Annotated in this window: 123 protein-coding genes and 4 pseudogenes (2 of these 127 running past the window's edge); 78 read left to right on the top strand and 49 right to left on the bottom strand. The window is 41.2% G+C overall.

Annotated elements, in window-relative coordinates:
- Nucleotides 1–341, bottom strand: partial view of a MurR/RpiR family transcriptional regulator gene (locus A3M5_RS0117110; protein WP_018395018.1) — the 5' end (the start) only. Its footprint begins 382 nt before the window's first position; 341 of the gene's 723 nt are visible here — the first part of the coding sequence; its start codon is at nt 339–341; its stop codon lies off the left edge, out of view.
- An 806-nt stretch (nt 342–1,147) separates the two neighbouring features.
- On the opposite strand from A3M5_RS0117110, the gene A3M5_RS0117105 reads away from it, so the two are divergent.
- The 5 genes from A3M5_RS0117105 to fbp all read left to right on the top strand — a co-directional run bounded on the left by A3M5_RS0117105 (nt 1,148) and on the right by fbp (nt 8,721).
- Nucleotides 1,148–1,927: an SDR family NAD(P)-dependent oxidoreductase gene (locus A3M5_RS0117105; RefSeq protein ID WP_026221787.1), complete on the top strand. Its 780-nt coding sequence runs from the start codon at nt 1,148–1,150 to the stop codon at nt 1,925–1,927.
- 38 nt (nt 1,928–1,965) lie between these two features.
- Nucleotides 1,966–3,453, top strand: coding sequence for an FAD-binding oxidoreductase (locus tag A3M5_RS0117100; RefSeq protein ID WP_018395016.1), 1,488 nt, complete (start codon nt 1,966–1,968; stop codon nt 3,451–3,453).
- A 4-nt stretch (nt 3,454–3,457) separates the two neighbouring features.
- Entirely contained in the window at nt 3,458–4,888 is a 1,431-nt protein-coding gene (locus A3M5_RS0117095; protein ID WP_018395015.1) for an FGGY-family carbohydrate kinase, read from the top strand.
- 15 nt (nt 4,889–4,903) lie between these two features.
- Entirely contained in the window at nt 4,904–6,196 is a 1,293-nt protein-coding gene (locus A3M5_RS0117090) for an MFS transporter (RefSeq protein WP_018395014.1), read from the top strand.
- Nucleotides 6,197–6,789: 593 nt separating this feature from the next.
- Nucleotides 6,790–8,721, top strand: a complete 1,932-nt coding sequence (gene fbp, locus A3M5_RS0117085) for a fructose-1,6-bisphosphatase (RefSeq protein WP_018395013.1) — start codon at nt 6,790–6,792, stop codon at nt 8,719–8,721.
- 109 nt (nt 8,722–8,830) lie between these two features.
- On the opposite strand, the gene A3M5_RS0117080 is transcribed toward fbp, so the two are convergent.
- Nucleotides 8,831–9,022 (bottom strand): transposase, encoded by a 192-nt coding sequence (locus tag A3M5_RS0117080; protein WP_082193931.1) that lies wholly within the window; start codon nt 9,020–9,022, stop codon nt 8,831–8,833.
- A gap of 173 nt (nt 9,023–9,195) precedes the next feature.
- Here A3M5_RS0117080 and A3M5_RS24905 point away from each other — a divergent pair.
- Nucleotides 9,196–9,318, top strand: a pseudogene (locus A3M5_RS24905) (IS6 family transposase); the annotation flags it as partial.
- A gap of 16 nt (nt 9,319–9,334) precedes the next feature.
- Here A3M5_RS24905 and A3M5_RS0117075 read toward each other — a convergent pair.
- From A3M5_RS0117075 to A3M5_RS0117055, 5 genes are all read right to left on the bottom strand, one after another.
- Complete coding sequence (locus A3M5_RS0117075; RefSeq protein WP_018395011.1) at nt 9,335–9,940, bottom strand: recombinase family protein; 606 nt, start codon at nt 9,938–9,940, stop codon at nt 9,335–9,337.
- Between the two features lie 557 nt (nt 9,941–10,497).
- Nucleotides 10,498–11,505, bottom strand: a complete 1,008-nt coding sequence (locus A3M5_RS0117070) for a FecCD family ABC transporter permease (protein WP_018395010.1) — start codon at nt 11,503–11,505, stop codon at nt 10,498–10,500.
- The gene (locus tag A3M5_RS0117065; protein ID WP_018395009.1) at nt 11,502–12,512 is read right to left on the bottom strand and encodes a FecCD family ABC transporter permease; all 1,011 of its coding nucleotides are present in this window, start codon (nt 12,510–12,512) and stop codon (nt 11,502–11,504) included. The genes A3M5_RS0117070 and A3M5_RS0117065 overlap by 4 nt, the downstream gene beginning before the upstream one ends.
- A 69-nt stretch (nt 12,513–12,581) precedes the next feature.
- The gene (locus tag A3M5_RS0117060; protein ID WP_018395008.1) at nt 12,582–13,511 is read right to left on the bottom strand and encodes an iron-hydroxamate ABC transporter substrate-binding protein; all 930 of its coding nucleotides are present in this window, start codon (nt 13,509–13,511) and stop codon (nt 12,582–12,584) included.
- Nucleotides 13,456–14,307: an ABC transporter ATP-binding protein gene (locus tag A3M5_RS0117055; RefSeq protein WP_018395007.1), complete on the bottom strand. Its 852-nt coding sequence runs from the start codon at nt 14,305–14,307 to the stop codon at nt 13,456–13,458. Before A3M5_RS0117055 ends, A3M5_RS0117060 begins: the two co-directional genes overlap by 56 nt.
- 191 nt (nt 14,308–14,498) lie before the next feature.
- Between A3M5_RS0117055 and A3M5_RS0117050 the strand changes: the two genes are divergently transcribed.
- Nucleotides 14,499–15,548 carry an NAD(P)/FAD-dependent oxidoreductase gene (locus A3M5_RS0117050; RefSeq protein ID WP_018395006.1) on the top strand — a complete coding sequence of 350 codons (1,050 nt, stop codon included), beginning with the start codon at nt 14,499–14,501 and terminating at the stop codon, nt 15,546–15,548.
- 101 nt (nt 15,549–15,649) lie between these two features.
- Here A3M5_RS0117050 and A3M5_RS0117045 read toward each other — a convergent pair whose 3' ends face one another.
- The gene (locus tag A3M5_RS0117045; protein ID WP_018395005.1) at nt 15,650–16,045 is read right to left on the bottom strand and encodes a hypothetical protein; all 396 of its coding nucleotides are present in this window, start codon (nt 16,043–16,045) and stop codon (nt 15,650–15,652) included.
- 519 nt (nt 16,046–16,564) lie between these two features.
- Here A3M5_RS0117045 and A3M5_RS0117040 point away from each other — a divergent pair.
- Nucleotides 16,565–17,959, top strand: a complete 1,395-nt coding sequence (locus tag A3M5_RS0117040; RefSeq protein ID WP_018395004.1) for an MFS transporter — start codon at nt 16,565–16,567, stop codon at nt 17,957–17,959.
- A 210-nt stretch (nt 17,960–18,169) separates the two neighbouring features.
- Here the strand turns inward: A3M5_RS0117040 and A3M5_RS0117035 are convergent, their stop codons facing one another.
- Entirely contained in the window at nt 18,170–18,520 is a 351-nt protein-coding gene (locus tag A3M5_RS0117035) for a hypothetical protein (RefSeq protein ID WP_231373245.1), read from the bottom strand.
- 567 nt (nt 18,521–19,087) lie between these two features.
- Between A3M5_RS0117035 and rlmN the strand changes: the two genes are divergently transcribed.
- The 6 genes from rlmN to A3M5_RS0117005 all read left to right on the top strand — a co-directional run bounded on the left by rlmN (nt 19,088) and on the right by A3M5_RS0117005 (nt 23,765).
- Nucleotides 19,088–20,149 carry a dual-specificity RNA methyltransferase RlmN gene (rlmN, locus tag A3M5_RS0117030; protein WP_018395002.1) on the top strand — a complete coding sequence of 354 codons (1,062 nt, stop codon included), beginning with the start codon at nt 19,088–19,090 and terminating at the stop codon, nt 20,147–20,149.
- Between the two features lie 514 nt (nt 20,150–20,663).
- Complete coding sequence (locus A3M5_RS0117025; protein WP_018395001.1) at nt 20,664–22,184, top strand: DUF8451 domain-containing protein; 1,521 nt, start codon at nt 20,664–20,666, stop codon at nt 22,182–22,184.
- A gap of 86 nt (nt 22,185–22,270) precedes the next feature.
- Complete coding sequence (locus A3M5_RS0117020; RefSeq protein ID WP_018395000.1) at nt 22,271–22,507, top strand: hypothetical protein; 237 nt, start codon at nt 22,271–22,273, stop codon at nt 22,505–22,507.
- A 78-nt stretch (nt 22,508–22,585) separates the two neighbouring features.
- Nucleotides 22,586–22,831: a hypothetical protein gene (locus A3M5_RS0117015; protein WP_018394999.1), complete on the top strand. Its 246-nt coding sequence runs from the start codon at nt 22,586–22,588 to the stop codon at nt 22,829–22,831.
- A gap of 130 nt (nt 22,832–22,961) precedes the next feature.
- Nucleotides 22,962–23,312: an ASCH domain-containing protein gene (locus A3M5_RS0117010; protein WP_018394998.1), complete on the top strand. Its 351-nt coding sequence runs from the start codon at nt 22,962–22,964 to the stop codon at nt 23,310–23,312.
- Between the two features lie 18 nt (nt 23,313–23,330).
- On the top strand, nt 23,331–23,765 hold the full coding sequence (locus A3M5_RS0117005) for a hypothetical protein (RefSeq protein ID WP_018394997.1): 435 nt from the start codon (nt 23,331–23,333) through the stop codon (nt 23,763–23,765).
- A gap of 104 nt (nt 23,766–23,869) precedes the next feature.
- Here the strand turns inward: A3M5_RS0117005 and A3M5_RS0117000 are convergent, their stop codons facing one another.
- From A3M5_RS0117000 to A3M5_RS0116995, 3 genes are all read right to left on the bottom strand, one after another.
- On the bottom strand, nt 23,870–24,136 hold the full coding sequence (locus tag A3M5_RS0117000; RefSeq protein ID WP_018394996.1) for a response regulator transcription factor: 267 nt from the start codon (nt 24,134–24,136) through the stop codon (nt 23,870–23,872).
- A gap of 502 nt (nt 24,137–24,638) precedes the next feature.
- Nucleotides 24,639–24,872, bottom strand: coding sequence for a hypothetical protein (locus A3M5_RS24900; RefSeq protein ID WP_082193930.1), 234 nt, complete (start codon nt 24,870–24,872; stop codon nt 24,639–24,641).
- Nucleotides 24,873–24,990: 118 nt separating this feature from the next.
- A complete protein-coding gene (locus tag A3M5_RS0116995; RefSeq protein ID WP_018394995.1) occupies nt 24,991–26,190 on the bottom strand; it encodes a nitrate/nitrite transporter in 1,200 nt (399 codons plus the stop codon).
- A 196-nt stretch (nt 26,191–26,386) separates the two neighbouring features.
- Here A3M5_RS0116995 and A3M5_RS26505 point away from each other — a divergent pair, with 196 nt between their 5' ends.
- From A3M5_RS26505 to fdhD, 4 genes are all read left to right on the top strand, one after another.
- On the top strand, nt 26,387–26,515 hold the full coding sequence (locus A3M5_RS26505) for a hypothetical protein (protein ID WP_018394994.1): 129 nt from the start codon (nt 26,387–26,389) through the stop codon (nt 26,513–26,515).
- A gap of 19 nt (nt 26,516–26,534) precedes the next feature.
- Complete coding sequence (gene nirB, locus A3M5_RS25555) at nt 26,535–28,814, top strand: nitrite reductase large subunit NirB (RefSeq protein ID WP_018394993.1); 2,280 nt, start codon at nt 26,535–26,537, stop codon at nt 28,812–28,814.
- 9 nt (nt 28,815–28,823) lie between these two features.
- The gene (gene nasC / locus A3M5_RS25550; RefSeq protein ID WP_018394992.1) at nt 28,824–30,905 is read left to right on the top strand and encodes an assimilatory nitrate reductase catalytic subunit NasC; all 2,082 of its coding nucleotides are present in this window, start codon (nt 28,824–28,826) and stop codon (nt 30,903–30,905) included.
- 226 nt (nt 30,906–31,131) lie between these two features.
- The gene (fdhD, locus tag A3M5_RS0116975; protein WP_051080880.1) at nt 31,132–31,884 is read left to right on the top strand and encodes a formate dehydrogenase accessory sulfurtransferase FdhD; all 753 of its coding nucleotides are present in this window, start codon (nt 31,132–31,134) and stop codon (nt 31,882–31,884) included.
- Nucleotides 31,885–31,937: 53 nt separating this feature from the next.
- Here the strand turns inward: fdhD and A3M5_RS0116970 are convergent, their stop codons facing one another.
- Nucleotides 31,938–32,516 (bottom strand): molybdenum cofactor guanylyltransferase, encoded by a 579-nt coding sequence (locus A3M5_RS0116970; RefSeq protein WP_018394990.1) that lies wholly within the window; start codon nt 32,514–32,516, stop codon nt 31,938–31,940.
- Nucleotides 32,517–32,558: 42 nt separating this feature from the next.
- Between A3M5_RS0116970 and mobB the strand changes: the two genes are divergently transcribed.
- The 3 genes from mobB to A3M5_RS0116955 all read left to right on the top strand — a co-directional run bounded on the left by mobB (nt 32,559) and on the right by A3M5_RS0116955 (nt 34,024).
- Nucleotides 32,559–33,044: a molybdopterin-guanine dinucleotide biosynthesis protein B gene (gene mobB / locus A3M5_RS0116965; RefSeq protein ID WP_018394989.1), complete on the top strand. Its 486-nt coding sequence runs from the start codon at nt 32,559–32,561 to the stop codon at nt 33,042–33,044.
- 75 nt (nt 33,045–33,119) lie between these two features.
- Complete coding sequence (locus A3M5_RS0116960) at nt 33,120–33,602, top strand: COG4315 family predicted lipoprotein (protein WP_018394988.1); 483 nt, start codon at nt 33,120–33,122, stop codon at nt 33,600–33,602.
- 152 nt (nt 33,603–33,754) lie between these two features.
- Entirely contained in the window at nt 33,755–34,024 is a 270-nt protein-coding gene (locus A3M5_RS0116955; RefSeq protein ID WP_018394987.1) for a hypothetical protein, read from the top strand.
- 159 nt (nt 34,025–34,183) lie between these two features.
- Here A3M5_RS0116955 and A3M5_RS0116950 read toward each other — a convergent pair whose 3' ends face one another.
- Nucleotides 34,184–35,053, bottom strand: a complete 870-nt coding sequence (locus A3M5_RS0116950; protein ID WP_018394986.1) for a LysR family transcriptional regulator — start codon at nt 35,051–35,053, stop codon at nt 34,184–34,186.
- A gap of 114 nt (nt 35,054–35,167) precedes the next feature.
- On the opposite strand from A3M5_RS0116950, the gene A3M5_RS0116945 reads away from it, so the two are divergent.
- The 3 genes from A3M5_RS0116945 to A3M5_RS0116935 are packed head-to-tail and all read left to right on the top strand — an operon-like array spanning nt 35,168 to nt 38,365.
- Complete coding sequence (locus tag A3M5_RS0116945; RefSeq protein WP_231373296.1) at nt 35,168–36,388, top strand: trans-sulfuration enzyme family protein; 1,221 nt, start codon at nt 35,168–35,170, stop codon at nt 36,386–36,388.
- Nucleotides 36,373–37,137 (top strand): L-2-amino-thiazoline-4-carboxylic acid hydrolase, encoded by a 765-nt coding sequence (locus tag A3M5_RS23260; RefSeq protein WP_018394984.1) that lies wholly within the window; start codon nt 36,373–36,375, stop codon nt 37,135–37,137. Before A3M5_RS0116945 ends, A3M5_RS23260 begins: the two co-directional genes overlap by 16 nt.
- A gap of 1 nt (nt 37,138) precedes the next feature.
- Complete coding sequence (locus tag A3M5_RS0116935; RefSeq protein ID WP_018394983.1) at nt 37,139–38,365, top strand: Zn-dependent hydrolase; 1,227 nt, start codon at nt 37,139–37,141, stop codon at nt 38,363–38,365.
- Between the two features lie 43 nt (nt 38,366–38,408).
- Here A3M5_RS0116935 and A3M5_RS0116930 read toward each other — a convergent pair whose 3' ends face one another.
- The 4 genes from A3M5_RS0116930 to A3M5_RS0116915 form a co-directional block, all read right to left on the bottom strand.
- Nucleotides 38,409–39,671 carry an Nramp family divalent metal transporter gene (locus A3M5_RS0116930; protein WP_018394982.1) on the bottom strand — a complete coding sequence of 421 codons (1,263 nt, stop codon included), beginning with the start codon at nt 39,669–39,671 and terminating at the stop codon, nt 38,409–38,411.
- A gap of 74 nt (nt 39,672–39,745) precedes the next feature.
- On the bottom strand, nt 39,746–40,408 hold the full coding sequence (locus A3M5_RS0116925) for a helix-turn-helix transcriptional regulator (protein ID WP_018394981.1): 663 nt from the start codon (nt 40,406–40,408) through the stop codon (nt 39,746–39,748).
- A 17-nt stretch (nt 40,409–40,425) separates the two neighbouring features.
- Complete coding sequence (glsA, locus tag A3M5_RS0116920) at nt 40,426–41,406, bottom strand: glutaminase A (protein ID WP_415874117.1); 981 nt, start codon at nt 41,404–41,406, stop codon at nt 40,426–40,428.
- A 20-nt stretch (nt 41,407–41,426) separates the two neighbouring features.
- Nucleotides 41,427–42,377, bottom strand: a complete 951-nt coding sequence (locus A3M5_RS0116915; RefSeq protein ID WP_018394979.1) for an agmatinase family protein — start codon at nt 42,375–42,377, stop codon at nt 41,427–41,429.
- 354 nt (nt 42,378–42,731) lie between these two features.
- On the opposite strand from A3M5_RS0116915, the gene A3M5_RS0116910 reads away from it, so the two are divergent.
- The 14 genes from A3M5_RS0116910 to A3M5_RS0116845 all read left to right on the top strand — a co-directional run bounded on the left by A3M5_RS0116910 (nt 42,732) and on the right by A3M5_RS0116845 (nt 56,457).
- Nucleotides 42,732–43,346 (top strand): chromate transporter, encoded by a 615-nt coding sequence (locus A3M5_RS0116910; RefSeq protein WP_018394978.1) that lies wholly within the window; start codon nt 42,732–42,734, stop codon nt 43,344–43,346.
- Entirely contained in the window at nt 43,346–43,882 is a 537-nt protein-coding gene (locus A3M5_RS0116905; RefSeq protein ID WP_018394977.1) for a chromate transporter, read from the top strand. The genes A3M5_RS0116910 and A3M5_RS0116905 overlap by 1 nt, the downstream gene beginning before the upstream one ends.
- A gap of 480 nt (nt 43,883–44,362) precedes the next feature.
- Complete coding sequence (locus A3M5_RS0116900; RefSeq protein WP_018394976.1) at nt 44,363–44,782, top strand: hypothetical protein; 420 nt, start codon at nt 44,363–44,365, stop codon at nt 44,780–44,782.
- 507 nt (nt 44,783–45,289) lie between these two features.
- The gene (locus tag A3M5_RS0116895; protein ID WP_018394975.1) at nt 45,290–46,195 is read left to right on the top strand and encodes a LysR family transcriptional regulator; all 906 of its coding nucleotides are present in this window, start codon (nt 45,290–45,292) and stop codon (nt 46,193–46,195) included.
- Nucleotides 46,196–46,340: 145 nt separating this feature from the next.
- Entirely contained in the window at nt 46,341–47,372 is a 1,032-nt protein-coding gene (locus A3M5_RS0116890; RefSeq protein WP_018394974.1) for an MsnO8 family LLM class oxidoreductase, read from the top strand.
- Nucleotides 47,373–47,575: 203 nt separating this feature from the next.
- Complete coding sequence (locus A3M5_RS0116885; protein WP_018394973.1) at nt 47,576–48,022, top strand: riboflavin kinase; 447 nt, start codon at nt 47,576–47,578, stop codon at nt 48,020–48,022.
- Complete coding sequence (locus A3M5_RS0116880) at nt 47,952–48,290, top strand: hypothetical protein (protein ID WP_051080843.1); 339 nt, start codon at nt 47,952–47,954, stop codon at nt 48,288–48,290. Before A3M5_RS0116885 ends, A3M5_RS0116880 begins: the two co-directional genes overlap by 71 nt.
- 291 nt (nt 48,291–48,581) lie before the next feature.
- Entirely contained in the window at nt 48,582–49,790 is a 1,209-nt protein-coding gene (locus A3M5_RS0116875; protein ID WP_018394971.1) for an acyl-CoA dehydrogenase family protein, read from the top strand.
- A 47-nt stretch (nt 49,791–49,837) separates the two neighbouring features.
- Nucleotides 49,838–51,088 carry an acyl-CoA dehydrogenase family protein gene (locus A3M5_RS0116870; protein WP_018394970.1) on the top strand — a complete coding sequence of 417 codons (1,251 nt, stop codon included), beginning with the start codon at nt 49,838–49,840 and terminating at the stop codon, nt 51,086–51,088.
- 196 nt (nt 51,089–51,284) lie between these two features.
- The gene (gene sfnG / locus A3M5_RS0116865) at nt 51,285–52,364 is read left to right on the top strand and encodes a dimethylsulfone monooxygenase SfnG (RefSeq protein WP_018394969.1); all 1,080 of its coding nucleotides are present in this window, start codon (nt 51,285–51,287) and stop codon (nt 52,362–52,364) included.
- Between the two features lie 230 nt (nt 52,365–52,594).
- Nucleotides 52,595–53,644 carry a lactonase family protein gene (locus tag A3M5_RS0116860; protein ID WP_018394968.1) on the top strand — a complete coding sequence of 350 codons (1,050 nt, stop codon included), beginning with the start codon at nt 52,595–52,597 and terminating at the stop codon, nt 53,642–53,644.
- A gap of 16 nt (nt 53,645–53,660) precedes the next feature.
- Nucleotides 53,661–54,410 carry a TerC family protein gene (locus A3M5_RS0116855; protein WP_018394967.1) on the top strand — a complete coding sequence of 250 codons (750 nt, stop codon included), beginning with the start codon at nt 53,661–53,663 and terminating at the stop codon, nt 54,408–54,410.
- Between the two features lie 149 nt (nt 54,411–54,559).
- A complete protein-coding gene (locus A3M5_RS0116850) occupies nt 54,560–55,243 on the top strand; it encodes a FadR/GntR family transcriptional regulator (protein ID WP_026221782.1) in 684 nt (227 codons plus the stop codon).
- Nucleotides 55,240–56,457 (top strand): CynX/NimT family MFS transporter, encoded by a 1,218-nt coding sequence (locus A3M5_RS0116845; protein WP_018394965.1) that lies wholly within the window; start codon nt 55,240–55,242, stop codon nt 56,455–56,457. Before A3M5_RS0116850 ends, A3M5_RS0116845 begins: the two co-directional genes overlap by 4 nt.
- Nucleotides 56,458–56,575: 118 nt before the next feature.
- Here A3M5_RS0116845 and A3M5_RS0116840 read toward each other — a convergent pair whose 3' ends face one another.
- On the bottom strand, nt 56,576–57,136 hold the full coding sequence (locus A3M5_RS0116840; RefSeq protein ID WP_018394964.1) for a shikimate kinase: 561 nt from the start codon (nt 57,134–57,136) through the stop codon (nt 56,576–56,578).
- A gap of 78 nt (nt 57,137–57,214) precedes the next feature.
- Nucleotides 57,215–58,564 carry a hypothetical protein gene (locus A3M5_RS0116835; protein WP_018394963.1) on the bottom strand — a complete coding sequence of 450 codons (1,350 nt, stop codon included), beginning with the start codon at nt 58,562–58,564 and terminating at the stop codon, nt 57,215–57,217.
- Nucleotides 58,565–58,769: 205 nt separating this feature from the next.
- On the opposite strand from A3M5_RS0116835, the gene A3M5_RS0116830 reads away from it, so the two are divergent.
- Both A3M5_RS0116830 and A3M5_RS0116825 read left to right on the top strand, forming a co-directional pair.
- Nucleotides 58,770–59,729 carry a 2-hydroxyacid dehydrogenase gene (locus A3M5_RS0116830; protein WP_026221781.1) on the top strand — a complete coding sequence of 320 codons (960 nt, stop codon included), beginning with the start codon at nt 58,770–58,772 and terminating at the stop codon, nt 59,727–59,729.
- A 92-nt stretch (nt 59,730–59,821) separates the two neighbouring features.
- Complete coding sequence (locus A3M5_RS0116825) at nt 59,822–60,343, top strand: DUF3231 family protein (protein WP_018394961.1); 522 nt, start codon at nt 59,822–59,824, stop codon at nt 60,341–60,343.
- A 257-nt stretch (nt 60,344–60,600) separates the two neighbouring features.
- Here the strand turns inward: A3M5_RS0116825 and A3M5_RS0116820 are convergent, their stop codons facing one another.
- Complete coding sequence (locus A3M5_RS0116820; RefSeq protein ID WP_018394960.1) at nt 60,601–61,389, bottom strand: DeoR family transcriptional regulator; 789 nt, start codon at nt 61,387–61,389, stop codon at nt 60,601–60,603.
- A gap of 390 nt (nt 61,390–61,779) precedes the next feature.
- Between A3M5_RS0116820 and A3M5_RS0116815 the strand changes: the two genes are divergently transcribed.
- From A3M5_RS0116815 to A3M5_RS0116770, 10 genes are all read left to right on the top strand, one after another.
- On the top strand, nt 61,780–62,901 hold the full coding sequence (locus A3M5_RS0116815; protein WP_018394959.1) for an erythritol/L-threitol dehydrogenase: 1,122 nt from the start codon (nt 61,780–61,782) through the stop codon (nt 62,899–62,901).
- Nucleotides 62,902–62,987: 86 nt separating this feature from the next.
- Complete coding sequence (locus tag A3M5_RS0116810; protein ID WP_018394958.1) at nt 62,988–64,259, top strand: MFS transporter; 1,272 nt, start codon at nt 62,988–62,990, stop codon at nt 64,257–64,259.
- Between the two features lie 185 nt (nt 64,260–64,444).
- Nucleotides 64,445–64,909: a ribose 5-phosphate isomerase B gene (gene rpiB / locus A3M5_RS0116805; protein WP_018394957.1), complete on the top strand. Its 465-nt coding sequence runs from the start codon at nt 64,445–64,447 to the stop codon at nt 64,907–64,909.
- Nucleotides 64,910–64,911: 2 nt separating this feature from the next.
- Nucleotides 64,912–65,916, top strand: a complete 1,005-nt coding sequence (locus A3M5_RS0116800; protein WP_018394956.1) for a dihydroxyacetone kinase subunit DhaK — start codon at nt 64,912–64,914, stop codon at nt 65,914–65,916.
- A gap of 13 nt (nt 65,917–65,929) precedes the next feature.
- The gene (gene dhaL, locus A3M5_RS0116795) at nt 65,930–66,580 is read left to right on the top strand and encodes a dihydroxyacetone kinase subunit DhaL (RefSeq protein ID WP_018394955.1); all 651 of its coding nucleotides are present in this window, start codon (nt 65,930–65,932) and stop codon (nt 66,578–66,580) included.
- A 143-nt stretch (nt 66,581–66,723) separates the two neighbouring features.
- Nucleotides 66,724–67,698 carry a class II fructose-bisphosphatase gene (gene glpX / locus A3M5_RS0116790; RefSeq protein ID WP_018394954.1) on the top strand — a complete coding sequence of 325 codons (975 nt, stop codon included), beginning with the start codon at nt 66,724–66,726 and terminating at the stop codon, nt 67,696–67,698.
- 301 nt (nt 67,699–67,999) lie between these two features.
- Nucleotides 68,000–68,266, top strand: a complete 267-nt coding sequence (locus tag A3M5_RS0116785) for a phosphocarrier protein HPr (protein WP_018394953.1) — start codon at nt 68,000–68,002, stop codon at nt 68,264–68,266.
- A 100-nt stretch (nt 68,267–68,366) separates the two neighbouring features.
- The gene (locus A3M5_RS0116780; RefSeq protein WP_018394952.1) at nt 68,367–69,077 is read left to right on the top strand and encodes a DNA alkylation repair protein; all 711 of its coding nucleotides are present in this window, start codon (nt 68,367–68,369) and stop codon (nt 69,075–69,077) included.
- A gap of 101 nt (nt 69,078–69,178) precedes the next feature.
- Nucleotides 69,179–69,763 carry a phosphate propanoyltransferase gene (gene pduL, locus A3M5_RS0116775; RefSeq protein ID WP_018394951.1) on the top strand — a complete coding sequence of 195 codons (585 nt, stop codon included), beginning with the start codon at nt 69,179–69,181 and terminating at the stop codon, nt 69,761–69,763.
- A gap of 217 nt (nt 69,764–69,980) precedes the next feature.
- Entirely contained in the window at nt 69,981–70,781 is an 801-nt protein-coding gene (locus tag A3M5_RS0116770) for a YihY/virulence factor BrkB family protein (protein ID WP_018394950.1), read from the top strand.
- On the opposite strand, the gene A3M5_RS0116765 is transcribed toward A3M5_RS0116770, so the two are convergent.
- On the bottom strand, nt 70,778–71,335 hold the full coding sequence (locus tag A3M5_RS0116765; protein ID WP_018394949.1) for a hypothetical protein: 558 nt from the start codon (nt 71,333–71,335) through the stop codon (nt 70,778–70,780). The genes A3M5_RS0116770 and A3M5_RS0116765 overlap by 4 nt on opposite strands.
- Nucleotides 71,336–71,381: 46 nt before the next feature.
- Here A3M5_RS0116765 and A3M5_RS0116760 point away from each other — a divergent pair, with 46 nt between their 5' ends.
- The 4 genes from A3M5_RS0116760 (at nt 71,382) to A3M5_RS0116745 (ending at nt 74,417) form a co-directional block, all read left to right on the top strand.
- Nucleotides 71,382–71,903: a dihydrofolate reductase family protein gene (locus A3M5_RS0116760; protein WP_018394948.1), complete on the top strand. Its 522-nt coding sequence runs from the start codon at nt 71,382–71,384 to the stop codon at nt 71,901–71,903.
- A 4-nt stretch (nt 71,904–71,907) separates the two neighbouring features.
- Nucleotides 71,908–72,909 (top strand): PQQ-dependent sugar dehydrogenase, encoded by a 1,002-nt coding sequence (locus tag A3M5_RS0116755; RefSeq protein ID WP_018394947.1) that lies wholly within the window; start codon nt 71,908–71,910, stop codon nt 72,907–72,909.
- A gap of 67 nt (nt 72,910–72,976) precedes the next feature.
- Nucleotides 72,977–73,672, top strand: coding sequence for a DsbA family oxidoreductase (locus A3M5_RS0116750; RefSeq protein ID WP_018394946.1), 696 nt, complete (start codon nt 72,977–72,979; stop codon nt 73,670–73,672).
- A gap of 169 nt (nt 73,673–73,841) precedes the next feature.
- Complete coding sequence (locus tag A3M5_RS0116745) at nt 73,842–74,417, top strand: metallophosphoesterase family protein (RefSeq protein ID WP_018394945.1); 576 nt, start codon at nt 73,842–73,844, stop codon at nt 74,415–74,417.
- A gap of 7 nt (nt 74,418–74,424) precedes the next feature.
- Here the strand turns inward: A3M5_RS0116745 and A3M5_RS0116740 are convergent, their stop codons facing one another.
- A complete protein-coding gene (locus A3M5_RS0116740) occupies nt 74,425–75,330 on the bottom strand; it encodes an AEC family transporter (protein ID WP_018394944.1) in 906 nt (301 codons plus the stop codon).
- An 86-nt stretch (nt 75,331–75,416) separates the two neighbouring features.
- Between A3M5_RS0116740 and A3M5_RS0116735 the strand changes: the two genes are divergently transcribed.
- The 3 genes from A3M5_RS0116735 to A3M5_RS0116725 are packed head-to-tail and all read left to right on the top strand — an operon-like array spanning nt 75,417 to nt 76,944.
- Nucleotides 75,417–75,743 (top strand): hypothetical protein, encoded by a 327-nt coding sequence (locus A3M5_RS0116735; RefSeq protein ID WP_018394943.1) that lies wholly within the window; start codon nt 75,417–75,419, stop codon nt 75,741–75,743.
- On the top strand, nt 75,727–76,488 hold the full coding sequence (locus A3M5_RS0116730; protein WP_018394942.1) for a threonine/serine exporter family protein: 762 nt from the start codon (nt 75,727–75,729) through the stop codon (nt 76,486–76,488). Before A3M5_RS0116735 ends, A3M5_RS0116730 begins: the two co-directional genes overlap by 17 nt.
- 12 nt (nt 76,489–76,500) lie before the next feature.
- On the top strand, nt 76,501–76,944 hold the full coding sequence (locus A3M5_RS0116725) for a threonine/serine exporter family protein (protein ID WP_018394941.1): 444 nt from the start codon (nt 76,501–76,503) through the stop codon (nt 76,942–76,944).
- 264 nt (nt 76,945–77,208) lie between these two features.
- On the opposite strand, the gene A3M5_RS26225 is transcribed toward A3M5_RS0116725, so the two are convergent.
- Nucleotides 77,209–77,385, bottom strand: a complete 177-nt coding sequence (locus A3M5_RS26225) for a zinc ribbon domain-containing protein (RefSeq protein ID WP_231373244.1) — start codon at nt 77,383–77,385, stop codon at nt 77,209–77,211.
- A gap of 1 nt (nt 77,386) precedes the next feature.
- A pseudogene (locus A3M5_RS26220) lies at nt 77,387–77,587 on the bottom strand (helix-turn-helix domain-containing protein); the annotation flags it as partial.
- On the opposite strand from A3M5_RS26220, the gene A3M5_RS0116715 reads away from it, so the two are divergent.
- The gene (locus A3M5_RS0116715; RefSeq protein WP_018394939.1) at nt 77,586–77,987 is read left to right on the top strand and encodes a (deoxy)nucleoside triphosphate pyrophosphohydrolase; all 402 of its coding nucleotides are present in this window, start codon (nt 77,586–77,588) and stop codon (nt 77,985–77,987) included. The pseudogene A3M5_RS26220 and the gene A3M5_RS0116715 sit on opposite strands and share 2 nt — an antisense overlap.
- Before the next feature lie 36 nt (nt 77,988–78,023).
- Here the strand turns inward: A3M5_RS0116715 and A3M5_RS26675 are convergent.
- The 3 genes and pseudogenes from A3M5_RS26675 to A3M5_RS0116700 form a co-directional block, all read right to left on the bottom strand.
- Nucleotides 78,024–78,233 (bottom strand): annotated as a pseudogene (locus tag A3M5_RS26675) (phospholipase D-like domain-containing protein); the annotation flags it as partial.
- Between the two features lie 164 nt (nt 78,234–78,397).
- Nucleotides 78,398–78,631: a hypothetical protein gene (locus A3M5_RS0116705; RefSeq protein WP_018394937.1), complete on the bottom strand. Its 234-nt coding sequence runs from the start codon at nt 78,629–78,631 to the stop codon at nt 78,398–78,400.
- Between the two features lie 206 nt (nt 78,632–78,837).
- The gene (locus A3M5_RS0116700) at nt 78,838–79,617 is read right to left on the bottom strand and encodes a Cof-type HAD-IIB family hydrolase (RefSeq protein WP_018394936.1); all 780 of its coding nucleotides are present in this window, start codon (nt 79,615–79,617) and stop codon (nt 78,838–78,840) included.
- Nucleotides 79,618–80,065: 448 nt separating this feature from the next.
- Here A3M5_RS0116700 and A3M5_RS0116695 point away from each other — a divergent pair, with 448 nt between their 5' ends.
- Nucleotides 80,066–80,248, top strand: coding sequence for a hypothetical protein (locus A3M5_RS0116695; RefSeq protein ID WP_018394935.1), 183 nt, complete (start codon nt 80,066–80,068; stop codon nt 80,246–80,248).
- 522 nt (nt 80,249–80,770) lie between these two features.
- On the top strand, nt 80,771–81,190 hold the full coding sequence (locus A3M5_RS0116690; protein ID WP_018394934.1) for an MFS transporter: 420 nt from the start codon (nt 80,771–80,773) through the stop codon (nt 81,188–81,190).
- A 299-nt stretch (nt 81,191–81,489) separates the two neighbouring features.
- Here A3M5_RS0116690 and A3M5_RS0116685 read toward each other — a convergent pair whose 3' ends face one another.
- From A3M5_RS0116685 to A3M5_RS0116675, 3 genes are all read right to left on the bottom strand, one after another.
- Nucleotides 81,490–82,362 (bottom strand): cation diffusion facilitator family transporter, encoded by an 873-nt coding sequence (locus tag A3M5_RS0116685; RefSeq protein ID WP_018394933.1) that lies wholly within the window; start codon nt 82,360–82,362, stop codon nt 81,490–81,492.
- Between the two features lie 191 nt (nt 82,363–82,553).
- A complete protein-coding gene (locus tag A3M5_RS23890; RefSeq protein ID WP_018394932.1) occupies nt 82,554–83,519 on the bottom strand; it encodes an S-layer homology domain-containing protein in 966 nt (321 codons plus the stop codon).
- A gap of 186 nt (nt 83,520–83,705) precedes the next feature.
- A complete protein-coding gene (locus tag A3M5_RS0116675; protein ID WP_018394931.1) occupies nt 83,706–84,173 on the bottom strand; it encodes a GyrI-like domain-containing protein in 468 nt (155 codons plus the stop codon).
- Nucleotides 84,174–84,323: 150 nt separating this feature from the next.
- Between A3M5_RS0116675 and dat the strand changes: the two genes are divergently transcribed.
- Entirely contained in the window at nt 84,324–85,154 is an 831-nt protein-coding gene (dat, locus tag A3M5_RS0116670) for a D-amino-acid transaminase (protein WP_018394930.1), read from the top strand.
- 78 nt (nt 85,155–85,232) lie between these two features.
- Nucleotides 85,233–86,108 carry an SGNH/GDSL hydrolase family protein gene (locus tag A3M5_RS23250; protein ID WP_018394929.1) on the top strand — a complete coding sequence of 292 codons (876 nt, stop codon included), beginning with the start codon at nt 85,233–85,235 and terminating at the stop codon, nt 86,106–86,108.
- Between the two features lie 62 nt (nt 86,109–86,170).
- On the opposite strand, the gene gdhA is transcribed toward A3M5_RS23250, so the two are convergent.
- Nucleotides 86,171–87,553, bottom strand: coding sequence for an NADP-specific glutamate dehydrogenase (gdhA, locus tag A3M5_RS0116660; RefSeq protein WP_018394928.1), 1,383 nt, complete (start codon nt 87,551–87,553; stop codon nt 86,171–86,173).
- Nucleotides 87,554–87,822: 269 nt separating this feature from the next.
- The gene (locus A3M5_RS0116655; protein WP_018394927.1) at nt 87,823–89,166 is read right to left on the bottom strand and encodes a sodium-dependent transporter; all 1,344 of its coding nucleotides are present in this window, start codon (nt 89,164–89,166) and stop codon (nt 87,823–87,825) included.
- A gap of 133 nt (nt 89,167–89,299) precedes the next feature.
- Between A3M5_RS0116655 and purU the strand changes: the two genes are divergently transcribed.
- A complete protein-coding gene (gene purU, locus A3M5_RS0116650) occupies nt 89,300–90,208 on the top strand; it encodes a formyltetrahydrofolate deformylase (RefSeq protein WP_018394926.1) in 909 nt (302 codons plus the stop codon).
- A gap of 98 nt (nt 90,209–90,306) precedes the next feature.
- Nucleotides 90,307–91,458, top strand: coding sequence for a tryptophan synthase subunit beta (trpB, locus tag A3M5_RS0116645; RefSeq protein WP_018394925.1), 1,152 nt, complete (start codon nt 90,307–90,309; stop codon nt 91,456–91,458).
- Nucleotides 91,459–91,625: 167 nt separating this feature from the next.
- Here the strand turns inward: trpB and A3M5_RS0116640 are convergent, their stop codons facing one another.
- Nucleotides 91,626–93,248, bottom strand: a complete 1,623-nt coding sequence (locus A3M5_RS0116640) for an ABC1 kinase family protein (RefSeq protein ID WP_026221778.1) — start codon at nt 93,246–93,248, stop codon at nt 91,626–91,628.
- Nucleotides 93,249–93,449: 201 nt separating this feature from the next.
- Here A3M5_RS0116640 and A3M5_RS0116635 point away from each other — a divergent pair, with 201 nt between their 5' ends.
- A complete protein-coding gene (locus tag A3M5_RS0116635; RefSeq protein WP_018394923.1) occupies nt 93,450–95,291 on the top strand; it encodes a cation:proton antiporter in 1,842 nt (613 codons plus the stop codon).
- 502 nt (nt 95,292–95,793) lie between these two features.
- Here A3M5_RS0116635 and scpC read toward each other — a convergent pair.
- Both scpC and A3M5_RS0116625 read right to left on the bottom strand, forming a co-directional pair.
- Nucleotides 95,794–97,314, bottom strand: coding sequence for a succinyl-CoA:acetate CoA-transferase ScpC (gene scpC / locus A3M5_RS0116630; protein WP_018394922.1), 1,521 nt, complete (start codon nt 97,312–97,314; stop codon nt 95,794–95,796).
- Nucleotides 97,315–97,436: 122 nt separating this feature from the next.
- Nucleotides 97,437–98,087: a LytTR family DNA-binding domain-containing protein gene (locus A3M5_RS0116625; RefSeq protein ID WP_018394921.1), complete on the bottom strand. Its 651-nt coding sequence runs from the start codon at nt 98,085–98,087 to the stop codon at nt 97,437–97,439.
- A gap of 64 nt (nt 98,088–98,151) precedes the next feature.
- Between A3M5_RS0116625 and ybaK the strand changes: the two genes are divergently transcribed.
- The 3 genes from ybaK to A3M5_RS23245 all read left to right on the top strand — a co-directional run bounded on the left by ybaK (nt 98,152) and on the right by A3M5_RS23245 (nt 100,193).
- A complete protein-coding gene (gene ybaK / locus A3M5_RS0116620; protein WP_018394920.1) occupies nt 98,152–98,631 on the top strand; it encodes a Cys-tRNA(Pro) deacylase in 480 nt (159 codons plus the stop codon).
- Nucleotides 98,632–98,743: 112 nt separating this feature from the next.
- Complete coding sequence (locus A3M5_RS0116615; protein ID WP_018394919.1) at nt 98,744–99,034, top strand: hypothetical protein; 291 nt, start codon at nt 98,744–98,746, stop codon at nt 99,032–99,034.
- A 166-nt stretch (nt 99,035–99,200) separates the two neighbouring features.
- The gene (locus A3M5_RS23245; protein ID WP_018394918.1) at nt 99,201–100,193 is read left to right on the top strand and encodes a hypothetical protein; all 993 of its coding nucleotides are present in this window, start codon (nt 99,201–99,203) and stop codon (nt 100,191–100,193) included.
- Here the strand turns inward: A3M5_RS23245 and A3M5_RS0116605 are convergent.
- On the bottom strand, nt 100,184–100,987 hold the full coding sequence (locus A3M5_RS0116605) for an alpha/beta fold hydrolase (RefSeq protein WP_018394917.1): 804 nt from the start codon (nt 100,985–100,987) through the stop codon (nt 100,184–100,186). The genes A3M5_RS23245 and A3M5_RS0116605 overlap by 10 nt on opposite strands.
- A 78-nt stretch (nt 100,988–101,065) precedes the next feature.
- Between A3M5_RS0116605 and A3M5_RS25540 the strand changes: the two genes are divergently transcribed.
- Nucleotides 101,066–101,215 (top strand): hypothetical protein, encoded by a 150-nt coding sequence (locus tag A3M5_RS25540; protein ID WP_155894732.1) that lies wholly within the window; start codon nt 101,066–101,068, stop codon nt 101,213–101,215.
- A gap of 51 nt (nt 101,216–101,266) precedes the next feature.
- On the opposite strand, the gene A3M5_RS0116595 is transcribed toward A3M5_RS25540, so the two are convergent.
- The 4 genes and pseudogenes from A3M5_RS0116595 to A3M5_RS0116580 all read right to left on the bottom strand — a co-directional run.
- Nucleotides 101,267–101,644: a hypothetical protein gene (locus A3M5_RS0116595; RefSeq protein WP_018394915.1), complete on the bottom strand. Its 378-nt coding sequence runs from the start codon at nt 101,642–101,644 to the stop codon at nt 101,267–101,269.
- A 61-nt stretch (nt 101,645–101,705) separates the two neighbouring features.
- The gene (locus A3M5_RS0116590) at nt 101,706–102,896 is read right to left on the bottom strand and encodes a DUF418 domain-containing protein (RefSeq protein WP_018394914.1); all 1,191 of its coding nucleotides are present in this window, start codon (nt 102,894–102,896) and stop codon (nt 101,706–101,708) included.
- 155 nt (nt 102,897–103,051) lie between these two features.
- Nucleotides 103,052–104,134, bottom strand: coding sequence for an AI-2E family transporter (locus tag A3M5_RS0116585; RefSeq protein WP_018394913.1), 1,083 nt, complete (start codon nt 104,132–104,134; stop codon nt 103,052–103,054).
- Between the two features lie 80 nt (nt 104,135–104,214).
- Nucleotides 104,215–104,382, bottom strand: a pseudogene (locus tag A3M5_RS0116580) (YjiH family protein); the annotation flags it as partial.
- Nucleotides 104,383–104,646: 264 nt separating this feature from the next.
- Here A3M5_RS0116580 and A3M5_RS0116575 point away from each other — a divergent pair.
- Nucleotides 104,647–105,519 (top strand): HAD family hydrolase, encoded by an 873-nt coding sequence (locus tag A3M5_RS0116575; RefSeq protein WP_018394911.1) that lies wholly within the window; start codon nt 104,647–104,649, stop codon nt 105,517–105,519.
- 43 nt (nt 105,520–105,562) lie between these two features.
- Complete coding sequence (gene ilvA, locus A3M5_RS0116570; RefSeq protein ID WP_231373243.1) at nt 105,563–106,810, top strand: threonine ammonia-lyase IlvA; 1,248 nt, start codon at nt 105,563–105,565, stop codon at nt 106,808–106,810.
- Nucleotides 106,811–106,884: 74 nt separating this feature from the next.
- Here the strand turns inward: ilvA and bshB2 are convergent, their stop codons facing one another.
- Together bshB2 and A3M5_RS0116560 are read right to left on the bottom strand one after the other, a co-directional pair.
- On the bottom strand, nt 106,885–107,586 hold the full coding sequence (gene bshB2, locus A3M5_RS0116565) for a bacillithiol biosynthesis deacetylase BshB2 (protein WP_026221776.1): 702 nt from the start codon (nt 107,584–107,586) through the stop codon (nt 106,885–106,887).
- A 27-nt stretch (nt 107,587–107,613) separates the two neighbouring features.
- Nucleotides 107,614–107,961 carry a YojF family protein gene (locus A3M5_RS0116560; RefSeq protein ID WP_018394908.1) on the bottom strand — a complete coding sequence of 116 codons (348 nt, stop codon included), beginning with the start codon at nt 107,959–107,961 and terminating at the stop codon, nt 107,614–107,616.
- A gap of 125 nt (nt 107,962–108,086) precedes the next feature.
- On the opposite strand from A3M5_RS0116560, the gene A3M5_RS0116555 reads away from it, so the two are divergent.
- Complete coding sequence (locus A3M5_RS0116555) at nt 108,087–108,650, top strand: nitroreductase family protein (RefSeq protein WP_018394907.1); 564 nt, start codon at nt 108,087–108,089, stop codon at nt 108,648–108,650.
- 180 nt (nt 108,651–108,830) lie between these two features.
- Here the strand turns inward: A3M5_RS0116555 and pdxK are convergent, their stop codons facing one another.
- Nucleotides 108,831–109,628 (bottom strand): pyridoxine/pyridoxal/pyridoxamine kinase, encoded by a 798-nt coding sequence (pdxK, locus tag A3M5_RS0116550; RefSeq protein ID WP_018394906.1) that lies wholly within the window; start codon nt 109,626–109,628, stop codon nt 108,831–108,833.
- A 79-nt stretch (nt 109,629–109,707) separates the two neighbouring features.
- Entirely contained in the window at nt 109,708–110,094 is a 387-nt protein-coding gene (locus A3M5_RS0116545) for a YflT domain-containing protein (protein ID WP_018394905.1), read from the bottom strand.
- Between the two features lie 103 nt (nt 110,095–110,197).
- Between A3M5_RS0116545 and A3M5_RS0116540 the strand changes: the two genes are divergently transcribed.
- Genes A3M5_RS0116540 through A3M5_RS0116525 form a run of 4 tightly spaced genes read left to right on the top strand, consistent with a single transcriptional unit; the run spans nt 110,198 to nt 111,762 of the window.
- Nucleotides 110,198–110,881 (top strand): uracil-DNA glycosylase, encoded by a 684-nt coding sequence (locus A3M5_RS0116540; protein ID WP_018394904.1) that lies wholly within the window; start codon nt 110,198–110,200, stop codon nt 110,879–110,881.
- A gap of 51 nt (nt 110,882–110,932) precedes the next feature.
- Nucleotides 110,933–111,112, top strand: a complete 180-nt coding sequence (locus A3M5_RS0116535) for a hypothetical protein (protein WP_018394903.1) — start codon at nt 110,933–110,935, stop codon at nt 111,110–111,112.
- Entirely contained in the window at nt 111,109–111,378 is a 270-nt protein-coding gene (locus A3M5_RS0116530) for a YwdI family protein (protein WP_018394902.1), read from the top strand. Before A3M5_RS0116535 ends, A3M5_RS0116530 begins: the two co-directional genes overlap by 4 nt.
- A gap of 12 nt (nt 111,379–111,390) precedes the next feature.
- Nucleotides 111,391–111,762, top strand: a complete 372-nt coding sequence (locus tag A3M5_RS0116525; RefSeq protein ID WP_018394901.1) for a DUF423 domain-containing protein — start codon at nt 111,391–111,393, stop codon at nt 111,760–111,762.
- Between the two features lie 45 nt (nt 111,763–111,807).
- On the opposite strand, the gene gerQ is transcribed toward A3M5_RS0116525, so the two are convergent.
- From gerQ to hemQ, 3 genes are all read right to left on the bottom strand, one after another.
- Nucleotides 111,808–112,131, bottom strand: coding sequence for a spore coat protein GerQ (gene gerQ, locus A3M5_RS23240; RefSeq protein ID WP_155894731.1), 324 nt, complete (start codon nt 112,129–112,131; stop codon nt 111,808–111,810).
- A gap of 13 nt (nt 112,132–112,144) precedes the next feature.
- A complete protein-coding gene (locus tag A3M5_RS0116515) occupies nt 112,145–112,567 on the bottom strand; it encodes a cell wall hydrolase (protein WP_018394899.1) in 423 nt (140 codons plus the stop codon).
- 158 nt (nt 112,568–112,725) lie between these two features.
- Nucleotides 112,726–113,472, bottom strand: a complete 747-nt coding sequence (gene hemQ / locus A3M5_RS0116510; protein WP_018394898.1) for a hydrogen peroxide-dependent heme synthase — start codon at nt 113,470–113,472, stop codon at nt 112,726–112,728.
- 115 nt (nt 113,473–113,587) lie between these two features.
- Between hemQ and lipL the strand changes: the two genes are divergently transcribed.
- Entirely contained in the window at nt 113,588–114,421 is an 834-nt protein-coding gene (lipL, locus tag A3M5_RS0116505; protein WP_018394897.1) for an octanoyl-[GcvH]:protein N-octanoyltransferase, read from the top strand.
- Between the two features lie 8 nt (nt 114,422–114,429).
- On the opposite strand, the gene A3M5_RS0116500 is transcribed toward lipL, so the two are convergent.
- Nucleotides 114,430–114,969 (bottom strand): RsfA family transcriptional regulator, encoded by a 540-nt coding sequence (locus A3M5_RS0116500; RefSeq protein ID WP_018394896.1) that lies wholly within the window; start codon nt 114,967–114,969, stop codon nt 114,430–114,432.
- A 167-nt stretch (nt 114,970–115,136) separates the two neighbouring features.
- Here A3M5_RS0116500 and A3M5_RS0116495 point away from each other — a divergent pair, with 167 nt between their 5' ends.
- Nucleotides 115,137–115,343 carry the 5' portion of a YuzB family protein gene (locus A3M5_RS0116495; protein WP_018394895.1) on the top strand. Its footprint extends 18 nt past the window's final position, so 207 of the gene's 225 nt are visible here — the first part of the coding sequence; its start codon is at nt 115,137–115,139; its stop codon lies off the right edge, out of view.

Genomic DNA, 115,343 nt, shown 5'->3' with positions numbered 1-115,343 from the left:
AGTCCGAATAGAACGATTCTGTTGTATTTCTTAAAAAGAGTTAAAAAATTATCAATCAAAAGTGGGTCAAAGTTTTCTATATATTTTTTTAGTCTTTCAAGCTCACTTGATTTTTTTTTGTCTTCAGAAATTATTTTCTCCCCGCTAAAAAATTGCTTGTACTGTTTAAAATTTTCAAACCCTAGTTTTCTTACAAGTTTTGATATTTTAGAAGGAGATACATCACAATATTCAGCAGCCTCTAATATTTTAAGTTTATAATTTTTTTCAATAATTTTAGAAAGTTTGTTATGGATAAAAAGATCTGGCTCATTTAAATTATTTGAATTTATATTTATCATATTTCTCTCTTTTCTTATATTCTGGTAAGTTAAATTTATTTTATTTTAATAGCCCTGTTTGTCAAGATAGTTGTCGCAATTTCCTTGTTTTCTATTGTATTTAGATTAAAGAACATCTAGTGCACGATCTGACAGGCTATTCATTCGTTCTCTGGGTTCCGAGCCTTTTTTTAAAAAAGTAATAAGACTGCAGTTTCTTCCAATGTCTCCACTTTGCCCGTTTTTTCTCTTCTTTTAACTCCTCTTGGTTTGATTGGATTCATGCCATTCTTAAACTTGTTCTCTATTTTCAACAATACTCCGCTAATTCTACTTGATTCATTGAGTACATTTCCACTTCGAATAAAAACTTATCTTCACTATTCCATTTTTCAGAACCTTTTCCATCCCAGGTGCAGCATAGGCATCTTTCTTTTACTTATACAACGTCGCGTTTCCTCACTAATTCGACTGATGGCCTCATTTCTAGGTGGCACAATCCTCTTCACAATGGATTCTTTTATTACCTTAATATAACATTTTTGTAATTTCCGTATCATGTCGATCAACCTCAGTACTTACTAAAGTATAACACTAAAATTCTATACGACATCTATCCAAAAAGAAGGGGATAGTCAATAAAAGCATAAGTTTATTAGCAATGTTATAGAAATGAAATGGGGTGAAAATTTTCCGAAAAACAAATAAAAAGTTCGAAAAAGTGAAAAATTTTCTTAAAAAAAGATTGCGTTTTGTATTTTTCATAGTAAAATAACCTTATCAAAAATAATATTTATAAGGCGGGTGTAAACATGATTACTGAAAAAATGGATATCAAAGATTTCTCAATGAATTTTTTTAGCTTAAAAGGAAAAGTGGCAATTATCACTGGAGGAAATTCAGGGTTGGGGCAAGGTTTTGCACTTGCACTTGCAAAAGCAGGGGCAGACATTTTTGCAGTTAGCATGGCTGATGACAATGATGAAACTAAAAGAATCATTGAAGCAGAAGGTGTTAAGTACCATCTTATGATTACAGACGTTACTAAAGATGGGGCTTGTAAAGAAATTGCAGAAGAATGCATTAGTACTTATGGAAAAATAGATATTCTCATGAATAATGCAGGTATTTGTATTAATGAACCAGATGTAACTAAGTTTACTCGAGTTCAATGGGATAAAATGATCGCTATTAATTTAACAGCTGGTTTTGAATTATCTCATGAGGTGGCTAAGTATATGATTCCACAAAAAAGTGGGAAAATTATTAATACTTGTTCTTTGTTTTCCTACCTAGGAGGTCAGTGGTCGCCAGCTTATGCTGCAAGCAAACACGGTTTAGCGGGTTTTACAAAAGCTTATTGTGATGAATTAGCTCAATTTAATATTCAAGTTAACGGTATTGCACCTGGGTATTTTGCTACCGCAGTTACAGCAGAGACAAGAGCTAACCCTGAAGCTAACCAACGTATTTTAGACCATATTCCAGCAAATAGATGGGGATATATTTTAGATTTAATGGGTACAACTGTATTTTTAGCTTCAGACGCTTCAAATTATGTAAATGGTACTTTAGTAAATGTTGATGGTGGATACTTAGTAAGATAAAGGAAAGTAAACGTTAATAAAAAGGAGATTTTCATACTATGAGTAAAGAACAGTTATTAAAAGATTTAGAGTCTATTATTTCGGTGGAACAAATAAATACAGATTATGATGCACTTTATGATGCGGCGGCAGATCGTTATAAAAAATATGCAAAAGCTAAAAAAGTCGTTGATAATCCAATGCCATTGGCAATTGTGTACCCATACTCAGTAGAAGAGGTAAAGTCACTTCTAATGTTCTGCGATAAAAATAATATCAATGTTATTCCTAGAAGCGGTAAAACAGCTACTGAAGGAGGACTTGACAACTGGAAAGAAACCGCTTTAGTGATTGATGGATCAAGAATGAATAAAATCGTCAAAATCGATACCTATAATATGCAAGCAACTGTACAAGCTGGCGTTAAACTACAAACGTTAGAAGATGAGTTACGTAAAGTTGGCTATACGACAGGTCACTCTCCACAGTCAAAACCAGTTGCACAATATGGTGGATTATTGGCAACGAGAAGTATTGGACAATTTTCAACGTTATACGGTGCAATTGAAGATATGGTTGTAGGGTTAGAATGTGTATTTCCAAATGGGCATATTTCTAGAATAAAGAATGTTCCAAGAAGAGCTGGCGGACCAGATATTAGACACATTGTAATCGGTAATGAAGGCACACTATGTTATATAACGGAAGTTACCGTTAAAATTTTTAAATACTACCCCGATAACAATGCTTTCCAAGGTTATTTACTAAAAGATGTTGATACAGGAATTAAAATTTTAAGAGAAGTTATTACAAATGGCTTTAGACCATCTGTTGCACGTGTATATTCTGAAGAAGATGCAAGACAACATTTTGCTCATTTCCATAAAGACAAATGTGTTTTGATTTTCATGTCAGAAGGACCAGAAAGTATTGTCAAGGCAACTACTGAAGCGATTGAAGAAGCCGTTTCTAAATTCCAAGAAGGAATAATTGAAAAAGTAGAAGACAATTTAATCGAAAATTGGTTTAATAACCTGAATTGGACGCAACAACACATTGATAATGAATTCCAAAGAATGGTTGATCTTAATAAGCATGATGGTTTTACAACTGAAGTATCAGCTGACTGGGAAAACATTGTTAAGATTTATCACAATGTAATGAAAAGAGTAAGAGAAGAATTTGATCGAATTGAAGATGTAACAATGCTTGGTGGACACTCATCCCATAGTTATCTTAATGGAACGAATATGTACTTTGTATACAACTATAATATTAATTGTGCGCCGGAAGATGAAATGAGAATTTATCATCATCCAATCCATTCAATTATTATTGAAGAAACATTAAAGCTTGGCGGTTCTATGTGTCATCACCATGGTATTGGAAAATATCGTACCGAGTGGACAGAAGAAGAACACGGTTCTGCTTACTATATGCTAGAGAAATTAAAAGAAGCTTTTGATCCTAATGGTACAATGAATTTCGGTACTATCTTCCCACAAGAAGAAGGTATGAAGTATATTAAAGGATCGAACGTGGAGTGATCTCATGAGCAAGTATATAATGGGGATTGATAATGGCTCGCAAAGTACAAAAGTAGCACTTTATGATTTAGAAGGAAATGAAGTTGCTTTTGGTTCTTATAAATTAAAAGAAACTTTATCAACTAAACCAGGAGTTGTCTTACATCCTGATGATGATTTGTGGGACAGTGTGTATGGAGGAATTAAAAATTGTCTAGCTAATTTTACTGGCAACAATGAAGATATTGTTGGAATTGGCTTATGTACAATTAGATGTTGTCGTGTTTTGTTAAAAGAAAATGGCCATCTAGCTTATCCCGTGATAAGCTGGATGGATTCCAGACTTGCCAAACCATATGAACATACTGACGATCAAGTAAAGTATGTAACGACAACTTCCGGTTATCTTGGATTTAGATTGACAGGTGAATTTAAGGATACTGCTGCAAACTATGAAGTTCACTGGCCATTAGATCGTGAAACTTTAGATTGGTCCAATGACGATGAAGTAATGAAGGCAAATGGATTGAAAAGAGAGATGTTATTTGATCTTGTAAAACCGGGCGACAAGATCGGAACGCTACGAAAAGAACTGGTTGATGAGTTTGGGTTTAATAAAGATATACCAGTAGTAGCCACCGCAAATGATAAAGCTGTAGAGGTGTTAGGCTCTGGAATTAAAGACGAAGGGGCAATTATGATATCTCTTGGCACTTTTATTTCTTCTATGATGTTAAGAGATAACTATTTTGAAAGCCCTGTCAATTTTTTCCCCACACTTGCGTGCATCCCATTTAAATATGTTTATGAATCAAACGGAATAAGACGTGGTATGTGGACGGTAAGTTGGTTTAAAAAACTAATAGGTGAAGAACTTGTTACTGAAGCTAAAAACCTAGGTGTATCGGAAGAAGATTATTTGAATATGAAAGCACAAGATATCCCAGTGGGCAGCGACGGTTTAATTACAATGTTAGATTGGTTACCTACACCATCGATCCCCTACAGAAAAGGTATTATGATAGGCTTTGATCAGCGCCATACAAAATTCCACGTGTACCGTTCAATTTTGGAAGCGATTGCTTTTAATATTAAAAACAATATTGATGATATGTTAGAGGAGATAGACGGTAATTTAAATGAAATAGTAGTATTAGGTGGTGGCTCCAAAAGTGATGTGATTATGCAAATTATTGCTGATCTTTTTGGATTACCCGTGCATAGACGTGAAGGTAGCAGTAGTGCATGTGTAGGAGCTGCTATATGTGTATGCCAGCATTTATCAATTTACAAAGATTTTGATGAGGCTGCAAATAAAATGGTTAAAACTCAACAAACGTTTAGACCAAACCAAGAAAATCACGAATTATACAATAAAATTAACGATACTGTCGTTAAAAATGTGAGAAAACATACAGATGAGATTTTAAAACTTACTTATCCAATTTTTAGCTAAGAAAGCAGTGATCATGTGGATACGAAAAATTATAAAAGATATTTTCAGTTTTTACTTATAGTTGTAGCGGCTGGATCGATATTTCCTCTTCTCTATTTAAAAACAAATTATCAAGAAACTCTTTTAGAAGTTTACGGTATAACTCTTATACAATTAAATGGTATATTTTCTGTTTTGGGGGTAGCTTCTCTCTTGGGGTATTTTCCAAGTGGCTGGCTTGCTGATAGATTTTCCGCAAAAAAACTTATATTCATTTCACTTTTGATTTGTGGACTTACTGGATTATGGTTTGCCCAAGTTCCGAGTTATCCAATCGTTATACTAATATTTATTATTTGGGGAATATTCACGATATTCACCTTTTGGGCAGCTCATTTAAAACTTGTAAAGTTAATTTCCAAAAAGGAAGAAGAAGGAAGATTTTTCGGTGCTTTAGATGGTGGCCGTGGAGTAGTAGAGGCTATTTTGGCTAGTATAGCATTATTTATTTTTACAAGCGTACTGGGAGGCAGCACAGAATTTGCTGATAAGAAAGAAGCCTTAATATCTGTTGTATACATGTATTCCGCTATGCTTATATTGGTGTCCTTCCTTATATTATTTTTTGTTAAGGAAGATAAACCATCTTCTAAAAAAGAAGAGTCTTTATCTCAGGAGAAAACCAATAATAAAATTAATGTTAGCGATATCAAAGAAATATTCAGTAATAAATTTGTATGGCTATTAGGTGGCATAATATTTATGTCATACATTGTGGCATGGTCTGTATATTATCAAGGTGGGTTTTTACAAACCAATGTAAAAATAGATGCAGCAACTGTAGGTAAAGTTACAGTAATCATGCTTTGGATGCGACCGATTGGCGGATTTTTAGGTGGATTTTTAGGAGATAAATTTGGCAAGAGTAGTATTTTAATAATAGCCTTAGGGTTAGCTTCAACTTTTTTAATAACTATATCACTCTCACCAGTTACTTTGCCTCACATTTACTTTAACGTTCTAGTAGTATTAATTGGATTAGCGGTTTATACTATTAGGGGTCTTTACTGGTCGTTACTTGGTGATTGTAATATAAATGAAAAGATACTCGGTCTTGCAATCGGATGTATTTCCTTTATAGGTTATTTCCCAGATATTATAATACCTAACGTAAACATTTGGTTGTTTAAAACATATGGAGATAACGGTGGTTATAATGCGTACTTTATCTTTTGTGCATCCGCAGGTATACTCGCTATCTTAATAACTTTAATCTTTAAAATGGCAGTGAAGAAAAACAATAAAAATTTAATTGAAACAGCAGAATGAAATACGGAAAATGTTTAAGAAAAACATAAAGTGGATGAGATAAAACGGTAAAAGGCAACCGACTTGTTCATTTTCATACAGTAAATTTTCATTTCAAATAATCTATATGTAATCTGTAAGTGTTAAAGGGATAAGGGATCGTACATATTCGTGCTTATTCATATGTACGACCCTTTTATATCTTCAACAATAAGGCGCAATTGTTGAAAAACCTTTAGAGGTTATGCGTATTTGAGGTTTGAAAATTAAATACCATTATTGTCACTTTACAATAATGGTATTTTTTACTTTATTGAGGTTCATCGCATTCGTGAAAAACTGAATAAGATGGGACATGGGAACAGGCTTAAGTACGAGTGTCTACTGCCCATGCTGTTTTTCGATTTTTTTTGTGCTTGGAAATGTGGGAGATTCATAAGTTCTTTGATAAACTGGGTATGCAAGTGGCAGGTCCGTTATCGTGTTAGTCTCGACAACTCTCACGATAACGGACCTGCCACTTGTTTGCATTTATTTAGCTTTGTCAACTACATCTTATGGTGATGAACCTAGATGGAGAATTAGTGGTTAATTTTGGAGGGGGATACATAATTTTGAATTCAAATTACTTAGATTTATTAGCGCAAAAATATGATAGTGAAGAAAAAGTGGCCACTGAAATTATTAATCTTGAAGCTATCCTTAATCTACCTAAGGGGACTGAACATTTTGTTAGTGATTTACATGGGGAGTACCAAGCCTTTCAGCATGTGTTAAGAAATGGTTCGGGAAATGTAAATGTGAAAATAAAAGACCTTTTTAAAGATGATTTATCTAAAAAAGAATTGAATGAATTCGCGACATTAGTTTATTATCCTGAAGAAAAAATACAATTAATTAAGAATAATTTTGGCAATGAAAAAGAATTAAACCAATGGTACACAGATATCATTGAGCGTATGATGAAGCTCATTTCTTATGCTTCCTCCAAATATACACGCTCGAAATTACGTAAAGCATTGCCTAAACAGTTTGTTTTTATTATAGAAGAATTATTATATAAAACAGATGAATTCACAAACAAGAAAGATTATTATACAAAAATCGTCCAGCAAATTATTTCACTTGGTCAGGCTGATAAGCTTATTATTGGTCTTGCATATACCACTCAGAGATTGGTTGTTGACCATCTTCATGTCGTGGGGGATATTTATGACCGCGGCCCTGACCCTGAAAAAATTATGGAAACTCTCGTGAATTATCATTCCGTTGATATTCAGTGGGGGAATCATGATGTCCTTTGGATAGGCGCCTTTGCTGGTTCAAAGGTTTGTCTTGCTAATATTATTCGTATATGTGCTCGCTACAATAATTTAGATATTATTGAAGATGCGTATGGAATAAATCTTAGACCACTTCTGAACCTTGCGGAAAAGTACTATGACGATAATCCAGCCTTTAGACCAAAGAGACATTCAGATGAAAAACTATCTGAGCAAGAACATTTACAAATTACCAAAATTCATCAAGCCATTTCCATGATTCAGTTCAAACTTGAAAGTCCTATCATAAAGAGACGACCGTGCTTTGATATGTCTGAGAGGCTTTTGCTTGAGAAAATTGATTATGACAAAAATGAAATAACGATTTACGGGAAAAAGTACCCGCTAGAAAATACTTGTTTTGCAACGATTAATCCAGAGCAACCTAATCAATTATTGGAGGAAGAAGAGCAAGTAATCGAAAGACTGTTATTTTCTGTTCAGCATTCAGAAAAACTGGCTAGACATATGAATTTTCTGATGAAAAAAGGCAGTCTTTATTTGAAATATAATGGAAACCTATTAATACATGGTTGTATTCCTTTAGATGAAAAAGGAAATTTGGAAAAAATGGTGATTGAAAATAAAACCTATGCAGGCCATGATTTACTTGATATTTTTGAGCATTATTTACGATATGCATTTGCACATCCTGAAGAGACGGATGACCTTGCGACAGATATGGCCTGGTATTTATGGACAGGAGAATATTCATCACTCTTTGGGAAAAGAGAAATGACAACCTTTGAGAGGTACTTTATTAAGGATAAGGAAACCCATAGAGAGAGAAAGAACCCATACTACTATTTACGTGAAGATGAGGACATTTGCCGTAAAATCCTAACTGAATTTGATCTTAGTCCTGATCAAGGTCATATTATAAATGGCCATACACCAGTTAAAGAAATTAATGGAGAAAACCCAATTAAGGCAAATGGGAAGATGATTGTCATCGATGGAGGTTTTTCAAAAGCTTATCAATCAACAACGGGTATAGCTGGATACACTCTACTATACAATTCCTACGGCATGCAATTGGTCGCCCATAAACACTTTAATTCAAAAGAAGATGTTCTATGTAACGGAACGGATGTTTTATCAGTAAAAAGATTGGTGGATAAAGAATTAGAGAGAAAAAAGGTTAGAGAAACGAATGTTGGTGAGGAATTATTACAGGAAATCTCTATTTTGAATAGTCTGAGGGAATATCGTTATATGAAATGACATCAGTTATTACCCCTCAATTGAGTTGAAAAAAGAGCAGCCGCTAGTCTGTATGAATCTGGTATTTTATCAAAATTTAGGTTCATCACCATAACGTGTAGTTGACAGCTCAAATCAGGCATCCGGTCTCGAGCCGGATGCGCAGCTTGAAGCGCTCCATGTTGCGGTAGCCATAAGCTCGGCGCTTGATGAGCTTTATTTTGTTGTTTGTTCCTTCAGCTTTGCCGTTGGATTCTGGATACACGGCAGCTGCCAAAAAAGATGCCTTCCGGGTGAGAAGCGTCTTGGCGATCTTTCTCACGACAGCGACTTCATGGAATGTCTATTGTTGAAACCAGCCACTTGAGCGTACATCGTCCGTTTTTTCGTCCGTGCTTTTCAGTACGTACCGAAGATGCTGGAGGGACTGGTATAGCGCACGGATGCCTTCGTCATCCCGGCACCAGTCCCATACTTCCTGCCGTTCTGATTCTGAAAGCTTTGCGGTCTTTTCATGTTTCGAAACCTCGCGTCATAACAGTGGATAAAAACCCTGCTTATCCTCTAGCCATCAAAGCCTTACAAGAAACAAAAAGCATGCCGACAGGCATGCAACTCATTTAAATGATCACTGTTAAAAAGACTTTTCGTACTCTTTTATTAATTTATAAAAAGTCGTCTTTTTAACACCTAATTCTCCCATGGCTTTAACAGCTGTCATCTCCCCTGCTTTCCAACGATCATAGACTTCTTTAAATTCTTCTGTCACTTTTACTTTAGGTCGACCAAACGCTATCCCCTTTTGCAAAGCTAAATCAATTCCTTCACGCTGCCGCTTCCAAATCCGTTCCCGTTCTTCTTCCGCCATCCAAGAAAGAATCTGCAAAACAAGGTCCGCAATGAATGTGCCAAGGCTATCCTTAAACTGCGTCGTATCCAGCAATGGCATATCCAAGACCACAATATCGGCTTGAATGTTCTTCGTAATATCATTCCACTCCTGTAAAATCTCTTCTTTATTCCTTCCGAAACGATCCAGAGAATGGATGTACAATACATCGCCTTTTCTTAAAATTCTCTTAAGCAGTTGATACTGTTCCCGGTTAAAATATTTTCCGCTTTGTTTATCTAGAAAAAATGTCTCGTTCATCAATCCTTTTTCTTTCAAGGCTTCGAGTTGTCTTCCTTCATTTTGATCCTTACTGCTAACTCGTATGTATCCAAATTTTCGAACGTTCATCTATAGCTACCTCATTCAGTTTCTTTTTCTGTCATTCTACTAAAAAACGTTCGTAAAAGTGCATAAAAATTTATGGACGTTCGGTAATTATTTTTAAACGTTTACGAACGTCTAAATAAACAGATTGGACGAAAAAACAAACCGTTCGCAAAAGTGTACTTTTACGAACGGCTTGTTCATTTCTGGATTGCATTCTTATGCATAATGATATTTAAACACAGTTCAAATAATTTGGACGGAGTTACGTGCGTTTATACGTCTTTTTTGATGAACAAATGCGACAAAACAAATGAAAAGTGACATGAATAATAACAAAACGCCATTTAAAACGGTCTAGATGCTGTGACAGAAGATAATTTTAGTAAGGATGAAGGATTATTTGAGGGGCATTAGATTAATAAAGTGGAAGGCTCCGGAGAACAAACTTTAATAATATCGAAAAAGATCAGCTGGTACAAGCCGAATAAGGAAATAGCAGTGAATAAAAATTACTATAAAATCCCTTGGGAATATGTCCATTCTCAAGGGATTTTATTTACAGTCTAAGGTGGTGCGCCTTATTTTTTCAATAATAAATACATAAAATAGGGTGCACCAATTAATGCGGCCATAATACCTGCTGGAATACCATCCGGATCAACTAAATTACGTCCGATGGTGTCTGCAAGTAATAATAGCCATCCGCCAATCAGAATGGCAAGGGGGAGAAACAATTGATTTCTCGGTCCTACTAGCGCTTTTGCGATATGGGGAGCGATGAGCCCGATAAAGGCAATTCCACCTGTGACGGAAACGGCAGAAGCTGCTAGCGCAACCGCTGTTAAGAGCAAGACAATCCGTTCCTTTTCAATCGAAACCCCGATGCCAATCGCCACAGGTTCGCTAAGTCCAAGAAGATTTAAACGATTGGCTTTGTATAGCGTAAAGGGAATAAGGACTACCAACCAAGGAAGGATTGCCCATATAAAAGGCCAATCGGCACCCCAAATATTCCCGGCTAACCATTTCGCGATAAAATCCACTTTTGAACGTTCAGCCGATGAAATTAGTACAATCATGATACCGGAAAGTGCCATTGAAAATCCGATCCCAACGAGCACTAAACGAACGGGTTGAAGACCTACATTTCGGTTATATGAAAACACATAGATTAAGCATGCAGTGATTAAAGCACCTATGAAAGCAACAATTGGAAGCAAATAAACGAATGCTCCTGCTTGCACAGGGACAAACAAAAAGAAAATAGCAATGGCTACACCGGCTCCAGAATTAATACCGATAATGCCAGGATCCGCTAAATCATTGCGCGTAATTCCTTGCAAAATAGCACCGGATAGGGCAAGAGCCATGCCCGCTAATAACGTAATAATTATCCGTGGTAATCGAACAGAAAATAAAATAAAATCTTCTTTAAACGTACCTTGACCAAGAAAAGTTGGGATCAGCCTGTCATACGTTAACGAGGAATAACCGATGCCCATTCCAATAACGGCTGTCAATATAATAAGTGCTGTTAACAGACAAAAGATGATTCGCTGTTTTTTGAGTAACGCTGGCTGAATCATGAGAATGCTTTGCCTCCTTTGTGGACGATTAAAAGAAAGAAGGGCAAGCCCAGCATGGCAACAATAGCCGCCACAGGTGTTTCATAAGGAGAATTGATTGTACGGCCAAGCGTATCGGCAAACAGCATAAAAATGGCTCCTGAAACAGCCGCCATCGGTATAATATAACGATAATCAGTTCCAACGATTGCTCGAACTATATGAGGAACCATTAAACCGATAAATGCCATATTCCCAGCAAGTGCTACAGAAGCACCGGCGAGTAATGTAATGACAATAAATAGGATCGTTTTTATTTGTGTTGTCTTTTGACCTAATCCAACAGCTGTTTCTTCGTTTAAACTAAGAATGGTCAGTTGTCTTGAGAGGATAAGAGAAATAAGTATACTGATCGAAATGAAGGGCACGATCACTTGAAGCTGTCCCCATGAAGTACCGATCAATCCTCCGGCAGTCCACATGGATACATCTTTTGAAACTTTGAAGTAAATACCAATTCCTTCTGCGATAGCAGATAGGAAGACGGAAACAGCCGCCCCGGCGAGTACAATTCGCAGAGGGGAAAAGCCGCCCTTTTTCATAGCACCAAGACCGAAAACCATCATGGCTCCGATAGCCGCCCCCACAAAACAAGCAATCATGATTCCAAAATAATTGGCTGCAGGGATAAAAGCCACGGTCATTGCCAGTGCAGCATTTGCACCAGCAGTTAATCCAAGTAAACTGGGGTCGGCCAGTGGATTTCTTGTCATACCTTGCATCATTGCACCCGAAACGGCTAATGCCGCTCCGACAAAAATTGCGGCAATTTCACGCGGCAGGCGAATTTCACGGATAATGGAAATAGCATCTCCCTTCGTCCCCGAAGAAAGTGCCAGCCAAACATCTTTAAACGTGATGTCCGCTGCTCCGAATACCATCGCTATCACAAACATCCCAACAAACACAAGGCCTCCCGCAATCAGTTTAAAAACAAATGGGATAGTATAGTCGTTTTCTTTCATCATTAATTAATCATCTTTTCTTTTATAGAATAAAGGAGGAACTCTTAAGTTAAGAATTCCTCCTTATTTGAATTAGTTACCAAGAAAGTTTTTAATAAAGTAATCTAGCTGAAAATCTAACGTTAATGGATCATTGAAGTAGAATTCTTTCATGTTCACTTCAAAAACTCGGTTATTTTTAACAGCAGGGATGTTTTTATACGTATCGGTTTCTTGGAATGAATTATCCTGCTCCGAGTCTTTACTAAGAATGACATAGTCTCCTGAAAACTCAGGCATAACCTCTAATGATAATGCGTAGTATCCATCTTTTAAAGCCGTTTCTTTTACTTTTTCAGGCATCTTTAATTTCATTTCTTGATAAAGAATTTCTGTACCACGGCCCCAGTTATCGCCGTATACATAAAGTTGTTTGTCAAAGTTTTCAATGACAGAAACAGTTGTCTCTTCACCGATTTTGGCTTTAATGTCTTCACCGGCTGTTTGTGCACGTTTTTTGAAGTCATCAATCCATGCTTTTGCTTCTTTTTCTTTATTTAATAATTTGCCTATTTCTAAGTGTTGGGTTAAATAATCTACTTTTCCGTATGTATACGTGACAGTAGGAGCAATTTCACTTAATTTATCGACATTGTTAATCGTTGATAAACCAATGATTAAATCAGGTTCTAGTTCAATAATTTTTTCTAAACTTTCATCGGATACTTCTTCTACGTTTTTTAATTCCTTTTCAAAGCGTGGATTCATCTTGGACCATGAATCCACCCCAACAAGATTGACATCTAAAGCCATGATGTTACCAGCAAAAGAAGAAAGTACCAAAACCCGTTGTGGGTCAGCAGGAACTTCGATAGGTCCATTTTCGGATTGATAGGTGATGGTGCCTGATTTTTCTTTGTCCGTAGAGGCCTCTTTCTCGTTATTGTCAGATTCATTACTACAAGCACTAATAATTAGCACGAGCACGAGCATTAGCATGAATGGGATTAATCGTTTTTTCATTTTTATCTTCTCCTTTTAATAGATCGTATGTAATACACATTGGTTTCTTTGTACGGGGGTCCCGTCCAATTTCAGCGTCAATATGAAAAACTTTTTTTAACACACTTTGATTAATAACTTCCTCGCAAACTCCGGCTTTAACTATTTCTCCGTCTTTTAAAGCAATTATAAAGTCAGCGAAACGAGCAGCTTGGTTTAAATCATGAAGGACCATGACAATCGTACGTTCTTGTTCTACATTTAATTTTTGCAAAAGTTCTAAAACTTCCAATTGATGTGCCATGTCTAAATAAGTTGTAGGTTCATCAAGAAAAATCATTTCCGTTTCTTGTGCAAGAGCCATGGCAATCCAGACGCGTTGGCGTTGACCTCCTGACAGGGCATCGACAGGTCGGAACTTAAAATCGTGTGTGCCTGTGACTTCAAGTGCCCAATCAATGATTTCATAATCTTTTTTTGTTAAGCGTCCGAAGCCTTTTTGATAGGGAAAACGGCCATAAGATATTAGCTCACCGACCGTCAATCCACTTGCACTTTCTGGTGTTTGCGGAAGAATCGCCATTTTTTTGGCGAGTCGCTTTGTGCTTTCTTTGGAGATGTGTTCTCCATCTAAAATGACTGTTCCAGATTGATACGGAATAATGCGAGTCATTGCTTTTAGCAGCGTAGATTTTCCACAGCCATTCGAACCGATAATGGTTGTAATTTTTTTATCAGGAATTTGTATATTGAGATCTTTTATAATTAAACGTTCACCGTAGCTAATCTGTAAATCATCTGTGTATAGGCGAACCATTACTTCACCGCCATTCATTGGAATATATAACTGAAATAGTTAATAATGATAATCAATTTCATTTCTTTGAACATCATAAATCCATCTATTTTAATTGTCAACCGTTGTTTTTATTGTGAAAGTAGAGGAAAATGTGTATATTTAATTGATAATGATAATCAATGATAATTAATTTGTAGGAGTGAATAGATATGGAACAGCAAGAGCTATTTGATGTAACTGTCATTGGAGGAGGTCCAGCAGGGCTTTATTCCACTTTTTATAGTGGACTTAGAGAAATGAAAACAAAGCTTATTGAATATCAACCACAATTAGGCGGGAAAATTCATGTGTATCCAGAGAAAATGATTTGGGACGTTGGAGGACTGACGCCAATAACAGGAGCAAAATTAATTGAACAGCTTGTAGAGCAAGGTTTGACGTTTAACCCAAAAGTAGTGTTGAATGAAAAAGTAGAGTTGATCACCCGTGATGATCAAGGCATTTTTGTATTACAATCTGCTTCAGGCCAAAAGCATTTTTCGAAAACAGTCATTGTGGCTGTTGGCGGTGGAATATTAAACCCGCAAAAGTTGAAAATAGAAGGTGCAGAGAGATTTGAAGTGTCTAATTTAAATTACACAGTAAAGTCTTTAAAACATTTCAAAGATAAAACGGTGATTATTTCAGGTGGAGGGAATTCTGCAATCGATTGGGCAAATGAATTAGAACCTATCGCCAAAAATGTTTATTTAACATATAGAAAAGATGCTTTAGCAGGTCATGAAGCACAAGTAACAGAGCTGATGAACAGTTCCGCTATTTGTTTCTTTAATACGTCGATTACAAAACTAATGGCTAGCACTAATCATGAAGTCATTGAACGTGTTGAACTGACAAATCATGAAACAGGAGAGATATCGTATTTGCTAATTGATGAAGTGATTATTAATCATGGTTATGAACGTGATAAGACATTACTTGAAAATAGTGAAGTGGAGATAGCAATAGCAGATGATTATTATATCGCAGGTAATGCTGTGAGCGAATCTTCAGTAGATGGACTATACGCGGCTGGAGACATTCTAAAGCACGAAGGGAAATTACATTTAATAGCGGGTGCTTTCCAAGATGCCGCAAATGCTGTAAACAAAGCGAAGCAATTTATTCACCCTGATGCTAATAAAACTGGAATGGTCTCTTCACATAATGAGATCTTTAAAAAGCGCAATCGGGAATTGGTTCAAAAAATGATGAAATAATCTACACTCCTTTAACCCGAAGAAAGCCGTTCCTTTAATCGTATTTCTACAATGAATGAAGGAACGGCTTTAAAGTTGATGTTCAATAATAAGAATGCAAACTATTCTCTTCCATCCAATACACTTCTTTTCGGAATAAAAAGCTGTAAAAGCTTGTACACACTTCTTTTAATTGTTGTCCAAATGAATAAACTTCTATATTGCATTCGGTTAGTTACCGCGAGCCTCATACGATGAATGTGTTCTTCAGTCACATACGTAGTTTCTCGGTCGATTTGTCCTTCCTTATTCAAATTTTCAATGTAGTTGGTTTCCTCTTCAAGGGCCTTCATCCGAATTTCGGTTTCCACTAATTTCAGTTGATCAGATTCTTCATCACGTACAATTTTAAGACGATTTCGGGTTTGGTTGTACGTCGCGGACAATGCGGCTCCACGGTTGTCATCATTCATCAGTTCACGGATAGAGCTAATGGCAGCATTAATCGTACGAATCATAGCAGTCCTTCAAGCTGCATCATCTATTTTTTGAACTCAGACGTAAAGGTACGATATGCTTGCTTCATCATGTTTTCGGCTCTACGTCTATTCTAGGTCAAGTAAGTGTACGTGACCGAAATTTTTCTGTCCAGATAAAGTGTAGACGATTCATATAAATTCATTCAAACTCCAAATCCTTTTTGTAAAAAGATTAACCTAAAATGGAAAAAAGTTTTTTGGAGCGCTTACAAAATTATATTGACGGAATAAAAAGAGGATGATATTCTACTGGTACGGTAATTAATTAGTTTATTAAACTAATTAATATTCTATCTTGAGATTTAACAAAAAATTTTTTTGTGTATTTTTGAAAGGGATTTCAAAAATAAAAAATAGAACAAATTTTAAGGAGAAAGGCAAATGTTTTGCTGAAGGTGGGAATAGTGATGGACACACCTTTAAATATCCGAAGGTTCTGATATTAATTTTAGGGGAAAGCTTCTGAAATATGTTTTTAAAGTAATGGAGGGATAAAAAATGAATCAAAAAGCTACGGGAACAGGATCTGCAAATGTGGAAGTCAGAAAATTTGGCATGAGAGATAAATTCGGTTATTTGTTTGGTGATTTCGGTAATGACTTTTTCTTTATGCTAGTACTGTCGTTCTTAATGGTTTACTATACAGATGTTTTCCATATTAGTGCGGCTACTGTAGGAGTCCTCTTTTTAGTTGCACGTTTATGGGATGCCGTTGCGGATGTTGCATGGGGTCGGTTTATTGATACGAGAAAATCTGGAAAGAACGGTAAATTTAAACCATGGATTTTCAGAATGTCCTTTCCACTCGTTATTTCAGGTATATTAATGTTCGTGAAAATTCCAGGTATGTCAGATGGATTTTATATGGCATGGGCTTTCGTCACATATATTGTCTGGGGAACTTTATATAGCACGGTGAATATTCCATACGGCTCCATGGCGTCTGTCATTACGAGCGATCCTGTTGAACGTACAGCGTTATCCACTTGGAGAACGATGGGTGCGATGTTGGCAAGTTTAATCATTAATGTACTTGGCCCGCTCATTGTGTTTGTAGACAATAAGATGGATGCGAACCGTATGCTGATGGCAGCCGCTATTTTCGGTGTTCTGGCGATTGTTTGTTACATGGCATGCTATAAATTATCAACGGAACGTATTGTTGCACCTGAAACTGAAAAAGAAAAAGTGAATATAGCTAAAACAATGAAAGGTCTTTTAAAAAATAAGCCATTAATTTTTATTTTGATTGCATCTTTACTTTTTATGGTAAATACGATGCTGATTGGTACGGTTAATGTGTATTTGTTTAAGGATTATTTCAGTAACGCAGCCGCCTTAAGTATCGTAGGCTTTATCCAAGCGGCATCTGTATTTCTGGCCATTCCGTTAGTGGCACCACTTGTAGCTAGATTTGGCAAAAAAGAAACAGCGGCAGCGGGTATGTTACTTGCAAGCGTTATCTATGCTCTTTTATACTTCTTGCCAAACTTGACTTTAACGCCATTTATCGCCTTTTCGGCTGTTGGGATGTTTGGGTTTGCCTTCTTCAATTTAGTCATTTGGGCATTCGTAACAGATGTGATCGATTACCATGAATATTTAACCGATTTGCGGGAAGATGCAACGGTATATTCGATCTATTCAATGGCTCGTAAAGTAGGTCAAGCTATTGCGGGTGGTCTCGGTGGTTTTGCCATTGCAGCAGTTGGATATGATGCAACTCGTGAGGTGCAAACACAAGGTGCACTTGATGGGATTCATACACTTGCTACATTAGTACCCGCAGTCATCTATATAGTGGTTTTCCTCATTTTAGTTTTCCTATATCCATTGAATAAGAAACGGACAAACCAACTAGCTGCTGATTTAGCTGAAAAACGAAAAATATGACGAGCATAATTTAATTTCAGAGAAAAAATCGTACCGATGAAGGTACGATTTTTTTCGTAATTATTTACATTAAAAATGAACTTGGAAAAGTATCTCCAAGCTCATTTATTTTACTTTCAGTTTTTTACTAAAGCTACTCGTTAGCTTAAGTACAATCCTTCACAATTTGCATTTGTTGTATAGAAGGTTTAAAAAACCAGCCAATCATTCCTATGCCCCAAGACAAACCCCCCTCCTAAAAACAAGCCCTGCACGCAGAGGAGCAAGTATAGGATCGACCGGCATTCCAGTACTCATCAAAAATCCTAAAATAAAAAATATACCAGCAGGTCCTGGAATTTTTAATGCGCCAAAGATAAATGTAGCAATCGTTCCAATAACCCCTACCATGATAGCGGAAGCGAGAAGGGTTCCTAACCCAACTGAAAGGGTCATTCCAAGCAAGACAAAAAACAGTTTTTTAGCTCTTTGGGCATATGGTTCATTCATGACGTAAAGATAGGTGAAGCTCCCTATTCCAGCCAGCAATCCATATTGAAAATTTCCTAATGTTAATCCCACTAAGACTGGTATAGCGGCGCATATTCCAGCACTAATTGCCTTTGTCCAAGGAAGAGGTGTCTTATTAATTTTAAAGGCCTGTTTTATCATCACGATAAGAGTAGAAAAGGCGGACTTAGCAGGCGTATTTTTTTGTTTTTGTGCATTCAGACACTCCTATCTAAAGTATAAGATACCCATCATTGCTTTTCCTCTGTATCTATGCGCAAATGATGCCAGATGGAGCGATGATCCTAAGTGAAGCGGCTTTGAAATACTTCTTGTAAAAACACCTATGCCGCAGCCGGCCAAAACTCTTTAATCCATTCTTTAAGTTATTCCCCGGTTTTCATTTGTTATAAGCATAGAAGTCAATTCTTCCTTTGGAAATAATGTATTTTTTGAATAAAACGCTCACTTATATATAATAAGAAGAGCTGTACTATAAATGAATGAAGTTTATACAGTATCCCCCGTACCTCTCCTTGCTTTTTTTAGAAATTGGAACGATAATAAACGAGTTGCTAGTTTAGGCTACTATAACGTAGAATAGGGTTAAATTTTAGAGCTTTGAAAAGAGGGTAACAAATGAATAAAAAATCCATTTATGGGTTGACATTTGATCAACTAGAAGAATGGCTTATGGCATATGGGCATAAAAAGTTTCGTGCATCACAAGTTTGGGATTGGCTATATAGAAAGCGGGTAACAGACTTCTCTGAAATGATTGATATCAATCAAGAGTGTGTTCAATTACTAGCTGATCACTTTGTCATACAAACATTAAATGAGCATATTAAGCAACAATCAGCGGATGGAACGGTTAAGTTTTTGTTCAAGTTACATGATGGAAATTTGATCGAAACGGTATTGATGAGACATAAATTTGGTTTATCGGTTTGTGTCACAACGCAAGTCGGCTGTAACATTGGCTGTAGTTTTTGTGCGAGTGGATTATTGGCAAAAACACGCGATTTATCCAGTGGAGAAATCGTAGAACAGATTATGAATGTGCAGCATCATCTGGATAAAGCGGGCCAAAGTGAAAAAGTAAGTCACGTTGTGGTCATGGGGATTGGCGAGCCATTTGACAATTTCGATAACCTTATTGACTTTATAAGAGTGATTATTGATCAAAAAGGACTTGAAATCGCTGCAAGACATATTACTGTGTCAACGAGCGGGCTTGCAGATAAAATTTATGAATTCACCGATACGAAATTACCGGTAAACTTAGCCATATCATTGCATGCGCCAAATGATGAACTTCGAACGCGGATTATGAAAATAAACCGGGCGATTCCGATAGAAAAATTAATGAAGGCCGTCGACTATTATTTGGAAAAAACGAACCGGAGAATTACATTTGAATATATCTTGCTGAAGGATGTAAACGACCGTAAGGAAGACGCTCTTCAACTTGCCGAATTGATTGGCGAAAAGCGGCAATACGTTAACTTAATTCCATATAATCCGGTTGATGAACATAGTCAGTACCAAAGAAGCGATCCGGAAGCAGTGATGGCCTTTTATGATACGCTTAAAAAGAAAGGCATTAACTGTGTTGTTCGTCAAGAACATGGGACAGATATTGATGCTGCTTGTGGACAATTAAGAAGCAAGCAAATTAAAAAAGCCAGAGCTCAATAACTTGGAAAAGATCATTGCGGATTAGGATGCTAATGAAGACTTAATGAAAAATGTATGTATTCATTAGCATGAAAACGACTATTAAAAAAGAAGCTAAGGGCATCCTTTAGCTTCTTTTTCTTTATCCACAAGTTTGTTGTGGTATTTTCCGACTTTCTGAATATAAGTATATCAGTGAATTAAATTGATCACATAATAAATGCGTATGGAAAAAGGTACCCATCTTCCATATGCATTATTTAATGGATTGTAAAGTGAAAAAAAACTATTTTAATAAATATTTTAAAATAGTTTTTTTAATGGGAATGTAAAAAATAAACAGAGTTATAATTTTAGAATACTTACGTTTGGTTTTGTATATTAAAATAGTTTCTTTCTGCTAGTATAAATCATCCAATTGCGATGTGTTAACAAAGAAAAAATCTATAAGCTGTAGAGAGGAGAGAAGGTCTAAGCAAAAGGTGATAAAATAAAACAACGAAGAAACAAATAGAGGATAAGAGGGAGATTGAACTTGAATAAAAATATAAATCATCCACCTGATTATTCATCCGCTCCACAGGATAACTTAATCTTAGAACATTACGGAATAAATGAACTTAATTTCGAATCTATTAAAAATTACCGATATAAATTTTCAGCCATTAAACCAGATCATCCATGGAATGGACTTGAAACAAAAGAATTTTTATATAAGATCGGTGCATGGGGAAAGGTACGAAATACAAGTAAGGAAGGCTTGACTATCGCTGGATTATTGATGTTCAGTGAGGAAAGGATTATTACGGAGGTTTTGCCGCAGTATTTTCTTGAATATAGAGAAAGCTTAGAAGGGACAGAGAAAGGGAATTGGTCCAACCGTTTTACTTCACAAGATGGAACGTGGTCAGGGAATGTATTTGATTTTTACTTTAAGGCCAGTGCTGATTTGGCTGCCGATTATAATGTTTTATATGAAAATAACCGTTTTGATCAGTCTGTTGAGAAGGATGATCTGTCTTGCTTGCATGAAGCATTGATCAATTCATTAGTTCACTCTGATTATTATGGAGGCGGCGGCATTGTCATTGAAAAAGAAAAAGAATTATTCCGATTTTCAAACCCTGGTCTTTTTCGTATGTCAGTAGAACAAGCGTTAGAAGGCAACATGAGCAATCTTCGCAATCCTAACCTTTTTAAAATGTTTATTTTAATCGGACTTTGTAAAAGGACTGGTTCGGGATTGAAAAATATCGAAGCAACATGGGAAAAGAAGAAAGAGGGAACTTTGGATATAATCCAGGCACTAGAGTCAGAGCGTACAATCCTCGCGTTACATGTAAAATTAAATTTGTTGGAGGAAGAAGAACAATTAAAGGAAGTAGACGAAAGTGATCTTTTTATATTCCATGAAGACGAAGAACCTTTAACAAAGAACGTTAATGACACGATGGACTCCATAAATAAGAATGAAAGCTCCATGAATAAAGAGGATAACTCCTATATTAAATATAAGAACTCCGATATTATCATTGATAACTCTATAAATAATAAGACGAACTCCGGTATTAATAATGGTAACTCCTATAGTATTGGTGATAAGTCCGATAATAAAGAAGATAACTCCGATAATAACAAGGAGTATCTATTTATTCATACTTTTAACTCCGACAATAGTGAAGTGCCTATAATAAACCATGAAAACACAGATATAGCAGATATAACGGCAAATGACTCGACATATGAACAACAAGAAAAAGCAGCAGATCTCTCTTCTTCAAAGGAAGTAGAGGAAGAACTATGGGAGATTTCAGAACTTGCCAGAAGGAAAAGGCGCTTGCAGCCAAGCACGATGGAAGAGATTATCATTAGACTGTGCACTCAAAAGCCATTAATGTTAAAAGAATTGGCATACTTATTAGAGAGAACACCTGATGGATTAAGAAATAATTATTTAGCTAAGCTACTAAGTAAAGGGAGGGTAAGGCTAAAATATCCAGATCAATTAAATCATCCGAAGCAAGCTTACATGGTTGTTGAGAAGAAAGATCAATGATTGTAGATAGGTCTTTAATTGGGAATAAAGAAATATTAGAATAATGAATATTTCCAAAAATAATATTAATAAGGAGCGGTAGGCAAGTGGGACAATGTAGTATCGATCACTCACAAGAGGATGTAATACAAAAACTCGAAAGCCAGCGGGACTTTTTACCAGCAGATTTGTACGAAGAGTTGCAGTCACTTTTAAAGAACGAGCATGTACAGGAAGGGTTAAATGAGTTATTTCATTTATTTAAAAAATATGATCTAGCTTCCCAAGAGGAGCAGGAAGTGCGAAATCAAAAATTAATGTACTTGATACACAGTAACAAGTAAGCAAAAGAATAATAGCCCATTCCGTTGAATAAAAGTAAATGAAAAGGCATGCAGATAAACAGACAAAGGAGGAGAAAAATGGATTTCTTCTTGGTTGGTCTTGGTTTATGGATAATGATTGGATCTGCCTTGCTTTTATTTATATGGGGGCTATGGAAAAAATCGTGGAGAGCATTAGTATGGAGTGGAATAGCTCTTTTACCGTCAATACTTTCTATATACATTGGCGGTACAGAAGGATGGCTTAAGGTGTCTATTCTTTTGCCGTTGGTACTCTTTGTTCGAGCTTACTACATGAAAAAAAGAAGGGCGCGTCTGTTATGAGGCCTCATTAATATTGAAAACTGCTTCATTTTTGAAGCGGTTTTCCGGTTATTTTTAATCAGATATACTATGGAAAAATAAAATGTGGTAAAGTGGAAGCCTATAATAATATAAAAAAGGTGGTTTTAACATGACGACACAAAATGAAAATGCGGCTTTACCTCCTAAGACGTGCACGATTGAGCGTTTAGTAACAATGGAAGAAGATGTTAAGAAAGTATTGAAAGGTGAAAAAACAGCTACGCGCCGCAATGGCCGCTATGCGGATATTGGCGAAGTGATGACGCTTGATGGCCATGATTTCGTAGTGGAGCGCGTGTATTCGCAATCGCTCGGTGAATTAACAGATGAGCATGCTAAGCAAGAAGGGTATGCGACGGTTGAAGAATATAAAAATTCAATTTTATCGTATCATCCAAATATGCCTTGGCTTCCGCAAATGCGTGTGTGGGTGCACGAATTCCGTGCTGTTCAGAATTGATTTAAGTAAAGGGTGAATATGATTTATCAAGTTATATTATTTATGCACATTTTTAGTGCAATCTTGTCCATTGGCCCATTCTTTGTACTTGTGTCAATGATTCCAAGAATGCGGGCAGCGGATCAAAGAGGGCTGCTTGTGTATTTGTCTTTGTTCAAATCAACCGTCAGTCTCGTGAAACATGCCGGTCATGTACTCGTGACGACGGGTGTTTTGCTTGTTTGGAAAAGCGCGTGGTCTTGGTCAACATCGTGGGTTGTTATGACGTTTGCAGTTATGGTCAGCTCCGTATTTTTCCTGGCACGTGCCTTTTCACCGGTTATTTGCAAGTTTCATGCGCAGAAAATAAGTCAAGATAAGTTAATAAGCAAGCTGCATTGTTCTGTCTGGATTTATATTGCCTTACTCATGATCATTTTATGGTTCATGATTGCCAAACCGGCTCTTTGGTGAAATAAAAAAGACTTGTCATATGGAATATTTACAAATTAACAGCATTCAAAATCCATTGTTTACGAAGCTACATAAATGAACACGTCTTGTTTGATTTTATTCATTCAAGAATTTATTTTTTTAAAAAGAGCATACATAAATGCCATGAGTTCAGCACGGTTTGAGACGTTTAGTTTTTTGTAAAGAATCGTTAAATAGTTTTTGGTAGTGCCGACAGATAAGAAAATTTTCTGGCTGATTTCGTCGTTTGAAAGTCTGAGTAGCAATAAATCGAGCAGTTCAGCTTCACGCGGTAGTAAGTCGATGCCGCTGCTCTTGACTAAATGGGCAATGGATAGGTCCAGCTTTTTTTCAACGACAGGTTCGTTCATAAAAAACGGCTGGATGAATACAAGAAAACCATTTGCCCAGCGACACAGTTTCGAATGGATAAAATGAGACTTTCGGTTTCCATACCATTTAAAATGATAAAATCAATTTGATCAAACGGAGGGAACGAAAAGTAAATAAACCGGCCCAATCCGTAAGCTGCGTACGCAAAAACAGCATAAAATAAACTGAACTGGCTGGCGTATGTATAGGCAGCTCCCCTAACCAAAATAAGCAAAAAAATTGTAATATGAATGAGGAATCATTCATATTGGTAAGAAATCCAATGATTAACTGAATGGTAAGCAGTGATTGATCGGCACGAACGGACAGTTTGTTAAATAGTTTCAAAGCTAGTACTTGTTTTAAGAGAAGAAAGGGAATTAATTTTGTTATTTAAAAATATTAAGTTGGTAAAAGAAGAATTAAAAAAGCCTATATTTCAATTTGGAATATAGGACTTAGTTAAAACCAATAGAGCAATCTGTCATTGATCTCTTAGATTCAACGGCAGCGATTGCAGTAGCCGCGTGATGGATTCAGATATCCAGAATCCACGACGACATTTCCTGTCACAGGCTGATAAATATGACGGAGAACGTTAACGATATGCTGGCGATTGACATTTATGATGGGATGAATAACCGGGACCTCACGAGTTGTGTAATAATTGCGTACTACAACTACACATTGCGGCGGACAAATAACAGGTCGAACATGGCGTTTATATACTTGCATTAGATGCCTGCTACATCGTTCCTGCAACGGACAAATATCAGGATCATGAAAAAATGGTAAAAAAAGAGCTGACTCAAAGCCTGGATTTTTCAGGAGAGTCAGCTCTTTTAATCTTATATTAAGCCGATCTTTCTTTCGGTGCCCATGATTTCCGCCATGAAATTTGTGCAATGGCCAATAGAATGAGTGCGGCAATACCGATAATCGCATAGACGGTAAAGCCTGCCGCGTATGTGCCGGTCATTTGTTTTAATGTACCGAGGATGTTCGGGACGAAAAATCCGCCAACTCCGCCGGCCGCACCAACGATCCCAGTAATCACGCCAATTTCTTTCTGGAAACGCTGTGGTACTAACTGGAATACAGCGCCGTTCCCCATTCCAAGGCACATCATTCCGAAAAACAACAAAGCCGTCACGATTGCGAGAGAAGGAAGTAAACTGACGCCAAACATACTTACGGCAACACCGATAAACAAAAAGCTGAGCAGTTTAGCGCCACCAATTTTATCGGCAATCATTCCGCCGACGGGGCGGAAGAAGCTTCCAGCGATGACACATAGTGTGACGAAGTCTCCGGCTCTTACACTTGAAAGTGCATATTGATCAACGAAAAAAATACTTAAGAAACTCGTCAGGCCGACAAAACCGCCGAATGTGACACTGTATAGCAAACAGAAATACCATGTGTCTTTCATTTTAAGGACGTTAAAATAATTGATCAATGGCTGCGCAGGTGGTTGAGATGGTGCATCTTTTGCAATTAGAACGTACGTGATAAAGACGAGGCTGAGCGGGATAAGGGCAACTCCCAACACGCCATGCCAGCCGACATGTTCCGCAAGACGCGGCCCAAACAATGTCGCAAAAACCGTTCCGCTATTCCCTGCACCGGCAATTCCCATCGCAAGACCTTGCAAATGCGGCGGATACCAGCGGCTGGCCATTGGCAGGGCAACAGAGAAACTGGCACCGGCAACGCCAAGCAATATACCGATGAAATAAAGCTCTGTCATCGTATTTCCGAATAACCATCCCCAGAAAAGAGGGATCATCGTGACAATCATTCCACCAATAGCTGTTTTGCGTGGGCCAATCCGGTCTGTTAATACACCGAGTATTAATCGAAAGAAAGAGCCGGAGAGAATGGGGATAGCGACGATTAATCCCTTCTCAGCTGGAGATAGCCCGAAGTCTTGTGTAATGTACACACCGAGTGCCCCTAACAACACCCAGATCATGAAGCTGATATCAAAGTACAAAAATGAAGCGAGTAAGGACGGCGTATGGCCGCTTTTTTTAAATTCTGATAGTTTCATCTGTTCCTCTCCTTCTTTAAAAGGTAATGATTTCTTAACATAAGTGTATGACTGAGAAAGGTTAATTTCTACCTTGTTGTTAGAAAACCTAACATATTTTTTTGGAAAATAGTGAAAATGAAATTGACTTTCTTCTTTTTATTCCATATTGTGTTAAGTAAGCTAACATGTGAAACTAAATAAGGGAGTGGACAATATGAAAATCTTTTCTTTTTTCTTTATCCTTTTCACGAAAGGTGATGCAGACAAAGAGGCTGCAAGCAATATGGCAGAGTCATTTACAGGAAACGAAGCGTACTGGAACCCTACTTTAAAAGCTGAATAAAAAAGGAGGGACCCTCTATATGGATAAACGAAAAATAGTCGTCATTGGAAACGGCATGGCTGGCGTGCGATGCGTCGAAGAAATAGTAAAGATTAATCCACACTCTTTTCGTATAACGATTTTCGGAAAAGAACCTCATCCGAATTATAACCGAATTTTATTGTCCAAAGTACTGCAAGGTGATACATCTGTTGAAAGCATTACGTTGAATGATTGGAACTGGTATGAAGAAAATAACATTACGCTTTTTATAGATGAGCCAGTTATAAAATTGGATACAGAGCAAAAATGTGTAATAACGGCAAAACGAACAGTAGAGTATGACGAATTAGTTTTGGCGACAGGATCGCTTCCATTTATGCTTCCACTTCCAGGCGCAAAAAAAGAAGGCGTGACTGCTTTTCGTGATATTAGTGATTGCGAGAAAATGATCGAATTATCTAAAAAACACAAAAAGGCTATTGTAATTGGCGGTGGACTTCTTGGACTTGAAGCAGCAAGAGGACTGCTGAATCTTGGAATGAAAGTTGATGTTGTTCATATTGGGGACTACATTATGAACCGTCAGTTGGATCAGACAGCAGCTACTATGTTGCAAAAGGAGCTTGAGAAACAAGGGATGAACTTCCTTTTTCAAAAGCACTCAGCTGAAATTACCGGGCATAAACGGGTGAAAGGACTGAATTTTAAAGATGGAAGCCGCCGGGAAGCCGATTTAATTGTGATGGCAGTCGGTGTCCGTCCGAATATAGAACTCGTTTCGGGAACGGCAATTAAAACGAACCGCGCAATTGTCGTTGACGATTATATGAAGACCAATGTGCCGAATGTATATGCTGTCGGTGAATGTGCGGAACATCGCGGTCTTGTGTACGGGCTTGTCGCGCCACTATATGAACAGGGAAAAATATTGGCGGCCCATTTATGCGGTATGGAAACAAGGGGTTACCAGGGGACTATTTTATCAACACAGTTAAAGGTATCGGGTGTTAATGTTTTTTCAGCCGGCGAATTCATGGAGTGTGATAACACACAGTCGCTGAATTGGTATGATGGCATTCGCAATACGTATAAAAAAATTGTCGTGCGTGATAACAAAATCGTTGGGGCCGTTTTATTTGGTGACATTCAAGAAGGCACAAAATTATTTGACATGATTCAAAAGAAAACAGATTATGCTATTCTTGAAAAAGAAATGAAAAGCGGGGAGAGCTCCTCGAAAAACGGCGATGTGCTTATTGCATCGATGGCCGATCAGGATATGGTCTGTGCATGTAATGGCGTGTCAAAAGGATCGATCGTCAATGCTATATGTGAACTGGATTTACAAAGTGTCGATGAAATTAAAGAATGTACGAAAGCGTCTAGTTCGTGCGGGGGCTGCCGGCAGGTTGTGGCAGGTATTCTTGATTATGTACAGCGAAACGGTGCGGGAGAAGACAAAGTGAAAGAAACAATTTGCGCCTGTACGGACGCGGAGCATAGCACCTTACTAGAAGTCATTCAGCTGTACCCGGGCGATTCGCAATCAAAAATCATGAATCGGCTTGGTTGGAATAATGAAGATGGATGTGTAATATGTCGCCCGGCACTTCATTATTATATGGGTATTCACAGCCAGTCCTTACCGGATATTATAGAGGAGCGGCAGACAGACGGCACGTACGTTATAGCGCCGCGTATGTATGGCGGAGTGACGGGAGCAGACCAGCTGAGACAAATTGCTAATGTCGTTGAGAAATATGCAATTCCTCTTGTGAAACTTGCGGCCGGTCCGAGAATGGAGTTATACGGTGTGAAGGAAGGAGACGCGGCTACGATTCGGGCAGAATTGAATGCAGCCTGCCCGCCTTACGGAAAAGAAATTCATGCAGTGGGCACGTGTGCTGGTATTCAATATGCAGAAGAGGCTATACAAGACTCTGTTCAGGTAGGCATGTTGCTTGAACGAGAACTGGAAACCATTACGGTACCGGCAAGTGTGACAATTGGCGTATCCGCAAGTCCCCTTGATGAAGCACATTCGCTTAAGGGAGATATCGGATTAATTGGCGCACCGGGCGGCTGGGAATTGTATGTGAGCGGTGAACGATTTTACGTAACAATGACAGACGAAGAAGTGATTTCGATGGCGGCTGCATTGCTGCACTATTACCGGGAAACGGCATTTTACCTCGAACCATTGTCTGTATGGATCGAGAGAATGGGCATTGTCTTTATTCGTGAAGAAGTATTGAAGCGGAAAAATAGAAACAAGAATAAAAAAATTTCAACAGGCGGTTGCCATGTTACAAGGTAGGTGAAAAGGATGGAAACGGTCCTAGAAACACAATGCCCATTTTGCAGTGTACAGTGCAAAATGCAGGTTATTGAAAAGAAAGAATCTGGTCTGAAAACGTATAAGGTGCTGCCAAAGCAAAATGCGGCATCAGAAGGACGGCTTTGTATAAAAGGGATGAATGCCTATCAGCACGCATTGAGCGGCGAGCGTATCACAACACCGCTCATTAAAAAAGACGGTGTATTTATGCCGGCTACATGGGAAGAGGCGTACGCTCTTATTTCGACCGAATTTTCGCGCATTCAAAGTGAATTTGGTCGCGATGCCATAGGTGTATACGGCGGCGGATCGCTGACGAATGAAGCTTCTTATTTGCTCGGCAAGTTTGCCCGTGTCGCCTTGCAGACGAAATACATTGATTATAATGGCCGGTTTTGTATGTCGGCAGCGGCAACAGCCGGCAATAAAGCGTTTGGCATTGATCGAGGTTTGACCAATCCATTGCCGGAAGTCAGACAGTCAGACTGTCTTATTTTAGCCGGTACGAATATTGCCGAGTGTCAGCCAACATTAATGCCGTATTTTACAGATGCGAAAAGAAATGGAGCCTACATCATCGTCATTGATCCACGCAATACGTTGACCGCCGAACTGGCAGATCTTCATTTAAAAGTGAAGCCTGGTATGGATGCAGCACTTGCGAACGGATTGCTTAAAGTCATCATTGACGGCGGCTATGCCGATGAACTTTTTCTGGAAAAACGGACAAATGGATTTGAAGAAGTAAAAGCCCATATTGATACACTTGATCTTGCTAAGCTGGCTTCTATTACAGGTGTTCCGGCAGAGGATATTCAAGAAGCGGGCAAACGGTTCGGTAAAGCGGCTTCAGGCATGATTTTGACAGCGAGAGGAGTTGAGCAGCAAACAGATGGGTACATGGCGGTCCGCAATTTTATTAATATTTTACTTGTCACAGGAAAAATCGGCAAAGTCGGCAGCGGGTATGGAGCAGTGACCGGACAGGCGAATGGCCAAGGTGGACGGGAGCATGGTCAAAAAGCAGATCAGCTCCCTGGCTACCGTTCAATTGAAAACCTGGAAGACCGTGCGTATATAGCAGGTGTGTGGGGAGTCGAACCGGATGATTTGCCAGGCAAAGGAGTTTCTGCTTATGAAATGATGGAAAAAGTACATGAGCGGGAAATACGCACGCTGTTTTTAATGGGATCGAACCCGATTGTCTCCAATCCAAATGCGAATTTCGTTGAAGAAGGACTGCGCAAGCTTGATTTTCTTGTCGTCGCAGATATGTTGATGTCCGAAACGGCACAAATGGCGGATGTCATTTTGCCAACGTCTTCTTACTTGGAAAATGAGGGTACATTGACGAATCTAGAAGGCCGTGTCTTGCTACGGGAAGCGGCGCGTCCAGTACCGGGCTTGGTGAAACAAGACTGGGAAGTGCTCAGCGGAGTCGCAGAGTCGCTTGAGAAAGGATCTTATTTTTCTTATTCTAGCGCGGAACATATTTTTGAGGAACTTCGAGTAGCAAGCAGGGGCGGACTAGCTGATTATTATGGCATTACGTACGACCGACTGAGAAAAGAAGAAGGTGTCTACTGGCCTTGTCCATCGATCGACCATCCGGGTGAAAAACGATTATTCGAAACGTCATTTGCCCATTCGGACGGAAAAGCGGCGCTTATTCCAGTAGATAATCATTTTCCAAAGGAGCAGACGAGCGAAGAGTTCTCGCTTTATTTAACAACAGGGCGTGTACTCGGACATTATTTAACAGGTGTACAGACGCGCAAAAGTCCTACACTAGAGGCTCGCCAGTTTGAATCATTTATTGAGATTCATCCGAAAACAGCGAGAAAGCTGAATATACGTGATGAGACGCTTGTCAAAGTAAAATCTAGGCGCGGTGAGATTGTCGTTCGCAGTAAACTAACCGCATCAATTCGGGAAGATACCGTTTTTGTCCCGATGCATTGGAGCGGCATTCAAAATATTAATAAATTAACGAATGAAGAACTTGACCCAACATGTAAAATGCCAGGATTTAAAGTGTGTGCGGTTTCCGTGACCCCGTTGTTGACGTAAAAAAGAGGTTCAATATTAATCCGCTTTTTCTATGTATGAGCAATTTGTGAACGACGGTATAATCCCCTTCTAGTAGACAGATAAAAGAAAGATCTTTATCGTCTAACTAAAGAGGGATTTTTTTGTGGGAGTAATTATATAGAACAAAAGAAATCAATGTAGAGGAGGATTTACGTTGAGCCGCGCGGAAATAAAAAAGGACGTACTGCACTTTTCAAATGGAAAAATGACAACGAGAGAAGACACAATTGTGACTGAATTCCCAGTGACGATTAAAATAAACGGACAAGAATTTGTGACGATGGTTTGCACGCCGGAATACGTTGAAGATATGGCAATTGGGTATTTGGCATCTGAAGGAATTATCCGGAAATATGAAGATATTAAAGAGATATGGGTACAGGAGGATGAAGGGTTTGTTCATGTGAAAACAGATAAGCCGAATCCATACTATGAAAAATTTCAAAATAAACGGTATATTACGTCATGCTGCGGGGGAAGCCGTCAAGGGTTTGTGTTTGTTAATGACGCGTTGACAGCGAAAAAAATGAACGATATTCATGTAAAAGTTTCACCGGAAGATTGCTTTCGCCTTATGAAGGATATGCAGGAATCGGCGGTTACGTTTCAGCAGACAGGAGGCGTTCATAATGCAGCATTATGCGATATGAATGAACTGCTTTTATCTAGAATGGATATTGGGCGACATAACGCTCTTGATAAAATTTACGGATACTGTTTGAAAAATGACATATCCATTAAGGATAAAATACTTGTGTTCAGCGGCAGAATTTCTTCAGAGATTTTGTTGAAAGTGGCCAAGATTGGCTGTGAAATGATCTTATCGAAATCGGCCCCGACTGAACTTGCGCTTACATTGGCAGAAGATCTTGGCATTACAACTGTTGGTTTTATTCGGAATCAATCGTTCAATGTGTACACAGGCGCAGAAAGAATTATGTTGGAAAGCGAGTCATAATGACCCGCCATTTGCTACTTATGCATAATAGTAGGTAAAAAAAAAGAGTAGTATCATCCTCTATTGAATTCCTCAAAATCAGATGGACTATTAATGTTGATAAAAGAAGGTTCTTCTATACTAAAAGAGATTGTTTTATATTTTACACTATTTAACAGAGCTGTCATACTACGCCTATCTTGCTTGAGAAGATGATCAGCGGGTTGTAGGCAGCCACGATGATAAAGGGCGAGAAGAGGGTGGATCTTTTCATTTTGAACAGGCACGACCGCTTTATACTCATTGCTTTTTGTATAAGCGATCAATTGCTTTACAAAATCAGTTGTCACAAATGGTACATCTGACGACAAAACAAAAAACCAATCCGGCTCGGGGAGACTTTTCATCACATGATGAAGAGCAAAAAGAGGACCCCGGTGGCACTCTTTTTCTATCGATAATGTGACACTGACCGCATCAAAATACTGCGCTAGCATGTCGTTCGTGGAAATAATAATCGGCGCCAAATTGTTTTCTTTTAGCGCATCAATGCTGTATTGATAAAATGGTTTTCCATTGTACAGTTCAAACATTTTTGGCTTGCCATAGCGGGACGATTGTCCGCCGGCGAGCACGACACCTGCCATAGTCATCGTATCACACTCCTTATTTCATTATAACGCTGGAGGCTCTACATGAAAAATGTATTACAAGTTGTCGGCTATCAAAACAGCGGCAAAACGACATTAATAACAAAACTTATTACCCATGTCACTGAAAATGGCTTTCGAGTTGCAAGCATTAAACATCATGGCCACGGCGGCTCACCGGATACGAAAGACAGTACACGCCATCAGCAGGCCGGCGCAATTATCGCCGGTGTCGAAGGGGATGGGTTGCTACAGCTAAATATTCAACGTGACAGCTGGCCGCTCGATGATATTCTTGCCGTGTACAATACGTTTCCAGTCGACCTGATTTTAGTGGAAGGGTTTAAAAAAGAATTGTACCCGAAAATAGTACTGATCCGCACAGAAGACGACTTGCCACTTCTTGAACTTGAAGCCATTCAATGCATTATTAGCTGGATTCATTTACACGAATCACGCTATCCCGTTTTTCGTCTTCAAGAAGAAGAACAGTATCTTTCTTTTATTATCGAACGATTAATAAAGTCATGAAAAATGTTTCACGTGAAACATTGTATAATCCTCTTTCCTTGTGGATATTATAATCTAAAAAGGGGGACGGTATTTTTGCGAAAAAAATTAGCATATGTCTTGTTATTGATGTTGCTTGGAGGGTGTCAGCCAGATGAACAGCCAGAAAAGATGTCAGCACCGATCAATGAACCGCAAGAATCGGCTCAAAGTCCGGCTAGCCCATTGAAGGTCATGAAAAAAGAAGAGACTGGTCAGTATTTGGCAGATTCAGCAGGAATGACATTGTATTATTATATGAACGATAAACAGGATGCGTCCGCGTGCACAAATCACTGTCTTGAGGAATGGCCGCCGTTTTATATTGAATCAAGCAAAGTCCCAGAAGGCTTTAGTGAATCTGATTTCGGCGTCATTACCCGTGCTGACACAGGTAAAAAACAAACGACTTATAAAGGCTATCCGCTTTATTATTTTTCACGAGATCAAGTGGCTGGACAGACGAATGGCTATAGTGCAGATGATAAATGGTACACAGTCAACAATTCGATTGATAAAGTAGCACTTAATAAAAAATGATAGACCGGCATGATCGGTCTGTCTTTTTTTGTTCATTTACGACCTTATTCAAATTATGTCTTAAAGAAGCTAAATTCATATCATTGAATTTAGTTTTTTTGTGTTAAAACGGGTATAGGTAACATAAGAATGAAAAAAGCGGAGGGATGGATATGGGATGGAAATATTGGAAGGTAGTCTTACGGTACGGTCATGTAGGGAAGAGAAATGAAATCAGCGTGGCTCGCTACCTTGTCACAGACTCATTTTATACACCGGTTCTCGTTATGGATCAGGCAGCGAATATGCCAGGTGTGAAACATAATGGGGTGACATCTATAAAAGAAGTAACACGTAACGAATTTATTGCGGGCAAGCGACTGGAGCAAGAAAATTTCTATTTACAGAAAATGAAAGCGCTTCATGATGAAAAACCGGCTTGATGAGAATGAAAGTGTACAGGTTATTGCATGAGGAATACCGAAGCTGATAATAAAGTGAAACGTCCATCAGGGAGAGTTTACCGCCCATTAATCTGCGATAAAGATGTAACAAAAAAGACGATTTCAAAAGAATTTCTTTTGAAATCGTCTTTTTTGTGTTTATATTGAAAGCCATTCTTTGAGTACGTTTATCCACTTTTTTGACGCGGGTGACATGTTTTTAAAAGAAGGGGCAGCAATGCCAATTGTGCGATAAAAGTCTCCTTCTAATTTGATTGCTTTCACATTTTGAGGAAGGCGATATAAAATCATTTCCGGAAGAATACTAATACCGAGTTGGTTTTGAACCATTGAGATAATAGCCTGATCTTCAGACGTTTCATAAAGAACATTAGGTTTTACTTTATGGGCGGTAAGAATCCTCCTTACATCATTATCAATACTTGATTTTGGCATGATAAATGGCTCGTTTTTTAGCTGGTGAAGTGAAAGGGATGTTGAATTGTAAAGAGGATGTGTATCCGGCACAATGCAGAGCAGCTTGTCTTTTTTGAGCGGTACCACATCTAATGATTTGGCGGCAGGCAGCGACAAAAAGCCAAAATCAATCGTTCCATCCGTCAGCCATTTGCTGATTTCATCATAGTCTCCTTCAAATAGTTTAATCTTGATGAGTGGAAATTGTTCACTAAAGTGCTTAATAATTTGAGGAATCCATTGAATTGAAACGCTCGGAAACGTCCCGATGCGGACAACCCCTTTTTCAATGCCATGAATGGTGGCTGCCTCCTGCACCATTTGTTCATTCCATTTCAATATTTCCCGAACATAAAGCAGCATCCGCCCGCCATTTTCAGTCAAGGCTACACCTGTCCGGCTTCTAGTCAGCAATGTAAAGCCAAATTCAGACTCTAATCCGGCAATGGCATGACTGACAGCGGATTGAGTTAAACCAAGCGATTCTGCTGCTTTTGAAAGACTTCCGAGATCGACGACAGCCCGAAATACTTCAAACTTTGCAATTGTCATAAGGTCTCACTCCACGTATTAATTTTATTCAACTATCTTATTATAAATATTCATTTGATTTATATAAAGAATAAATTTTATAATGAAGATAATAAAGAAACGGGAGGATGGTTCATAGTGAATAGGCGTTGGGGAATGGATACAGAGCTGATTCACCGGCATAGTGAACAAAAACAAATGGGTGCTGTTGCACAAGCAATCGTTCCGGCAGTCGCCTACTCGTTTGCAGACTGTCAGACCGCGATGGAGGTTGTTTCAGGCAAGCAGGAAGGGACCTATTATGGCAGATACGGAAATGAAACGTTATATGCCCTTGAAGAAAAAATGGCTGTTTTAGAGAATGGAGAAGCGGCACTCGGTGTCAGTTCAGGTATGGCCGCCATTTCAATTGCATTGCTTGCTTTTTTAAAATGCGGTGACCATGTGATTGTGACGAAAGATGTGTATGGCGGCACACATAAATTTTTAACAAGTCTGGCGCCGCGTTTAGGGATTACGTTCAGTTACGTAGATTGCACCAATCCAGCTAATATTGTGCATGCGATGAAAGATAATACGAAAGTGGTGTACATCGAAACACCGTCTAATCCATTATTAACAGTGCTGGATATTGAAGCGATTGCGAAAATAACAAAACGGTACGGGCTGCCACTGGTCGTTGATAATACATTTATGTCCCCTTATTTACAAAAACCGCTCGATATGGGTGCGGATGTTGTCGTTCACAGCGCAACGAAGTATTTAAACGGTCACGGCGATGTGCTGGCCGGTTTTATTGTGGGCCGAACTGAGCATATCCAGTTTATGCGGCAAAATATTATGGGTGATCTTGGTCAGGTGTTAAGTGCATGGGATGCATTTTTAATTTTGCGTGGTTTGAAAACATTGGGTCTTCGCGTCGAACGTCACTGTAGCAACGCGCATCAAATCGCTGGATTTTTATCGGCTCATCCTCTTGTTGGGACCGTTCATTATCCCGGTCTTAAGCGCCACCCACAGCATGAAATTGCACAGAAGCAAATGCAAGGAATGGGTGGCATTGTTTCATTTGAATTAATGGGTGGATTGGAAGCAGCAAAGGAATTTATGGATTCCTTGAAGATTGCGATGATTTCATTTAGTCTCGGTGATCCGGAAACGCTCGTTCAGCATCCGGCAACAATGACTCATTTTTCGATGTCAGATAAGGACCGGGCCGCTGCTGGCATTACAGATGGACTCATTCGCCTGTCCGTGGGTCTCGAAAGTGCATGTGATATTATTTTCGATTTAGAACAAGCACTGAAAACAGTCAATCAAAAAAAGGAAGAGGGATTATTGTGGAAAACAGTGTGAAAAAAGGAATCGACAATCTTGATCCAGTTTCAATGTACACGATTACCGCAAAATTATTTACACACATTTTGACGTCAGTGACAGAGCGTTTCAGTGGCGAAGGAAAGATTGCGATAGAAGCGGGCGTAAAGCGCGTAACGGATGAACAAGTTCTTACTTTAAAGAAACAGATGAATAACCCAGAAGAAGAAATCAATGAAGGTGTGCTTTTTCATTTTGATCGATTGCTGGATGACGAAAAAGTAGAAGAAACATTTCGTGCGTATGAGAAAGCACAAAAAGAAGTGGGGCTTGAAGCGCATACGATGTACGCAATGATGGCGAAAGTGTTTGCGAATGTGGCCAAGTGTGTTGTGGATAAGTTTGGTGAAGCGGGACAGGAATCGATGATGAACGGTGTTGGTACATTTGGTGAAGAGCGCGGACGCGATATTGCTCGGCGTGCAGCAGCTGTAGGCAAGCCGAATACAATGGACAATTATTTATCAAATTACGACATGGGACGTAGTGAGCTGTTTGAATACGAAACACTTTTTCATCCAACCGAGATTGAACAATCGTTTACGAAATGTGCATTTGCGGAGCAGTGGAAACAAGATGGGATGGAAGACTATGGGATTCTATACTGCCATATGATTGACCCGTCGATTGCGAAAGGATATAACCCGAATTTTGAAGTTGTTCATGATCAATACGTGCTGAAAGAAGGAACATGTCACTTCCGTTTTCAAATGAAAGAAGAAGTGTGAAATGGCGATTAATCAAGCACGTTTATGGAGCCGTCTTCATGAGCTAAGTCAGTTTGGCAAACAGGCAAGCGGCGGTGTTACCCGCTTTTCATTTACGAAGGAAGAACGTCAGGCGAAAGATCTTGTGATGACGTATATGAAAGAGGCTGGAATGACGGTTCGTGAAGATGCGGCTGGAAATGTTATTGGCCGAAAGGAAGGATCAGATAATACGGCGCCTGCGGTCTTGATCGGTTCACATATTGATTCCGTTCCAGAAGGAGGGATATTTGATGGTCCTCTCGGCGTGCTGGCTGGCATTGAAGTTGTACAGGCGATGAGTGAAGCGGCTGTTGAAACCGTTCATCCAGTTGAAGTCATCGCATTTATTGATGAAGAAGGGAGCCGTTTTGGTTTCGGCATGATCGGCAGCCGGGCACTTGCCGGAACGCTTCTTCCCGAACATCTGCAACAAACGGATCAGAATGGCATCACGATTGCGGCAGCCATGCAAGAATCAGGTTTACATCCGGACGAGATCAACAAGGCTGCCCGGTATTCAGAAACAGTCAAAGCTTATGTAGAGCTGCATATTGAGCAAGGAAAAGTACTTGAACGAGCGGGACAGCCAGCCGGTATCGTAACAGGAATTGCCGGTCCTCTGTGGACGAGATGGACAATCGAAGGGGAAGCAGGCCATGCTGGTGCAACACCGATGAATCAGAGAAAAGATTCCCTGATGATGGCCCTTCAAATTATTCAGTTTATTGAAGAAGAAACGAAAAAGTATACGAATGCTGTGGCGACAATCGGTCAAATTTCTGTCAAACCGGGCGGCGTTAATGTGATCCCTGGAGAGACCACGTTTACACTCGATTTGCGTGACATTGAAGAACGTGACCGCGATCAAATAGAAGAAGCAATTACGTCTTACGCACAGTCACTTTGTGCAGATAGAGAAATGAACATAAAAATAGAAGAGCTTCAACGAGTAGCACCAGCTCCATGTTCAAAAGAGATTCGTGCCGTTATGGAAGAGGCGTGCCTTACAATGAGTCTTGAACCGATTTTTTTACCAAGCGGAGCCGGTCATGACGGAATGCAGTTTAACGATTTTTGTCCGATTGGTATGGTATTTGTGCGTTCTAAAAATGGGATCAGTCATAATCCGTCCGAATGGAGTTCAGAGGAAGACTGTGGTGTAGGGGCTTCGATTTTATATGAAACGGTGCTGCGTCTAACCACATAAAAAAGCGTGCGGAAATTGATCCGTACGCTTTTTTAGTATATTATTATGTACCCATAAAGACATTAATCGCATCAACAAGGCTATAAATGCCAAGACCAGTACAAATCAGTGCAACGATTACGCCTGCAATGTTTGCTTTTACTGAGTTTGTATGATCACCAAGCCGTTTTTTGTTGTTCATAACAATTAACAGGAAGATCGCAATGAACGGTAATAAAACGCCGTTTAGAGCTTGAGCGAAAAGAAGCACGTCCATTGGTTTAAGACCGAGTCCGGATGAAACGATCCCGATGATCATGACAGCAACAAAAACCAGTTTATAACGTTTGTCTTTCATGCCATTTTTCCAATTTAAAACACTGCTAATGGTAATGGCTGCACCGAGTGGAGATGCGATGGCAGAAGAGAGGCCGGCTGCAAACAGCCCAATACTCATAAAGACTTTAGCCCAGCTGCCTAAAAGAGGTTCTAATTGTATGGACATTGCTGCAACGTTTTCTACTTCTACGCCCTTTAGCAACGTAGCCGATGTAATTAAAATGGCTGCCGTAATTAAACCACCCAGACCGATTGAAATGATAATATCCCAGCGTGATTCTTTTAAATGATGTGGCTGATTCCATCTACCTTGTACCGTTGAGGAGTGGATGAATAAGTTATACGGTACAACAGTCGTTCCAATAAGCGCGATAATGGTAAGAATGGATCCATCAGGAATAGCTGGAACGAATGCTCCTTTAAACATTTCACCAAGATCGGGTTGTGCTACAACCATTGTGGTAATGAACGTAATACTCATAATAACGACGAGTACAATCATAACTTTTTCGATCAATTGATAACTGCCGCTTAAACCGAGTAATAAAATAATAACACCGACGATTGGACCGAGAACATGTTCCGGAATACCGGTTAACGTTGTAAGGCCAAGTGACGTACCGATTAAATCACCGGCTATGTAAGCAGAACAACCAACCATAATGGCAATGATAACGAACCACATCGATCCGAATTTTAAGATCGGCTTGGTGAATTGTTCTCGAACGGCATCGCCAAGACTTTGTTGTGTAATGATCCCGAGACGTGCTGACATTTCTTGCAATATGATTGTTGCAATGATGGAAAAAATAACGGCCCATAAAAGCGCGAAGCCATAAGAGGCACCAGCCCGGGTCGCAGTTGTTACCGTGCCTGGACCGATAAATGAAGCGGTAATAATGGCGCCAGGCCCAATAATTTTCATCTTGTCTTTAAATGATTTTGATGTAGAAGCATTCTCTCTATCTATGTTTGATTGATTTGCCAAGATGTCTAACCCCTTTAAATAATATAAAAAAATTGTGAAAATTCAACGCGTTATGAAGAACAGAGGCGCAATGGTCACGTCTCTGTTCTAGATTCTTCTAAATAGTTGTATATCGTTTGTTTGGAAACGCCCAGTACTTCCGTAATTCGATCAACAGATCCTTGAATAAGGAACGCGCCTTTTTCATCGAGTTGATTTACAAAGTAGATTTTATCTTCTCTGGACATCTTATCGATCGGTACATGAATATCGATAAGGGTATTTTCAATTAAATTTTCAAATACTTCCTCGATATTCTTCGCGTACGATTCATTCAAGGTTCGATCAATCTGATCGAGATCATGTGTAACGGAAAATTCGCTGATAATTTGATTGACCATGGCGAAAGCGGTCACATCAAAGTTAATCCCTAAAAAGCCGATTACTTTTCCCTCAGGGTTTCTAATAAAGGAAATAGATGTTTTTAAAAATTTTCCATCGCGTGTTCGCGCTGTAAATCCAAGCATGTCTTTAACGTTATCACCGTAACGCCGAAGTTCTTTTAGGATAACTTCGGTTGTAGGCGCGCCAATTTCTCTACCTGTAACGGCTCCTTTAATATAGATAAGTGAGGATTGAACGTTTCTTACATCATGGATGACGACTTCACAGTTGCTGCCGAATGTTGCCACAATCATATCAGCAACAGGAATGTAACCATGCAATATCTTTGTGTTTTCTTCGTTTAGTATGCTCATAACATCACCAAGTTAATTTAGAATATTTTTACATCATACGATTGGAGAAAATCTTCAAGCAGCCGTGCTCCTTTTACACTATTTCCGTGTGCATCGATGGCGGGGCCATAGAGACCAATTCCGCAGCCATCTGAAAGCAGCGGGTGACTGCGCAAGGATGGAGGAACAACTCCAAGTATACCACCGGAAACTCCGCTTTTGACAGGAATCCCAACAAAAGCGGCAAATTTTCCGGAAGAGTTATACATTCCGCACGTAAACATTAATACTTTCGTTAATCTGGTGATAGGTGCAGGAATTAACTGGATTCTGCGGACAGGATCGAATCCGTCCAAAGACAAAATGAGGCCAATTTTAGCTAAATCCTCTACCGTTATTTCAATGGAACAAAGATTGATGTAAGTAAACAGTGTATCGTCTACGCTAGAAGCAAGCAGATTATTTTCCATAAGGAAATTAGCTAGCGCCCGGTTTCGATATGCTGTTTCCCACTCGGATTCAAAGACTTTTTTATTAATTGTGACATCTTTGTCTAATAAAGAAGAAAGAAGGCGTGTAACTCCTTGAATTTTGTCCATCGGAATAAGGCCGGGAAGCAAAGAGGCTACTGTGAGTGCGCCAGCATTAATCATTGGATTGAATGGTTTCTTATTCTCATTTAGCTCAAAGCGCAGCAGAGAATTGAAGGGATCACCAGTCGGTTCTACATCTACCCACTCGAGAACAGCGGATGTTCCATTATACAAACAGGCCGCTATGAACGTAATGACTTTGGAGATGCTCTGCAATGTAAAGGGGACCTGATAGTCCCCGTTTAAATGAACTTTTCCATTGGGAAGCATAAGCGAAAAAGCTAAATAATCTGGATTTACTACCTTCAATTCAGGTATATAATTTGCACATTCACCAGACAAATATTCTTTGTAATAAGCAATCTTTTGATCCAAAAAAAGAGTTAATTCATTTTCGACGTCTAAATGGTGAAGTTCCATCGCCATGCACCTGTGCTTTTCTTTAATTAATTACTTTTTTGACTTTTATTCAAAATTTCACCGGCTAAAGCATATAGAATAACAGTTGTAGCAAAGTGAGCTGATAATTGAGTTGGATCTTGCTGTGGATAAATTTCCACGAAGTCCATGCCAGCAACACCAAGTTTGCAAATTTCATGAACGAGCGTTAAAAGCTCATGTGACGTTAGGCCATTTCCATCAACTGGACCGCCCGGATTAAAAGCGAAATCAAGCACGTCACTACAAATGCTTAAGTACACGCAATCTACTTCTTTGCTCGCCATTTGGTAAATTTCTTTTGCATAAGCTTTTAAATCTTTTTGAGCACGGATATCATTGATTGTAATCGTCACTGCACCGGCTTCTTTTGCATTACGTCCACTTTCTGGAGTGTTTCTTGGACCATGAATGCCTGTGTGAATGATGTTGCCATTAGGTACTGCATCTAGTTCATAGAGTCTTGCAAACGGACTACAACGCGCATATTGATCGCCGTTATGAGAAGGAAGGTTATCATAATGCGCATCCAAATGAATGATGCCGACTTTTTTACCTTGGTTCGTTAATGATTTTGCAATTGGGAATGTCACACCATGATCGCCGCCGAGACCGATGATAAATTTACCGCTTTCAAACAATTTTCCAGCAAATTCTTCAATGCGGCGCATCGTTTCATCAATATCTGCCGGTACAACATCGACATCACCAGCGTCACCAAGCTTCACATGTTCAAGCACATCGATATGATCAAGTTCAGGTAAATAACCGCTGTAACGTGCAGAACAGAGACGCATTACTTTAGGCCCTAACTCACAGCCAGTATAATCACCCCATGTAACAGCACCTTCCCACGGCACACCGTAGATGATTGCATCCACATCGTTCATATTTTTATCTTTAGATATATTTTTCGCTCCGAGAAAACAAGGGGTATTACCATAGATGTTGTTTGCCATTAGTAGCATTCCTTTCCAAATTAGAGAAGTAAGTAACAATTCTGATTGACTATTTAAATCGTAAATTCATTTTTACAAAAAGTCAATTTAAATTTTAAAAATAATAAAATAATATAATTTATATAAAATAAATAGATATTTTATTAGATTTTTATACATAAAAAGTAAAAAAGTAGACAGTTTTTTTTACATGGATTAATAAATGGTAAAGCCCTTACGGATGGAAGTTTCCCTTTATAATTGTATTGTATGCCGATACTCTTTTCCTTTTCCCTTTTATAGCAAAGAAAATCAGGAATTTAAAAGAAAGAGGTGCTAAAATAATAAGAGGATTGACAAGAATGAGGTGGTTTTATGAAAAAAAAATGGGCGTTTCTTTTCGATATTTTCCTGACTTTTTTTAAAATCGCACCGATCACATTCGGCGGTGGATATGCGATGATCCCGGTTATTGAGCGGGAAGCAGTCGAGAAAAAAGAGTGGCTTAAGCAGGAAGAAGTGACGGATTTATTTGCGCTCGCCGGCTCCATTCCTGGTGCCATTGCGATCAATTCGGCCACGTTTATCGGCTACCGGATTGCCGGTGTCGCAGGTGCCATTGCGGCGACGATTGGCGTCATGATTCCAACATCTGCAATCGTTGTTTGTTTAAGTATTTTCTATTTATATTTTCAAGATCATCCGAAAGTTGAAGCGGCTTTTGAAGGCATCCGCCCAGCTGTTGTCGCGTTGATCGTTTTTGCTGCCTATAAAATGAGAAAAGGCGCTGTCGTCGATAAAACGACATTTGTTGTTGCCGCATTATCTGTTATATTGCTTCTATTTTTACACGTTCATCCCGTCATGATGATTGCTCTAGGTGCTGTTGCAGGTATTTTATTAATTAGTTTAAAAGACAAGCTTGGCATTGAAACGAAAGTCGACGACCACAAACAAAACACAGACTATTTTATGGGAGCGGATATTTAATGTTATGGCTGCTGTTTAAGACTTTTTTTATTACCGGACTTGTCTCGTTTGGCGGAGGTTATGCCATTATTCCCGTTATCGAAGCAGAAGTCGTGAAATATGGATGGATGAGCACACAAAAGTTCACTGATATTATTGCAATTGCCGGTATGTCACCCGGCCCCATTGCAACAAACACAGCGGTTTTTATAGGCTACCAAATGGCGGGCATTGCCGGTGCGGTTGTTTCAGCACTTGCAATGGTGCTGCCGTCGCTTCTGCTCGTCTTACTCGTCGCCCTCTTTTTTTATAAATTAAATCATAACCGCATTGTTCAGTCTGCGTTTTACGGATTGCGCCCGATCGTGATCGGATTAATCGTGTTTGCTGCCGTTAAATTTGCTCTTTCCAACGGATTAATGAATAGCATTTCGCTACATACATTTAGCTTGCTCGCTATTTTTGCCGTCTCGTTGTTTTCATTGATTAAAAGAAACGCGCATCCAGCGTATGTTATTGTCATGGCCGGGCTGATTGGTATGGCCTTTTATTCTTGAAACTGTCTCGAATTGAGAGCAGTTTTTTTATTTTTTAAAATATACTTTATTTTTAGAAATAATTTAAAATATCATCCATTATTAAAATTTTACTTCTATCTTCTATACTTGAGAGGTGGAAGGAAATTTTTTAGCTATTTTGATAAACAGGGATTATCTCTCTTGACATTGAGAATAGTTATCATTTAAAATTATATTAGATAATGATAATCATTTTCAATTAAAGGGCAAGAAGAGTCTAAAAGAAAGACTTTGTGGAAGCAAATGAAGAATTAATTAATCTTTATTCTTTTTTTATTGTTCTTTTTTGTAAGTAATCATTTGGTCAGCTTCCTTAAAAAATTGAGATCATCATATTTCTAGAAGGTAAAGCATATACCTTTTCAGAGATTACGATGATGAAAGCTTATCTTTACATTATTTACACTAATTTTTAACGTTTCTTATGTCTTTATAAAACTTAAAAAAGGGGAGAAGAGAATGCATCGACATTTCATTGTGGCTAAATCATTTGGTCATCAAATCGACTGCTTTTGTCCAGACGGAGAACATGCAGATTATATTGTTCTTAATAAAGCAGATGTTATTGAAATAACAAATGAACGTAAAAACATGATGGATTATGGATGGTATTTTATGATCATTATTAATCATCATAGACAATTTTATATAGCACTTGAAGATTTGGACAAATACTTCGTTGAAGGACGAATGATGTCTCTGTTTGATTTAGAGTTACGAATAATTTATCTGAACTATCAAATTGATAAAGCCCTTGATAAGGGAGATGAACCATCATTTTTAGCAGAAACGAAAAAGTTAAAAGAAGCAAGCATCCTTCAGACACATTTGCAGCGCTTTTTACATAATGTTGAGGAAAACCAAATAATTTATGAGTGAAATTGATCAGACAGTTCTTTCGGCGGATAACGTACTGTGTCGGACAGGTAGACGCCTTTCGGTGACATATTTTAGGGGAGTTCGCTTGACACGGTAGGTGGGATCGTCCGAATCGAATAACCATCCGTGGGGGAATAGCGATCGCAGACTAAGACCGTCACGTTCTGTGGGCCTAAACCCCCCACGGATGGAGTTTCACTTTATCGAGTGTTTCGATCCGTGTGCGTTCAAAATGCGGTAAAATGTTGATAGCTCAGGATAGCCTTCCGTAAATGTTTGTGTAGGAACTTACATATTACACGAAGCTGTCATGAGCATTTTTATTTTCTACGTGTTGTTTTAATAGTACAATCCGTCTTTTTAAAAATGTACTTTATTTATCGGAATAATATGAATATAATAGTGTGAACATGGTAAATTGAAGCTGATTGGTCTCCCAAAAGCTCTTGAGTGCTCTTGCATTCAAGAGCTTTTTGATTTTACTTTTTGAAAAAGAGGGTGAGAAACGTGAATCTTGATCATATTGAAGCGTTTACGTATGTTGTCCATTTTAAGAGTTTTCATAAAGCGGCCGATGCTTTGTTTCTTTCACAACCGACTGTGACAGCACGCATTAAAACGCTGGAACGTGAACTCGATACAGAACTGTTTGAACGGCAAGGCAGAGGGATTACATTGACGGAGAAGGGAAAAGCGTTCATTCCATTCGCGGAGCAGATTATTCGGACATTCCAGCAAGGGAAAAAGCAGATGAAGAAAAGGACGAATCAAGAAGAGTTTGTTATTGGAGCGAATCTTGTTACGTCCCAATATTTTATTCCATTCGCACTTCCGTTATGGAAAAAAGCGCATCCTGATCTGCGCTTTAAATTTATATCGGCATCCAATGAGGTATTGATGGATAAGTTGCTGCAAAAGCAACTAGACATTGCTTTTATGAAGGAGCTTTCTCATGATGCTCTTCAAAACCAAGAAGTGCTTGATAATTCAGTTCGATTAGTTGTTCGATCGGGACATCCATTTCAATTTCATCCAAAACTGACAGCACAGCTGCTAGCGGTGGAACCAATTGTATTTTTTGAATGCGGCTCGTTTGACTGGAATCGGGTGCACAAAACCTTTGAAGTGGCCAATATAGAACCGCGTATTGAATTTCAAGTTGATCACCTGGAGGTAGCAAAATCACTTATTCAAAGTGGCAGCGGTATTGGATTCTTGCCTTATTTATGCATTAAAAGCGAACTGGAGCAGGGAACCCTTGCGGAAGTGGATGTTTCACACTTACTCAAACTAAAGCAATCCATTTATGCGGCATATTACGGAACCGAGCCCCCTTTTCTTTGGCAGGATGTCCTGTCGTCGATTGAGCAATTCAAAGAAAATACAGTTAAACCGGTACCTCAAGCGCATTGATAGATTTTTTGAATGAATAGAATAAATCTTTCTATCAGCAGAAGCATTGCCTTTTGAATGTTATAGGTGATAGGATAACACTCAACAACATAAAGTTAATTATTCAAACCTGTAAAATCGGAATTAAATATGAAGGAGAGTGCATATGGTTTACAAGTTAGGTTTGTTGGATCAAAGTCCGATCTATCCAAGCGCTTCCGCTTTTGACGCACTGCAAAAAACTATTAATCTTGCTCAAAAAGCAGAAGAATGGGGGTATAGCCGTTTTTGGGTATCGGAACATCATCATACGGAAAAGCTGGCTGGGTCGTCACCAGAAGTATTGATCTCGTACTTGTTCGCCCGAACGAACTCAATCAGAATCGGTTCGGGAGGGGTCATGCTACAGCATTATAGCCCGTATAAAGTAGTAGAGAACTTTCATGTGTTATCTACACTGGCGCCTGGCCGTGTCGATCTCGGCATTGGGAAAGCGCCAGGCGGCCTGCCATTGTCAACGAAAGCACTGCAATTTGGCACGATGAATGATGGGACGGATTTTGAAAGCCGGCTCGCTTTCCTCGATAAATTAATTGAAAATTCAGTCGATGAAAGCCATCCGCTTGCGGGTATTCAAGCAACGCCAGAACCGCCGGAGAAACCAGAAAAATTTCTTCTTGGTGCAAGTGCAGGCAGTGCGGAGATGGCCGCGAAACTTGGCTGGAATTATGTGTTTGCTCGATTTATCGATAGTGACATTACCGTGCTTGAAAAAGCGGCACGCGTTTATCGGAATATTTATCCGAATGGACGTTTCGTTGTCTCTGTCGCCGTAGTCGCTGCCCCGTCTCAGCAAGAAGCAGAACAGCTGGCAGGGGATCAAAAAATAGTAAAAGTGCATTTGCAAAGTAGGCGTACAGTAACGGTTCAATCAGTAGAGCAAGCGGAAAACTACGGAAAGCAAGCTGGTGAATCATACAAAATCGAAGAGCGTAAAGCCAATATTATTGCTGGCACACCTTTATTTGTAAAGGACGTATTAACGCATCTTCATAAAACGTATCAAGTGGATGAATTCATTTTACATGTACCGATTCACCAAGAGAATGAGAGGATCCGATCTTTTCAACTATTGAGCCCGCTGTATGCAAACGAGCAAAACCTAAATAAAGAAGAAAATGAAAAGCATGTCTCTTAAAAAAACCAAAAGAAATGATTCATTCATAATTGATAAGATAGTTTTAAAAAAATTAAAACCAACTTGACTAATAGGATTAATCGACATATAATAGGCTTATAAATATAAAAGCCGACTGGACAACTAGAGGCTCCCCACACAAAGCGTGACTCACTTTGTGTGGGGAGCCTCTTTTATTTTAAAGATGAACAGGGGGATAAAAGATGACAAATGGACAGAATATTCAGTTTCTTGATAACAAGCAAGTGATTAGAGGCGAAGTGGTTCATGGCATGAAAGCGGGCAGAAAGCTTGGATTCCCGACTGCAAATCTTGATCAATCGCCCGGTGATCTTGAAAATGGCGTGTACGGTGTATATGTCCGCGTGAATGGACAGACTCATGAGGGAGTCATGAATATTGGCGTAAAGCCGACATTTGACTCTCAGTTTAAACGGATGATCGAAGTTCACTTGCTTGAATACACAGGAGACTTGTACGGAGAAGTGATTGACTGCGAATTCGTATTTAAAATAAGAGAGGAACGAAAATTTCCTTCATTTGAATTTTTAATGTATCAAATTAAGGAGGATGTGCAATATGCAAACGAAGCCTTTCATCATATCAGTGCCGAAAAAGGCAGCAAACATCAAGCACAGCGAGTATCTTAATTTGCCCAATGTGCGCTTTTACGACTGGTGCCGTGAACAGTACGGATTGAATAAAGGCGTCTTTCATACAATTGATGACTGGTTTTATGAATATGGGATCGTGAATATATTATCCCGGCGTATATATTTGCTGGCGTTTCTTGAATATGCAAAAGCGTCAGGAATGAAAGAAGAAGATCGTAAATTTCTTCGTTTCGGAAATGGAGGGCTCGTGGTTAAATTACGTGAGTTTCTGCAAATTCAAGAAGAGGAAGTGTATATGATTTAAAGGCTGCATAGAGACAGGCAAATGATCAAATTGATCCTTTTATATAAAACCAAAATTTAAGAAAAATTAAACAGACCGACTAGATTACTGGAGGCTCTCAATTCAAGGTAAATTTTCTCTTGAATGGAGAGTCTTCTTATTTTTTAGATTAACCAAAGGAGAAAAAGATATGACAAATGTAAATTCAAGTTCACGAACTCATAACAAAATGATCGAGTAAAAAGTGTATATGAAGACAATTTATCATACGTTATTTTAGGTTGATCATTATAAAAAAGGACGGTGCAGGAAATGAGTAAAGCTACAGTAACAAAAAATCCATATTCAAGAGCATATATTGAGGAAATTAGACAGCAAGTGAGGCCTATTATTGAGAACGTTATTAAACCAAATGCAGAAATTATTGATCGTGAAGGAAAGTTTCCAAGAGAGAATTTAGAAGCTTTGGCGAAGGAAGGCTGGAATTCGGTCACATTTGATGAAAAATGGGATGGACTCAATTTAGGATATTTAGGCTTTTCGATTGTTGCAGAAGAAATTGGGAAGGTTGATGCGTCAACGGCTTTAGTATATGCGATGCATGTTGGTGCAGCGCAAGTTATTGCACTATATGGAAATGATGATCAAAAGGAACGGTGGTTATTGCCTGTACGAGATGGAGCTGTAGGAACCTTTTCTATAAGTGAAAAAGCCACAGGAGGTCATGTGTGGTTTAACTTGAGCCAAGCGGAGCGCGATGGACGAGATTATATTATTAATGCCGAAAAATCGTTTACCACAAGTGGAGGACAAGCCGATTTTTATATTTTACAAACGAGAACTCCAGATACGGACGATCCTAGTGAGATTAGCTATTTTATCATTGATGGCCATGATAAAGGTATTACGGCAAAACCATGGAAAGCATTGGGGGTAAGAGGAAATCATAGTGGCCCAATTACTTATAGTAACGTAAAAGTGAGTCGTCGTGATCTATTAGGACATGAAGGATTAGGAAAAGAAGTCATGGATGAAGGTGTAAATCCTATTTATTTACTTGGTCTTGCGTCTGCTTGGCTTGGTGTGGCACAAGGTGCTCTAGCAGCAGCTGTTGAGCACGTTACTAAAACAGTGAATAAAGGTTTCAACAAAAGTCTGGCTGATCATCAAGTGATTCGACAAAAACTAGCAGAAGTTAAAATCCAAATCACAGGATTAAAAGCTTGGCAGCTTGATTTAGCAAGACATTATGATGAGTTGCTAGCTGAAGGAAAATCAATCGTTCAATTAGCAGCTGAAGTCATAGAATTTAAAGTTCAAACTTCAGAAGCAGCAGACTATGCTGCACGAATTGCGATGGATGTAGCAGGTGGTTACGGGTACAGAGAAGGGATATTTGAAAGACTGTATCGGGATGCACGAGCAGGAATTCCAATGGCTCCATCTAATAACATCGCACGTGAACAAATTGGAAGGATTTTAGTGGATTTACCGTTAGAACTTTGGGGTGAAGGGAAATAAAACTAAACTTATGATTCTATAAAAAAATTGAAGGAGTGTTTTACAAAATGTCTAATCAAAAACAATTAAATTCCAAGGTTAACAAAGCTCATTTTCCCCCGCTGACGTTTACTGAGCCAGTAAAAGTGGGATCTGATGAATTAGATCAATTGATTGCTGCCATTGCACGAGATGCTGAGAAACGCAGGAATGCTGGCAATGAAACCCGACCTTATTATGCGATCGATTTAATTCAGCAATCCGGACTTGGTGCTCTCCGCTTACCCGTTGAATTAGGCGGTGGAGGGGTTAGTATTCGTGAACTTTTCCATTTCGTCATACGTTTAGCTGAGGTTGATCCAGATGTCGCACACATCCTTCGTTTTCATTATTATCAGGTGGAGATCTTACTTCTTAGTCCTGCTAGTGAATTACGTAATATACAGTTAAAAAGAGTGGCGGAAGGAGCTATTATTGGAAATGCATTTACTGAGCTTTCATCGAATAATGTCGGAAACTTCTCTTTTGAAACAACTTTATCGCCGGAAGGTGAGGGGTACCGATTGAATGGCACGAAATACTTTAGTACCGGAACTTTGTATGCTGATTCAGTACTTGTAATGGCGTCAACTCCAGATGGAGCAACCGTATCCGCGCTCATTCCAACTGATCGTGAAGGTGTCATAATTGAAGATGATTGGGAAGGCATCGGACAAAGATTGACTGGAAGTGGTACGACCCGATTAAACAATGTTTTCGTCAATAGTGATGAAGTGACTGTAATCAATGAGGATCAGACGCCATTTAATTCACATTTACAGCTCTATCTGCATGCGGTTATAGCGGGCATATTGCGTAATGTAGTGACAGATGCATCAGATTTGGTTCATCGGCGCTCCCGAACATTTAGTTTTGCCGCTGCTGAAACGCCATCAGCTGATCCTCAGCTACAGCAAATTATTGGGCAACTTTCAAGCAGTTCATTCGCTGCCGAAGCGATTGTACTTGCCGCTGCTGATGCATTGGATATTGCAGTGAATTCAGCGGTCGATGGGGTAATTGATTATTCTCTGAGTCATGATGCTTCGCTTCGATCCGCTCAGACTAAGGTTATCGTGGACAATCTTGCTTTGCAGGCTTCCACACTACTTTTTGAAGTAGGTGGGGCATCGGCGACGAAACAGTCAGCAAATCTTGATCGCCACTGGCGTAATATTCGCACCATTGCTTCTCATAATCCAGTAGTGTATAAAGCAAGTGCCATTGGTAACTACGTTGTGAACGGTACTGAACTTCCACTGAAAGAGGTTTACTTTTAAATGGACTAATATTTGATCTGAAATTTATGAATAGCTTTTAAAACCAACTTGACAAATGTGTTTAATATAAATTAAAATAACATTCATAAGATTCACAATAACTAGCTAACTGGTCAACCAGAGGCTCTTGTCATTTCCTTATCTGAGGAAACCGACATGGGCCTCTTTTTTATATTAATAAAGGGGAGGAACGTTCGTGAGTTTACAATTTGCCTTTTGGGCTCCAAACGTAAGTGGAGGTCTAGTGATCACAGACCTACCACAAAAAACCGGCTGGTCATTTGAAGATAATAAACGCTATGCACAAATTGCGGAGAAAATCGGCTTTGATTATGTGCTGTTACAGACACGTTTTTTTGCAAGCTACGGCGCGGAAAATCAATTAGAAGCTGCTTCACTTGCTTCTGCTCTTGCTGCTACGACAAAGAAATTAAATATCATCACTGCCGTGCTACCTGGTTTATGGCATCCTGGTGTGGTCGCCAAAATTATTTCAACAATTGATCAAATTAGTAACGGGCGTGCTTCGATAAACATTGTGAGTGGTTGGTTTAAAGGAGAATTTAATGGCTACGGTGAACCTTGGCTTGACCATGATGAACGCTATCGCCGTTCTGAAGAATTTATTGAAGTCCTTCGTGAATTATGGACAAAAGAAGCAACAACATTTAAAGGGGACTTCTATCGTCTCAATGAAGCACAGCTCAAACCGAAACCAATTAATTCGCCAAAAATCTTTCAAGGTGGAAACTCAAGAGCGGCAAAAGAAATGGCTGGACGCGTATCAGATGTATATTTCATGAACGGTAATACGCTGGAAAATATTAAAGAGCAAATTGAAGAAGTAAAAGCATTACGAAAAGAAAATGGTGGTGAAGACATTCAATTTGGTGTCAATGGTTTTGTCATCGTTCGCGATACAGAAGAAGAAGCGAAACAAGTGCTGCGGGACATCGTGGCTAACGCAAACAAAGAAGCTGTTGAAGGCTTTAAAAGTTCAGTCAAAGCTGCAGGCGCATCTTCACCTGAAGGAAAAGGAATGTGGGCAAACTCCTCATTTGAAAACTTGGTTCAATACAATGATGGCTTCAAAACAGGCTTAATTGGAACTGCCGAGCAAGTCGCTGATCGCATTATCGAATTGAAAAAAATCGGTGTCGACATCGTTTTAACAGGATTCTTACACTATGATGAAGACCTACAAGCATTCGGAGAAAAAGTCATCCCGCTCGTCAAACAAAAAGAAGTACAATTAGCGGGAAAAATTACCGTATAAGCGTTAACTACACAGAAAAAGCGAAATGAAGGATTGGAAAACGAAATAGCTGGAGTTTAATATGAAAAAGCCGTCACGACTATGTGACGGCTTCTTCTCTGGAAGCGTCTTATTGAAAATGGGGAATATTCTAATAAATAGAAAGGCGTGCTTTTTCTTTTTGCTATGTCTCTTACTGATTGTCGTATATAATGATAGAGATGATTATAGATAATACGGGAGGCACTAGGATGACGATATATACTGGATTTGTCGGGACATATACGAAAGAAGATGGGAAAGGCGTTTACTCTATTCAGCTTGATACAGATAAAGGCGAGCTGATCTCTGCGGCCGTTGCAGCAGAAGTAAACAACTCGACATACGTGACGATTAGCGATAATGAACAGTTTTTATATGCGGTTGAAAAAGGTGGCAAAGGCGGTGGTCTTGCTTCATTTAAAGTGGTAGATGGACAGCTTGAAAAGTTGAATGATGTACTTGAAAGCGAAGGAGTGCCTTGCCATGTAACCGTCAACAAAAGCGGCACGCGTGCATTTACAGCACAATATCATACAGGAACTGCGGAAATGTACAGCATTGATGCAGAATCAGGAAAACTGATTGATTTGCTTGATGTGGCAACGCACACTGGGACAGGCCCGAACATAGATCGTCAAGAAAAAGCACACACGCACTTTTTCGCATCAACACCAGATGAGCGATTCGTGGTAGCGATCGATCTCGGGACAGATGAAGTGATTACGTACGAAATTGCTGGTGAAGATTTGCTGAAAAAAGCAGTGTTCAATACAGAACCAGGAGCAGGTCCACGCCATCTTGTTTTTCATCCATCAGGAAAAGTGGCCTATGTGATGACGGAACTCAGCAATGAAGTGCTTGTTTTGGCGTTTAATAGAAATGATGGAACGTTTGAATGGCTCGCTTCTCACAAAACGATTCCGGCTAATTTCACCGAAAACAGTCAGGGCAGTGCTATTCGTATTTCCAAGGATGGCAGGTTCCTTTACGTAGGCAACCGAGGTCATAACAGCATTGCGGTATTTGAAGTGATCAATGACGGCCGTGATGTGACATTGGTAGAAATTGTTTCGACGAAAGGCGACTGGCCACGTGACTTTGACCTTGACCCAACGGAACAATTTCTCGCAGTGGCGCATGAAAAAACACACAATGTCGTGCTGTTTAAACGAAATGCAGAAACAGGCCGATTAACGCCTGCCAATTCAGAAGTAAACGTTCCTGAAGGAGTTTGTGTGACATTTTTAAGTGGAAAATAAGTGAAAGAAGGCTTTAATGGTGGATGCAATCAATAGCATCATTCATACGTATGCTTCATTTTTTGACTGGGATATGTGGGTGCAGGTGCTGATAGATCCAGTGAGTTGGGGGCTGATCGGGACGCTGATTGTTCTTGAAGGTTTGCTTTCAGCGGACAATGCGCTTGTGCTGGCGGTAATGGTTCGTCATTTGCCAGAAGACAAGCGGAAAAAAGCGTTGTTTTATGGTCTGCTCGGTGCTTACACATTCCGGTTCATTGCCATTGGACTCGGCGTAATTCTCATTCAGCTCTGGTGGGTAAAAGTATTCGGTGCGCTTTATTTAGCGTGGCTTTCATTCAATCATTTTCGATCATCAGGAGCGGGCAATGAGCCGAAAGAAATGAATAAAGCAGGGTTTTTAATTCGGCTTTTCGGTCCATTCTGGGGAACAGTTGCAGCGGTTGAATTGATGGATATCGCCTTTTCAGTGGACAGTGTACTCGCGGCGTTCGGCGTCAGCCAGAAAATCTGGATTTTGCTACTCGGCGGCATGCTTGGTGTCCTCATGATGCGGACAGTAGCTGGTGTGTTTATTAAATTAATTGATAAAATACCCGAGCTTGAAACGACTGCATACGTATTGATCGGTATTATCGCAGCGAAAATGATGCTCAGTGTGTTCCATATTGAAATGAGTCATAAACTATTTTTTATCATTTTATCGGTAGCATTCATCGGCACGTTTATTGTTCATGTTGCCAAAAAAAGAATAAGCTTTCATTAAAGGTGTCCCGCTATTTAATGGCGGGATTTTTTATTGTTTCAGGGGGGATTAACCATAACCAAAAAGGTATTCCGCCATTTATCTTTTCAACGATACGTGATAAAATCATATTAACCAATCATCCTACAATTTTAAAAGGGGAATCCATAATGGACGTAATAAAAGCAAAACGATCGTCGCTTGTCGAACAGATAGCGCTTCAAATCGAGGCATTGATCGAATCGAAAACATGGCCCGTCGGTACGCGCATCCCGCCAGAAATGGAGCTAATGGAGCAGTTCGGTGTAAGCCGTAATACGCTCCGCGAAGCAATTCGGGCACACGTTTACGCGGGGCTTTTGCAGACAAAGCAAGGCAGCGGGACATATGTGAGAGCTAAAACGGTCCTCGGTGTTTCCTTTCAGAAACGTCTGGAAACGTCAACGCTTCTTGAAACGCTGGAAGTCCGCCATGCAATTGAGCGTGAAGCAGCGTGGCTTGCGGCGGAACGGCATACGGAAGACGAAGCAGCGCATATTCAAATATGTCTTAAGGCGTGCAAAGAAGCATCGGATTTATACTCGTTTGCGGAAGCAGATATTGCGCTTCATCATGCAATCATTGCGGCATCGCATAACGGAATTTTAATCGATTTATATACGAGTCTGGCAGAGTCTCTTCGTGCGTCTGTACATGATTTAACCGGTATGAATTTACATACGGAAGCCGATCCGGGCGCCCATGAAGCGCTTGTCCAGGCAATTATGGAGCGGCAGCCAGCAAAAGCGGCAGCCATTGTCAGCGAGGATATTGATTGCTTGAAGAAAATGGCCAATTCGGAGGAAAATAGATGAGTATGCAGGCATTGATAAAAGGGGAAAGAGAGCGGTCAAAAGCAGGGAAGCTGTTTTTGCTATTCAGTATTATTTTACTTGCATTGAATATGCGTTCACCAATTACATCGGTCGGACCGCTTACAGCGATGATCCGCGACAATCTCGGTATTTCGAGCACGACAGCCGGCGCATTGACGACAGTTCCATTGCTTGCATTTGCGGTCTTATCACCGTTTGCATCAAAAATGGCCCGCAAATTCGGCATGGAAGTTGTTTTATTCGGCGCACTGCTTATTTTAACTGCAGGACTGGCGCTCCGGCCGATTGGCGGTGTGACAACACTATTTACTGGCACTTTGCTTATCGGCATTGCGATTGCACTTTGTAATGTGCTGATGCCAGCATTCGTAAAAAGGAACTTTGCACATCAAATTGGTTTAGTGACAGGGTTTTATGCAATGTCGATGAACTTGACAGGCGCACTCGCTTCTGGTTTCAGCATTCCGATTGCTATATCGAGTGATTTTGGCTGGCGGGCAGCAGTTGGTTTTTGGCTTATTCCAGCGGGCATTGCGATTATCGTCTGGCTATCGCAGATGACGCACATTCGTCATCCGATCAAAACAGAAAAAAGTACATATGAAAAAGCATCGCTTCTAACTTCATCACTTGCATGGAAAGTTACTGCGTTTATGGGCATTCAGTCACTTTTGTTTTATTCGCTCGTCGCCTGGCTCCCGGAAATTTTGCAAGAACAGGGAATGAGCGCTGGCGCTTCAGGATGGATGCTGTCAATGATTCAGTTTGCACAGCTGCCAGTCACGTTTATCGTGCCCATTATTGCGGACAAGATGAGCAATCAGCGTCCGCTTGTAGTGATAACCTCTTTGTTACTGATTGTCGGCTTAAGCGGTATTTTATTGGGCTTGACAGAGTTCGTTCTTTTATGGGTCATCATGATTGGCACTGGAGGCGGATTTGCTTTTAGCTTGGTGATGATGTTTTTCAGTCTGCGTACAAGGAATTCATTTGAAGCAGCGGATCTGTCAGGAATGGCACAGTCTGCCGGCTATTTATTCGCAGCAATGGGACCCGCATTATTCGGTGCTATGCACGATTTCATGAATGGCTGGACGTTGCCAATTTTACTACTCATCGGGGCATCCATCTGTCTATTTATAGTTGGCATGGGGGCAGCGAAAGAAGGATATGTGAAAGAGAAAACTGTATAAATAAAATAAGAAAATCCCGCTATGACTATAATGGCGGGATTTTCTTATTTTAACGGTTTTATTTGGAAACGTATGATGGAGCATCGAACATTCCACCGTCCGCATAAAGAAGTCGATTTTAATCGTTCATAGGTTCGTACATATCCCATGTGTACTTCAATGAATCGACGATGAAGTCAGCTACTTCTTCTGCAGATCGCTGGTTAACCGTCAACTTTGAATGGTTGATGGAATAGGCATCTTGCCGCTTATAAAATAACTCTTCAATTTCCTCGATGTTCCGGCTTTGTAAAACAGGCCGGCTATCGATTAAAATATTAAGGCGTTTCTTCCATTCGTCCCATGATACGTCCAAATAAAACACGATGCAGTTTCTTAAACAGGATTCACGAATTTCAGGCTGCAAAAAGGCGCCGCCGCCGATCGAAACAATTTTTAATTTTTGTTCAGCGAGAGCACACGTTTTTTTCTTTTCGTAGTCGCGAAAGAACGCTTCACCATGCTGCTCAAAAATTTCTGGAATCGTCATACCGAAATCTTTTTCAATTTCTTGATCGACATCGATGAAGCTGCGATATAACTTTTTCGCAACGAGCTCGCCGATCGTCGTTTTGCCAACCCCCATGAAACCGATCAGCACGATGCTTTTTTGTCTGACAGACATGCGCACATTGTTCAATGTAAACACTCTTTCCTCTAAATGAATTACATTTAAGTATAGTACAGCAAGCACACTCCGTAAATATTATTCCGAATTTCACAAAAATAATCCGATGCCGTATGCGATCAAAATACTGCTGATGATGTACATAAGCGCAAATGGGAGATTCCAGCGCATAATTTTAATTGGATTGATCCGCAGCAGGTCCGATAAGATCGAGACTGATAAGTTAAATGGACTATACATAACGGTAGCTAAGCTGCATGTGATTAATACAATCGTTAATGGAATGGATGAGACAGCAGGCAAGATAGGCCGCAGTAATTCTCCAAGTAAAGTAATCGATACGAGTGGATGGAAACCGATTAATGAGGCTACGAAAAAATACAATCCAATCATAAAATAAAAAATCAATATCCGGTCTGATACGCTGCTGAAAGCCGTCTGTAAAAACGATAATGCTCCGGATGCAGACAGCATATTTACGAACAATCCGGCGCTTAAAAACATAAAAAAATAATTCGATAATCCGTTCGACCGTTCTTTCCAATACGGAATTGTCACGCTGAAATAGCGCTTTTGCTTTTTAATTAAGAGTGCCCATATAATCGAAACAGGAATGATGACGATAACGACAGATAGTAAGTACCCTTTTTGAAAATAATGTTGGAACAATGATGTTAATAAAATAAAAATAAAAAGCATGAAAACCATTTCGAGTATTTTTCTGCGTACTTTTGCAGACGATGGTTGAAGAGCGTCCGCGATATGTAATCCGAATGGACGGTATTTATAAAAAGAAAGAGTGTAATCAATCATCGCAAAAAGGAATACGATCATAACCAAAGGCAAAAGAACTTCGTAATACGCTTTGCCGGTCATGTCAAGCGATGCGCTGACTAATACTTCCATCGGACTCCAGGACAGGCATAACGCATAGCTGCGCAATAAACTTTGTGATAAAAAGGCATGAGCTTTCTCCTTAGGCAGCTGCTTTAATGTATGATGAAGCGAACTTTTCAATAGCGGTATCATAGCAATATTTAAAAACAGTCCGAGTACATGCGAGACGAGAAAGCTACGTTTATAAAGCTGATCAAGCCAATTCGTGTTACGGCGGAGCAGCAAATTCAAATTCGTATCATAATGCCCGACACGAATAATCGAATTTAAAAAAGGCAGGACGAGGAACAGAGACATAACGCCCAGCATGGAATCAAAATACAAGAAAAATGAATACCACGGTATCTCTTGAAACAGAAATAATCCAGTACCAATCAATAAAAATATTAATCCTGAGTAAAAATAAAGTCCTTTTGAACGTGTGGAAGCGAGAATGGCCGCAATGACCGCGATCACACCAACTGCATAATTAAGAGCAGTTACATCGATAAAAACAGACAAAATGTATAAAATGATAAGTGCTGTATACGTATATACAATCATCCAATCCCTACTTTCTAGACAGTCTAACTATACTATACATAAGCGTAGCAAACTTCTATTTTTTCGTCTATACAGGTCATGGATACAAGCGGCTTTTACAATTAGCCTAAATATAGATCTGCATCTCTGTTCCGAAAATGGGGCAGGGACTAAGCATGAACAAACGTGGTACAATAAGGGAAATGAGACAAAAAGGGTGAAAAACGTGAAACCGAAAGTAGTCGTCTATAAACGAATGAGTGAACAGGTACTTGATTTTATCCGTGAGTCGTGTGATGTACAGTATTTCCCAGATTATAAAAAGGAGTTCCCCGTATTTCTTGAGGCGCTGAAAGAAGCGGAAGGCGTTCTTGGATCAGGTTTGAAATTTGATGCTGCTTTGCTTGATCAAGTGCCGAAATTAAAAATTATTTGTAATACGTCTGTTGGTTATGACAATCTCGACATTCCTTTATTGAAAGAACGCGGTATTATGGCGACGAATACACCGGACGTGTTAAATGACACAGTGGCCGATACGATTGTGGCTCTTATGTTGTCAGCCGCGCGGCGTATTACAGAACTCGATCAATTTGTAAAAACAGGCGGATGGTCTGAACACGGCTTTTCGCAGCAGCAATTTGGTGTTGATGTCCATCATAAAACGCTCGGTATTATCGGTATGGGTGGTATCGGTTCAACACTTGCGAAACGAGCCTATTTCGGTTTTGACATGAATATTATATACCATAACCGCTCTCGCAATGAAGAAGCGGAGACTACATATAATGCTACGTATTGTACAATGGATGAACTTCTTGAGCAATCCGATTTTGTCTGTGTCATGACACCACTTACGCCGCAAACGGAGAAAATGATTGGTAAACGGGCATTTGAAAAAATGAAAAAAACAGCTATTTTCGTAAATGCAGCCCGTGGAAAAGTGGTCGATGAAGCAGCGTTGATTGAAGCACTCCAATCAAACGAAATTTTAGCGGCTGGTCTTGATGTATTTGAACAAGAGCCCACAGACCGTAACAATCCGTTGCTGCAAATGCCAAACGTCGTCACACTGCCACATATTGGATCAGCAACAGCGGAGACGAGAATAAGTATGGCTAAACTTGGGGCCAAGAACGTCGTAGCAGGTGTGACGGGCGGTAAATTAGTTACCCCTATTTATTAAAATGTAATGTATGGAAATCCGATAATTTTGCCCGCTGCGGATATACTACTGACGTGCAGAAGCACAAATACATTTCTGACGGAGGGATCCAATTGGGCATATTAAGTGGAAATCCAAAAGATGAACCTTTACATTATGGAGAAGTATCGGCTGTATGGGCAGCATCTCTTTCAGCAAAAGGCATGATAGCTGGCTACAGCACATTGTTAAATCATGCGGGTGACAAAGATTTAAAAAAGCTGATTGAAGAAGCGATTACAGTTGCACAAGCGGAAGTAACGGCTTTTGATCAAGTCCTGAAAGAAAACGGTGTTGGTCTGCCTCCTGCACCACCTGAACGTCCAAAGGCTTATATTGACGATATTCCCGTAGGTGCTCGATTCCAAGACCCAGAAATTGCGGCAAGTATTTCCCGGGACATAGGGGTCGGGTTAACAGCTGCGAGCATGGCAATGGCTCAGTGTATTCGTGAAGATATTGGAGCCATGTTTGCACTAGGCCATGCAGCCAAAATAAAACTTGGTAATGAGTTTTTACAATTGAACAAAGAAAAAGGCTGGCTTGTTGTGCCGCCACTGCATCTTGAGCAACGCGAGCTAGTTGGAGCAAGATAATTATATAAAAAAGAACCGTCTGAAAAGTAGGGGAAACCCGGCTTTTCAGACGGTTTTTTATTTAATTTTTGAATTGATTTTCAAGAAAAAATGGAGTTAATTAAAAGTAAATTTGATAAATCGTAAATAAACGATAAAAAATTAACGAGTTTTGAAAGTCTTTAAAAGAAGGAATGAAAATGAATTATCAACAATGAGGCTGGCGGTTATACAATTTGGTAAAGTAAAAAGCAGCCGGATCTTATTCCAGCTGCTTTTTATTTTGAATTAGGGGAAGCAATGAGGATGTCCACTTGATGTTCGCTTAGTTTTGCCACATAGCCATCTGGTAGTTGATCATCCGTAATAATTAAATCAATTAAATCTGTTGAGGCAAAAGAAGCGATAGAACGTTTATTCATTTTTGTGTGATCAAGCAATGCTACAACTTTTTTAGAAGCGTTGACCATAGCCTTTTTTAATTCCACTTCATATACATTGAAGTCGGTTAAACCGGACTCGAGTGAAAAACCGTTTGCTGATGTGAACATGATATCGATATGAATTTGGCTTAAAATATTGACACCGAGGCTTCCTTCTAGTGAATAAGAGCCTCTTTTTACAATACCACCTAATAAAATAACCGTGATATCAGGGTGGTGATGTAATTCCAATGCAGTATTAATTCCACTTGTAACCACAGTCAATCGGATCGGTGTATCCTTTAAAACCCGGGCCAATTCAAGAGCGGTTGAACTGGCATCAAGCATAATACATTGGCCGTTCGAAAGCAGTTCAGTGGCCTTTTTAGCAATAGCTGATTTTTCAACCCGATTTTTGCTTTCCCTGATGGAAAAGCTTGTTTCAGTATCGTGATGATCATTTAAAATGGCTCCTCCATGCGTTCTTGTTAGAAGGCCCTCTTCTTCCATTTTCGTTAAATCAGTACGCAACGTGGCTTCAGAAACTTGAATTTCTTTTGAAAGTTCTTTAATCGTAATACGCTGCTGATCAGTTAATTTTTCCATAATGGTTTTTCGCCTTTCCGGCGCAAACATTTTCTTCATTATTTTATCACCTGCATGTCAATTTTATTTTTCAAAGTGAACCCGCTTACAAAAAAATGATTACAATTGAAGCAATTAAATGAGAAATAGAGAAAACTTTTAATTGCAGAAAAAGCATGGTATTTTAAAAAATAGGGTTTTTTTTTGAAATTACTTCTTTTATTTATAATACATCATTTCAATACAATAATGTAAATCATTTAATATTAAAAGAAAACGAAAGTAAAATGAAAAAAATAAAAAATATATATTGACGTTTCGATAATAAATATAATACAATTAAAATGCAAACAAAACAAAACAAAAAATGAATAAGATTAATTGTAAGCGTTGTCTGTCATTGCGAGATTTATGCTTGAAAACATACTGTTTACCGAGGAGAGATATAAAATGTGTACAAATCATACAACAGCTATTCAACAAAATGATGCTAAAAATATTCCAACAACAATGAAAGCGGTTGTAGCCTATTCGCCTGGTGACTATCGCCTTGAAGAAGTGCCTGTTCCTCAAATTGGAGAAGGTGAAATTCTCGTTAAAGTTGAAGCATGTGGCATTTGCGCCGGAGATTTGAAAGCGTTTGATGGAGCACCAAGCTTTTGGGGAGATGAAAAACAGCCTGCTTACATTAAAGCACCGATGATTCCAGGTCATGAGTTTATTGGACATGTCGTTGCACTTGGTGAAGGTGTGAAGGGCGATTTTAAAATTGGCGACCGTATTATTTCAGAACAAATTGTTCCTTGCTGGGACTGCCGCTTCTGTAACCGTGGACAATACTGGATGTGTGAAAAACATGACTTGTATGGTTTCCAGAACAATGTAAACGGTGCGATGGCTGAATATATGAAATTTACAAAAGAAGCCATCAACTATAAAGTACCAGAAGATCTTCCGATTGAAAAAGCCATCCTAATTGAACCATATGCTTGTTCTTACCATGCAGTAGAGCGCGCACAAATTCAGCTTGGCGATGTTGTTGTACTTGCAGGAGCGGGAACGCTCGGACTTGGCATGATTGGTGCGATCAAAAAGTCAGGGCCTGGCAAATTAATCGTTCTTGATCTTTTTGAAGACCGTCTTGAGATGGCGAAACAATTTGGAGCGGATATGGTCTTAAATCCGGCAAAAGACGATGTAGATGCGATTGTAAAAGAATTAACTGATGGCTATGGCTGTGACATTTACATTGAAGCAACAGGTGCTCAAAAATCAGTGGAACAAGGATTAAATATGATTCGAAAATTAGGCCGATTTGTTGAATTCAGTGTGTTTAAAGATCCGGTTACAGTGGATTGGAGTATTATCAGTGACCGTAAAGAGCTTGATGTACTTGGTTCTCATCTTGGACCATATTGCTACGAGCCGGTTATTAAAGGGATTGCCAATGGTGATCTCCCAACTGAGGGTGTCGTCACACATGAATTGCCGCTCGAAGAATTTGCAAAAGGCTTCCAACTTGTAAAAAACGGAGCAGAGTCATTAAAAGTAGTACTTAATCCAAATCTGTAAAACGATGAATTTACTATAGGTTCCTACATTATTATAGGAACCTATATTTTTAACTGAAAATGGGATGAACAAAGGAGGAGAAGGTTATGAATATAAACCAGGGGTTTTTAGGGAAACTTGGTATGGACTCTAAAATGGCCATGGGGTATTTCGGTGTAATGCTGTTTATGATTGGGGACGGTCTGGAACAAGGCTGGCTATCATCTTATTTAATTGACAACGGTTTGACTGTTCAACAATCCGCCTTACTTTTTAGTACATACGGTTTCGCCGTGGCGATCTCAGCGTGGTTTTCAGGAGTACTTGCTGAAGTTTTAGGCCCTCGTAAAACGATGGCGATGGGTGTTGTTTTGTTTGTTCTTGGAACACTGATCTTTTTACTAGTCGGTCTTCCGACGATGAACTTGGCCATTATGCTTCCGACGTATGCACTCCGCGGGCTAGGTTATCCTTTATTCTCATATGCTTTTCTTGTATGGCTTACTTATTACGCGCCAGCTGAGAAACTTGGCACAGCTGTAGGTTGGTTCTGGGTTTCGTTCGCTGCTGGATTGAATGTTCTCGGTGCGTATTATTCAAGTTTAGTTTTGCCTTATTTAGGCGAAATGAAAACACTCTGGAGCGCGTTGGTTTTTGTAGCAATTGGGGCGATCCTTGCAATTGTTTTAAATAAAGACGATGGCAGTAATCGAAAGAAATTTGAATCAAAAGCAGAAATGATGAAATATCTGTCAAAAGGGATTACGATCGCATTTGAACGGCCGAAAGTTGGACTTGGTGGAATTGTTCGAACGATTAACACGGCCGGTGCTTACGGGCTTGTTGTCTTTCTTCCAGCGTATATGATCGAAATCGGTTTTACACGCACAGAATGGTTGCAAATTTATGCTGCACTTTGGACAAGCAATGTTATTTTTAACCTCATTTGGGGCGTTGTCGGAGACAAATTGGGCTGGAGAAATACCGTTATGTGGTTCGGTGGTGTAGGCTGCGCTATCACCATCATGACGCTTTATTATATTCCGTTGTATATGGGACCAAACTATTGGGCTACAACGATTGCCGCGATAATTTTTGGAGCATGCGTTGCCGCTTTCGTACCGCTCTCTGCTCTAATACCATCACTTGCTCCTGAAAATCGGGGAGCCGCGATGTCAGTTTTAAATCTCGGCGCAGGCTTGAGTACATTTGTGGGTCCAGCGCTTGTAGGTCTTTTTATTGGCAGTGTGGGCACAGTAGGTATTCTCTGGATTTATTCCGGTTTATACTTAATTAGTGCACTTATCATGAGGTTTGTTACATTGCCGAAAGATGAAGTAGTGGGTGGCGTTTCTGCAAAAACACAAGCTGTTCATTGAAAAGAAAAGAAATAATGAGAACGTCTGTTAACAGATGTTCTCAATTTTTTTTAGTTATTTTTCGTAAATCGAAAATATTCGAAAATAAAAGAAAGTAAACATTGACTTTTTCGTAACAAAATGAAAAAATATAATTAATAAAAGAAAAGTTAAAAAAGAAGAAAGTAACGAAAGGACGATATATAATGAAAATAGGATTAGGTTCCGATCATAATGCTTATGATATGAAAGACAGTTTGAAAGAGTACATTCAGGAGTTAGGACATGAGGTTGTCGATTATGGTTCTGAAGATTCATGCACAGAGATCGATTATCCAGGCGTTGCGTTTCAAGTGGCGAATGATATTAACGAAACTAAAATTGATCGAGCAATTTTAGTTTGTGGAACAGGAATCGGTATGGCGATTGCAGCAGGAAAAGTACCTGGTATCCGAGCTGCATTGTGCCATGACACATATTCAGCGGAGCGTGCACAAAAAAGCAATGATGCACAAGTCTTGACAATGGGCGCAAAAGTTATCGGGATTGAACCAGCTAAAAATGTGGTAAAAGTATACTTAGATTCTGAATTTCCTGGGGGGAATTCTGCGAGAAAAATACAGCAAATCACTGATAAAGAACAGGAATATTTGAAAGGAGCGACCGTATAGAGATGAAAAAGCTCATTAATAATCCAACGGTTGTTGTAGAGGAAATGATTGAAGGGTATGTGAAGGCATATCCTAAACATGTCAGACAGCTGGAAGAGAATGCACGCGCACTCGTTACAGCCAAAGAAACACGCGAAGGAAAAGTAGGCGTTTTAATTGGTGGCGGTTCTGGCCATGAACCAGCATTTATGGGTTATGTTGGAAGTGGAATGGCAGACGGTGTTGCAGTCGGAAATATTTTTGCTTCTCCTCCTCCAGATCCAATTCTTGAAGCAACGAAAGCAATCGACAAGGGAGAAGGCGTCATTTATATATATGGAAACTATGCCGGAGACGTGATGAACTTTGGAATGGCGGCGGAACTTGCTGACCTTGAAAGTGGTATTCGGGTAGGCTCTGTGTTGGTCACAGATGATGTAGCTTCTGCGCCAAAAGAGGAAAAAGAAAAACGCAGAGGGATCGCTGGCGAATTTTTCGTCACGAAAGCAGCAGGTGCTGCAGCGGATAAAGGCTATAATCTAGACGACGTGGTTCGCGTTGCGCAGAAAGCAAATGATTATATGCGTACGATGGGTGTTGGCTTAACACCTTGTTCGCTTCCACAAACAGGAAAACCGAGCTTTGAACTTGAAGAAAATGAAATGGAAATCGGTCTAGGCCATCACGGTGAACCTGGAATTGAAAAGGGCGAATTGCAGCCTGCTGATCAAGTCGTGGATCGTCTCGTACATGATATTTTAGCTGATATGCCGATTGAAAAGGGCGAAAAAGTAGCTGTTCTAGTCAACGGATTAGGCTCAACGACACGCATGGAGCTTTACATTATGTTCAGACGTGTTGAACAGATCTTAAGTGAAAAAGGTATTGAAATCCACCGATCTTACGTTGGGGATTACAGCACATCCCTTGAAATGGGCGGTGCCTCTGTAACTATTTTGAAACTAGACGAAGAATTGGCCGAGTTTGTGGATCATGCAGCAGACTGCCCAATGTACGTTCAAAAATAAGGAGTGACACAAGATGAAAATGACTGCTGAAGATTTAAAAACCTTTTTGAAGAACGTTGTGGTGATGATTGAAGAGCAAAAAGAATATTTATGCGAACTGGATCGTAAGCTTGGTGATGGCGATCACGGTGTCACAATGTCTATTGGCTGGCAAGCTGTAAATGAGAAACTTGAAGCTGAATTGAAAGACGAACAGGATTGCGGCAAGATATGCATTACAACAGGACGTACATTTCTTAGCGCTGTCGGTTCTTCTGTAGGACCTCTTTATGCAACTGGTTTTATGAGAGGCGCTAAAGCATTTCAAGGAAAATCAGAACTAACTGATGTAGAGTTGAAAGATTTCTGGGTCGCATTTGTTGAAGGAATTAAAGAACGTGGGAAAGCCGAAGTCGGCGATAAAACGATGATCGACACATTGCAGCCGACACTCGAAAGCTTACAGACTAACTTTGAAAAATCCAATGATTTTTTAGCTGCATTTTCTGAAGCCGTTATAGCAGCGGAGCAGGGGATGGAATCAACGAAAGAAATGCTTTCTAAACGCGGGCGTTCAAGCCGTCTTGGAGAACGTTCTCTAGGGACGAAAGATCCCGGTGCTACATCTGCTTACCTTATTCTCGATACATTTTTAACGACAATTAAATCCGCTCAAGTGGCGTAATAATAAATGAAAATAGATTCACCCGCTCATCGAAGTCAAAATAATGTTGACGGGCGGGTGGATTTTTTAATATAAATTGTACCATTGATTAACTATAAATGCATAAAAATTCATTTTATTGAATGAGCAGGAGGGCGAAAACAATGTCTCGATTAAACATTGAACAAAAAGAATGCATTCAGTCACTGGCAGATGAATTTTTAACGGTGGCACAAAAGGCAGCGATTGGGGTATATCCGTGGATTGGAAAGGGGAATAAAAATGAAGCGGATGGTGCTGGGACAGAAGCGATGCGCAATGAAATGAATCGCATAAATATGAACGCGGTTATCGTCATCGGTGAAGGGGAAATGGATGAAGCACCAATGCTGTATATTGGTGAAAAGCTCGGTACTGGCAACGGGCCTCAAGTGGATATTGCCGTTGATCCAGTCGAAGGGACCACTCTTGTAGCGAAAGGACAGGATAATTCGCTGGCAGTTATTGCAGTTTCGGAACAGGGAACACTTTTACATGCACCGGATATGTACATGGAAAAAATCGCTGTCGGACCGAGAGCAAAAGGCTGTATTGATATAAATGTGTCTCTTATAGAAAACATGCAGTCCGTCGCAAAAGCGCTTGGCAAAGATATGAGCGAATTGACAGTGATGATCCAGGATCGCCCCCGTCATGATTATTTAATGAAGCAGGTATTTGAAGTGGGCGCAAAAGTGAGATTATTTTCCGATGTTGATATTACTGGAGCAATCGCAACAGCTATTGATGAACTAGACGTCGATATCCTTGTAGGTACTGGTGGCGCACCGGAAGGGGTCATTGCGGCGGTGGCATTGAAATGCCTCGGCGGCGATTTTCAAGGCAGACTGATTCCGGAAACGGAAGAGGAATCGGAGCGCTGCGTAAAGATGGGGCTTGCCAATCCGCATGCTGTATTAACAATGAATGATATTGTGAAATCGGATGACTGTTTTTTTGCCGCGACGGGCATTACGGATGGTCCTCTTTTAAAAGGGGTTTATAAAAAAGAAAATGGCAAAATGGCCACACATTCTTTTGTTGTGACAACGGGATATTCACAATTTATTGAAGCACAACACGACGTATTAGTCATTTGATAAAACAGATGTTTATCAATTATCCCCTTCGATAAATAGACTGACTGCTGGATGTTTTTGTGTGTTGAAGGGAACTTTAGTCCTGCATGCGAGTTCTTTTTCCAAGAAGAGGAAACAATACGATAGAATTCATACATACAAGCACCAACAGGACAACAATATCCACATTGAGGGTTACGCCAGAAATTTTAAATTAAAAGGGTTAAAAATGTATGATTTCGGGTAAAAAATAGTGTACTTCTGTATGGATTGCATTATAATGAGTAATGTTTGTAATTGAACAGTAAAGGAGATTATTAAAATGAATACAAAAACATTTACAATTATTGATGAGACAGGTATCCACGCGCGTCCGGCGACGGTTCTTGTTCAAACAGCTTCTAAGTTTAGCTCTGATATCACATTAGATTACAATAGCAAAAGTGTGAACTTGAAATCCATCATGGGCGTAATGTCTCTTGGAATTCCGAAAGGTGCTTCTATAAAAATTGCCGCTAACGGTTCAGATGCTGACGCAGCAATCGAAGCACTTGCAGAAACAATGCAATCGCAAGGCCTTGGCGAATAATAATTCGCTTGAAAGATCACCGAATCCGTTTCGGTGATTTTTTTGTATCATTTGGGGAATAGAAAGAAGTAAGAATAAAGATGAAAAAGGGTGTTGGAAAATGACATACGAAGAAGTAATGGGAAAGTTGGAGCGGTTCGGCACGGATCAGACGAAAAAAACATTTTTGAGGCATGGCGCGAAGGAACCATTTTTCGGCGTTAAAGTGGGCGATTTGAAAAAGCACTTTGTGAAAGATGTGAAAAAGGATCAGCAGCTCGTCTATGACTTATACGCCTCGGGTAATAGTGATGCGATGTATTTGGCAGGGCTTACGGTCAAGCCGAAAGAGATGACGAAAGAGCGATTGAACGAATGGGTGCGCGGTGCTTACTGGTATATGATCAGCGAATATACAGTCGCACAGATTGCGGCTGAATCACTCTTTGCGATCGAACTTGCACGGGAATGGATGCGGGCGGATGAAGAAATGATCGTCGTTGCTGGATGGAGTACGTATAGCAATTATTTGTCGATCGCACCAGATGAGCAGATTGATGGTGAAGAAGTGGAGCGGCTCTTAGCGCAGGTGGCGGAAACAATTCATGAAGAACAGAATCGTGTACGCTACGTTATGAACAATTTTGTTATTTGTGTCGGAGCGTATTATGCACCGTTGACAGAGCGGGCAAAAGAAGTAGCAGTTGCTATTGGCAAAGTACACGTTGACGTTGGCAATACAGCTTGTAAAGTACCAGTTGCAATAGATTATATAAAGAAAATAGAAGACCGTCATGCAATCGGAAAAAAGCGAAAGACATGTATTTGTTAAAAAGAAGTCGAAGAAAAAAGCATGTTACGCGTATTATTCCGGTGCAATCATGTAAAATAGGCATGATGCAATCAGTGTTAAACAGAAAGGCTGGAAGATAGATGACTTTAACAAACCATGGAACAATTCCTGTTGCTGTTTCAGCACGCCACGTGCATTTGTCACAGGAACACCTTAAAATTTTATTTGGATCAGGACACGAATTAACGAAACGCGTAGATTTGTCACAGCCGGGTCAATTCGCAGCTGAAGAAACAGTGATAATTGCCGGCAAGAAAAGCGAAATTGCACGCGTTCGCGTCCTCGGACCGTGTCGCCCTGCAACACAGGTGGAAGTCAGCTTGACAGATGCTGTAAAGCTCGGTGTAAAACCGCCGCTTCGTGAATCAGGCGATATTAAAGGATCAGAAGCAGTAACGATTACCGGTCCTGCCGGTTCTATTGAATTGTCAGAAGGCTTGATCATTGCAAAAGCACACGTTCATATGACGACAGAAGATGCGAAGAAATACAACGTTGAAAATAGTCAAATTGTGACTGTAGAAGTAGGCGGAGAGCGCCCGGTGTCATTCCGAAACGTCGTCATTCGCGTATCAGACAGCTATGCACTTGAAATGCACATTGATACAGATGAAGCAAACGCCGGTTTCATCTCACAAGGTGCAACAGGTGATATTTGGGCGTAATAGGGAGAGAAGCTGCTGCATTTTGCAGCGGCTTTTTTGTCGTACAGGACGTGCTAAAAAAGGCGTAGCTATGAATGTTGTGCCATTGAGCCTTTGATTCATGGCGACGGGCGGGATAAATAACAATTAAACCCTGCTGATATATATTAGAATCCCGCTAAAGTCGGTATAGGCTTTCTTGAATACGGGTAAAAATCAATAAGAAGAGGTGAAGCAGATGGATGTAATAAAACGAATGATTGCCCGTTTTTTTGAAGAGCGCTTTTATGATCAAGCTGCACAGACTGCTTATTATCTGCTCTTATCTGCTATTCCATTTATGATTTTTATGCTGTCACTAATCAGTTTTTTCCCCGTCGATCAAGAAGCAATTCTCGAATTCATACGGCCATATGCACCGGGTGAGTCATTTACACTTATTGAAGAAAACGTCAATGCGGTTTTGTCCACAGGAAAAGGACAAGTACTTTCACTCAGCTTACTTTCAACGTTCTGGCTTTCTTCAATGGCTGTACAGTCACTAGGTCGGTCGCTTAATGATGTGAGCGGAATTGAACGGAATTTGCCTTTTTGGAAAGGACTTCTTCGTGATTTTGGCGTGACAGTGATCTTCATGATCATAGTGCCGCTGTCTCTGTTCATCCCATTCGCAGAACGTCTTTTGCAATGGATCGCTGCTCAGTCCATTACAATTGAAGCTTGGTCCGGCTGGTTGACCATTTGGCCAATCGCTAAATGGGGCATTGGAACATTATTTTTAATTTTATTTTTCATAGCCTTTTACAAAATCATTCCGAACGAGCGGCAAACGCTCCGCTTTGTCCTGCCAGGCGCCATTTTTGCAGCGCTTGGCTGGCAGATTGGTTCACTACTGTTCGGAAATTACGCAGCTGCCGTCAGCTATACAAGATTGTACGGCCAGCTATCTGGAATCATCGTCCTCGTTCTCTGGTTTTATTTAACGGCTGTCGTTATTTTACTTGGTGGACTGCTCAATGCAGAACGGGCACGGAGTTAGTCACTAAGGTGTGCCAGACACGTTAAATACATGCGATTCAAATAAAGCTGTCTGGACGTATGCGAGCTATTCTCAAAATGATCTTCAAGTAAATTAAAAAAGTCTTCATCTGCCTCAAAATAGTGATGGATAACGGCATGGTTTTTTTCCGGAAGCGGCAGTGCAATGCCGATGAAGTGATCGCCTGTTATATCTGACAGTGACCACTCGCTGCCATTGGACCAATTTCGATACGTGTGATTTTCTTTACGGATGCCAGCAAAAACAAAGGGCAATTTCCATGCCTCAAGCGTATCGCTGACGATTGGACGCGTTGATATCGACTGTATTTCTTCTATATAATGAAACCATATATAAGGATGTTCGATAAGTGCATACCAGTCGTCGATCGCTGCTTCGATTGAGTCATGAGTCACATATGTGCTGAGAAGAGGGATCCACGTATGGTACAGGCGATCAAGTTCGGTTTCATCTGCATGCTCTTCAAAGTAATTGGAAAATTGGTTTCGGATCGAGTCGAGTTCGCGTATGTGAATCGGTGTAATATTGTTCATTTAAATCCCCTTTTGGATTGATTATATCAGAGGAAGGATGATCAGGATGGGAAAAATCGTTCTTTATATTGCGATAAGTGTAGACGGATACATCGCGTGCGAGGATGGCTCGGTCGATTGGCTAGAAGATGTGAGGGGTGATGGCAGCGATAATGGGTACGGTGCATTTTATGATGAAATTGGCTCACTTGTGATGGGGCGGAAAACGTACGAAAAAGTGTTGCAGCTTACGAATAACTTTCCATATGCGGGCAAGCCGTGTTTTGTTCTGTCACGGATGCTGGCTGGTGAAACAGAGCATGTGACGTTTATAAATGAGGCTATATCTGATGTTCTGGAACGGGCAAAATCTTCTGCAGAAGGCGATGTGTGGCTCGTTGGCGGCGGTGAGGTCGTGAAAGAATGCCTCGTAAATGGGCTGCTTGATGATCTATATGTGGCCATTATTCCGAAAGTGCTCGGAGGTGGAATTCCGCTTTTTCCAAAGGGGAGTGAAGCGGTATTTGTGCTTGCGGATGTGAAGAAATTTGGGGATATTGTATCAATTCATTATTGGAGAAAGGACTGATGGGGTGGCGAAAAAATGGGTAGCCGGATTTTTGTTACTGTCAGGATGCGGCATTCAGGAGCCGGCGCAGCCGGAAAGCGAATTGATTGAAGAAGTGGCAGCCGAACTCGATGTACCGTGGTCCATTGATCAGTCGGGAGATGTTTTTTACATCTCAGAGCGGCCAGGAACCATTGCGAAAATAGAAGACGGTCAAGTCGAACATCAGCAAGTCATTCTAGCAGAACCGCTTTCAGATATGTCAGAAGCCGGATTGCTTGGTTTCGTTTTGAAGCCGGATTTTGATGAGTCTCGCCAGGCCTATGCCTACTATACGTATGACAAAGACGGTGAACCGTATAATCGTGTCGTCGTGCTTGAATCGTCCGGTACGCTATGGCGTGAAGCAGAAGTCGTGCTGGATGACGTTCGTTCCGGCAATGTTCATCATGGCGGACGCCTTGAAATCGGACCGGACAAAGCCTTATATGTGACGATCGGGGACGCTTCAGAACCTGACACTGCGCAGGATCTGGGTTCATTAAACGGGAAAATTGTACGTGTGAATGAATCAGGCGACGCAACTGTTTACAGTCTGGGCCACCGAAATCCACAGGGCATTACCTGGTCAGAGGATGGAGTAATGTATGCTTCCGAACATGGGCAGTCGGCGAACGATGAAATCAATATCATTAAAGAAGGTAATAATTATGGCTGGCCGGAAATAGGAGGAATTGAGAAAACGGATGGACTAGAAACGCCGCTTATTACATCCGGTGCCAATAACACGTGGGCGCCGTCCGGAATGGTCTGGCATGATGGAGTGCTATACGTCGCGTCATTAAGAGGCGAGACTGTGTTGAAAATCGATATAGAAACGCTCCAAGTATCAAAAGAAATAGAAGGATACGGCCGCATACGGGATGTATTTTCGGACGGCGAATTTCTTTATTTCGTCACAAACAACACCGATGGCCGGGGCAATCAGGCAGAGAGCGATGATAAATTGTACCGAGTGAAAAAGTAGCATTCGGGCAGATGATTTGCGCTTCATTTAAATGTGCCCTACTCTTAAGAAAAGGAGTTGGACGAAGATGAAAGTAGAAATTTGGTCGGACTTTGCATGTCCATTTTGTTATATTGGAAAACGCCGCTTTGAGCAAGCAATCGAGCAGTTTGATGGAAATGTAAAGGTAGAGTTTCGTAGTTTTGAGCTCGATCCGAATGCACCGAGAAAAGCTGATCAGGATATTCATGACATGCTGGCAGGGAAATATGGAATGACGCGTGAAAAAGCAAAAGCGATGAATGATCAAATGACAGAACAGGCGAAAGAAGCGGGGCTTGATTATCAAATGGATACCATTATCCCAGCTAATACGCATGATGCACACCGTCTGTCGCATTATGCGAAAGAACAAGGCAAGATGGCGGAGTTTACGGAACGCATAATGAAAGCATACTTCACGGAATCAAAGCATATCGCAGACTTTGAATCTCTCGCCCAGCTCGCAGAAGAATCCGGCCTCCTTAAAGAAGAAGTATTAAACGTACTTGAAAGTGGAAAGTATAGTGATCAAGTGCGTGCGGATCAGAAGGAAGCGGCGCAGGTTGGTGTACGGGGCGTGCCGTTTTTTGTATTTAATGAGAAGTATGCGGTGTCGGGTGCGCAGCCTGTGGAGTCATTTTTGCAGGTGCTCCATAAAGTAGGGACAGAAGAACAGGTGACGGCTAAAAAAACAGAATGGTGCGCAGATGATGATTGCGGTAGTCTTGAAGGTAACAAATGAATATAATAAAAAAGTATATTTAACAATTCGTATTCATCATGTCATATCATGAATTAAACCGCCAAAATTAAGGCGGTTTTTTGACGCATAGGGCGTGTTAACAAAGGTGTGCGATTTTATTTTTTGATCGGCAATTAGAAAAAATACTTTGATGGAAGGAGATAGAAGAATGGAGTATGCGCTGCTTGGTGATTTGCATTCTAGCATTGACGATACGAAAGCGGTGCTCGCTCACATTGAGCTTACGGTACCGAATGCGAAAGTGGTTGGACTAGGCGATTTATTTGAATCTAAAATTGGAAAAAGAAAAGCAGCGACGATTCGATTATCAAGACTAGAGGAAGCGGCAGTATGGTCGGAAGAATTCGTGTCGCTGCTAACATTTCCATCGGTCCGGGGCAATCAGGAAGAGCGGATTATGGTGGTGACCGGTGGGAATCAATATGAACATTTACCAGAACACATAATCATTGAAGGAGCTGTGCTAATGCATGGCCACCAGTGGAAATGGACAAAAGAGTGGACACCGGTGCTGCCCAAAACGGAACCGTCGCTTCTCTTTTTCGGGCATAGTCATGAAGCAGGACTGTATCGGAAAGGGAAACGACTGCCATTCTCGTACGGAGTCCCGGTGCATTTAAAGAAAAAAAGATACGGCATTAACGCTGGTGCCGTTTGGGGTACGCGCGAATGGGTGCTATATGACGCCGCCGCGCGCACCGTGACGTTTATGAAAACGGAGTAAACGCTTGCTATACGCCAAGTAAAAACAAAACGAGCGGAATCGTCAAAATGCTTAATAATGTGGTCACCAGTGTAGTAAACGAGACGAGATCGGGCTCCGTACCGAATTGAATGGCAAACATCGTCGTGTTTGCCGCAGCAGGCATTGCCGCCAGCAAAATCATGACATCTTTCAGCAAGTCATTGACCGGCATAAACGACACGATCAACACGGCAAGAAGCGGTGATGCAATCATTCGGATGGAGGTCACTGCACTCACATAATTATATGCTACACGCTTTGTCGCAATAACGGCGAGCTGCATGCCGAGAACGAGCATAACTGTCGGAATCGAGGCATCAGCGACCAGGCTAATTGCGTCCATAAATGTTTGGTGAATATGTACATGTAGCAATTGCAAGATGACCCCGAGGACCGCGCCGTGGACAACGGGCATACGTACAACGCGCTGGAGCGACTGCTTCAACGTCGTTTCTTCTTCTCCGCCAAATGACGCCGCAAACATCCCGATCGTGTTCATCAAAAAGGCTTGGAACACCATAATAATAACCGCATAATCAAAACCAACCGCCCCAAAGGCAAATAACACAACCGGTGCGCCATAATTGCCGCTGTTCATAAAGACACCGCCAAGAATCATCGCTGCCATTTTTGGACGGGATGCTTTCATGAAGAAGCCGGTTACGAGTACAATAAGAATTAATGACAAGGATAAAATGAGGCAAAAAGCCGTAATATAAACGTACTCCATCGTTAATTCATTAGCGTAAAATGTCCGGAACGCAAGAAAAGGCGACATTAAATAAAGAGCGGCCATCGAAATCGATTTAATATCAAATCCAATCCACTTCTGTCCCGCGTAACCAGTCAAAAAAATTAAAAATGCTGGTAAAACAATCATTAATAAATCCAAAATCTGTTCATCTCCATCGAGTGTTTCTTTTCTTTATCATAGCAGAATATCCTATATGAAGAAGATGGTATACTACTGGAAAAACAGTGCTTCTTTTAATTGTCCTGTTTGCGATAGGAGTAGCTATTTTCATTTCAATTCCGCTGAATAAGCTGGCGAAGTTTTCTGAAGAAGCAACATCTCTAGGTTATATTAAGAATGAACAGCTGAATATGCCGAACATGAAACTGGTCATCTATGAAGTACGGCAACTTATCAAGCTAAATCAGGAGGGAAAAACAAAACAATCGTTTACAACCGGCATTGACCTTTTTTGCCGGTTGTTTTTCTATCAGATGAAAAAGGGGAACGTGATACGCTATAATGGAGACATTGACAAAGACTGGGGTGATTTTGGTGGATGCCGAACTTGAAGAAAATTATAACATAATGGACGTCAGTTTGATCGCGGGGAAAATTATGTTAGAAAATGGCGCGGAAACGTACCGAGTAGAAGATACGATGATGCGGATTGCACTGGCATATGGCATTCGTGAATCACACAGCTTTGTGACACCGATGGGCATTATGTTTTCGATTGAAACAGACGAGCCGACGAAAACAAAACTGATACGAATTTCGAACCGGACGACCGATTTATATAAAGTGAGTGCGGTTAACGCGATTTCGCGGCGAATCAGCGCGGGGGAATTGACGACAGTGCAGGCCTACCATGAATTAAAGGCGATCCAGAAAGCACCGATGTTTTTTCCCTTTTGGATCCAAATACTAGCGGCAGCATCGACGAGTGGAAGCTTTGTTATCCTGTTAAAAGGAAGCTTTGATAACGTGCTTCCTGCTATGATAGCCGGTGGACTAGCTTATTTTATTGTGTTAAAGGTCGCGGACATTGTGCCGACGATGTTTTTCTCGGAATTTATTGCGGCGTTTGTTAGCGGTGCTGCAGCGTATTTTTTTTATCGAATTGGCTTTGGCGGCGATCTTGATCGAATCATCATCGGTACGCTTATTCCGCTCGTGCCGGGCCTGCTTATTACAAATGCCGTACGCGATTTAATGGCGGGTCATTTTATTTCTGGTTTGGCTAAAGGAGCAGAAGCACTGCTTACGGCACTCGCGATCGGAACAGGCATCGCAGTTATTATGACATTGATTTAAGGGGATGTGGAGGTGACCATTCTAACCAATACGCTGTTCAGCTTTCTCGCTGCAGTAAGCTTCGGCATTATGTTTAATGTACCAAGAAAATTGCTGGTAAAGTGCGGCACTGTCGGGATGGCTGGCTGGATGGCGTACTATTTTTTATCTGAAAACAACGTCGATCCATTGGCATCCACAATCGCTGCCTCATTCACAATCGCTATCATCGGACATGTATACGCAAGACTGTACAAAACACCGGTTATTATCTTCACGATTGCCGGTATCATCCCACTCGTTCCAGGCGGTACCGCTTACCGGGCGATGCGCGCTTTCGTGCAAAATGACTACGGAAATGCCATGAGTCTAGCAGCCAAAGCCTTCATGATTTCTGGTTCTATCGCTCTCGGCTTGATCTTATCCGACGTATTTTATCAGCTGTTGATTCGGAAAAAAGTACCGGTTGGGAAGTGAAATTGGGCGGACGGCAGGATATCTCTTCATTTATGGGAAATCCATACAATACTAGAAAGAAGGGACATTTTGCAAAACTTTCGTCCATATATCATACTTATCTGTATTATGATGACTTGGGGACTCAATGTCCCGCTTGGTGAACTACCCGCCACTTAACACCCTTTCGGGTTGTTTGAAGTGAGGGCTTCTCGACTTATCGTTATTTTTACTAGCCAACGAAAACGGACCGAGCTACCCCTCTTGTTCCAAGAGTTCATTTATTTACATCGCTAACAAGCGAACGCCTTCCTTTTTGATGTTGATTGCTGAATTGTAGTCACGATCTGCTGTATACCCGCAAGAACAATGATAGGTGCGTTCTGAAAGGGCTATGACATTGACTGTTCCACAATTCGAACACTTCTTTGTGGAAGGAAACCACTTGTCAATTTTGATCAAAAGAGTCCACTTCTTTTAGAAACGAAAATTCCCCTTTGTACTTAGCCGAGGTCGGAAACTTTTGCTTTTTGAGAACTACTTTATCTTCTTTGAATTTTTCGTACGTTTCTTTACGTTCCGCCAACATTTTATTGTAGGTGAATCTCACACAACCAAATGTTTTACGAATCAAAATGCCTTGTTCTAAGGAGATGAGCCAAATGAAAAAATCTGTTCGCGTTGTCGGCGCTGTGATCGAAAACGAGCAGCACCAAATCCTTTGCGCACTTCGCTCACCCGATATGACATTCCCAAACCTATGGGAATTTCCCGGCGGCAAAATCGAAAAAGATGAAACACCGGAAGAAAGTTTGCGAAGAGAAATCATCGAAGAACTCGCCTGCACAGTTGAAGTAGAGAAGAAGATTGAAGAAGTCACACATGAATACGAAGCCGTTATCGTGAACTTACTTACATACAAATGCCGCATTATAGATGGCACGCCAACCGCTGAAGAACATGCTGAACTCCGTTGGGTGCCAAAAAACGAACTCAGCACACTCGTCTGGGCACCTGCGGATATTCCGACAATTGATAAATTGTTAGTTGGATCAAATCTATAAATAAATCCTCTGAGAGCGGTTTGTGAAGGGCCCAAACAATTTTGAGAATTGAAGTAAATGCTGAAGAGCTTTTGGTTCGATAATGCCTAAATAAGTAGAGGTAATAATACGAACCGGGACACCGTGCTTATGAAGTTCTTGAAGCGATTTCGTCAGAAGTTAAACACCAGACATTCTTGTGAAGCTCACCATGAAATCAACGTGATCCGCTGTATGCATTTCAAATTTGATTGTTTTAAAGAAATTTTAATGGATTTTATCTCATTCGTTAACACGTCAGCACGGTTTAAAAACAGTTCTTGTTCAAGAAGTGGCATTGTATCCCCATGGCTGTATGTAATATAAGAGAGCGGTAATTCAAATATTATATATATTGTAAATTCCCCGCCTTTTCGTTCAGGCGGGGAATTTTATACTAATTTCGACCAGCTTTGTTCTTTCCACTGTTGACCGGTCATTCCATATTCAATGCACGCAATTTCATCGGACATTTCTTCAAAATGAACAGTCAGCCATTTTTGGTTGTGGGCGAGCCTGTAGTATCCTTTGTTTGAAAAGGTGACGGAGCTTGGGGCATAAAGAATATAATCCAGGTTCGTGAATTCATCTTCGATTACATGGACAGCTTCTACTTTCATGGCCATTTGAGGATTTTCCTGAAAGCACTGCTTCATCTCAATAAAACTGGAGAATGTTCCCACGGAAATAAACGCCTCTCTTTCTCTAATCTGTATATCACTCTATCCTTTTGTCCATTATTCTGACCATATTTTCATTATTTATGCATATATAAGGAATTTTTCGAACAGAAAAAACGGCCCGCTTTTATGCGAGCCGTCATTTTTACTTATTAGTCTAACAGTCCAACCATTTTTAATCCGTTTACGATGCCGTCTTCGTCTACGTTTGTCGTAACGTATTTGGCCGCTTTTTTTGCTTCTTCACGTCCATCGCCCATCGCGACGCTGTTCATGACTGTTTCGAGCATCTCCACATCGTTTAAGCCATCGCCGAATGCATAAACATTTTCTGGCGTAATGTCAAGTCTGTCGATGATTTTTTGAATGCCTTTTGCTTTGGAGCCGCCTGCTGGAACGATATCAACAGATACAACATGCCAACGAACGAAGTCGAACTCAGGGAATTGTTCTTTATATAACTTGTCTTCCGGGTCTTTGCAAAATAAGAGTGATTGATACAAGTCCCGTCCTTCATGGTAATTCGGGTCATGTGATGGGAAGAAGTCGACTTTTAATGAATTGAGCCCGACTGTCATATCTTCGTTATCTAGGGTGTTCCTTCCCATATTTTCGTGATCCATATACACAATCGGATTTTCGCGTTTAATCGCCACGTCTGTTAGTCTCAAAAGAGCCTCTTTATTAAGCTTATTTTTGTAAATCGGTTCGCCTTTAAATACGACATACTGGCCGTTATAGCTGACGAACGTATCGATATCGAGCTCTTCGCGCAAGTTTTTGAACATAAATGGTGCGCGGCCGGTTGCAATCGCAACTTCATATCCTTTTTCCTGTAGGTCACGGACGGCCTGTTTTGTCGAAGCGGGTAGCTTTTTATCATGATCATACAGAGTGCCATCTATATCGAAAAAAATAATTTTTTGATTCATGTCGGTCTCCTTCGTTTTTTATTCTTCTTAATACCATACTAACAAAGGTGGTTTGTTTGAACAATAGCAGGAATCATTGGAAACATATATATTGAAGGCTTTTTTTCACTTATGTGGAATTCGACTTTTATTTTTCAGATAAAAGCGAAGGAAGCATTTTTGTATTGAAAATGGCAAGTTCCTATGCTGAGTTGACTCGAAAGTTATTTTCCATTTTATTAATTTTAGGTGAGAAGACATCCATTACTTCCATTGTACCAATAAATGATTGGGCGACTTCGGATAAAATATCTTTAATAGGGAAGTGAACATAAAAACAAAAGTGAGCATACTTGGATGATAACCGTTCCCTCCTTTTTCAGAGGGAGATTAGTGAATACTTGCCAAAAGCTGTGACGTATATTTCTACTCTCATTTTTCATATTAAGGGAAAGAAGGAGGAATACTTATGGCAAAGCGGACGAAGAAAAATGATGCAGAACAAAAGAACAAAAAAGGATTTGACTCCAGTAAAACCGATTCAGAATTCTCCAAAGAGTTTGGCAGTGCAAATGCTAATCGAGCACACAAAGAAAAGGCGAAAAAAGAAAAAGCGTCCAAAAATCAAGGAGAATGGAACGGAATGAATTGATGAACCTTTAGGGTTCCCGATAACAGAAAGAAAAAGCCTTCATTTTCGACCGAGTATAGTCGGGCGAAGATGAGGGCTATTACTAATGATAAGAGTGAATAAGAAATTTCAAATATTATTGTTGTTTAAAAGCGGGCACCTTTTTAACGCACCTGCTTTTATATATTTATTTTCAAAATTTGAGAAGGCAACTCAAAATCATCCTTCTACTCATTTTTTATGTATCGGCAGGGTTATACATATTGTTAGGTATTATAAGTTGGTTAATGTTGCCTAAAGGATGCGGTGATGAGCCATGCAAAACCGTTCCATTTCGATCATATGTGGAGATATTTAAGAATAAAGCATTTGTTGTTTTTTCACTGGTCAGCATACTTATTTGGACACTATATACTCAGCTATCCTTGAGTTTGCCTTTACGGGCGGAAGATATATTGCCAGATCCCGTGCCGTCAGCCTGATTTGGACCGTTAAGGCTTTGATTGTCGTTGTTTGCAAACACTGATTTCTAGATGGTTCAATTTGTCTATAGGGATGTTATTTATTGGAGGAGGGCTTGGCTCTATTTATTTCGCTACCAATTTTTATGGGCTGCTCTTAAGCGGTGCGATCTTTATTATCGGTGAAATGTTGGTTGTACCGACAATGGATGCAACTGTATCTCGGCTCGGAACCGCACGAATGATCGGCGTGTTCTTCGGTATAACCAATTTTGTTTCCGGAGTAGGGGAAGGTGCTGGTAAATTTGCAGGCGGTCAATTGCTTAGTTTAGATACATCGTCAGTTACCCCTTGGTTGACATTTACTTTAGGTGCTTTAGTCATTAGCGGAATACTAGCTTCGTTAAGATTTTGGAAGCCATTATACTCCTCATTGGCTGAAATAAGAGAAGAGGTGGGTCAAGCAGGTAAGAATGGTGGTTCCGATCATCTAACGGATTAGATAAACGCCTTCGTAACATGAAAAGTGGACAAACGGGCAAGACTAGATCTTTGAAAAGGGACTTGGTCTTTTTTGAAGACTTATTATGTAGTAGAAAATGGACTATTCATCTCCTCTTTTGTAAAACGATATGATTAAAGTGAGTAAACAATCACCAAAAATTAAAAATAATGTGCAGCCGTTAGGGAGTGAATAAAGAAAAGGGGAGAGTTACCGTAGATGGCAGGCAGTTGATAGAAGGAGACGGTACGCTTTCGACGAGCGGCCGTTTTTTTTGTAGGCAAAAAACGGCACACTGTTCAGTGGCCGTTCGGTTCAATGTGAATATGGGTGGCGCGTATGTTATGTTCTTGCAGTAAAGATTCTTCGACGTATTCAGTAATGTCATGGCTTTCGACAACGTTTAAGTCAGGATCGACTAAAATAACGACGTCGACGAATGTGATGTTGCCATGTGAGCGGGCTTTAATGCTTGATACACTGTAGACGCCAGGTACCTTTTCAACGGATTTTTGTATGTCTTCAATTTTATGCCGATCAAATGCGTCTGTTAATGTGAGGGAGGCTTCAGCGAAAATATCCCAAGCCGTTTTTAAAATAATTAAGCCAACGATGAAGGCAGTCAATGTATCGAGCCAGTCCATGCCTAACTGCGCGCCGATGATTCCGATAAATGCGCCAATACTCACCAGCGCATCGGAGCGATTGTCATGTGCAGCGGCCAAGATGGATGGGCTATTAATTTTTTTGGCGAGCCGTGCGTTGTATGTGTAGACGCCGTACATGACAGCAGCAGCGAAAAGGGCGGCCCAGGCAGTGATCATGTCTGGTGTTTCATGATCAGCATGAAAGAGCGACGTGCCAGCACCGATAAGTACTTGAATGCCGACGGATGCCATAATGAAGGCAGCGATTAGTGAAGCAACGGTTTCGGCGCGGAAATGACCGTAGCGATGATTTTCATCGGGCGGCTTCCGGGCAATTTTTAAGCCAATCAAAATAGCGATAGAGGCGATGATGTCGGTTGAGTTGTTGAGACCGTCTGCTTTTAATGCTTCTGAAGCACCGATCCAGCCGATCGTTAATTTTAATGTTGAAAGAAACAGGTAGGCGATAATACTGATCCAAGCGCCTTGTTCTCCTTTTTTAAGATTGTCATAAGCAGTATCCACGAGATGGTTCCCCCAATAAAAAATAGTGTATCCATCATAGCAGATGCTATTCGGGTGGGTCTACGGCAACAAGATTGTGCGTGGCACAACAAGTTGTACATACGCTACAAATGGTCGAAGGCAATTAAATTTCGCTGCGAAAAGAGGCTACCCAAGTCAGATTATCTGACTTGGGCAGCCTTTTCCTTAGCTTATTGGTAGTAACTCCATGAATGTTCGTAGTCGAGTGACAAGTTTTGCAGAGCTGGCCGTTGTTTTACTTCGATCCGGGCAAAATAAGCGGTTACTGTTTTTTGTTGGTTGGCGCCGATGACAATGTTGTCGAATGAGCGAGGTGATGTCATATCCGCGACGATCGTATTGCCAGCGTGCAATGTGTACTGGCCTTTAATATTAAACACTTTATTGCGTGAGTTGTTGTACAAGACGAGCGTCATTTTAATGCGGCCGTCTGCTTCGTGGACGGCGCTTTTAATGCCGACTTGAACACCTGTCCGGAATTTTGCTTCAAGTGCACGTGCGATAAAGACAGAAAACTCGGTGCGGTTGATTTCACTGTATGGCATAAAATAGCCGTTGCTGCCACTCGCAATGCCAGCGCTGCCGAGTGCTGATGCATATTGATAAAACCAGTCTGTGCTTTTTACGTCTTTAAATGAGGCGACATATGCCGGCTTCATGTTAAAGCCTTCTGCGATAATTTTCGCCATTTGAGAGCGTTTCAATTTACCAGACGGATTAAAGTAGTTTGCTTTGCTGAAAATACCATATTTTGTTAAGACTGCGATTGATTTGTATGCAGGATGAGACGTCGGAATATCCCGGAATCCAGGATTCGGTGCCGACTCATTTTGAATGCCGAGTGCTTTCGCTAAGATGATTGCAGCGTGTTCCCGTTTGACGGAATCATTTGTGCCGAAATTTCCATTTTTGTATCCTTGAATAATGCCTTTTTGTACAAGATAATTGATTTCATCGATTGCCCAAAAGCTAGCAGGTACGTCACTAAATCGTACAGCAGCGGCGCTTGTCCCATTCGATTGTACCGTCGTGCCAGATGAGTTGTTTTCCACTACAGCTGCTGAAGGACTTGCAATTGGAATGAGTAAAGCAATGGTTAAAACTGCTGCAAATAAACTGTGTAATTTTCTTTTCATCTTCACACCCCGTTATAAAATTAAATTATACTTATATATATTTTAACAATAAAGGAAAGTATTTCATATAGTAAATGTGGAAAATGGGGAATAAGACACGTATTTTCCTGTATAAAAGTTATTCGGTTTAAATGGGTTCATTCCTCCACTTTCGGAAACTTCATTTTTGAGAAAATTTACGTTGTTTTAAACGGCTTCTTCAATTGCTTCGCTTCGTTTATCAGCAAGCCGCCAGTATAAATGGTGGTGGCCTTCTTCAATCGTGACATCAATACGGAATTCGTTGGAATCGAGCCTGACTTTATGTTCGCGCGCCCATTGCAAGATGGTGCGAAAAGCAAATTGGATCTCGTCATCACTTCCATGAAATTCAAGTAGTGCATACGACCCGGATGGAATAGTTGAATTTGTCATACCGGACGGAATAATATCAATTTGCTTCACTTCCATTGCGATGCAGTGTGTGTACAACTGACCTGCACGCTTTAAACAAATGTCCATTAAGTTTCCATCTGTCTGTCCGGGAATCTGGTTTGCTGCTTTTAAAAATCGTTTTGTCCACTCGGGTCTAAGTGCAGTAATTTCATCTTGTGTACCGCTTATTTCAAACCCAATAACAGTCACGGTGCGTACATCTACAATTTTTGGTGTCATATTATCAGCTCCTTTACCCTTTTCTTTACCCTTTTATCTGCGTTTTCACACCGTCCCATTCGGGAATATACTTCAATACATACTGTATTATTTTTTCAGAAAAGTAAGTATAATGAATGGAGAAAAACATGGGAAAAGAGGCTTTTAAATATGGCGATGGGCTATTTGAACGGGAAATTTATTAATTCAAGCGATCCGGTTTTACCGATAGACGAGCGAGGTCACCAGTTTGGCGACGGTGTATATGAATTCATTCGAGTATATAATGGACGCCCGTTTATGATGCATCAGCATATGGAGCGCCTATTTAAAAGTGCGGAGGCCATTAGACTGAACATTGGAAAAACAGTTAAAGATATTATAGCGATTGTGGAGGACCTGATTGAGCGGAGCGGCCAGGCGAACTGCGACGTATATATGCAGGTGACGCGCGGCATTGCACCTCGCGATCACTTATTTCCAAATGTAGAAGCATCTATTTCGATGACAGTAAAGCCGTTTAAGCTTATATCGGATGACATTCGTAAGGTTGGTGCGACAGTGAAGCTGCTACCTGATGAACGATGGCAAAATTGCTGGATTAAGTCATTGAATTTGCTTCCAAATATTTTGGCCAAACAGGCAGCGTTTGAAGTAGGGGCTCTTGAAGCGGTACTCGTTCGTGATGGATTTATTACAGAAGGGTCAAGTTCGAACTTTTTTATTGTGAAAAACGGCGAGATATTGACAGCACCGGCAACGAATCATATTTTACACGGGATTACACGTATTGCCGTGAAAGAAATCGCGATGGAACTTGGTATCACACTGAAGGAGCAAGCATTTACGCCGGACGAATTGCTGGCAGCAGATGAAGCTTTTTTATCGAGCACAGGCTTAGAAATATTGCCGGTAACAGAAGTGGACGAGCAGAAGATTGGCAATGGGTGTCCCGGGACGGTTACGGTAACACTGTATGAGGAATTTTTGAAGAGAATATAATGAACAATTAGTTGTTTCACGCGTAAAGCGCCTTCCTTTTGGTAAAATAGAAAGAACACTATTAGGGAGTGGGGCATCATGTTAAAGCGAAGCATCGTTGGTTGCTTGTTATGTTTAAGTCTCTTCGGAACACAGGCAGGGCATGCAGCAGGGCTAAACTATACGGCCATCGGAGATTCACTTGCTGCGGGACAGACGCCAAACCGTGAAATTGGCGCAGGATATGCAGACATGATTGCAATGAGCATACAGCCAGAAGCCTATTCGAAAGAGCTGGCTATGCCGGGATATACAGTTGATCAGGTGATTAAGCAGGTAGAAAGTGACGCAGGCCAGCGTGCGATTCAAAGCGCGGACCTCATTACGATCTCAGCAGGTGCGAACGATTTATTGCCGCTCATTCAAAATGATCCATCGCGTGGCATGTTGACATTTAATGCAATCACTGCCGCCTTTGCGCTGAATGGGGTACGTGAAGATTATGCGGTACTGCTGCATAAAGTTGAGGAATTGAATCCGGGTGCCAATGTATATGCGATGGGGTATTACTTTCCGTATCCGCACGTATTTGACCAGCATAAACCAGCTGTCGCGGAGCAGCTTAATATGTTAAATGACATTATTAAGCAGGAAGCAGAAAGTGCAGGTGCTGTGTTTGTACCAGTTGCCGATCGTTTTGGGACGGATGCTGTCGACTATTTGCCAAATCCAGGTGACGTTCATCCAGGACCCGCAGGTTACTTAGAAATGGCGAATGCATTTTTAGCTGTTTACGCGCCAGGCAGTCCGGAGATTCCAAAGTCGTTGCTCAATCAGCTGCCAGAACCGGTGTCATTCGCGGAGCTCAGGAAAGTAGCAGCGAAACAAGAAGTCGAACCTGAACGCTCTGAAGAAGAGGTTGCTGTGGTAGAAGGATGTACAAAAGAAGAAATATACACGGAGGGGGCGTCTTGAATCATAAGGCGTCTTTATTTAACAAAAAACACCCCAGACGAGTCTGGGGTGTTTTTTTGTTATTAAACGACACCTTGAGAAATCATTGCGTCCGCTACTTTAAGGAATCCGGCAATGTTGGCACCCACAACAAGGTTGCCTTCATGGCCAAACTCAGCAGCTGCATGTTTGCTGTTTTTGAAGATGTTTTTCATGATATTGTGAAGTTTTTCATCTACTTCTTCAAATGTCCATGGCTGACGCGCACTGTTTTGTGCCATTTCAAGGGCAGAAACCGCCACGCCGCCTGCATTTGCTGCTTTTGCAGGGCCGAATAGAACGTCATTTTTCAAGAATATTTCGATCGCCTCAAGCGTTGAAGGCATGTTTGCTCCTTCACCAACCGCTTTTACGCCGTTATCAACAAGCACTTGTGCTGCTTCTGCATTGATTTCATTTTGTGTTGCACATGGGAGCGCGATATCGCAAGAGATGCTCCAAATGCCTGAGCAGCCTTCTATATATTGTGCAGTTGGATGGACGTTCACATATTCGCTGATACGTTTGCGTTCAACTTCTTTCAATTGCTTCACAGTCGCCAGGTCAATGCCGTTTTCATCGTAAATATAGCCGTTTGAATCAGAACATGCAACGACTTTCGCACCAAGCTGTGTCGCTTTGTCAATTGCATAGATCGAAACGTTGCCGGAGCCAGATACAACAACTGTCTTGCCTTCGAATGATTGGCCTTTATCTTGAAGCATTTCGTCTACGAAATAGACTGTACCAAAACCAGTTGCTTCTGTACGAGTTAAGCTTCCGCCGTATTGAAGGCCTTTGCCAGTCAAAACGCCTGCTTGGTAACCGCGAAGCCGTTTATATTGTCCGTACATAAAGCCGATTTCACGACCGCCAACACCAATGTCGCCCGCTGGAACGTCGATATCTGGACCGATGTGACGGTACAATTCAGTCATGAAGCTTTGTGTAAAACGCATCACTTCGTTGTCTGACTTGCCTTTCGGATCGAAGTCAGAACCACCTTTACCGCCGCCGATTGGCTGGCCAGTCAATGAGTTTTTGAAAATTTGTTCGAAACCGAGGAATTTAATGATGCTTGCATTAACAGACGGATGGAAACGAAGACCGCCTTTGTATGGTCCGATGGCGCTGCTGAATTGAACACGGAAACCACGGTTTACTTGCACGTTACCGTTGTCATCAACCCAAGGTACACGGAAAGAAATAGTGCGTTCCGGTTCTACCATGCGCTCAAGTATATTATGTTGAATATATTTAGGGTATTTTGCGAAAACCGGTGTCAATGATTCGAAAATCTCTTGCACTGCTTGATGAAACTCGCTTTCTCCAGGATTGCGTTTTTTTACGATCTCATATACATCGTCAACATATTTTTTAGCCGCTTGAAATTCACCTTGTGTCACTTCATTCGTGATTGTTGTCATGTGCAGTCCTACTTTCATAAGTTATTAATTTAAGTTAAGAACATCATATGCTGATTTATTCATCTCTTCAATGCTTTGTTGGGATGGAATTAATGATTATTTGATATGGATTTAAAATGGAAAGGAAAGAAAGGGCTTTCCTTAGCTGGAAAAGGGTTTTCTATATTAAAATGAGATTGATTTTTAAAAATATGAATAATTATGATCTTGAAAAAAGAACAAAAGAAAAAGGCGTTCGCGAAATGTTCATAATTTCACGAACGTTTTTCTTACTGCTTAAACTGACTGACCGTGTAAACAAATACAATGACAATGGTGATCGGAACAACCCATCTCATTAATGACAACCAGATTGAATACGTGCTGCCCATTTTGTTTGCGCTTAAATAGTATTGCTCTTTTACGAGTGATTTATCCATACGCCATGCAATAAACAACGCAATGAGCAAGCTACCAAGAGGCAGAAGGATGTTGCTGACGAGAAAGTCGGTCACATTAAAAACGGTCCGTTCAAATATCAGTACATCAGAAAGCGCACTGAATGACAGCGCCGCCGGAATGCCGGCAAGAAAAACAATTGCACCGGAAATCCATGAAATTTTCTTCCGTGACGACTGTTCACCTTTTGTGAATGCCGCTGTAATAATTTCCAGCAAGCTGAACGATGATGTAAGTGTTGCAAACAAGAATAACAAAAGAAACATAAACAAAAACAGTTCGCCAAATGGCAGCTGAGAAAAGACAGATGGCAGAACAACGAATAGCAGACCCGGTCCTTCCGTCGGTTCAAAACCGAAGGCGAAGACGACTGGGAAAATAGCCAAACCCGCAAGCACCGAGACAAAAATATTCATAAGTGCAACAGAGCCCGCTGATGCAGGGATGCTGACGTCTTTATTTAAGTAGGAACTATACGTCACCATGCAAGAAAAGCCGACTGCAAGTGAAAAGAAAGACTGTCCGAGTGCATATAAAACAGCTTCACCGGTAATTTTCGAGAAGTCCGGCTGCAAGAAGAATCGAACGCCTTCCATTGCTCCGTCAAGCGTTAATGAGCGCACGACAAGAATGATAAAGAAAATGAACAGCATCGGCATCATGTATTTGCTGGATCGCTCGATTCCATTGCGGACACCAGCAGCGATGACGAGAATGTTTAAAAGCATAAATGCGGCATGCCCGCCGATTGTCAGCCACGGATTCCCCGTCACAGCACCGAATAAGGCACCAGCATCACCGCCGTCAATGACATTCCCGAAGAGGGCCATACATGTATAAATGAGCACCCAGCCGCCGACAACGCTGTAAAATGATAGAAGCAGAAAGCAGCCAACAACACCAATTTTGCCGATTGCTGTCCAAAACGAGTCCGGTGCCAGCTTTTTATAGGCATTGACCGCTTCACGGCCGGAACCACGTCCGATAATGAATTCAGAGATGAGCATTGGCAAGCCGATTAAAAGCGTAAAAAGGATGAATAAAAGCAAAAATGCTCCGCCACCGCTCTCCCCGGTCACATACGGAAATTTCCAGATTGCACCGAGGCCAATTGCTGCCCCCGCTGATGATAAAATAAAGCCGATTTTCGACGACCATTGTTCCGTTTTTTCCATAATAATCGCCTCCATTTATGGGATTTTCATTCCCCCACTATAGCATGAAAAAGCATAGCAGACCGAATATATTTTCAATGCGTGTGAAATCGTCTATAATGAAGTAATTAATATGACAACTGGAGTGTACCCAATGACCGTAAACATAAATGGATCAGAAAAAAGAGATGAACATGGAAATCGTCTGAAAAATCGTGGCCGATTGCTCGTGAAATGTCCGGATGGACCAGGCATTGTATCGGCGCTGTCGAAGTTTCTGTTTGAACATGGAGCCAATATTATTGAATCAAGCCAGTATACGAGTGATCCTGCAGGCGGAACGTTTTTTATCCGCATCGAGTTTGACTGCGAGTTGCTCGCTGACAAACGTCAAAAGATAGAGACGGACTTTGAAGTGCTCGCGGAACAATTTAAAATGGATTATCGTTTTGCCTACGGCGGTGACCGGAAAAGAACCGCGATTTTCGTTTCAAAAGAGCCTCATTGTCTTCGGGAGTTATTGTGGGAGTGGCAGAGCGGGGATTTGCAGACGGATATTGCGTTTGTCGCGGGAAACCACGAAGATGCACGCGGAATAGTTGAGTCACTCGGTATTCCGTTCCATTACATTCCGGCAAATAAAGACATTCGCAAGCAGGTGGAAGAGGAGCAGGCCCGACTTGTGGAAGAGTACGATATCGATGTGATTGTACTAGCTCGTTATATGCAAATTTTGACGCCGGAGTTCGTTGAGCGTTATCCAAACAAAATTATTAATATCCACCATTCATTTTTGCCAGCCTTTATTGGCGCGCGTCCGTACGAGCGTGCTTATAACCGTGGTGTGAAGCTGATCGGTGCGACGTCGCATTACGTGACGAATGATCTTGATGAAGGACCAATTATTGAGCAGGACATTGAACGTGTGGATCACCGCGATCATGTAGCTGATTTGAAGAAAATTGGTCGTTCGATTGAACGTCGCGTGCTGGCTCGTGCAGTAAAATGGCATCTTGAAGACCGCATCATTGTGCATGGCAATAAAACGATTGTTTTTCATTAAGGAGAAAAGTCCGGAGATGTGTTTCCGGGCTTTTTCAGCACAGTTGCTATAGTGAATGTTTATATTCAGAATAGTCGATAAATAGGGAGCGTGTAAACATGACAGAATCAGGATATTTCGGCCAGTTTGGCGGCAGTTTTGTACCACCGGAATTAAAAGCAGCGCTTGATTACCTCGCTGAACAATTTACGGCATATAAAGAGGATCCGGCGTTTAATAAAGAGTTTCGTTATTATTTGAAAGAATACGTCGGACGGGAAAATCCGCTTACGTTTGCGGGACAGCTGACAGAGAAGCTTGGCGGTGCAAAAATTTATTTGAAGCGGGAAGATTTGAACCATACAGGCTCGCATAAAATTAACAACGTGATCGGGCAGATTTTGCTAGCAAAGAGAATGAATGCGCGTCGTGTCATTGCGGAAACGGGCGCAGGGCAGCACGGTGTCGCAACAGCTACAGCATGCGCGATGTTCGGAATGGATTGCGTGATTTATATGGGGGCGGAAGATATGCGGCGCCAGGCATTAAACGTGTTCCGGATGGAATTGTTAGGAGCAAAAGTGGTTGCTGTAGAAGAAGGTCAGGGGCGTTTGAAAGATGCGGTAGACGCAGCGCTGAATGACTACGTTGCAAATTATAAAGACACGTTTTATTTGCTCGGATCGGCTGTTGGCCCTCATCCATATCCAACGATGGTTAAGCATTTTCACGCGGTCATCAGTGAAGAGTCGAAACGGCAGATTTTAGAGAAAGAAGGGCGTCTTCCGGATGCCGTCATAGCCTGCGTGGGCGGCGGCAGCAATGCGATTGGATCATTTGCCCATTATATTGATGAGTCGTCTGTCCGTTTAATTGGGGCTGAACCAGAACAGGCCGCTTCTCTTACAAAAGGGGTCCCTGCTGTCCTTCACGGGTTTAAATGTTATGTTTTGCTCGATGAAGAAGGAAATCCTCAGCCGACGTACTCGATTGCGGCAGGACTCGATTATCCGGGCATTGGCCCTGAACACAGTTACTTGAAAGAAACGAAACGCGCTGAATATTACATGGTAACAAACGAAGAAGTGCTTGAGGCGTTTAAAGAGCTGTCACGAACAGAAGGCATCATTCCAGCGCTTGAAAGTGCACATGCCGTCGCACTCGTTATGAAACTTGCTCCGGAAATGAAGAAAGACGAGATAGTGATCGTGAATATTTCAGGCCGAGGAGATAAAGACGTACAGCAAGTGTTTGAAATGGAAACGAAATAACGAAGAAAGGGTTGTCCTGAAAGTCAGTAAACTGACAAAGGGCAGCCTATTTTTTTTGCGACGGCGGGATAATCACTAGAATATGGATAATCCAGCCGTCAACAAAGTTTCCCGCAGTTCCATGTGAACAGTACATTGTATAAGCATTGATCTTCAAATTTACCGAGTCATGCTATAAATCGTTTGTGAGCTCGGATGGCCCGAATGTAAAAGAAAACAGAGAGCGTAAACAAAACGGGGCCGCCGTAGACAATAGCTTCATGATGGACAAACGGGACAGCGGCCACTCCTGGGAATGTAACAGCCATAAAAAGGAGTGCGTCACGACGTCCCTTCAGCACATACCGCTCCGCTTCATTGCGTTTTTGCTGCGCATCCCGCTGCTCACGAAACAGCCGGGGCTCGTCCAGGACAGACAAGAATTTTTGCGGGAATGACAAAAGCGGGCGCAGGGATTGAACAAGAATTTGCTTTGGACTCGTTTTGCCCGCGTGTTTCCCGAGCCAGTCCATTACCGGCTTTCGACCGACTTCCATTAAATCGATGTTCGGGTCCAGAATATGCAGCAATCCGATAAATGTGGACACAGCTCGTCCTAAAAACGCGAATTCCGCCGGGAGCTGTACCGGTTCTTTTTTGACGATTTGCTGCACTTCGTCGAGCAACTGTCCGATAGCGAAGTCATCTAGCTGCATAAACGACTGCGCAGTATAGGCATCGATCATCGCCCGGATGACGCGTTTCATCCGCTCTTTGTCAGCGTGCGGAAGTAAAAAGCGCAGCCCTTCCAGTCCTTTTATGACCTGATCGTAATCTTCAATTAAAATGCCTTCGATAAGCGTTCGAATATGAACCGCATCTTCATTGGGCACACGGCCGGTCATGCCAAAATCAATGAGCACAATCGTCCCATCTGCTTTCACTAAAATGTTACCGGGATGCGGATCAGCGTGAAATTTACCTTCCTGCAAAAGCTGCTCCAGAAACATATTTGTCAATCGGACAGCAAGATCCTGCCGATCGATGCCGTTTCGTTCCAAGAAGGAAATATCTGTAATTCGGGCAGCTTCCACCCAGTCCATAACGAGCACTTTTTTTGTTGAATAATCCCTGTTATAGCCGGGAATATCTACGTCTGAAAACGATTCATAGCGCTTTTTAAAATAAAGACCGTTTTCGAGTTCACGGCGAAAATCAAGTTCAGCTCCGATAACCGACGTCATTTCCCGATAAAGTGCAAGCATATCCGTTTGCTTGCCAAACTTCGTAAATCGTTTCGCAAGCTTCATAACAATGCGCACGGCTTTAAAATCAACAGCGATAATTCTCTCGATGTCTGGGCGCTGTACTTTTACCGCGATGAGCTCGCCTGTATAAAGACGCGCTTTGTACACTTGGCCAATGGAAGCGGACGCCACCGGTTGCCGGTCGATTTCTGCCGCCACGCTTTCAACAGGTGCATTCCATTCCTGTTCCATGACCGTTTGTGCTTCTTCCCACGGAACGGCTGGCACCCGGTCGATTAAGTCTTCAAGCTCATCGAGAAACGCTTTTGGCATAACATCTGCTCTTGTACTTAAAAACTGTCCAAGCTTAATTAATAAACCTTCAAGACGGAGAGCGGTCTGCCGATACTTAGCTGCCTGTTTTTTTATGAGTAATTCCCATTTTATATTTGTTTCATCCGTCCAATTACCCCGGTGATACCGTTCGAAAATGGTGAGCTGTAAAAAGAAAACAACGGCCATTTTGACGATAATAAAAATACGGAAAAAAGCTAATTTATTCAAAAAATCCGTCCTTTCCGGATAAACATTCATCTGCCATTTTACAGGATGAACGGCACCACTGTACAATTTCGGGTTTCAGGCACCATTACTCAAAAAGGAAGAGTGATTGGTTCTATGAAGCGCAGTCGGTTTTTTTTGTGTGAAATTCGGGAATAAACGCGGTAGTGTGTAGAAAGACTTACCAGAAGAGAGGAAGATGTAATGTTTGATTCACTATTATTTAATTTAATGATTATTCTCTTTATTGGGATTGCCTCCCAGTGGATGGCGTGGCGATTCCGACTTCCGGCGATCGTAGTTATGTCGGTGGCAGGACTGCTTATTGGGCCGCTCTTCGGGTGGATAAATCCGAAAGATGTGTTCGGTAACTTATTTCAGCCAATTATATCAGCCGCTGTCGCGATTATATTATTTGAAGGAAGCTTAAATCTTGATTTTCGTGAAATTAAAACGGTTCGCCAGCCGATCCGGCGCATTGTGACGCTTGGCGCGTTTATCGCCTGGATTCTCGGTTCACTCGCCGCGCATTACATTGCCGGATTGTCATTGACTGTTGCATTCGTCATTGGCGGTTTATTCATTGTTACGGGGCCAACGGTTATTTTGCCGCTGTTACGTCATGCAAAATTAAAACCGCGCACGGCAGCCATCTTGAAATGGGAAGGCATCGTGGTCGATCCGTTTGGTGCCCTTCTTGCTCTATTCGCATTTGAATTTATTAAATTTTTAACAGGCACGGTATCGGCTGCGACACTGCTCGTCTTTTTAGCTGCTTCTGTATTTGCCGTTATACTCGGAATATTATTTGGTAGGGGGCTTGGCAAAGCACTTGAAAAAGGACGTATTCCAGAGTATTTAAAATCACCGGCCGTATTCGTGGCGGTCATTACCTGTTTTACAATTGCTGATGAAGTGATGCATGAAACAGGGTTGCTTGCGGTCACAGCGATGGGGATTGTCATGGCGAATATGCATATTTCCTCTATAAGAGACATGCGCCATTTTAAAGAAAATATTTCGATTTTGCTTATTTCAACTATTTTTGTTATGTTAACGGCGTCATTGACAACCGACACTTTAAGAGAAATATTTAATATTCGCATTATTGCCTTTGTTATTTTGATGCTGTTTATTGTACGACCGCTGTCGATATGGCTGTCAACAATCGGTACGGATATGACGAATCAAGAAAAAACGCTTGTCGGCTGGATTGCGCCACGGGGAATTGTGGCATTAACCGTATCCGGTTATTTTGCAGAATCGCTTCTTAAAGCAGGATACGAAGATGCTGCACTATTAACACCGCTCACGTTTGCCCTTGTGTTTTCAACTGTTGTGGTACATGGATTTTCGATTGGCTGGCTGGCGAAAAAGCTGGACGTATCATCAACAGATAAACCAGGTATACTGCTTATTGGCGGGAATGCATTCACTGCAAAGCTTGGTCAAGCGCTGAAGGAATTGAACATCCCCGTACTCGTTGCGGATGAGTCATGGCAGAGGCTGAATGCTGCTAGACAGGTGAATTTGCCGGTATACCACGGTGAAATCTTATCAGAAAGCACAGAATATCATCTCGAATTGACGCCCTATGAATACATGATTGCTGCAACCGATGATGAAGCGTATAATGCGCTCGTCTGCTCAACATTTGTACCGGAAATGGGCCGTGTGAATTTGTTTCAAATTGCAGCAGGTCCGGAGCGTACGCAAACGGCAAAAGAATTTAATAAAACAGTTGGCGGAAAAGTACTGTTTGACAGCGAAGCTCATTTCGAAGCATTAAACATGCGCGTTGCTGGCAATTATATTATCCGGAAAACCGATTTGACTGAACAGTATGACTATGAACAATATTTGCGTGACCGTGATAAAGGCTCCTTGTTGTTGTTCATTTTAAGGTCATCCGGCAGACTGGAGTTTTACACGCGTGATGAATCACCAAAAGGGGAAGCGGGTGATAAAGTAATCAGCCTCGTGCCACCAGTGAAAGAATTCGCGAAAATGAAGGAAAAGATCGCTGAAAAGCGGCGAGATCAATAATGAAAAAGCGGCCCCTAGGAGGCCGCTTTTTCTGACAGTAAATTTAGAGAAAGTATGGAATGTATTATAGTTATATTTAACCGGATAAACCCGGCTGAGCACTTATTATATTATTCGATTTTGAAAGTGCTTTCATTATAAAATGCACAAAAAGCCATAAAAAAGACACAAAGCAGAATTATTCGACTTAAATCACAAATTGTGAAAGAAAAAGCAGTCTTTTCCGGATGTTTTTTCTTTCATAGAAGACTATTTATCCCGCATTAACGGGCAGTAAGATCCGGACTATAACTTTAAGACATCAGAAAAGAAGGCGAAGGGGGATAGCGGAACGTAGACTAAGAGCATCACTTTCTGTGACAACGTCTACATAACCCACATCCTATGGGTCTAACCCCCACTGAATGAAGTTTTACTTTATTGTTAACGTCAGGCTGCTTGTATGTCGTTTGTTTTGAAATTAGATGTTGGAATCGTTTTAGTCAAAAGCGGCCGACCAACGTCACAAAGAGAAAGAAAATTGTTTTTCAAGCATTGTTCCTTGGTCAGCAAGGCGTGTATGCCATGAAAAAGCCTTTTCAAGTATATGCGGTGTTTGACCCCCACGCAAAGATGCTTCTTCAAAATATTGGAGTAGCTGCTCTTTATACATCGGATGTGCGCAATTGTGAATAATGACGAGTGCTCGTTCGCGCGGTGCTAGCCCGCGCAAGTCCGCATATCCTTGCTCGGTGACGAGAATATCAACGTCATGTTCTGTATGATCAACGTGTGAAGCGAAAGGAACGATACTCGAAATCGTACCGTTTTTAGCGGTTGATTTTGTTACAAAAATAGCTGTACGGCAGTTGCGGGCAAAATCGCCTGAGCCACCGATCCCGTTCATCATTTTGGTACCAGATACGTGCGTGGAATTAATGTTTCCATAAATATCCGCTTCAAGCGCGGTATTTATAGATAACAAACCGAGCCGCCGAATGAGTTCAGGATGGTTTGAGATCTCTTGTGGACGCAGGATAAGTTTGTCCCGATATTTTTCTAGGTTGGCATATACCTCATTCATTTTTTCTTCCGATAGCGTAATGGAGCAGGCGGAAGCAAAACGAATTTTACCGTGGTCAAATAAATCAAACACAGCATCTTGCAATACTTCGGAATACACTTCAAGGTTTTCAAACTCGGAATCAATGAGCCCGTGCAGCACTGCATTGGCAATAGAGCCAATCCCTGATTGAAGTGGAGCCAATTCATTCGTAAGACGGCCTGCTTTTACTTCTTCTCTGAAAAAAGTAATGAGATGAGCAGCCATTTGTGCCGTCTCCTCATCTGGTGGAACAATCGTAGAAGAGGAGTCTAACGATTTTGTAATGACAATGCCTTTGATTTTAGCCGGATCGACAGGGATGCCTATTTCACCGATTCGTTCATTAACAGATGTCAGCATAATGGGTCCGCGTTTTCCTTGCTCATTTAGGCTGTAAATATCGTGAAGTCCTTCCAGTTCAGCTGGCTGGGCAAGATTCAATTCAATAATGACATTCCTTGCTTTCTCTATAAAAATAGCAGAGTTCCCAACAGACGTTGCAGGGATGATAAGACCCTCTTCTGTGATTGCCACGGCTTCAATAATGGCGTAATCAATCGGGTCCAGCACTTCGCTCCGGATAAGTTCAGCTGTGTGGGACAGATGCTGATCAACAAAATATAGATTGCCGTCATTAATTTTTTTTCGCATGGATGGGTCGGCTTGAAAGGGGAGTCGTTTATTAATAATGCCTGCTTCTGCCATCAATTTATCAAGATCAAAGCCAAGTGAAGCGCCGGTAAAGATATTGACTTTAAAGGTTTCTGTTTTGGCACGTTCAACGAGTGACGTAGGCACCGCTTTCGCATCACCGGCCCGTGTAAATCCGCTCAAACCAAGTGTCATGCCGTCTTGAATCCAGGAAGCAGCTTCATCTGCTGACACAATACGTGTATGTAAATCATTCATGCGTAATCGTTCTGTTATGTGTTTATCCACGATTCGATCCCTCCGATTCGTTTTTATTAGTGTAACAAATAATGAAAGGGCTTTCATTTGCATGAGCATGAAAAGCCGCAAAAAAGACGCGAAAGAGAAATTTCGCGTCATGAAGCAGTATATTAATAATTGAGTGATTTCCGAAAAGTACTCGTATACGTCTGCGTGACGGGGATTTTCGTTCGATCTTTCATAATAAGCAAAAAGGTAGAATGTGAATCTGGCTGAATTTCCTGAATGAAATGAACGTTCACAATATAAGAACGGTGGACGCGGATAAAAGAATCATCCGGCAGCGTAAACTCAAGCTCGGTTAAATTTAACTTATGGTAGCCGCTCCCAGTCTGTGCCTGCACCCTTGTTTTTCGGCCTTCTGATTCCAGATACATGACATCGCTGTAAGGAATCGGGTACCATCTATCTTCAGATTTAATTGTCAGTACATTGCGCGCAATCGGCGACGGTTTTGCCGGATAGATGGTGGTAATGGCACCGCTCACTTCATTGTCATCAAAAATGGGTACGGACATAGCGTAATATGGGATTCCATACACATTACTGTCAATATACATCGATACTTGATGCTTTTCCGTTAATGCCTGATGTGTCACACTGCCTTTTTTGATCGGATCACCAGCGTGAATATGCAGGTCCACGAGACGGCTTGGCTGATAATAAATAAATTTTTCGCGGCTGGAAATAGCTACTGCCGTGTTCGAAGGGAAAAATTCTCTCATCACTTCCATAATGCCAGACACAGTAAATTGATCCATTTCATCCACTCCTTTTGAATGGTTGTAGTACAATAATTTTAACATATAAATGGAGTGATTCAGGGTGGCAAAAGGGAAAACAAATGCAATGCGGCTGCTTGATGCAGGTGGCATTGCATACAATGTGTATAAATATGACAATAAAGATGGGGAAATTGACGGTGTATCTGTGGCGGGAAAAATTGAAAAGGCTACAGGGAATGTATTCAAAACACTTGTCACGCAAGGAGCAGCTGGACTTTATGTATTTGTCGTTCCAGTTGAAGAAGAACTAGATTTGAAAAAAGCTGCTCGCGCTGCCGGTGAGAAAAAAATTGAAATGATTCCAGTGAAAGATCTTCAAAAACAGACGGGTTACATTCGTCGGGGCTGCTCGCCTATTGGGATGAAGAAGCTCTATCCGACTTTTATTGATGCGAGTGCTTTACACTTAGACTTCATGATTGTCAGTGCCGGGAAGATTGGTGCACAGATCGAGCTGGCACCGATGGACTTGAAAACGATTGTAAATGCTACAATTTGTGAAGTTGTGAAGAAACTTTGAATAAAATGTTAACAAATTGTGTAAAGTTCGTGGCATCTCTGTAAAAACGTTCTTTTTCACTGTTTTTTTCGTATACTGTAGTCATCAAAAGAAACAGGAGTTGAACCTCAACATGATGGTCGTTGAAAATCTTCTTGACGTGAAAAAATATTTCGCCGGTGAAGTAAAAGAAAACTTTGTTGTGCAGTATGAGAAAATGCTAAAATCCAGCGCATGTTATCAAGCAGGCGATTTACACGAAACAGAAGACGAAACAGCGGAATGCATTAAAGTCCTTCGTTCAACAGGTGAAGCAAGTTCAGTCACACGAATTAGCGAATATCCAATCGGCGCTGAATTCACATGCGTTGACGAAGCACTTGCTCGCATTCGGGAAGCACATAGCGATATTTTTAAACGATAATTAAAAGAGCAGCTGGTTCCTTTAAGGAGCCGGCTTATTTTGTTTATACGAACAATGTGAAGTATTCAGAAAGAAGCAGGAGTGGTTACAAACTAAGACAGCGTAGAGAAATTCCGGTATACATGTTCCATTGTAGTCATATAGTTAGACTCGAGGGGGTGGGCGGATGCTTTATTTTACGTCGGGCCATACGGCGAGAGGATTCGTACAGATGGCAGAGACGAATGTGTCGGATGTGCGCCTGTTTATTTTGCTGCGGGGCGGTGGAGAGTGTGCGCAGATGGAATGTTTAAAAGAGATCGAGGAGCGGCTTCAAAAAGCGGATGTCCAATTTGATTCTATTCGTAGTCCGTGGAATGCGCTAATGCCGGAAGGACTTATTGTCGGTAACAAAGCGATCTGGTGTGGCAGTCTGGCACCGGATATACCAAACGAAGCGACAGTCCGTCATGCTGCTATTCATCCGGATATGCTATCGGCTCCGCCTGCACAGAAAACGGCGCACATTGCTTATGACTGTTTTCGGGAAGCGCTGCTCATTCATGACGAATGGGAATCCATTTTCATTAACCGATTTGATCCGAAAAAAGCGGATCGACTGGCACAGAAATGGATCGCAGCCCTATTACCTGGGAAATCTGATGATAAACAAAAAACAATTCACCGCTTTCTCGGGGCAGCTACACCAACTGGACCGGTTGATTATATTCCAGAACTGACAGAAGGATTGAAGAAACGGTATTTAATTAAAGGAAGAGCGGGTACGGGCAAATCAACGTTTATGAAAAAAATTGCCGCTGTAGCGGAGCAGAAAGGTTATCGGACAGAAATGTATCATTGCGGGTTTGACCCAGCGAGCATTGATATGGTTATCGTTCGTGAACTTGGATTTGCGCTCTTTGACAGCACGGCACCTCATGAATATTTCCCTGGAAATAATGAAGTGGATGTTATCATTGACACGTATGAAGAGCTTGTTGAACCGGGAACGGACGAAATGTATGAAAAAGAAATCACCGCGTTATCAAAGAGGTACTCTGAAATAATGGAAGAAGGGACGGCCCATTTGCTTGAAGCATACAAAGAAAAAGAGTCAGCACGGACGGCTACGCCCGCGGCTGCTTCAAGAACGGCGGAAATGATTTGGAATTATTTGTAGGAAAAGAAATGCCCGATTTTTTCATCTACAATCGGCGTTTCATGTAGACCGCTATGGTCGATTTTTTTATCATAAATAATAGTAACACGGTAGTTTTTTTTCGGTACGATCGCTTTTAAACGGAGTGCACTTTTTACAGGTGTCACTTGATCGCCAGTGCCAGCAATATTCAGCACGTCTGTTTCGGCAGGAAAACGTGTATGTCCGGCAGCAATTTGTGCAAGAGCAGGAGAGCCAGGCATTAAGTCGTACACGGCAGGACCGGTGTTTTGTGTAAACCACCGGCTGCCGGCGACACCACCAAACGGACTGCCAATGGTGACGAGTTTATCCGTGACAGGATGCCGCTCTGGGTCATACAGTTCCTGCAAAAATTTCACAGAGACAATACCGCCCATGGAATGACCGACGATGTTGACACGGTCGATCCCATATTCTTTTTTCAATACTTGCATAACGGATGCGAGAGCATGGGATGTATCGTCAAATGAAGCCCGGTTATCTTCAAATAATACTTGAATAAAAGCAGGTTTATCAGGGAGGGACATGTCTTCATGAACGAGCAGATGGCCAGCATGTGTCACATTTATCGTCAACGCCCGTGATCCCCATCCGTACTCTTCAAAACGGGCAATCATCGTATTGAATGAGTTGGCATTTCCTTTAAACCCATGTACAAACACGACCGTTTCTACATATTGATTTTCTGACACGGCATGATCGTTTTTAGAAAGTGTCAAAAAGCTTACATACATAAAAGCAGCTGCCGCTAAAAATAAGCCGAATTTGCGCATGACTGGTCTTCCTCTCCAATAATACGTAGTACCTTTTAGTGTACAAAGTTCCTGTGAAAATATACAGGCTGAACTATAATGGGAACAGGGCAGGTGATAGAGATGAAAGAACTCGTCGGTAAATGTGAAGAATGTGGAAAAGACATTTACTGCATGGATGGTTTTTTTTATGGCGTGAAAGAAGACGGCAAACTGCTTTGTTTTGACTGTGCGGATGAAGAAAAATAAGAGCCTGCTTACAATGCAGTGCTCTTTTTTGTGATACTGGGCAAAGGGATATCATTGAACGGGGGATTCACTCAACACACAATACTTTTTCGCTGAATCTGCATCGATCATTTTAGGGGGACAATCAATGTATGTTTCTAATTGTGTATCGGTGTAAAGGAAAAGCATATCGGCATTTTGGGAATCGCTTTGCACTTTTTTAACGAGTGAGGCGATGGCTGTCCACTCGGATTGAACAGCGGGAAACGCTTGCTTCATTTTAATATGGCCGCCAGCAGACGCCTGTACTTCCTTGTAATCAGGAATGTCGGGACTGGTGACAAGATCAACACTTTCGCCGCTGTGTCTTGTAGAGAACTCTTCTCTTTTAGGCAAGAGACGCTGAATGTCAGGTTTAATGTCTTCTCGGAATTGTTTTTCCCATACCATATCCGGATAATTATCTCTATGATGAACGCAAGCGTAACGCTGATCAATAGCCAGCTTGTTATTATAATCCTTCCACCCGGTCGAATGGCTTCGGTTTTTTCGTCCGGATGCGTCCGCTCCATGACCAATTTGTCCACATGCGCATTAGCTGTTCAGCTGGTCCGCGTTTAAATCGTTTCATATACAAGGTGCTGCACACGCATTGCAGTATGAAGATCATGATGCCAAGAAGGATGCTGGCGATCACACCTAATTGTCCAAACAGGCCAAGTCCGTAGCCATAGAAAATAAATGTGCAGATGATGGTCTGCATTAAATAATTAGTGAGCGACAATTTGCCAACCTGTTCAAAAGATATATTGATTTTTGACGTGGGCCACTTTATATAAAGCAGTGGGAACGCGCAAATATAGCCGATGGAAAGAGCACTTGTACCGATCGCTCCAGCTACGCCGGTCCAGTTCGTTTCAGGCAGGAGCACAGGGATGCTTTTTAGCAAAAGTCCGATTGGCACAAGCAGTGCTCCTTTTTGATACAGCGGTTTTTCTTTGTCCGGTCGGGTAAAGATACCTGCTTTGGCTGCATACATCCCGTATAAAAAGAGCGGCGCCGTAAAAAAGGGCGAAAGCAGAAGGATAAATAGATACAAGTAATCTGGCATAATCAACGAGTCCTCATTGTTTCGCTGGTCCATAATTTCCGTATACGTGCCATCTGCATAAATCGTTTTTGTTGCATCGACGTAATCTGCCATCTTTTCTTTTTCGGCAACGGTTTCTTCGATTACACCGTACCCGAGCGCAAAGGTAAGCATGAGTAACGCTGTGCCCCAAATAAGTAGTGTTTTTTTCGATCGTTTTAAAAAGAGAAGAAGAAAGAAGCCCATCATCCCATAAAAAAAGAGAATATCCCCTTCCCATAAAAAGATGGAGTGCAGCAAGCCGATCGCGATTAATAAAAGAAATCGACGGGCGCAATGCCGCCACACTTTTACACCGTTTCGTTTCAAACTTTCCATCATTTTCACCATTGAATAGCCGAATAAAAAAGTAAAAATTGGCATAAAACTGCCTTCGATCGCAATCTTGACAAATTTGTAAGCTGCAGAATCGACCGCTGATAATGAATATATTTCAATTTCATCTTTCCCCCATATGCCGTACTGAAAAATGAGTAGGTTTGCAAGCAATATGCCAAACAAACTGAATCCTCTCATTCCATCAATTATTTGTACCCGTTTTGATTCTGTCATCAAGGGTTCCCTCCAATTATTCTTACTATTATTTTATAACAATGAAACGACAATTTGCTTATTGATTTATGGAATTTTTGGAAATCAATAAGGGGATGAAAATTTGCGCACAACAAATAAAGCCTCCCTGAAAACAATGCAGAGGAGGCTTCTTGTTAATCGACTTCTTTTCCGGCAACTTCACGGATTTCGGTTCGTTTTTGGTACAAGTTCGTCAAGATTGTTTTAATGACAGCGTATGTCGGGATGGCGAGGATAATTCCCCAGAGACCAGCGATGTTGCCAGCTGCCAGAATGATTGTGATCACTGTCAGCGGGTGAATATCGAGTGCTTTGCCCATAACGTTTGGAGAAATAAAATTGCTTTCAATTTGTTGAGCAACAAGCATGATAATCCCGACATAAATGACCATTTGCGGCTCTTGGCTGAATGCAATAAATATGGCTGGAATAACGGCGATATATGGGCCGAGAAACGGAATCACATTCGTGAACATCCCAAACATCGCAAGTAACAGTGCGTAATCCAGACGGATAATTAAATACCCGATTAAAAGCATGACGCCCACGAGAAAGCTGACCAAAAGTTGTCCTTGAATGTACGAACGAAGTGTCACATCCAGATCGTGAAGCGTATGACGAATCCACGTTTTTCGTTCTCCGGAAAAAAAACCGGCAACAAATGGTGCAAATTTTTCATGGTCTTTCAGCATGTACACGAGGAAGAATGGCACGAGGATAATTAAAAACAGTCCCTGTACGAATGCTTGAATAAAGCCAATTAGCCGTGAACTAAAGCCCGTTACGTAATCATTTAGCTTATCAGTTACGTTTTCGAGCGATTCAATCGCAGCAGGTGGAAGACGGTCTTTTTGATTCAACACGAAATCCATCGCCTTTTCTCCTTCTTTTACCATTTGAGGCAAGTTATTAACGAGTGAGCTCACCTGACTATTCGCGACCGGAGCAATAAGAGCATAAATAAGCCAGAAAACGAGTCCAATTACGATAATAACAGTGCTCAGGGACGCCCAACGCGGAAATTTTTTCGATTCAAGCCATTTCATAAGCGGGCGCGTTAAATAAAATAAAACGCCTCCAAGCAGAGCAGGCAGGAAAATGGTTGTCGCTACGATCACGAGCGGATTAAATACTTCGCGAATTTCCTGGAACATAAAAATAATGACCATGGCAAGCAATATGCCAATTCCAGTCTGAAACCAGAGTTTATTTGTCACATAGACACATCCTTTCTACATGTCAACATACCATATTTACCCGTCTATACGAAAAAAAAAGCTGAACAGTTCCAGCTTTTTTAAAAATAAATATACGTAAGGCCCTCGATAATGGGTAATGAAATGATCGTACGGATTAGAAAAGTAATCAGTAAGTCTTTAAATGAAACGGGAATTTTGGTTCTAAGCAGCAGTAAGCCCACTTTAGACATATAAATGAGCTGTGAAATGGACAAGGCTGTGATGACGACAAGACAAAACGTAATCGAAACAACGGAGAACATCGTTCCGACAATCACCGCTTCTTTTTTCGTATGCATGAGTATTCATACAGTGCACAGTTTAATTCATCTATTTCCGAAAATCGACGAAATCAGTCATATTCATAAAATACAGATTTTTGTTAACGTTTTCAATTGTTATTGCTGATAGATCATAGCTTTTATACGTATCCCGAAGTATTTTCATGTTAAAATAAGAAGGGATTAAATATAAACGAGAAGGTGAAAAGAATGATTACAAGCATCGCAACGGACATGGACGGCACGTTATTGAACGGGAAAATGGAAGTGAGCGAAGCAAATTGTGACGCAATTAAAAAGGCACAGAAACTTGGCGTGGAAGTTATTGTTGCAACAGGGCGTTCATATGCAGAAGCGCGCTTTGCACTCGAAGGTTCCGGCATTGAGTGCCCGATTATTGCTGTAAATGGAGCGGAAACGCGTAATGCAGCTGGCGAGGTCGTTCAATTCACCGCAATCGAAGATGATACGGCATCGGATATTTATCGACGTTTGAAAGATGTCGGCGTGTATTTTGAAGTGTTCACAAACCAAGGTGCGTATACGGATAATCCGGATAAAGCGGTTGAATTGCTCATTGATATCGTCTCATCGGCCCATCCAGAAATATCAGTCGAAGAAATTCGTGAAACGGCGCAGCAGCGTGTAAACCGGAAACTCATTTTACCAGTAGACGAATATGAATCGATCATTCATGACATCGATCATCACATTTACAAGTTTTTCGTTTTTTCAACAGACGATGATTTATTGCAAAAAGCATCAGATCGTCTTGAAGGCATTGCGGGTATTGCTGTTAGTTCATCTGGAAATGAAAACTTGGAAGTGACGAATGAGCTGGCGCAAAAAGGGCTAGCACTCGAAGCTCTTTTATCATCTAAAGGGTTGTCAATGAATGATGCACTTGCAGTCGGCGACAATTACAACGATTTATCGATGCTTGAGAAAGTTGAGTATTCGTATGCGATGGGCAATGCGCATGAAAATATTAAACGAGCATGCCGATTTGAAACAGCTGGTAATAATGAAAATGGTGTCGCGCAGGCGATTGAAGATGCACTGGAACGAAGCATGGCCAAATGATACAATTATTCTTAAAATTCGTACTAAAAAAGGAGAAATAGCCTTGTCGAAAGTAACAATCGAAGAAATCGTTGTAGCGAATCAAGTATTGAAAGACGTTGCCATCAAAACGCCGCTTCAAAAAAATGAAATTTTATCAGCGCGTTATGGCTGTAATGTATATTTAAAACGAGAAGACTTGCAAATTGTCCGCTCCTTTAAACTGCGCGGAGCCTACAACTTTATCCGTAGTTTGACGGAAGAAGAGCGGGGAAAAGGTGTCGTGTGCGCAAGTGCTGGCAACCATGCGCAAGGTGTCGCGTATTCATGCCATGCGCTCGGCATTGAGGGGAAAATCTATATGCCGTCGACAACACCGCGTCAAAAAGTGTCGCAGGTGAAACGATTTGGCGGTGAGAATGTATCGATCGTACTAACGGGGGATACATTTGATGACTCTTACACAGCTGCGGTGGAATATTGTACAGCAGAAGAGAAAGTATTTGTTCATCCCTTTGACGATTATCGGACAATTGCCGGACAGGGCACAGTCGCTGTTGAAATCATGAACGATGCACAGGTGTCAATTGACTACATGTTCTGTGCAATTGGCGGCGGCGGGTTAGCTGCAGGTGTTGGTTCGTATTTAAAAGGCATCAGCCCGAATACGAAATTGATCGGCGTCGAACCAGCAGGTGCAGCGGGGATGAAAGCATCGTTAAATAAAGGTGAAGTCACACGCCTTGATACGATTGATCCATTCGTTGACGGTGCAGCTGTGAAGCAAGTCGGCGATTTGACGATGGACATTTGCATGGACGTGCTCGACGGTATTGCCGTCGTTCCTGAAGGAAAAGTGTGTACAGCGATTTTGCAGCTGTACAATGAAAGTGCGATCGTCGCTGAACCGGCCGGTGCATTAACTGTTGCGGCACTCGAGTGTTACAAAGATGAAATTAAAGGGAAAAATGTCGTCTGCATCATTAGTGGAGGCAATAATGACATTGAACGAATGCAAGAAATTAAAGAGCGCTCACTTATTTATGAAGGGCTCAAGCATTATTTCATCGTCACGTTCCCGCAGCGCGCCGGTGCACTTCGTAAGTTTATGGCTGAAGTACTCGGTGAGCAGGATGACATTGCCCGCTTTGAATACACGAAGCGGACAAATCGTGATGAAGGACCAGTGCTTGTTGGCATTGAGTTGAAATGTAAAGAAGACTATGCCCCACTCGTGAAGCGTATGAAAGAAAACGGCTTCCCTTACATGGAAATCAACAATGATCCATTGCTGTTTAATTTGTTGATTTAAGTAGATCTATTCTGGCGGGAACGGAACAAAAACGGAGTAAAGCAAAAAACGCAGGCATTGAAGCCCTGCGTTTTTTATTTAATTTCGGTTACTTTGTCATTTTCATCAAATGTGTACGTCCAGAAGTGCTCATAATTAAATCGATCGTGCAGTTCGCTTCCCTCTTGCGCTACACCGGCTTCAAGCTCTTTTAACATCCAGATCGTCTGCGAAATGTGAGCTTTCATTGCTTCCATTTTTTGATCATATACGTGGCGGATATCATAACGGATGTCGGCTGTACCGATTTCTTCAGCTGTATTGTTAGCGAAAGCTACGCAGTGAAGCTTTGGCCGTTTTTCCTCATCAATTGCCCGTACGGCACGAACGACAGCACGTGCGGTTGCTTCATGATCCGGATGAACCGAGTAGCCAGGGTAAAATGTAATGACAAGTGATGGATCAACCTCATTAATTAAGTCAGTCATCATATCCATCATTTTTTGATCATCTTCAAATTCAAGCGTTTTATCGCGCAAGCCCATCATACGCAAATCTTGAATCTTAATCGCTTCTGCGGCTTTTTTTAGTTCTGCTTTGCGAATATCCGGAAGCGACTCACGCGTCGCAAAAGGCGGATTTCCGAGATTTCGTCCCATTTCGCCGAGTGTGAGGCACGCGTATGTAACGGGTGTTTCGCGTTTTGTATGAATGGCGATCGTGCCGGATACGCCGAATGCTTCATCATCGGGATGTGGGAAAATAACAAGTACGTGCCGTTCCTGTTCAACTTCCATCGTTTTCATGTTCTCAACCCTTTCCTTTTACTTAAATGGCGTTGTACCCATTTGCAAGGCAACCGCCAGTTTTCCGTCAAAATCATGGCCTGCCATGAGCAAGTGCCCGTCTTCATCAAATCCATAATGAGTCAATCCTTCTGCGTATACCCAGCCAATTTCGAGCTTTAGTCCAACCCGATACGGCCCATCACCGACAATTTTGCCATGTTCATATGTAAGTTTTGCATTGCGGATGTAAGCGCCTGCAGAGAAAAACTTTTCGTCAAAGTGTGATGCATATGCACCGTTCGTCGTTTCTAGATGAAGATAAATTTCTTCACCGGCAAATCGGTCCACGAGCTCCTGCACTTTTTCCGGTAAAATTGGTTCCATGCCGTTAAACCCTCCAGTCAAAATCAGTTATTAGTTCATTGTACTAAAACTTTATCCAATTGGCGAAAATCTAGCTTTTTGAGTATGATGAGAAAGGAAAATAATTTGAATAGGGGGTGTCTGTTATGAGGCAATCGATAAAAACAATCATTGAAGAACGCCGCTCGATTAAAAAATTCAATGGCCGTCGGGTAGAACAGTCTGATGTAACTGCTGTTTTAGCGGATGCCGCATGGGCGCCGAACCATGGGAATCGCGAACCGTGGCGCTTTATCGTCGCAGCAGAAAGTGGACTTGATGCGATCCGCACGACGATGAAAGAATGCACAATTCCGAATTGGGCAGCGCTCTCTCCTGAAGAACTTGATAAAAAGATTGCTGGATTTAAGCTGCCAGGTGCATTTGTTTTTGTGGTAGTGCCGGAAGATGCCCGCCAAAAAGAAAGGCTGGAAGACTTTTCTGCAACAAGTGCACTTATTCAAAATGCACAATTGCTCGCATGGGAGAAAGGAATCGGCACATGCTGGAAAACGCCAGTATGGATTGATGCACCGAAATTTAGAACAGCACTCGGCGTGAAACCGGGCGAGCGAATTCTTGCTATGCTTCAATTCGGATACTATGACGAATTGCCAAAAGCAAAGCCACGCACACCTATAGAGCAAAAGATTACGTATTTTGGAAAATGAAAAACGGCCTAAGGGTTGTTTTTTATTTGGGTAAAAATGTACTGAAAATTGGTGTGAGCGGTCAGAAAGGGGGGAGTGATCAAAAAATGTGACGAGCGGTTGGAAATGAAATAAGTAAGCAGACACTCCGATTACTCTTTTGAAAAAAAACCGCCGGGCGCAGCCAGGCGGTCTCAAAACTTATTTTTGATTGTACGCTCCGTGCATAACCGGACCTACGTATTCGTTCAGCTTCCAGCCATGTTTGATCGCGGCGTTAACGAACTCTTTCGCATGATTGACCGCTGTTTTTACGTCCTGGCCGTTCGCAAGGTTTGCGGTGATCGCTGCTGCGAATGTGCAACCGGCGCCGTGATTGTACGTCGTGTTATGTTTTTCGCCCTCTAGCAAAATAAATTCATTGCCATCATAGAAAAGATCAACCGCTTTGTCATGCTCCAGCTGTTTACCGCCTTTCACAACAACATTTTTCGCGCCAAGCTCATGAATTTTTTTCGCTGCTTCTCTCATATCATCAATCGTACGGATCGGGCCAACGCCAGAAAGCTGCGACGCTTCAAATAAGTTCGGTGTAACAACTGTTGCAAGCGGCAGCAATAAATCGCGTGTTGCTTCCGCGGCTTCTGGATTCAATACTTCATCTTCACCTTTACAAACCATCACCGGGTCAATAACGACTTTTTCCACGCTGTTCGCTTTAATCGACGCTGCAGCCGTTTGGATGATCTCTGGTGTAGCAAGCATACCGGTTTTCAGCGCATCAATGCCTGTTGACATCGCTGTTTTCAACTGTGCTTCAAGCGCATCAATCGCAAGCGGGAATACACCGTGGCTCCAGCCGTTTTCAGGATCCATCGTCACGATCGTCGTCAGTGCTGTCATCCCGTATGTACCGTGTTCTTGAAATGTTTTTAAATCGGCCTGAATGCCGGCGCCGCCGCTCGTATCTGATCCTGCAATCGTTAATGTTTTTTTCATGTTGAAAATTCCTCCTTCTAAATACACTTCCTTTAGTGTAAAAAACTATCGGCAAATGCACAAGAAAAAACGCCCTTTTTCAAAGGACGCTGTTATTACTGCGGTCATTTGCTGATCGAACTTTGTCATGGCTTTTATCGCCCGCTTCGCTTGTCGCAACCACTAACAGTAAACCGTGGTCGAGCTGCTCTTCGTATTCTGCTGCTTCAGGCTCATCCATGCCGAGCCCGCGCAATTTCGAACGAAGTTCATCCTCGCGTGACTTAAACACATTACCGATGGATTCATAAAGCCCTTGCTCTTTAAAACCGACATTGCTTGTATTCGTTACATCTGTCAAATGCTCAGACTCGTCTTTATCATGTGCAAATACATAAATATCATCTTTCACAAATCCATCTTGCATAAATTGAGTGACAGCACTTGCTGCTTCTGTATGGTCGTTTACCACTTTGACTGTATACAAAATGTGAAACCTCCCCATTTCTTTGTTCTGCTCCTTTTTTACCCGCTCACATTATTTTCAAACAAAGGCCGACTCGATTATAATGAACAAAGAGGTGATTTAAATGACAAAACAGATCTTAAAAAACGATTGGGGTCCGCTGCTTGAATCCGAATTTGACGCGCCGTATTATAAGCAGCTCAGGTCCTTTTTAAAAGAAGAATATAAAAGCAACATCATTTATCCAAGTATGGATGATATTTTCAATTCCCTCCATTTTACGCCATATGAACAGGTGAAAGTCGTCATTCTTGGGCAGGATCCCTATCACGGGCCAGGACAGGCGCATGGACTTAGTTTTTCCGTGCAGCCAGGTATTGCACCGCCGCCGTCACTTAAAAATATGTATAAAGAATTGAATGCAGATCTCGGTTGTCCTGTACCAAATCATGGTTATTTGAAGCAGTGGGCGGATGAAGGTGTGCTGCTGTTAAATACTGTGCTGACTGTACGGGATGGACAGGCTCATTCGCATCGCGGAAAAGGATGGGAGATCTTCACAGACCGAGTTATTACACTCATTAGTGAGCGCGAAAAACCCGCTGTTTTTTTGCTCTGGGGTCGTCCAGCTCAAAGTAAGCGGTCGTTAATTGACGAAAATAAGCATCGAGTAATTCAATCGCCGCATCCGAGTCCGTTGTCTGCATCTCGTGGCTTTTTCGGAAGCCGTCCATTTTCAAAGGCGAATGACTGTCTCGCAGAAATGGGCGAGGCACCGATCAACTGGTGTTTGAACGAATTGTCGTAAAGGTTTCACGTGAAACATGTCGATTTTTGTTAAAATAAAGGAGAGAAAACGTTGTCTACGGAACCGAATTGTTTAAAGTGCCAGTATTTTTATGTGACGTGGGATCCTGCAGCACCGCGTGGCTGCCGTGCATATGGATTTAAAACGAAACAACTCCCGTCGATTGTCGTCCGCCATTCATCGGGCCATCCATGTTATAAGTTTGCCGTGAAAGCGGGTGAGAAAAAATGAATATATCGCATGAAAAAGTACTTGCGAAAATGGAGCAGGAAATGGCCGCTGCGAAGATGGCATCGCCGGATGACGTCAAGAGGCATGTGTATGCGATTAAATCAATGTGTGAGTTAATGCTTGGAGCGGAAGCAAGTGCATACGAACCGCGTCCTATTGTTACGCCGCCGGCTGTCATGCATACGCAATCGCCGGCAACGATTCAGCAAACAGAGCGGCTCACAACAGAGGACGGTTCTAACGGAGAGTCTATTTTTGATTTTTAAAGGAGCAGAAAAATGAAATTATTTATTATGTTGGGCGCAATCAATGCCTTTTTAGCCGTCGCACTCGGTGCATTCGGCGCACATGGACTCGAGGGAAAAGTTGAACCGAAGTATTTGGAAATATGGAAAACCGCGGTACAGTATCAAATGTTCCATGCGATTGGTTTGATCATTGTCGGCTTTTTAATGGGGCAGTTTCCAGGCAGCTCCGCATTAAACTGGTCTGGCTGGTTGATGCTCGCAGGAATTATTTTATTCTCAGGGAGTCTATTCGTCCTTGCTGTCACAGCGATTAGCAAACTGGGCGCCATTACACCACTTGGCGGAGTTGCTTTTTTGATCGCATGGGTGCTCATCATCGTTGCTGCAGTCAAAAATATGTAAGGAAAAAAGGTGAGGGGAGCCCTGAGTAAGGGACCCTCATTTTTTTTAGCGATAAGGATATTCGTACGCGATTTCACCATCGAATGTCGCATAGTCAAGATAAAGAAGCGGAATTAAGTAACGTTTTCCAGAAGGTTCGCTTAAAATTAAGTGATCGCGGCCTGCTGCTTCGATTCGTCCTCGGAACACTTTTGCGTTCCATTCCTTGTTGTTTTCAAATGTCGTATACACTGTTACCATTTTCCCTCGGTTTAATCGGAAAATGTTTTCAATATAGGATTCTTCCACGACAGGTCGAGGCGGGGTAGCAGGTTGACCGGGTACTCCTTGAGCAGGCATTGGCATATAGCCGTATGGATTCATCTTCATTCTTCCCCCTTATTTAAAAAACTCTTGGACAAACAGATCGAAGTGGGCTGAAAAAACAATGTGACTTGAATCGTCCGGAATTGGACTGACCATACCATTGAGCAGGGCAGTCTCCTTCTGGCTCAAAAAACCAGAGTGCGTTAGACGCCGGATGATAACGTCCGCCGTTAATAGCTTTGCGGGCAAGATCAATGTCTCTTTGCCGCGCTCTTTGATAAAAGTAACTTTTCTGCGTCGCTTCAAAGCCGCCAGGTGACTGAAAAACCATATCGCGAATAGAGCGCAGCTGGGCGAAATCAAGGCAGTCCGATCGCGTCCGGTTCACGCCGACATTTCCGACCATTAGCATTCCGAGAGGACCTTCGCCTTCCGCTTCAGCCCGCATGAGGCGGGCAAGCAGCCTCACATCTTCTTCTGTGTGAGCAACAACTGCCACAACAACACCTCCCATTGCAATGTATGCAAAAATGAAAATAGGTGTGCATTCATCATCATGTTGACGGCAGAATCTCCTCATCCACTTCGGAAATTCATCGGAAATTCAGATGAAAAAGAACCGCGCCTTGATTAGGACGCGGTTCTTTTTCACTTTATTTAATTCACGTGCATCATTTGAGCAAAGTTCTCATCTGTTAGCAAGTTGCCGACGAAGAATGAGCCGAATTCAGCGTAGCGTGCACTTACTTCATCGAATCTCATTTCGTAAATTAATTTTTTAAACTGAAGCACGTCATCTGCATAAAGAGTGACGCCCCATTCGTAGTCGTCGAATCCGACGGAACCGGTAATAACTTGTTTCACGAGACCGGCGTATTGACGGCCAATCATGCCGTGGCTGCGCATTAAGCTTCCTCGCTCTTTCATCGGCAGCATGTACCAATTGTCTGCCCCTTGACGGCGCTTGTCCATTGGATAGAAGCAGACATACTGCGTTTTCGGAAGTTCTGGATACAGGCGTGCACGGATTTGTGGATTTGCATACGGATCTTCATCAGAAGAAAGATAGTTGCTAAGTTCTACAACCGATACATATGAATAAGCAGGGATCGTAAATTCAGCAATTTTTAACTTGTTAAATTCATTTTCAATCACATTTAATTCTTCCATTGTCGGACGTAAAATCATGAGCATGAAATCGGCTTTTTGACCGACAACACTGTAAAACGAATGGCTTCCTTCTTTTGACTCCTGCGTCGCATCTAATTTAGTAAGAAATTGACGGAACTCGCTGATCGCGTCTTCGCGTGCATCACTCGGCATCATCTTCCACGTTGTCCAATCAATCGACCGGAAATCATGCAGGCAATACCAGCCTTCAAGCGTTTTTGCTGCTTCACTCATCATCATCACTCCTATGTAATTAGTTTCACCACCACTATACCATAAAACACTTGAACCGCTCCTATCATAAGGCTACAGTAAAAAGAGAATATTTTGTGAAGGAGAACATACTGCTATGGATCAATTAAAAGATCTCCTGCGCCGTCCTATCTGGCGCTTCATAGATCAATCTGCTTACGGACCAGGATTCAACCCTATCTATTCATTTGCGACTGATGACGCGCTTTGCACGGCGGTTGGTACAGAGAAGAGCCCATCGACGGTCCGCGCTTGGGTCCATCATGACACGGTCGTGTTAGGCATTCAAGATACAAAACTACCTTATCTTAAAGACGGTCTTCAAGTATTAAAAGATGCTGGATTTCACTTCATCGTCCGCAACTCGGGTGGTCTTGCTGTGATGCTTGATGAAGGAGTGCTCAATTTGTCGCTCATTATGCCCGATACGGAAAAAGGAATCGATATTGACCGAGGTTACGAGGCAATGTACGCGCTCATTCGTCACATGTTCCCAGATGTGAAAATTGATGCGTATGAAATCGTAGGATCGTATTGTCCGGGTAGCTATGACCTTAGCATTGGGGGGAAAAAATTTGCTGGTATTTCACAGCGCCGTCTGAGAAAAGGTATCGCTGTACAAATTTATGTATGCGTGAATGGCAGTGGAGCCGATCGAGCTGAACAAATTCGTGAATTTTATGAAGCGGCGAAGCGGGATGCCGAAACAAAGTGGACATATCCCGATATTCAGCCGGAAGTGATGGCGTCGCTCGCTGAATTGATCGGGAGTCCACAGTTAACGGTTCAAGATGTGATTATCCGCTTTTTACAGTCGCTGAAAGAAATCGGAGGTCCACTTGAAAGCGGTGCGATGACTGTTTTTGAAGCGGACATGTTTAACGGATATTTAACCCGCATGATTGAGCGCAATGAAAAAGCTTTTGGATAAGTAATCAGTTACTCTGCTATTTTTTCTAAGTTGCCGTTTCGTTCCATTTTGAATGTGACGGCAGGTGTTTCATCATCGAGTGCCACAAATTTACGGGCGCGATTCATAATCTTCATTAATGTTTCATAGTCTTCCTGCATGATTTCTGAAGAATGTTCGATTTGATTCAACTTATTTTGCAGTTGTTCATTTTCGGAACGTAGTCTCTCGTTTTCTGCTTTTAGCAGATCAATGGATTCCATGCCTTGTAAATAAGCGATAACATCTGTCATGTTGATTCCTTCTGTTGGCGGCACATAAAGCACTTTTTTCTCTAGTGTCCGGCTTCTTTGTTTGCGCTGTTTTTTTGCGAGGCTGAGTGCTTTCTCGTATTGTTGGCGGACGACAGCATTCCAGCGAAATCCGCAGGCAGCAGACGTGCGGTTCAGCTCGTCGCCGACTTCTTCAAATGCATTTAACTGCGTGCTGCCTTCGCGCACGTGTCGGAGAACGGTTTCAGCAAGCAGCAAATCATTTTCTTCGGACCAGGCATCTTGACGAATTTTCATTTGAATCATCTCTCCTTTAAGAAATAGTCTTTGAAATAGTCTTTAAAAATAAGGATAGCCAGAGAAGGCACATTTTATACGGTTTACATGAAGAAGATTGAAAGCTTGCAAACACGCTTTTTTCCATGTAAAATACCGGTTGAATGCAAGAGAAAGGAATGTTTTAAATGGCGAATGAATTTCGTGTTTGCGATGACTGCCAGGCAGTCGACCTTAAAACATTGATTCCGAAGCTCGAAAAACTCGATCCAGAGGCGGCGATTGATGTAAAATGTCAGTCATACTGCGGTCCGGGCCGTAAAAAGACGTTTGCGTTTGTAAACAATCGTCCGGTTGCGGCACTGACAGAAGATGAGCTTATGGAAAAAATTGTT

Origin of the sequence: Bacillus sp. 37MA (genome assembly GCF_000372765.1) — a bacterium.
Classification (GTDB): Bacteria; Bacillota; Bacilli; order Bacillales; family Domibacillaceae; genus Domibacillus; species Domibacillus aminovorans.
This window is presented reverse-complemented; position numbering and strand designations above follow the sequence as displayed.

Excerpts from the sequence above, each read along its gene's own strand:
- A3M5_RS0117105 (WP_026221787.1), top strand. The coding sequence starts at position 1,148 with ATGGATATCAAAGATTTCTCAATGAATTTTTTTAGCTTAAAAGGAAAA.
- A3M5_RS0117100 (WP_018395016.1), top strand. The coding sequence starts at position 1,966 with ATGAGTAAAGAACAGTTATTAAAAGATTTAGAGTCTATTATTTCGGTG.
- A3M5_RS0117095 (WP_018395015.1), top strand. The coding sequence starts at position 3,458 with ATGAGCAAGTATATAATGGGGATTGATAATGGCTCGCAAAGTACAAAA.
- A3M5_RS0117075 (WP_018395011.1), bottom strand. The coding sequence starts at position 9,940 with ATGAACGTTCGAAAATTTGGATACATACGAGTTAGCAGTAAGGATCAA.
- A3M5_RS0117070 (WP_018395010.1), bottom strand. The coding sequence starts at position 11,505 with ATGATTCAGCCAGCGTTACTCAAAAAACAGCGAATCATCTTTTGTCTG.
- A3M5_RS0117065 (WP_018395009.1), bottom strand. The coding sequence starts at position 12,512 with ATGATGAAAGAAAACGACTATACTATCCCATTTGTTTTTAAACTGATT.
- A3M5_RS0117060 (WP_018395008.1), bottom strand. The coding sequence starts at position 13,511 with ATGAAAAAACGATTAATCCCATTCATGCTAATGCTCGTGCTCGTGCTA.
- A3M5_RS0117055 (WP_018395007.1), bottom strand. The coding sequence starts at position 14,307 with ATGGTTCGCCTATACACAGATGATTTACAGATTAGCTACGGTGAACGT.
- A3M5_RS0117050 (WP_018395006.1), top strand. The coding sequence starts at position 14,499 with ATGGAACAGCAAGAGCTATTTGATGTAACTGTCATTGGAGGAGGTCCA.
- A3M5_RS0117045 (WP_018395005.1), bottom strand. The coding sequence starts at position 16,045 with ATGATTCGTACGATTAATGCTGCCATTAGCTCTATCCGTGAACTGATG.
- A3M5_RS0117040 (WP_018395004.1), top strand. The coding sequence starts at position 16,565 with ATGAATCAAAAAGCTACGGGAACAGGATCTGCAAATGTGGAAGTCAGA.
- rlmN (WP_018395002.1), top strand. The coding sequence starts at position 19,088 with ATGAATAAAAAATCCATTTATGGGTTGACATTTGATCAACTAGAAGAA.
- A3M5_RS0117015 (WP_018394999.1), top strand. The coding sequence starts at position 22,586 with ATGGATTTCTTCTTGGTTGGTCTTGGTTTATGGATAATGATTGGATCT.
- A3M5_RS0117010 (WP_018394998.1), top strand. The coding sequence starts at position 22,962 with ATGACGACACAAAATGAAAATGCGGCTTTACCTCCTAAGACGTGCACG.
- A3M5_RS0117005 (WP_018394997.1), top strand. The coding sequence starts at position 23,331 with ATGATTTATCAAGTTATATTATTTATGCACATTTTTAGTGCAATCTTG.
- A3M5_RS0117000 (WP_018394996.1), bottom strand. The coding sequence starts at position 24,136 with ATGAACGAACCTGTCGTTGAAAAAAAGCTGGACCTATCCATTGCCCAT.
- A3M5_RS24900 (WP_082193930.1), bottom strand. The coding sequence starts at position 24,872 with ATGCAAGTATATAAACGCCATGTTCGACCTGTTATTTGTCCGCCGCAA.
- A3M5_RS0116995 (WP_018394995.1), bottom strand. The coding sequence starts at position 26,190 with ATGAAACTATCAGAATTTAAAAAAAGCGGCCATACGCCGTCCTTACTC.
- A3M5_RS26505 (WP_018394994.1), top strand. The coding sequence starts at position 26,387 with ATGAAAATCTTTTCTTTTTTCTTTATCCTTTTCACGAAAGGTGATGCA.
- nirB (WP_018394993.1), top strand. The coding sequence starts at position 26,535 with ATGGATAAACGAAAAATAGTCGTCATTGGAAACGGCATGGCTGGCGTG.
- nasC (WP_018394992.1), top strand. The coding sequence starts at position 28,824 with ATGGAAACGGTCCTAGAAACACAATGCCCATTTTGCAGTGTACAGTGC.
- fdhD (WP_051080880.1), top strand. The coding sequence starts at position 31,132 with ATGACAACGAGAGAAGACACAATTGTGACTGAATTCCCAGTGACGATT.
- A3M5_RS0116970 (WP_018394990.1), bottom strand. The coding sequence starts at position 32,516 with ATGACTATGGCAGGTGTCGTGCTCGCCGGCGGACAATCGTCCCGCTAT.
- mobB (WP_018394989.1), top strand. The coding sequence starts at position 32,559 with ATGAAAAATGTATTACAAGTTGTCGGCTATCAAAACAGCGGCAAAACG.
- A3M5_RS0116955 (WP_018394987.1), top strand. The coding sequence starts at position 33,755 with ATGGGATGGAAATATTGGAAGGTAGTCTTACGGTACGGTCATGTAGGG.
- A3M5_RS0116950 (WP_018394986.1), bottom strand. The coding sequence starts at position 35,053 with ATGACAATTGCAAAGTTTGAAGTATTTCGGGCTGTCGTCGATCTCGGA.
- A3M5_RS0116935 (WP_018394983.1), top strand. The coding sequence starts at position 37,139 with ATGGCGATTAATCAAGCACGTTTATGGAGCCGTCTTCATGAGCTAAGT.
- A3M5_RS0116925 (WP_018394981.1), bottom strand. The coding sequence starts at position 40,408 with ATGAGCATACTAAACGAAGAAAACACAAAGATATTGCATGGTTACATT.
- glsA (WP_415874117.1), bottom strand. The coding sequence starts at position 41,406 with ATGGCGATGGAACTTCACCATTTAGACGTCGAAAATGAATTAACTCTT.
- A3M5_RS0116915 (WP_018394979.1), bottom strand. The coding sequence starts at position 42,377 with ATGGCAAACAACATCTATGGTAATACCCCTTGTTTTCTCGGAGCGAAA.
- A3M5_RS0116910 (WP_018394978.1), top strand. The coding sequence starts at position 42,732 with ATGAAAAAAAAATGGGCGTTTCTTTTCGATATTTTCCTGACTTTTTTT.
- A3M5_RS0116905 (WP_018394977.1), top strand. The coding sequence starts at position 43,346 with ATGTTATGGCTGCTGTTTAAGACTTTTTTTATTACCGGACTTGTCTCG.
- A3M5_RS0116900 (WP_018394976.1), top strand. The coding sequence starts at position 44,363 with ATGCATCGACATTTCATTGTGGCTAAATCATTTGGTCATCAAATCGAC.
- A3M5_RS0116890 (WP_018394974.1), top strand. The coding sequence starts at position 46,341 with ATGGTTTACAAGTTAGGTTTGTTGGATCAAAGTCCGATCTATCCAAGC.
- A3M5_RS0116885 (WP_018394973.1), top strand. The coding sequence starts at position 47,576 with ATGACAAATGGACAGAATATTCAGTTTCTTGATAACAAGCAAGTGATT.
- A3M5_RS0116880 (WP_051080843.1), top strand. The coding sequence starts at position 47,952 with ATGCAAACGAAGCCTTTCATCATATCAGTGCCGAAAAAGGCAGCAAAC.
- A3M5_RS0116875 (WP_018394971.1), top strand. The coding sequence starts at position 48,582 with ATGAGTAAAGCTACAGTAACAAAAAATCCATATTCAAGAGCATATATT.
- A3M5_RS0116870 (WP_018394970.1), top strand. The coding sequence starts at position 49,838 with ATGTCTAATCAAAAACAATTAAATTCCAAGGTTAACAAAGCTCATTTT.
- A3M5_RS0116860 (WP_018394968.1), top strand. The coding sequence starts at position 52,595 with ATGACGATATATACTGGATTTGTCGGGACATATACGAAAGAAGATGGG.
- A3M5_RS0116855 (WP_018394967.1), top strand. The coding sequence starts at position 53,661 with ATGGTGGATGCAATCAATAGCATCATTCATACGTATGCTTCATTTTTT.
- A3M5_RS0116850 (WP_026221782.1), top strand. The coding sequence starts at position 54,560 with ATGGACGTAATAAAAGCAAAACGATCGTCGCTTGTCGAACAGATAGCG.
- A3M5_RS0116845 (WP_018394965.1), top strand. The coding sequence starts at position 55,240 with ATGAGTATGCAGGCATTGATAAAAGGGGAAAGAGAGCGGTCAAAAGCA.
- A3M5_RS0116835 (WP_018394963.1), bottom strand. The coding sequence starts at position 58,564 with ATGATTGTATATACGTATACAGCACTTATCATTTTATACATTTTGTCT.
- A3M5_RS0116820 (WP_018394960.1), bottom strand. The coding sequence starts at position 61,389 with ATGAAGAAAATGTTTGCGCCGGAAAGGCGAAAAACCATTATGGAAAAA.
- A3M5_RS0116815 (WP_018394959.1), top strand. The coding sequence starts at position 61,780 with ATGTGTACAAATCATACAACAGCTATTCAACAAAATGATGCTAAAAAT.
- A3M5_RS0116810 (WP_018394958.1), top strand. The coding sequence starts at position 62,988 with ATGAATATAAACCAGGGGTTTTTAGGGAAACTTGGTATGGACTCTAAA.
- rpiB (WP_018394957.1), top strand. The coding sequence starts at position 64,445 with ATGAAAATAGGATTAGGTTCCGATCATAATGCTTATGATATGAAAGAC.
- A3M5_RS0116800 (WP_018394956.1), top strand. The coding sequence starts at position 64,912 with ATGAAAAAGCTCATTAATAATCCAACGGTTGTTGTAGAGGAAATGATT.
- dhaL (WP_018394955.1), top strand. The coding sequence starts at position 65,930 with ATGAAAATGACTGCTGAAGATTTAAAAACCTTTTTGAAGAACGTTGTG.
- glpX (WP_018394954.1), top strand. The coding sequence starts at position 66,724 with ATGTCTCGATTAAACATTGAACAAAAAGAATGCATTCAGTCACTGGCA.
- A3M5_RS0116785 (WP_018394953.1), top strand. The coding sequence starts at position 68,000 with ATGAATACAAAAACATTTACAATTATTGATGAGACAGGTATCCACGCG.
- A3M5_RS0116780 (WP_018394952.1), top strand. The coding sequence starts at position 68,367 with ATGACATACGAAGAAGTAATGGGAAAGTTGGAGCGGTTCGGCACGGAT.
- pduL (WP_018394951.1), top strand. The coding sequence starts at position 69,179 with ATGACTTTAACAAACCATGGAACAATTCCTGTTGCTGTTTCAGCACGC.
- A3M5_RS0116770 (WP_018394950.1), top strand. The coding sequence starts at position 69,981 with ATGGATGTAATAAAACGAATGATTGCCCGTTTTTTTGAAGAGCGCTTT.
- A3M5_RS0116765 (WP_018394949.1), bottom strand. The coding sequence starts at position 71,335 with ATGAACAATATTACACCGATTCACATACGCGAACTCGACTCGATCCGA.
- A3M5_RS0116760 (WP_018394948.1), top strand. The coding sequence starts at position 71,382 with ATGGGAAAAATCGTTCTTTATATTGCGATAAGTGTAGACGGATACATC.
- A3M5_RS0116750 (WP_018394946.1), top strand. The coding sequence starts at position 72,977 with ATGAAAGTAGAAATTTGGTCGGACTTTGCATGTCCATTTTGTTATATT.
- A3M5_RS0116745 (WP_018394945.1), top strand. The coding sequence starts at position 73,842 with ATGGAGTATGCGCTGCTTGGTGATTTGCATTCTAGCATTGACGATACG.
- A3M5_RS0116715 (WP_018394939.1), top strand. The coding sequence starts at position 77,586 with ATGAAAAAATCTGTTCGCGTTGTCGGCGCTGTGATCGAAAACGAGCAG.
- A3M5_RS0116705 (WP_018394937.1), bottom strand. The coding sequence starts at position 78,631 with ATGGCCATGAAAGTAGAAGCTGTCCATGTAATCGAAGATGAATTCACG.
- A3M5_RS0116700 (WP_018394936.1), bottom strand. The coding sequence starts at position 79,617 with ATGAATCAAAAAATTATTTTTTTCGATATAGATGGCACTCTGTATGAT.
- A3M5_RS0116695 (WP_018394935.1), top strand. The coding sequence starts at position 80,066 with ATGGCAAAGCGGACGAAGAAAAATGATGCAGAACAAAAGAACAAAAAA.
- A3M5_RS23890 (WP_018394932.1), bottom strand. The coding sequence starts at position 83,519 with ATGAAAAGAAAATTACACAGTTTATTTGCAGCAGTTTTAACCATTGCT.
- A3M5_RS0116675 (WP_018394931.1), bottom strand. The coding sequence starts at position 84,173 with ATGACACCAAAAATTGTAGATGTACGCACCGTGACTGTTATTGGGTTT.
- dat (WP_018394930.1), top strand. The coding sequence starts at position 84,324 with ATGGCGATGGGCTATTTGAACGGGAAATTTATTAATTCAAGCGATCCG.
- A3M5_RS23250 (WP_018394929.1), top strand. The coding sequence starts at position 85,233 with ATGTTAAAGCGAAGCATCGTTGGTTGCTTGTTATGTTTAAGTCTCTTC.
- gdhA (WP_018394928.1), bottom strand. The coding sequence starts at position 87,553 with ATGACAACAATCACGAATGAAGTGACACAAGGTGAATTTCAAGCGGCT.
- A3M5_RS0116655 (WP_018394927.1), bottom strand. The coding sequence starts at position 89,166 with ATGGAAAAAACGGAACAATGGTCGTCGAAAATCGGCTTTATTTTATCA.
- purU (WP_018394926.1), top strand. The coding sequence starts at position 89,300 with ATGACCGTAAACATAAATGGATCAGAAAAAAGAGATGAACATGGAAAT.
- trpB (WP_018394925.1), top strand. The coding sequence starts at position 90,307 with ATGACAGAATCAGGATATTTCGGCCAGTTTGGCGGCAGTTTTGTACCA.
- A3M5_RS0116635 (WP_018394923.1), top strand. The coding sequence starts at position 93,450 with ATGTTTGATTCACTATTATTTAATTTAATGATTATTCTCTTTATTGGG.
- A3M5_RS0116625 (WP_018394921.1), bottom strand. The coding sequence starts at position 98,087 with ATGGATCAATTTACTGTGTCTGGCATTATGGAAGTGATGAGAGAATTT.
- A3M5_RS0116615 (WP_018394919.1), top strand. The coding sequence starts at position 98,744 with ATGATGGTCGTTGAAAATCTTCTTGACGTGAAAAAATATTTCGCCGGT.
- A3M5_RS23245 (WP_018394918.1), top strand. The coding sequence starts at position 99,201 with ATGCTTTATTTTACGTCGGGCCATACGGCGAGAGGATTCGTACAGATG.
- A3M5_RS0116605 (WP_018394917.1), bottom strand. The coding sequence starts at position 100,987 with ATGCGCAAATTCGGCTTATTTTTAGCGGCAGCTGCTTTTATGTATGTA.
- A3M5_RS25540 (WP_155894732.1), top strand. The coding sequence starts at position 101,066 with ATGGGAACAGGGCAGGTGATAGAGATGAAAGAACTCGTCGGTAAATGT.
- A3M5_RS0116595 (WP_018394915.1), bottom strand. The coding sequence starts at position 101,644 with ATGGTATGGGAAAAACAATTCCGAGAAGACATTAAACCTGACATTCAG.
- A3M5_RS0116590 (WP_018394914.1), bottom strand. The coding sequence starts at position 102,896 with ATGACAGAATCAAAACGGGTACAAATAATTGATGGAATGAGAGGATTC.
- A3M5_RS0116575 (WP_018394911.1), top strand. The coding sequence starts at position 104,647 with ATGATTACAAGCATCGCAACGGACATGGACGGCACGTTATTGAACGGG.
- bshB2 (WP_026221776.1), bottom strand. The coding sequence starts at position 107,586 with ATGGAAGTTGAACAGGAACGGCACGTACTTGTTATTTTCCCACATCCC.
- A3M5_RS0116560 (WP_018394908.1), bottom strand. The coding sequence starts at position 107,961 with ATGGAACCAATTTTACCGGAAAAAGTGCAGGAGCTCGTGGACCGATTT.
- A3M5_RS0116555 (WP_018394907.1), top strand. The coding sequence starts at position 108,087 with ATGAGGCAATCGATAAAAACAATCATTGAAGAACGCCGCTCGATTAAA.
- pdxK (WP_018394906.1), bottom strand. The coding sequence starts at position 109,628 with ATGAAAAAAACATTAACGATTGCAGGATCAGATACGAGCGGCGGCGCC.
- A3M5_RS0116540 (WP_018394904.1), top strand. The coding sequence starts at position 110,198 with ATGACAAAACAGATCTTAAAAAACGATTGGGGTCCGCTGCTTGAATCC.
- A3M5_RS0116530 (WP_018394902.1), top strand. The coding sequence starts at position 111,109 with ATGAATATATCGCATGAAAAAGTACTTGCGAAAATGGAGCAGGAAATG.
- A3M5_RS0116525 (WP_018394901.1), top strand. The coding sequence starts at position 111,391 with ATGAAATTATTTATTATGTTGGGCGCAATCAATGCCTTTTTAGCCGTC.
- gerQ (WP_155894731.1), bottom strand. The coding sequence starts at position 112,131 with ATGAAGATGAATCCATACGGCTATATGCCAATGCCTGCTCAAGGAGTA.
- hemQ (WP_018394898.1), bottom strand. The coding sequence starts at position 113,472 with ATGAGTGAAGCAGCAAAAACGCTTGAAGGCTGGTATTGCCTGCATGAT.
- lipL (WP_018394897.1), top strand. The coding sequence starts at position 113,588 with ATGGATCAATTAAAAGATCTCCTGCGCCGTCCTATCTGGCGCTTCATA.
- A3M5_RS0116500 (WP_018394896.1), bottom strand. The coding sequence starts at position 114,969 with ATGAAAATTCGTCAAGATGCCTGGTCCGAAGAAAATGATTTGCTGCTT.